At 44.2% G+C, this 115,343-nt stretch carries 115 protein-coding genes, 1 riboswitch and 1 other annotated feature (1 of these 117 running past the window's edge); of the genes, 25 read left to right on the top strand and 90 right to left on the bottom strand.

Annotation, left to right across the window (positions count from 1 at the left end; all coding sequences use genetic code 11):
- The 3 genes in view from AC1U9Z_RS00575 to trmL are tightly spaced (each overlapping or abutting the next) and all read left to right on the top strand, a layout consistent with a single transcriptional unit that may run on beyond the window.
- Positions 1-15, top strand: the 3' end of a protein-coding gene (locus tag AC1U9Z_RS00575) for a CoA-binding protein (RefSeq protein ID WP_479955179.1). It extends 408 nt beyond the left edge of the window; only the last 15 of its 423 coding nucleotides appear in the window; the start codon falls outside the window, past its left edge; the stop codon is at positions 13-15.
- Positions 5-655 carry an endonuclease III gene (gene nth / locus AC1U9Z_RS00570; RefSeq protein WP_479955177.1) on the top strand — a complete coding sequence of 217 codons (651 nt, stop codon included), beginning with the start codon at positions 5-7 and terminating at the stop codon, positions 653-655. Before AC1U9Z_RS00575 ends, nth begins: the two co-directional genes overlap by 11 nt.
- On the top strand, positions 640-1,098 hold the full coding sequence (gene trmL / locus AC1U9Z_RS00565) for a tRNA (uridine(34)/cytosine(34)/5-carboxymethylaminomethyluridine(34)-2'-O)-methyltransferase TrmL (protein WP_479955175.1): 459 nt from the start codon (positions 640-642) through the stop codon (positions 1,096-1,098). The genes nth and trmL overlap by 16 nt, the downstream gene beginning before the upstream one ends.
- A gap of 54 nt (positions 1,099-1,152) precedes the next feature.
- Here trmL and AC1U9Z_RS00560 read toward each other — a convergent pair whose 3' ends face one another.
- The 10 genes from AC1U9Z_RS00560 to gatC form a co-directional block, all read right to left on the bottom strand.
- A complete protein-coding gene (locus AC1U9Z_RS00560; RefSeq protein WP_479955173.1) occupies positions 1,153-2,349 on the bottom strand; it encodes an alanyl-tRNA editing protein in 1,197 nt (398 codons plus the stop codon).
- Between the two features lie 146 nt (positions 2,350-2,495).
- Positions 2,496-4,964, bottom strand: coding sequence for a sugar phosphate nucleotidyltransferase (locus tag AC1U9Z_RS00555; protein WP_479955171.1), 2,469 nt, complete (start codon positions 4,962-4,964; stop codon positions 2,496-2,498).
- A gap of 26 nt (positions 4,965-4,990) precedes the next feature.
- The gene (locus tag AC1U9Z_RS00550) at positions 4,991-6,211 is read right to left on the bottom strand and encodes a glycosyltransferase family 4 protein (protein WP_479955169.1); all 1,221 of its coding nucleotides are present in this window, start codon (positions 6,209-6,211) and stop codon (positions 4,991-4,993) included.
- Between the two features lie 179 nt (positions 6,212-6,390).
- The gene (locus tag AC1U9Z_RS00545) at positions 6,391-6,780 is read right to left on the bottom strand and encodes a carbohydrate-binding protein (protein ID WP_479955167.1); all 390 of its coding nucleotides are present in this window, start codon (positions 6,778-6,780) and stop codon (positions 6,391-6,393) included.
- Between the two features lie 250 nt (positions 6,781-7,030).
- On the bottom strand, positions 7,031-7,531 hold the full coding sequence (locus tag AC1U9Z_RS00540) for a 3-isopropylmalate dehydratase small subunit (RefSeq protein WP_479955165.1): 501 nt from the start codon (positions 7,529-7,531) through the stop codon (positions 7,031-7,033).
- Positions 7,532-7,540: 9 nt separating this feature from the next.
- The gene (locus AC1U9Z_RS00535) at positions 7,541-8,797 is read right to left on the bottom strand and encodes a 3-isopropylmalate dehydratase large subunit (protein WP_479955163.1); all 1,257 of its coding nucleotides are present in this window, start codon (positions 8,795-8,797) and stop codon (positions 7,541-7,543) included.
- Between the two features lies 1 nt (position 8,798).
- Positions 8,799-9,932: a homocitrate synthase gene (nifV, locus tag AC1U9Z_RS00530; RefSeq protein ID WP_479955162.1), complete on the bottom strand. Its 1,134-nt coding sequence runs from the start codon at positions 9,930-9,932 to the stop codon at positions 8,799-8,801.
- A gap of 266 nt (positions 9,933-10,198) precedes the next feature.
- Positions 10,199-11,641: an Asp-tRNA(Asn)/Glu-tRNA(Gln) amidotransferase subunit GatB gene (gene gatB / locus AC1U9Z_RS00525; protein ID WP_479955160.1), complete on the bottom strand. Its 1,443-nt coding sequence runs from the start codon at positions 11,639-11,641 to the stop codon at positions 10,199-10,201.
- 4 nt (positions 11,642-11,645) lie between these two features.
- Positions 11,646-13,109 (bottom strand): Asp-tRNA(Asn)/Glu-tRNA(Gln) amidotransferase subunit GatA, encoded by a 1,464-nt coding sequence (gene gatA / locus AC1U9Z_RS00520; RefSeq protein WP_479955158.1) that lies wholly within the window; start codon positions 13,107-13,109, stop codon positions 11,646-11,648.
- 18 nt (positions 13,110-13,127) lie between these two features.
- Entirely contained in the window at positions 13,128-13,409 is a 282-nt protein-coding gene (gatC, locus tag AC1U9Z_RS00515; protein ID WP_333530140.1) for an Asp-tRNA(Asn)/Glu-tRNA(Gln) amidotransferase subunit GatC, read from the bottom strand.
- 170 nt (positions 13,410-13,579) lie between these two features.
- On the opposite strand from gatC, the gene AC1U9Z_RS00510 reads away from it, so the two are divergent.
- Positions 13,580-14,026: a RidA family protein gene (locus AC1U9Z_RS00510; RefSeq protein ID WP_479955155.1), complete on the top strand. Its 447-nt coding sequence runs from the start codon at positions 13,580-13,582 to the stop codon at positions 14,024-14,026.
- 181 nt (positions 14,027-14,207) lie between these two features.
- Here the strand turns inward: AC1U9Z_RS00510 and AC1U9Z_RS00505 are convergent, their stop codons facing one another.
- Together AC1U9Z_RS00505 and AC1U9Z_RS00500 are read right to left on the bottom strand one after the other, a co-directional pair.
- Positions 14,208-15,587, bottom strand: coding sequence for an S-layer homology domain-containing protein (locus AC1U9Z_RS00505; protein WP_479955153.1), 1,380 nt, complete (start codon positions 15,585-15,587; stop codon positions 14,208-14,210).
- Positions 15,484-16,752, bottom strand: coding sequence for an outer membrane protein assembly factor BamB family protein (locus AC1U9Z_RS00500; RefSeq protein ID WP_479955338.1), 1,269 nt, complete (start codon positions 16,750-16,752; stop codon positions 15,484-15,486). The genes AC1U9Z_RS00505 and AC1U9Z_RS00500 overlap by 104 nt, the downstream gene beginning before the upstream one ends.
- Positions 16,753-16,973: 221 nt before the next feature.
- Positions 16,974-17,223: a binding site (T-box leader), on the top strand.
- A 279-nt stretch (positions 17,224-17,502) separates the two neighbouring features.
- Between AC1U9Z_RS00500 and AC1U9Z_RS00495 the strand changes: the two genes are divergently transcribed.
- Positions 17,503-18,486, top strand: a complete 984-nt coding sequence (locus AC1U9Z_RS00495; protein ID WP_479955151.1) for an ABC transporter substrate-binding protein — start codon at positions 17,503-17,505, stop codon at positions 18,484-18,486.
- A gap of 381 nt (positions 18,487-18,867) precedes the next feature.
- A complete protein-coding gene (locus AC1U9Z_RS00490; RefSeq protein WP_479955149.1) occupies positions 18,868-19,530 on the top strand; it encodes an MCP four helix bundle domain-containing protein in 663 nt (220 codons plus the stop codon).
- A gap of 307 nt (positions 19,531-19,837) precedes the next feature.
- Here AC1U9Z_RS00490 and ligA read toward each other — a convergent pair whose 3' ends face one another.
- The 5 genes from ligA to AC1U9Z_RS00465 form a co-directional block, all read right to left on the bottom strand.
- Positions 19,838-22,036, bottom strand: a complete 2,199-nt coding sequence (gene ligA, locus AC1U9Z_RS00485) for an NAD-dependent DNA ligase LigA (protein WP_479955147.1) — start codon at positions 22,034-22,036, stop codon at positions 19,838-19,840.
- A gap of 128 nt (positions 22,037-22,164) precedes the next feature.
- Positions 22,165-23,043 (bottom strand): lipid II flippase Amj family protein, encoded by an 879-nt coding sequence (locus tag AC1U9Z_RS00480; RefSeq protein WP_479955145.1) that lies wholly within the window; start codon positions 23,041-23,043, stop codon positions 22,165-22,167.
- Between the two features lie 29 nt (positions 23,044-23,072).
- Entirely contained in the window at positions 23,073-25,259 is a 2,187-nt protein-coding gene (gene pcrA / locus AC1U9Z_RS00475; RefSeq protein WP_479955143.1) for a DNA helicase PcrA, read from the bottom strand.
- A 264-nt stretch (positions 25,260-25,523) separates the two neighbouring features.
- Entirely contained in the window at positions 25,524-26,132 is a 609-nt protein-coding gene (locus AC1U9Z_RS00470; RefSeq protein ID WP_479955141.1) for a UbiD family decarboxylase, read from the bottom strand.
- Positions 26,098-26,334, bottom strand: coding sequence for a hypothetical protein (locus tag AC1U9Z_RS00465; protein WP_479955139.1), 237 nt, complete (start codon positions 26,332-26,334; stop codon positions 26,098-26,100). Before AC1U9Z_RS00465 ends, AC1U9Z_RS00470 begins: the two co-directional genes overlap by 35 nt.
- A gap of 933 nt (positions 26,335-27,267) precedes the next feature.
- On the opposite strand from AC1U9Z_RS00465, the gene AC1U9Z_RS00460 reads away from it, so the two are divergent.
- From AC1U9Z_RS00460 to AC1U9Z_RS00440, 5 genes are all read left to right on the top strand, one after another.
- Entirely contained in the window at positions 27,268-28,572 is a 1,305-nt protein-coding gene (locus tag AC1U9Z_RS00460; RefSeq protein ID WP_479955137.1) for a DUF512 domain-containing protein, read from the top strand.
- An 85-nt stretch (positions 28,573-28,657) separates the two neighbouring features.
- Complete coding sequence (locus AC1U9Z_RS00455; protein WP_479955135.1) at positions 28,658-29,581, top strand: LysR family transcriptional regulator; 924 nt, start codon at positions 28,658-28,660, stop codon at positions 29,579-29,581.
- A gap of 336 nt (positions 29,582-29,917) precedes the next feature.
- Positions 29,918-32,194: a 5-methyltetrahydropteroyltriglutamate--homocysteine S-methyltransferase gene (gene metE, locus AC1U9Z_RS00450; RefSeq protein ID WP_479955133.1), complete on the top strand. Its 2,277-nt coding sequence runs from the start codon at positions 29,918-29,920 to the stop codon at positions 32,192-32,194.
- Positions 32,195-32,279: 85 nt separating this feature from the next.
- Entirely contained in the window at positions 32,280-34,070 is a 1,791-nt protein-coding gene (locus AC1U9Z_RS00445; protein WP_479955131.1) for a bifunctional homocysteine S-methyltransferase/methylenetetrahydrofolate reductase, read from the top strand.
- A gap of 209 nt (positions 34,071-34,279) precedes the next feature.
- Positions 34,280-34,714, top strand: a complete 435-nt coding sequence (locus AC1U9Z_RS00440; RefSeq protein ID WP_333531717.1) for a DUF6147 family protein — start codon at positions 34,280-34,282, stop codon at positions 34,712-34,714.
- Here the strand turns inward: AC1U9Z_RS00440 and AC1U9Z_RS00435 are convergent.
- Both AC1U9Z_RS00435 and AC1U9Z_RS00430 read right to left on the bottom strand, forming a co-directional pair.
- A complete protein-coding gene (locus tag AC1U9Z_RS00435) occupies positions 34,701-35,432 on the bottom strand; it encodes a DUF4367 domain-containing protein (protein WP_479955129.1) in 732 nt (243 codons plus the stop codon). The genes AC1U9Z_RS00440 and AC1U9Z_RS00435 overlap by 14 nt on opposite strands.
- On the bottom strand, positions 35,422-36,000 hold the full coding sequence (locus AC1U9Z_RS00430) for an RNA polymerase sigma factor (protein WP_479955127.1): 579 nt from the start codon (positions 35,998-36,000) through the stop codon (positions 35,422-35,424). Before AC1U9Z_RS00430 ends, AC1U9Z_RS00435 begins: the two co-directional genes overlap by 11 nt.
- 307 nt (positions 36,001-36,307) lie before the next feature.
- Between AC1U9Z_RS00430 and AC1U9Z_RS00425 the strand changes: the two genes are divergently transcribed.
- Positions 36,308-36,820, top strand: coding sequence for a hypothetical protein (locus AC1U9Z_RS00425; RefSeq protein WP_479955125.1), 513 nt, complete (start codon positions 36,308-36,310; stop codon positions 36,818-36,820).
- Between the two features lie 135 nt (positions 36,821-36,955).
- On the opposite strand, the gene AC1U9Z_RS00420 is transcribed toward AC1U9Z_RS00425, so the two are convergent.
- The 3 genes from AC1U9Z_RS00420 to AC1U9Z_RS00410 all read right to left on the bottom strand — a co-directional run bounded on the left by AC1U9Z_RS00420 (position 36,956) and on the right by AC1U9Z_RS00410 (position 39,492).
- Positions 36,956-37,726 (bottom strand): transposase, encoded by a 771-nt coding sequence (locus tag AC1U9Z_RS00420; protein ID WP_479955123.1) that lies wholly within the window; start codon positions 37,724-37,726, stop codon positions 36,956-36,958.
- Between the two features lie 322 nt (positions 37,727-38,048).
- The gene (locus tag AC1U9Z_RS00415) at positions 38,049-38,840 is read right to left on the bottom strand and encodes a lipid II flippase Amj family protein (RefSeq protein WP_479955121.1); all 792 of its coding nucleotides are present in this window, start codon (positions 38,838-38,840) and stop codon (positions 38,049-38,051) included.
- Between the two features lie 280 nt (positions 38,841-39,120).
- Entirely contained in the window at positions 39,121-39,492 is a 372-nt protein-coding gene (locus AC1U9Z_RS00410; protein WP_479955119.1) for a hypothetical protein, read from the bottom strand.
- Positions 39,493-40,215: 723 nt separating this feature from the next.
- On the opposite strand from AC1U9Z_RS00410, the gene AC1U9Z_RS00405 reads away from it, so the two are divergent.
- Positions 40,216-41,181, top strand: a complete 966-nt coding sequence (locus AC1U9Z_RS00405) for an MBL fold metallo-hydrolase (RefSeq protein WP_479955117.1) — start codon at positions 40,216-40,218, stop codon at positions 41,179-41,181.
- 451 nt (positions 41,182-41,632) lie between these two features.
- The gene (locus AC1U9Z_RS00400) at positions 41,633-42,070 is read left to right on the top strand and encodes a hypothetical protein (protein WP_479955115.1); all 438 of its coding nucleotides are present in this window, start codon (positions 41,633-41,635) and stop codon (positions 42,068-42,070) included.
- 107 nt (positions 42,071-42,177) lie between these two features.
- Here the strand turns inward: AC1U9Z_RS00400 and hisIE are convergent, their stop codons facing one another.
- The 9 genes from hisIE to AC1U9Z_RS00355 all read right to left on the bottom strand — a co-directional run bounded on the left by hisIE (position 42,178) and on the right by AC1U9Z_RS00355 (position 52,210).
- Positions 42,178-42,858 carry a bifunctional phosphoribosyl-AMP cyclohydrolase/phosphoribosyl-ATP diphosphatase HisIE gene (hisIE, locus tag AC1U9Z_RS00395; protein WP_479955113.1) on the bottom strand — a complete coding sequence of 227 codons (681 nt, stop codon included), beginning with the start codon at positions 42,856-42,858 and terminating at the stop codon, positions 42,178-42,180.
- A gap of 86 nt (positions 42,859-42,944) precedes the next feature.
- Positions 42,945-43,703: an imidazole glycerol phosphate synthase subunit HisF gene (gene hisF / locus AC1U9Z_RS00390; RefSeq protein ID WP_333529642.1), complete on the bottom strand. Its 759-nt coding sequence runs from the start codon at positions 43,701-43,703 to the stop codon at positions 42,945-42,947.
- 3 nt (positions 43,704-43,706) lie between these two features.
- On the bottom strand, positions 43,707-44,438 hold the full coding sequence (hisA, locus tag AC1U9Z_RS00385; protein WP_479955111.1) for a 1-(5-phosphoribosyl)-5-[(5-phosphoribosylamino)methylideneamino]imidazole-4-carboxamide isomerase: 732 nt from the start codon (positions 44,436-44,438) through the stop codon (positions 43,707-43,709).
- Complete coding sequence (gene hisH, locus AC1U9Z_RS00380) at positions 44,435-45,046, bottom strand: imidazole glycerol phosphate synthase subunit HisH (protein ID WP_333529640.1); 612 nt, start codon at positions 45,044-45,046, stop codon at positions 44,435-44,437. Before hisH ends, hisA begins: the two co-directional genes overlap by 4 nt.
- A 1-nt stretch (position 45,047) precedes the next feature.
- Positions 45,048-45,638 carry an imidazoleglycerol-phosphate dehydratase HisB gene (gene hisB, locus AC1U9Z_RS00375; RefSeq protein WP_479955109.1) on the bottom strand — a complete coding sequence of 197 codons (591 nt, stop codon included), beginning with the start codon at positions 45,636-45,638 and terminating at the stop codon, positions 45,048-45,050.
- The gene (gene hisC / locus AC1U9Z_RS00370; protein ID WP_333529638.1) at positions 45,628-46,728 is read right to left on the bottom strand and encodes a histidinol-phosphate transaminase; all 1,101 of its coding nucleotides are present in this window, start codon (positions 46,726-46,728) and stop codon (positions 45,628-45,630) included. Before hisC ends, hisB begins: the two co-directional genes overlap by 11 nt.
- Positions 46,729-46,742: 14 nt before the next feature.
- Positions 46,743-48,032, bottom strand: a complete 1,290-nt coding sequence (gene hisD / locus AC1U9Z_RS00365; RefSeq protein WP_479955106.1) for a histidinol dehydrogenase — start codon at positions 48,030-48,032, stop codon at positions 46,743-46,745.
- Positions 48,019-48,690, bottom strand: coding sequence for an ATP phosphoribosyltransferase (gene hisG / locus AC1U9Z_RS00360; protein WP_333529636.1), 672 nt, complete (start codon positions 48,688-48,690; stop codon positions 48,019-48,021). The genes hisD and hisG overlap by 14 nt, the downstream gene beginning before the upstream one ends.
- A 232-nt stretch (positions 48,691-48,922) precedes the next feature.
- A complete protein-coding gene (locus AC1U9Z_RS00355) occupies positions 48,923-52,210 on the bottom strand; it encodes an S-layer homology domain-containing protein (protein ID WP_479955104.1) in 3,288 nt (1,095 codons plus the stop codon).
- Positions 52,211-52,813: 603 nt separating this feature from the next.
- Here AC1U9Z_RS00355 and AC1U9Z_RS00350 point away from each other — a divergent pair.
- Positions 52,814-54,046: a helix-turn-helix transcriptional regulator gene (locus AC1U9Z_RS00350; protein WP_479955102.1), complete on the top strand. Its 1,233-nt coding sequence runs from the start codon at positions 52,814-52,816 to the stop codon at positions 54,044-54,046.
- A 120-nt stretch (positions 54,047-54,166) separates the two neighbouring features.
- Here AC1U9Z_RS00350 and hisZ read toward each other — a convergent pair whose 3' ends face one another.
- Both hisZ and AC1U9Z_RS00340 read right to left on the bottom strand, forming a co-directional pair.
- Complete coding sequence (gene hisZ / locus AC1U9Z_RS00345) at positions 54,167-55,372, bottom strand: ATP phosphoribosyltransferase regulatory subunit (protein WP_479955100.1); 1,206 nt, start codon at positions 55,370-55,372, stop codon at positions 54,167-54,169.
- Positions 55,373-55,385: 13 nt separating this feature from the next.
- Positions 55,386-55,712, bottom strand: a complete 327-nt coding sequence (locus AC1U9Z_RS00340; RefSeq protein ID WP_333529634.1) for a YerC/YecD family TrpR-related protein — start codon at positions 55,710-55,712, stop codon at positions 55,386-55,388.
- 372 nt (positions 55,713-56,084) lie between these two features.
- On the opposite strand from AC1U9Z_RS00340, the gene AC1U9Z_RS00335 reads away from it, so the two are divergent.
- Positions 56,085-57,173, top strand: coding sequence for a mechanosensitive ion channel family protein (locus AC1U9Z_RS00335; protein ID WP_333529633.1), 1,089 nt, complete (start codon positions 56,085-56,087; stop codon positions 57,171-57,173).
- Between the two features lie 146 nt (positions 57,174-57,319).
- Here the strand turns inward: AC1U9Z_RS00335 and purD are convergent, their stop codons facing one another.
- The 17 genes from purD to AC1U9Z_RS00250 all read right to left on the bottom strand — a co-directional run bounded on the left by purD (position 57,320) and on the right by AC1U9Z_RS00250 (position 75,966).
- Positions 57,320-58,588 (bottom strand): phosphoribosylamine--glycine ligase, encoded by a 1,269-nt coding sequence (gene purD / locus AC1U9Z_RS00330; protein ID WP_479955098.1) that lies wholly within the window; start codon positions 58,586-58,588, stop codon positions 57,320-57,322.
- Positions 58,589-58,637: 49 nt separating this feature from the next.
- Positions 58,638-60,179 (bottom strand): bifunctional phosphoribosylaminoimidazolecarboxamide formyltransferase/IMP cyclohydrolase, encoded by a 1,542-nt coding sequence (gene purH / locus AC1U9Z_RS00325; protein WP_479955096.1) that lies wholly within the window; start codon positions 60,177-60,179, stop codon positions 58,638-58,640.
- A 162-nt stretch (positions 60,180-60,341) separates the two neighbouring features.
- A complete protein-coding gene (purN, locus tag AC1U9Z_RS00320; RefSeq protein ID WP_479955094.1) occupies positions 60,342-60,950 on the bottom strand; it encodes a phosphoribosylglycinamide formyltransferase in 609 nt (202 codons plus the stop codon).
- 14 nt (positions 60,951-60,964) lie between these two features.
- Positions 60,965-62,023 (bottom strand): phosphoribosylformylglycinamidine cyclo-ligase, encoded by a 1,059-nt coding sequence (gene purM, locus AC1U9Z_RS00315; RefSeq protein ID WP_479955092.1) that lies wholly within the window; start codon positions 62,021-62,023, stop codon positions 60,965-60,967.
- A gap of 12 nt (positions 62,024-62,035) precedes the next feature.
- Positions 62,036-63,460, bottom strand: a complete 1,425-nt coding sequence (gene purF / locus AC1U9Z_RS00310; RefSeq protein ID WP_479955090.1) for an amidophosphoribosyltransferase — start codon at positions 63,458-63,460, stop codon at positions 62,036-62,038.
- Positions 63,445-65,670 carry a phosphoribosylformylglycinamidine synthase subunit PurL gene (gene purL / locus AC1U9Z_RS00305; protein WP_479955088.1) on the bottom strand — a complete coding sequence of 742 codons (2,226 nt, stop codon included), beginning with the start codon at positions 65,668-65,670 and terminating at the stop codon, positions 63,445-63,447. The genes purF and purL overlap by 16 nt, the downstream gene beginning before the upstream one ends.
- A complete protein-coding gene (gene purQ / locus AC1U9Z_RS00300) occupies positions 65,670-66,371 on the bottom strand; it encodes a phosphoribosylformylglycinamidine synthase subunit PurQ (RefSeq protein ID WP_479955086.1) in 702 nt (233 codons plus the stop codon). The genes purL and purQ overlap by 1 nt, the downstream gene beginning before the upstream one ends.
- Positions 66,372-66,374: 3 nt before the next feature.
- Positions 66,375-66,623: a phosphoribosylformylglycinamidine synthase subunit PurS gene (gene purS, locus AC1U9Z_RS00295; protein ID WP_333529625.1), complete on the bottom strand. Its 249-nt coding sequence runs from the start codon at positions 66,621-66,623 to the stop codon at positions 66,375-66,377.
- Between the two features lie 182 nt (positions 66,624-66,805).
- Positions 66,806-67,516, bottom strand: a complete 711-nt coding sequence (gene purC, locus AC1U9Z_RS00290; RefSeq protein WP_479955084.1) for a phosphoribosylaminoimidazolesuccinocarboxamide synthase — start codon at positions 67,514-67,516, stop codon at positions 66,806-66,808.
- A 92-nt stretch (positions 67,517-67,608) separates the two neighbouring features.
- Positions 67,609-68,901: an adenylosuccinate lyase gene (gene purB / locus AC1U9Z_RS00285; RefSeq protein WP_479955082.1), complete on the bottom strand. Its 1,293-nt coding sequence runs from the start codon at positions 68,899-68,901 to the stop codon at positions 67,609-67,611.
- A 27-nt stretch (positions 68,902-68,928) separates the two neighbouring features.
- On the bottom strand, positions 68,929-69,444 hold the full coding sequence (gene purE / locus AC1U9Z_RS00280) for a 5-(carboxyamino)imidazole ribonucleotide mutase (RefSeq protein ID WP_333529622.1): 516 nt from the start codon (positions 69,442-69,444) through the stop codon (positions 68,929-68,931).
- A 19-nt stretch (positions 69,445-69,463) separates the two neighbouring features.
- A complete protein-coding gene (locus AC1U9Z_RS00275) occupies positions 69,464-70,837 on the bottom strand; it encodes an NCS2 family permease (RefSeq protein ID WP_479955080.1) in 1,374 nt (457 codons plus the stop codon).
- Positions 70,838-71,073: 236 nt separating this feature from the next.
- A riboswitch (purine riboswitch) is annotated at positions 71,074-71,173 on the bottom strand.
- A gap of 91 nt (positions 71,174-71,264) precedes the next feature.
- A complete protein-coding gene (locus AC1U9Z_RS00270; RefSeq protein WP_479955078.1) occupies positions 71,265-71,861 on the bottom strand; it encodes a PilZ domain-containing protein in 597 nt (198 codons plus the stop codon).
- A gap of 255 nt (positions 71,862-72,116) precedes the next feature.
- Entirely contained in the window at positions 72,117-72,458 is a 342-nt protein-coding gene (locus AC1U9Z_RS00265; protein ID WP_479955076.1) for a zinc ribbon domain-containing protein YjdM, read from the bottom strand.
- 476 nt (positions 72,459-72,934) lie between these two features.
- Positions 72,935-74,476, bottom strand: coding sequence for a glutamine-hydrolyzing GMP synthase (gene guaA / locus AC1U9Z_RS00260; RefSeq protein ID WP_479955074.1), 1,542 nt, complete (start codon positions 74,474-74,476; stop codon positions 72,935-72,937).
- A 67-nt stretch (positions 74,477-74,543) separates the two neighbouring features.
- Entirely contained in the window at positions 74,544-75,083 is a 540-nt protein-coding gene (hpt, locus tag AC1U9Z_RS00255) for a hypoxanthine phosphoribosyltransferase (RefSeq protein ID WP_479955072.1), read from the bottom strand.
- 178 nt (positions 75,084-75,261) lie between these two features.
- Positions 75,262-75,966, bottom strand: a complete 705-nt coding sequence (locus AC1U9Z_RS00250; protein WP_333529615.1) for a hypothetical protein — start codon at positions 75,964-75,966, stop codon at positions 75,262-75,264.
- Positions 75,967-76,120: 154 nt separating this feature from the next.
- Between AC1U9Z_RS00250 and AC1U9Z_RS00245 the strand changes: the two genes are divergently transcribed.
- Positions 76,121-76,444 (top strand): nucleotide pyrophosphohydrolase, encoded by a 324-nt coding sequence (locus tag AC1U9Z_RS00245; protein ID WP_479955071.1) that lies wholly within the window; start codon positions 76,121-76,123, stop codon positions 76,442-76,444.
- A 63-nt stretch (positions 76,445-76,507) separates the two neighbouring features.
- Positions 76,508-76,927, top strand: coding sequence for a hypothetical protein (locus AC1U9Z_RS00240; protein WP_479955069.1), 420 nt, complete (start codon positions 76,508-76,510; stop codon positions 76,925-76,927).
- A gap of 132 nt (positions 76,928-77,059) precedes the next feature.
- Here AC1U9Z_RS00240 and fliY read toward each other — a convergent pair whose 3' ends face one another.
- The 36 genes from fliY to fliS all read right to left on the bottom strand — a co-directional run bounded on the left by fliY (position 77,060) and on the right by fliS (position 106,784).
- Positions 77,060-78,358, bottom strand: a complete 1,299-nt coding sequence (gene fliY / locus AC1U9Z_RS00235) for a flagellar motor switch phosphatase FliY (protein ID WP_479955068.1) — start codon at positions 78,356-78,358, stop codon at positions 77,060-77,062.
- The gene (gene fliM, locus AC1U9Z_RS00230; RefSeq protein WP_479955066.1) at positions 78,351-79,343 is read right to left on the bottom strand and encodes a flagellar motor switch protein FliM; all 993 of its coding nucleotides are present in this window, start codon (positions 79,341-79,343) and stop codon (positions 78,351-78,353) included. Before fliM ends, fliY begins: the two co-directional genes overlap by 8 nt.
- Positions 79,344-79,383: 40 nt before the next feature.
- Positions 79,384-79,752, bottom strand: coding sequence for a response regulator (locus tag AC1U9Z_RS00225; RefSeq protein WP_479955064.1), 369 nt, complete (start codon positions 79,750-79,752; stop codon positions 79,384-79,386).
- Positions 79,753-79,771: 19 nt separating this feature from the next.
- Positions 79,772-80,389: a chemotaxis protein CheC gene (locus AC1U9Z_RS00220; protein WP_333529609.1), complete on the bottom strand. Its 618-nt coding sequence runs from the start codon at positions 80,387-80,389 to the stop codon at positions 79,772-79,774.
- A 33-nt stretch (positions 80,390-80,422) separates the two neighbouring features.
- Entirely contained in the window at positions 80,423-81,196 is a 774-nt protein-coding gene (locus AC1U9Z_RS00215; protein ID WP_333529608.1) for a CheR family methyltransferase, read from the bottom strand.
- Position 81,197: 1 nt separating this feature from the next.
- Entirely contained in the window at positions 81,198-81,698 is a 501-nt protein-coding gene (locus AC1U9Z_RS00210) for a chemotaxis protein CheD (protein ID WP_479955062.1), read from the bottom strand.
- Between the two features lie 24 nt (positions 81,699-81,722).
- Positions 81,723-82,523, bottom strand: coding sequence for a flagellar hook-basal body protein (locus AC1U9Z_RS00205; RefSeq protein ID WP_479955060.1), 801 nt, complete (start codon positions 82,521-82,523; stop codon positions 81,723-81,725).
- Between the two features lie 45 nt (positions 82,524-82,568).
- Positions 82,569-83,342, bottom strand: a complete 774-nt coding sequence (gene flgF, locus AC1U9Z_RS00200; RefSeq protein WP_479955058.1) for a flagellar basal-body rod protein FlgF — start codon at positions 83,340-83,342, stop codon at positions 82,569-82,571.
- Positions 83,343-83,360: 18 nt separating this feature from the next.
- Positions 83,361-84,113: a sigma-70 family RNA polymerase sigma factor gene (locus AC1U9Z_RS00195; protein ID WP_333529604.1), complete on the bottom strand. Its 753-nt coding sequence runs from the start codon at positions 84,111-84,113 to the stop codon at positions 83,361-83,363.
- A 15-nt stretch (positions 84,114-84,128) separates the two neighbouring features.
- Complete coding sequence (locus tag AC1U9Z_RS00190; protein WP_479955056.1) at positions 84,129-84,794, bottom strand: flagellar brake protein; 666 nt, start codon at positions 84,792-84,794, stop codon at positions 84,129-84,131.
- A gap of 12 nt (positions 84,795-84,806) precedes the next feature.
- A complete protein-coding gene (locus tag AC1U9Z_RS00185) occupies positions 84,807-85,628 on the bottom strand; it encodes a MinD/ParA family protein (protein ID WP_479955054.1) in 822 nt (273 codons plus the stop codon).
- Positions 85,615-86,832, bottom strand: coding sequence for a flagellar biosynthesis GTPase FlhF (flhF, locus tag AC1U9Z_RS00180; RefSeq protein ID WP_479955052.1), 1,218 nt, complete (start codon positions 86,830-86,832; stop codon positions 85,615-85,617). The genes AC1U9Z_RS00185 and flhF overlap by 14 nt, the downstream gene beginning before the upstream one ends.
- Complete coding sequence (gene flhA / locus AC1U9Z_RS00175; protein ID WP_479955050.1) at positions 86,829-88,901, bottom strand: flagellar biosynthesis protein FlhA; 2,073 nt, start codon at positions 88,899-88,901, stop codon at positions 86,829-86,831. Before flhA ends, flhF begins: the two co-directional genes overlap by 4 nt.
- 32 nt (positions 88,902-88,933) lie before the next feature.
- Positions 88,934-89,995, bottom strand: a complete 1,062-nt coding sequence (gene flhB, locus AC1U9Z_RS00170) for a flagellar biosynthesis protein FlhB (protein ID WP_479955048.1) — start codon at positions 89,993-89,995, stop codon at positions 88,934-88,936.
- Entirely contained in the window at positions 89,995-90,762 is a 768-nt protein-coding gene (fliR, locus tag AC1U9Z_RS00165) for a flagellar biosynthetic protein FliR (protein WP_479955046.1), read from the bottom strand. Before fliR ends, flhB begins: the two co-directional genes overlap by 1 nt.
- 11 nt (positions 90,763-90,773) lie before the next feature.
- Positions 90,774-91,043: a flagellar biosynthesis protein FliQ gene (fliQ, locus tag AC1U9Z_RS00160; protein ID WP_333529597.1), complete on the bottom strand. Its 270-nt coding sequence runs from the start codon at positions 91,041-91,043 to the stop codon at positions 90,774-90,776.
- A 12-nt stretch (positions 91,044-91,055) separates the two neighbouring features.
- A complete protein-coding gene (fliP, locus tag AC1U9Z_RS00155; protein ID WP_479955336.1) occupies positions 91,056-91,787 on the bottom strand; it encodes a flagellar type III secretion system pore protein FliP in 732 nt (243 codons plus the stop codon).
- Between the two features lie 19 nt (positions 91,788-91,806).
- Positions 91,807-92,226, bottom strand: a complete 420-nt coding sequence (gene fliO / locus AC1U9Z_RS00150) for a flagellar biosynthetic protein FliO (protein WP_479955044.1) — start codon at positions 92,224-92,226, stop codon at positions 91,807-91,809.
- Positions 92,226-92,609 (bottom strand): FliM/FliN family flagellar motor switch protein, encoded by a 384-nt coding sequence (locus AC1U9Z_RS00145; RefSeq protein WP_479955042.1) that lies wholly within the window; start codon positions 92,607-92,609, stop codon positions 92,226-92,228. The genes fliO and AC1U9Z_RS00145 overlap by 1 nt, the downstream gene beginning before the upstream one ends.
- A gap of 15 nt (positions 92,610-92,624) precedes the next feature.
- Positions 92,625-93,104, bottom strand: coding sequence for a flagellar basal body-associated FliL family protein (locus AC1U9Z_RS00140; protein ID WP_479955040.1), 480 nt, complete (start codon positions 93,102-93,104; stop codon positions 92,625-92,627).
- Between the two features lie 46 nt (positions 93,105-93,150).
- Positions 93,151-95,160, bottom strand: a complete 2,010-nt coding sequence (locus tag AC1U9Z_RS00135) for a flagellar hook-basal body complex protein (protein ID WP_479955037.1) — start codon at positions 95,158-95,160, stop codon at positions 93,151-93,153.
- A 73-nt stretch (positions 95,161-95,233) separates the two neighbouring features.
- Positions 95,234-95,605, bottom strand: a complete 372-nt coding sequence (locus AC1U9Z_RS00130) for a TIGR02530 family flagellar biosynthesis protein (RefSeq protein WP_479955035.1) — start codon at positions 95,603-95,605, stop codon at positions 95,234-95,236.
- Positions 95,535-96,071 (bottom strand): flagellar hook capping FlgD N-terminal domain-containing protein, encoded by a 537-nt coding sequence (locus tag AC1U9Z_RS00125; protein WP_479955033.1) that lies wholly within the window; start codon positions 96,069-96,071, stop codon positions 95,535-95,537. Before AC1U9Z_RS00125 ends, AC1U9Z_RS00130 begins: the two co-directional genes overlap by 71 nt.
- 12 nt (positions 96,072-96,083) lie before the next feature.
- Positions 96,084-97,556, bottom strand: a complete 1,473-nt coding sequence (locus tag AC1U9Z_RS00120; protein WP_479955031.1) for a flagellar hook-length control protein FliK — start codon at positions 97,554-97,556, stop codon at positions 96,084-96,086.
- A gap of 121 nt (positions 97,557-97,677) precedes the next feature.
- Positions 97,678-98,112 carry a flagellar export protein FliJ gene (gene fliJ, locus AC1U9Z_RS00115; RefSeq protein WP_479955029.1) on the bottom strand — a complete coding sequence of 145 codons (435 nt, stop codon included), beginning with the start codon at positions 98,110-98,112 and terminating at the stop codon, positions 97,678-97,680.
- Entirely contained in the window at positions 98,113-99,453 is a 1,341-nt protein-coding gene (fliI, locus tag AC1U9Z_RS00110; RefSeq protein ID WP_479955027.1) for a flagellar protein export ATPase FliI, read from the bottom strand.
- A gap of 4 nt (positions 99,454-99,457) precedes the next feature.
- The gene (locus AC1U9Z_RS00105) at positions 99,458-100,171 is read right to left on the bottom strand and encodes a FliH/SctL family protein (RefSeq protein WP_479955025.1); all 714 of its coding nucleotides are present in this window, start codon (positions 100,169-100,171) and stop codon (positions 99,458-99,460) included.
- The gene (gene fliG / locus AC1U9Z_RS00100) at positions 100,155-101,168 is read right to left on the bottom strand and encodes a flagellar motor switch protein FliG (protein WP_479955023.1); all 1,014 of its coding nucleotides are present in this window, start codon (positions 101,166-101,168) and stop codon (positions 100,155-100,157) included. Before fliG ends, AC1U9Z_RS00105 begins: the two co-directional genes overlap by 17 nt.
- 13 nt (positions 101,169-101,181) lie before the next feature.
- Complete coding sequence (gene fliF / locus AC1U9Z_RS00095; RefSeq protein ID WP_479955021.1) at positions 101,182-102,741, bottom strand: flagellar basal-body MS-ring/collar protein FliF; 1,560 nt, start codon at positions 102,739-102,741, stop codon at positions 101,182-101,184.
- A 19-nt stretch (positions 102,742-102,760) separates the two neighbouring features.
- Positions 102,761-103,051 carry a flagellar hook-basal body complex protein FliE gene (gene fliE, locus AC1U9Z_RS00090; RefSeq protein ID WP_479955019.1) on the bottom strand — a complete coding sequence of 97 codons (291 nt, stop codon included), beginning with the start codon at positions 103,049-103,051 and terminating at the stop codon, positions 102,761-102,763.
- Positions 103,052-103,063: 12 nt separating this feature from the next.
- On the bottom strand, positions 103,064-103,501 hold the full coding sequence (gene flgC, locus AC1U9Z_RS00085) for a flagellar basal body rod protein FlgC (protein WP_479955017.1): 438 nt from the start codon (positions 103,499-103,501) through the stop codon (positions 103,064-103,066).
- A 5-nt stretch (positions 103,502-103,506) separates the two neighbouring features.
- Complete coding sequence (gene flgB / locus AC1U9Z_RS00080; protein ID WP_479955015.1) at positions 103,507-103,905, bottom strand: flagellar basal body rod protein FlgB; 399 nt, start codon at positions 103,903-103,905, stop codon at positions 103,507-103,509.
- A 383-nt stretch (positions 103,906-104,288) separates the two neighbouring features.
- Entirely contained in the window at positions 104,289-105,362 is a 1,074-nt protein-coding gene (locus tag AC1U9Z_RS00075; RefSeq protein WP_479955014.1) for a DegT/DnrJ/EryC1/StrS family aminotransferase, read from the bottom strand.
- A 227-nt stretch (positions 105,363-105,589) separates the two neighbouring features.
- A complete protein-coding gene (locus AC1U9Z_RS00070) occupies positions 105,590-105,973 on the bottom strand; it encodes a flagellar protein FlaG (RefSeq protein WP_479955013.1) in 384 nt (127 codons plus the stop codon).
- An 18-nt stretch (positions 105,974-105,991) separates the two neighbouring features.
- Complete coding sequence (fliT, locus tag AC1U9Z_RS00065; protein ID WP_479955011.1) at positions 105,992-106,411, bottom strand: flagellar protein FliT; 420 nt, start codon at positions 106,409-106,411, stop codon at positions 105,992-105,994.
- Positions 106,395-106,784 carry a flagellar export chaperone FliS gene (fliS, locus tag AC1U9Z_RS00060; RefSeq protein ID WP_479955009.1) on the bottom strand — a complete coding sequence of 130 codons (390 nt, stop codon included), beginning with the start codon at positions 106,782-106,784 and terminating at the stop codon, positions 106,395-106,397. Before fliS ends, fliT begins: the two co-directional genes overlap by 17 nt.
- 153 nt (positions 106,785-106,937) lie before the next feature.
- On the opposite strand from fliS, the gene AC1U9Z_RS00055 reads away from it, so the two are divergent.
- Positions 106,938-107,348: a flagellar assembly protein FliW gene (locus tag AC1U9Z_RS00055; RefSeq protein ID WP_479955007.1), complete on the top strand. Its 411-nt coding sequence runs from the start codon at positions 106,938-106,940 to the stop codon at positions 107,346-107,348.
- Positions 107,348-107,581 carry a carbon storage regulator CsrA gene (gene csrA / locus AC1U9Z_RS00050; protein WP_333529576.1) on the top strand — a complete coding sequence of 78 codons (234 nt, stop codon included), beginning with the start codon at positions 107,348-107,350 and terminating at the stop codon, positions 107,579-107,581. The genes AC1U9Z_RS00055 and csrA overlap by 1 nt, the downstream gene beginning before the upstream one ends.
- Before the next feature lie 98 nt (positions 107,582-107,679).
- Here csrA and fliD read toward each other — a convergent pair whose 3' ends face one another.
- Positions 107,680-109,494, bottom strand: coding sequence for a flagellar filament capping protein FliD (gene fliD, locus AC1U9Z_RS00045; protein WP_479955003.1), 1,815 nt, complete (start codon positions 109,492-109,494; stop codon positions 107,680-107,682).
- A gap of 359 nt (positions 109,495-109,853) precedes the next feature.
- Between fliD and AC1U9Z_RS00040 the strand changes: the two genes are divergently transcribed.
- The 5 genes from AC1U9Z_RS00040 (at position 109,854) to AC1U9Z_RS00020 (ending at position 113,298) form a co-directional block, all read left to right on the top strand.
- The gene (locus tag AC1U9Z_RS00040; RefSeq protein WP_479955001.1) at positions 109,854-111,464 is read left to right on the top strand and encodes a methyl-accepting chemotaxis protein; all 1,611 of its coding nucleotides are present in this window, start codon (positions 109,854-109,856) and stop codon (positions 111,462-111,464) included.
- A gap of 255 nt (positions 111,465-111,719) precedes the next feature.
- Positions 111,720-112,127, top strand: a complete 408-nt coding sequence (gene mntA / locus AC1U9Z_RS00035; protein WP_479954999.1) for a type VII toxin-antitoxin system MntA family adenylyltransferase antitoxin — start codon at positions 111,720-111,722, stop codon at positions 112,125-112,127.
- A complete protein-coding gene (gene hepT / locus AC1U9Z_RS00030; RefSeq protein ID WP_479954997.1) occupies positions 112,120-112,551 on the top strand; it encodes a type VII toxin-antitoxin system HepT family RNase toxin in 432 nt (143 codons plus the stop codon). The genes mntA and hepT overlap by 8 nt, the downstream gene beginning before the upstream one ends.
- Before the next feature lie 6 nt (positions 112,552-112,557).
- Positions 112,558-112,689: a Uma2 family endonuclease gene (locus tag AC1U9Z_RS00025; protein WP_479955334.1), complete on the top strand. Its 132-nt coding sequence runs from the start codon at positions 112,558-112,560 to the stop codon at positions 112,687-112,689.
- 36 nt (positions 112,690-112,725) lie between these two features.
- Positions 112,726-113,298, top strand: coding sequence for a class I SAM-dependent methyltransferase (locus tag AC1U9Z_RS00020; RefSeq protein WP_479954995.1), 573 nt, complete (start codon positions 112,726-112,728; stop codon positions 113,296-113,298).
- A gap of 313 nt (positions 113,299-113,611) precedes the next feature.
- Here AC1U9Z_RS00020 and AC1U9Z_RS00015 read toward each other — a convergent pair whose 3' ends face one another.
- From AC1U9Z_RS00015 to AC1U9Z_RS00005, 3 genes are all read right to left on the bottom strand, one after another.
- On the bottom strand, positions 113,612-113,809 hold the full coding sequence (locus AC1U9Z_RS00015; protein ID WP_333529571.1) for a YjfB family protein: 198 nt from the start codon (positions 113,807-113,809) through the stop codon (positions 113,612-113,614).
- A 275-nt stretch (positions 113,810-114,084) separates the two neighbouring features.
- On the bottom strand, positions 114,085-114,444 hold the full coding sequence (locus AC1U9Z_RS00010) for a PD-(D/E)XK nuclease family transposase (protein WP_479955332.1): 360 nt from the start codon (positions 114,442-114,444) through the stop codon (positions 114,085-114,087).
- A 175-nt stretch (positions 114,445-114,619) separates the two neighbouring features.
- Positions 114,620-115,343 (bottom strand): Rpn family recombination-promoting nuclease/putative transposase (locus tag AC1U9Z_RS00005; protein ID WP_479954991.1); only part of this gene is annotated, 724 nt, incomplete at its 5' end.

Genomic DNA, 115,343 nt, shown 5'->3' with positions numbered 1-115,343 from the left:
CCCGATGACAAATAGGGTAGAACAAATCCTTGGCCGTTTGGCCAATACCTATCCCAATGCCGGCACAGACTTAACATATAACACACCCTTTGAATTGCTGGTTGCGGTAATCCTATCCGCCCAAAGCACAGATGCCCAGGTAAATAAAATCACTGCAAAACTTTTTGAAAGGTACAATACGCCGGAAGCCATCGCTGCCTTAACACCGGATGAACTGGCAGAACATATTAAGGGTTGTGGACTCTTTCGAAACAAAAGTAAATTTCTTGTGGCAACCAGCCGCCTACTGGTGGAACATTACCACGGAGAAATTCCTCAAAGTCGTGATGAATTAGAAAAACTGCCCGGTGTGGGCAGAAAAACAGCAAATGTCGTTTTAGGAGTCGCCTTTGGACATCATACCTTTCCGGTGGATACCCATGTTCAACGCTTGGCCCATCGCCTGGGTCTTGCCTCTGGTAAAACACCGGAACAAGTTGAAAAAGAATTATGCGGGAAAATACCGCCCGAATTGTGGCAACCCTGCCACCACTGGCTAATTCAACACGGCAGAAAGGTTTGTGATGCCCGCAAACCCCGCTGCTGCCAATGCTCTTTAGTTGATCTTTGCCCAACGGCTCCTAAGAAAGAGGAGATTTCATGCACATCGTTTTAGTAGAGCCGGAAATTCCAGCTAATACCGGCAACATTGCCCGTACCTGCTCGGTCACTGGTGCCAGCCTGCACCTAGTGGAACCCCTGGGTTTTTCCACCGATGATCGTTATTTAAAAAGAGCAGGTTTAGACTACTGGCATCTACTGGACCTACATTATCACAAAAGCTTTGCCGCCCTACAGCAGCAATATCCTGAGGGACGCTTCTGGTATTTTACCACCAAAGGCGGCAGACCTTATCACCAGGCATCCTTTGGAGAAAATGATTTTCTTGTCTTTGGCAAAGAAACTGCCGGGCTGCCCAAGGAGCTTTTAGCCGCTAACCCGGACCATTGCTTAAGAATCCCCATGTTAGGGGAGGTACGGTCTTTAAATTTATCGAACTCCGTAGCCATCGCCATCTTCGAAGCCCTCAGACAGCATAACTTTCCGAACATGACATAATGCCACCCTGTTGGGTGGCATTTTAGCTTTTGGTTGTTGGCTTTAAACGAAGGACTAACGGTTAAGGGCTAACTTCACCTTTTCCAGTGGCAATTCCTGGGCCTTTCCTTGAACCAGCTCAGCATTGCCGCCGCCTTTACCTTTGAGAATCGGCCATAGTTCCGTTGCTAAGGTATCCATGGCAGTTGTTACCTCCTGGCCCCTGGCAAGTACAACATCAAAGGGTCCGGTTCCACCCAAAAGTACAGCTACTTGTTTAGGCTGATTGCACCAGGCGGCAGCGATGCCACGCAGCAGCTCCATATCTCCTTCGGAAAAATACTTCAGCAAAATCCTTGTCTCACCTGTAAAAAATGCCTCCGATGCTAATTCCTCTGCCATATATCGATACTTTAGGCCTAGCAGTTCCTTGCGTTCCTTCTGGAGTTTCTTAAGTTCCGCCTCTCTCTTTGCCAATCTTCCAATGGCTTCACTGCCAGAAGCACCGATGACCTTCTCCAATTGTTGTAACTCTGCCAAAGTTTTGCCCATCCAGGTAATCGTTCTTGCGCCACAGATAAAGTATAACCTTACATTACCCCTAATTCGTTCGGTTTTTAAAATTTTGCATGGGCCAACTTCACCTGTACTCCTGGGATGAGTGCCACAACAGGCGTTTTCATCAATACCCGATATGATGACCAAGCGAACTTCGCTTTGACCCATCGGAAGTTTCTTTATTAAATCCTTACTAAGCTCCTCCCGCTGAAAACACTCTGTTTTTACCGGAATATTTTCCATAATAATTCGATTAACCTCAAGCTCTACCGCTTGGAGAACCTCCGGTGAAATATCTCCCACTGCCAAGTCGATGGTGGAAATCTCACTTCCTAAATGAAAGCCCACGGTTTCCCAATGGTAATCACGTTCAAAAACAGCGGATAGAATATGCTGGCCATGATGCTGCTGCATATGATCCCGACGCATTTCTGCATCTACGGTCATTAAAACCTCCGCCCCTACAACAGGTATGATATCCCCTGCAATCCAGTGAACAATCCCCTCCGGCCTTTGCTCCACATAGATTACCTCATGGGAAGTACGGCGGGCAACACAAACCAGGTTTCCCCGATCGGAGGGTTGGCCGCCGCCCTCCGGGTAAAAGATGGTTTCTTCAAATAAGATACCGGTCTTTCCTTCTTCTTCGATAAACCCCTTAACACAAGTTCTATATTGCAGCAGGTAGGGATCCTCCTGATATATTCCTGTCAAAGCTATCATCCCCTCTCCAGGATTGTGAACTATTGAACATACCTTTCGACAAAGTTTTGAAAATTCCTTGTTATCGCATTGTCAACTTTATTACATGTAATAAGAAATGCGGCAGTGAGAACACCTCACAGCCGCATTATTCCAGTCTAGTTTGCAACGATTTGCCTGATCTTATGGGTATAGAAATGAGTTAATTCTTCTGCAATTTCCATTGATTCCCCTTCGGTAAATATTCTACAGAGGGGTTCTTCTGGATCAGGCAAGACAAGAGCCCAACCATTCGTATGATATACTTTAACCCCATCCAATAGCTCCATTTCATTGGCTTGCTCTTCGATGATGCTCCGAATAACCCTTCCTTTGGCTTCCCAGGGAACCTCCACCTCTTTTTGATTTAAGAAAAAGCTTGGTATTTCTTTAATTAGTTCCTCCAAGGAAATACCTTCCTTGGCACAAAACTCAAGTATCTTGAGCAAGGCTAATAGGGCATCAAAATTCATTAAATAATGTTGCGCTGTCTCATTATTTAGCATTTGATGATTCATGATCTTATTCAGAAAGTCCTGCTGTGAGGTTTTTGTACGAACAACACTGCCCTGGTACCTATGAGCCAGTTCATCAATCGCTTTGGGTGCCGTTACGGGCACAATAACAGGCCCGGCATTTTCTTTTAAAATAATCAGCGAAATGAGGGCGGTTAGCATCTCATCACTGATCACATTACCCAAGCCATCCAGCAGAATTAGCCTATCGCCATTGGGATCAATAACAGCCCCGGCAACGCCACCTTTATTCTGCACGGCTGTGGCCAAGTCTTGCAAATAATTCTCATACCAGTACCAATTCCTCGGTTCCTGCGGGGTCTGATCTACCTCCAGATTATCTAAGGTTATGCCTAAAGAAGCAAGTGTGCCAGCCACAAAGGGATCTAAACTATGCCGATCGTATAATAAAACCACAGGTTGGCCAATCTTCTTAAAGGCCTCGGTATGAATACCCCCAAGCAAATGCTCCATGTAGGAGTCTGACACTTGAGGTATGGTGATAGGAGGTAAAATCCTTTGTACCTCTACTCTACGTACATCTTCCCTAGCCAAGGTGTTTTCGATCTTCCGTTCCTGGCCCCTGGATATGTTGCCGCCCCTTTCATTGGTAAAAAGCAGATTGATCTTATCCACCCACTTTGAACTAACCCTTACGTGAATACCTGCTTGACACTGGTTGCTCTGTACCGCATACCGATGCATGGGGGTCGTTCCTGTGTTAAAATCCACCACTTCAATACCAGTGGACTGTAGGCCACAGGCCAGTGCCTCTTTGATCATCTGGGAGACAGCATAACGATCACAGGATAACCCAATCCTGGTGCCAATTGGCATATTCGTACCAAAGGCCGCACCAACCCTGGTGGCAAATTCGGGAGTAATATCAATATTGGTTAGACCTGTGATTCCCTCCAGGCCAAAGAGACTTTTCGGCTTGGCGGTGCCCCAAACCAGGCTGCTTGCTACAGTTGCCCCTGCCTCCACCACCTTATCCGGCCAAAGCTTTACATCCGGCTTCAACAAGGCCCGTTCTTTAATAATGGAGCCACTGCCAATGACAGCACCTTCGTATACCGAAGCATTGGCATTTATTTTAACGCTGCTCCCCAGTACAGCACCTCTCAGGGCTGATCCATGGCCCAGGTAAACATTGTCCCAAAGGACACTTCTCTTTACCGTAGCCTGTTCACCCATGAGGCAATTGTTACCAATGACCGAATAGGTATCGATCAAAGCACCTGAATCAATTTTACAATTATCCCCGATTAGTATTGGCCCTTTAATTTTAGCACCGGGCTGGATTTGTGTGTTTTCTCCCACCCAAACCCCTGGTGCCAATTGTTGGCCCGGTATATTTATGGAAACCTTTCCGGTTAAACAATCTTGATGTGCCTGGACATATTGTTGCAGATTGCCAATATCACACCAATAGCCAGCTAAGGAAACGCCAAACAAGGGCTGTTTTTCTTTTAATAAAATAGGAAATAAATCTTTACTAAAGTCAAATTTTTGTCCCGGTTTGAAATAGTCAAGAACTTCCGGTTCTAAAATATAAATACCGGTATTAACCGTATCACTAAAAACCTCACCCCAACCGGGTTTTTCTAAAAATTGTGTAATCCTGGCTTCTTTGTCTGTGATGACTACACCATATTCCAGTGGGATAGCCACTGGTGTTAAGACCAATGTGGCAATGGCACCTTTTTTTCGGTGAAACGCGATGGCTTTACTTAGGTCCAAATCCGTTAAGGCATCCCCACTGATCACCACAAAGGTTTCATCGAGAAATTCCTGGGCATTTTTAACACTGCCAGCCGTTCCCAGTGGCACTTCCTCCACGTAATAACGCATAAACACATCAAACTCTGAGCCCTTACCAAAATAACCTTTGATGGCCTCGGGCAGATATTGTAAGGTTACTCCGATTTCGGATATGCCATGCTTTTTTAATAACTCAATGATATGTTCCATCATCGGGCGATTACATACCGGCATCATGGGTTTGGGCAGACCACATGTCAAAGGCCTTAGCCTTGTACCTTCGCCACCCGCCATAATAATAGCCTTCAAAGAAATCACTCCATTGTCTCGTGTATTTATTGCCTTACAACCTGGCCATATATTTTAGTACGGTTAAATATTTTCCAAGGAGCCCCTTGGTCAGCATCTTTAACCTTCCGGTATTCCTCTAAGGTTTGCCGGGCAATGGTCTGCCAGTTGTATTTCTCAAGAACATCACGGTAAGCTATTTTTTTCATTTGCTGGGCCGAGTTGTTATCCAATAAACAATGCAAAATACTGTCCGCCAATGAATTGGCATTGCCAGTATAGGACTTCATGCCATTAATCCCGTGTTGGATAATTTCCCCCAGACCACCATTGTCCGATACCACCACCGTTGTTTGGGCTGCCATTGCTTCCAGGGCCACAATGCCAAAGGGTTCATAAAGGCTGGGAAAAACCGCCACGTCTGCAAAATGATATAAACTATTACGGGTCATATCATCCACATAACCTGTGAAATATACCTTATTGAAAACACCCATTTCCGCAGCTTTATTTCTTAAGTTCCCTTCAAAGGGCCCTTTACCGGCTATCACAAATTTTGTATCGGGGTGGTAATGTAATATTTTAGGAATCGCTTCGATTAATATTTGGACTCCCTTTTCAGGCACCAACCGTCCCACATAATAAACAATTTTCTCTTGGGGATTTGCATAGGAACTTCGTTTTATGGAGCTTTGAGGGTTGTATTGAAACCCCTTTGGCTCAACCCCATTGGGTATAACATTTAATTTGTCCTCTGGAAGCTGAAAAATATGATAAAGCTGTCCCCGCATGTATTGACTGCAGCATATTACTCGCCAGGATTCATAGGTTAACCACCATTCAATATCACTAATGTGTCTTTGCAGATCATTGTGTAGTCCGTTATTTCGACCCCACTCCGTGGCATGGATGGTAGCAATCAAGGGGATTTTATAGGAATGTTTACATACCTTTGCAGCATAGGCCACTAACCAATCATGGGCATGGATAATATCAATCTGATCCAATTCCTGAAACAATGAAGTGGCTTTTTCAATCATGGCCATATTCAATTGCATGACCCAGGTAATGAAGTCAGTAGAAGATACCTTAAAGGGGTTTACCCGGTAAACATGCACGCCGTTCACTTCTTCATAGGCTGGTGTATCAGGGTTGCCACGGGTTATTAAATGAATCTCCTGCTGCTGTTTTGCCATGGCACTCGTTAGATCATAGACATGCTGAGCCAACCCACCAACACTTAAGGGCGGGTACTCCCAAGAAAACATAACTACCCTCAATCTTTCACACACCCTTCGACAAATTAATAGTAGCTAGTATTTACCATTCGGACAGTTTTTATGACCTGACGGTAAAAGATTTGCGATCATCGATCCGTTTTTCAACAACCGACGGCTCACTATACATTCTTAAAAACCCCTACCGATTTTTCGGTAGGGGTTTTTTATTAATGGCAGTTCATGGTACCATTGTGAACCTGGAAAGCCCAGTTCTTACCAAAGTTATTATCCCAGTTCATAGCATTGTCGTGGAAACAAAAACTAAACTGGGTATGCGTATCTGGCATGGTCAAGGTTTTGACAAAACCATAACCGGTTTTCGCCATTCTGTGATCATGAACGGCATTCCATTGATTGCTGTTGCCAAAACCACAGTGCAGGTATACCTCCTGGGCACCTTCCTTGGCTAACAACCCATCGTAAAATACCAATATATCTTGTCCAGCAGTAATGGGTGTGGGATCCACCACCACACCTTGGGGGAATTGGGCTTCATGCATTTCCTTTAACCGATAGGCACCCATGGATGGTTCTCCAAAATTAGTTCTATTTGACATTAAAACACCTCCTCATTTACATTGGAAATCATCATTATTATCTGAAAACCCATCCATCTTTATTGGAGGTAATTATTATGACTTTGGGCAAAACCATCCATTTTTTTAAAGACACAAGGGGACGGTTCTGTTGTGCACCGTTTAGTATGGTGCACAACAGAACCGTCCCCTTGTGTCTTTTTGAAAAAAACAAAACCACCCAAGGGTGGTTTTGTTCTACTTTCAAACTTTCCAGCTTTCCAATTCTCTACTAATCAAAATTAAACCCGCCATATTTACGAAAATGAGGTGCCAATCCACCATCGTTAAGAATTTTGATCATAACATTTGGTAATGGCTTTACGGCAATTTCAATATCCTTGGTCCGGTTAGTGATGGTGCCCTGGGTCAGGTCGACATCCAATACGTCACCTGGGTCAATTAGATCTGTGTCGCATTCCAGTACGGGTAAACCGGTGTTAATGGCATTGCGGTAAAAAATTCGAGCAAAGGATTTAGCTAAAACTGCACTGATATTGGCATGTTTAATGGCCAAGGGTGCTTGTTCCCTGGAGGAACCGCAACCAAAGTTGCTGCCGGCAACGATAAAATCACCGGCAGTAACTTTATTGTAAAAATCGGGATCTAAATCCTCCATGACATGCTTTGCCAATTCATTCATATCGAGGGTCTTAAATTTATATTTACCGGAGATGATATAGTCGGTATTGACATCGTTGCCAAACTTATGGCTTTTTCCTTGAAATTTCATCGGCTTCACCTACTTTACAAAGTCTCTGGGATCACTAATAACACCGGTCAATGCCGATGCTGCCACCGCAGCCGGGGAAGCAAGATAAATTTCGGCATTACTGTTACCCATACGTCCCTTGAAATTGCGGTTAGCCGTAGATATGACAGTTTCACCGTCCGAAGGAACACCATTATGGGTGCCTACACAGGGACCACAACCAGGTGTCACTACCGCTGCACCGGCTTCTACCAGTCGCTGAATGACGCCTTCTTCCATAGCTTCCAGGTAAATCTTACGGGAAGCGGGTGCCACAATAAATCGAACATCCGGATGAATCCTTTTGCCAGCTAAAATTGAGGCAGCAATCCGCAAATCTTCCAAGCGTCCGTTGGTACAGGTTCCTAAGACCGCCTGTTGAATCGGTTTTCCCTTTACTTCAGACAAGGGTGCTACATGATCTACCCGATGGGGTTTAGCCACCTGAGGCTCCAGGTTGGAAACATCAAACTCCAGTACTTTATAGTAGTTGGCATCTTCATCTGCGGAAACCGCTGTAAACTCTTGATCACTATGAAGTTTAAGCCAATTATAGGTTTTTTCATCGGCTTCCATCAAACCCGCTTTGGCTCCCATTTCAATGGCCATATTGGCCACTGTAAAACGTCCTTCCATGGATAGGGCAGCAATGGCCTCGCCAGTGTATTCCGCCGCCATGTAGGTGCAGCCATCGGCAGTGACTTGACCGATTAAGTAAAGAATCAAATCCTTGGCATAGACTCCCTTGGGCAGTACACCATGGCAGACAAATTTGATTGTTTCAGGAACCTTAAACCACATTTTACCAGAAACCAACCCACCAGACAGATCGGTGGAGCCAACTCCGGTGGAAAAGGCATTTAAAGCCCCATAAGTGCAGGTATGACTATCTGCGCCGATAACCAGACTGCCCGGACCAACCTTACCGCTTTCAGGAATTAGCTGGTGGCAAACACCTTCACCGATATCATAAAGGCGGCAGCCCTTTTGCTTGGCAAATTTCCGCATAATCGTATGCAGGGCAGAAACCCCTTCTAAGGGGCTGGGTGAACTATGATCTATGACCAAAGCAACCTTTTCCGGATCGAACAGTTCCTTCCCATCCATATTTTCATAGGCCCGGATAGCCAGTGGGGAAGTACCATCCTGCCCCATGACGAAGTCAACCTGGGCTACTACGATGTCATTGGCCTGGCAATCTTGGCCACTGTGGGAAGATAGTATCTTCTCAATGATTGTTTTGCCCAAATTAATCCCTCTTTCCAAAATGATCTTCGTATATATAAACCAGTTCCTTATCAAACAAGGTACGTTTTAACGATACAGCAGCAGAACGTATCTTGGGTAATAATTCCTCGGCCTGTTCCTTGGAAAGGTCAATGCCGTACTCAGCAAATTTCATTCTTAAAGAAGCACTGCCAGAGTGCTTGCCAATGACGATTTGACGTTCCAGACCCACTTCTTCAGGTTGGAAAGCCTCGTAGGTTTTGGGGTTTTTGATCGCACCGTCGGCATGAATACCAGACTCGTGGGCAAACATATTCGAACCTACAATGGCCTTGCTGCAGTGCAGCTCACGACCAGAAGCCATGGCAACATATTCGGCTACTTCACGTAACATCTCGGTCTTAAAATTTAAGTCGATGTCATAGAGGTGCTTAAGGGCCATAACTACTTCTTCCAAAGGCGAGTTGCCAGCCCTTTCGCCCAAACCGGTAATCGTTACACCCACCCAATTGGCACCGGCCTTGACACCTGCAAAGGCATTGGCTGTGGCCATACCAAAATCATTGTGGGTATGCATCTCAACTTCAATATCCACTGCTTCTTTTAATTTTCTGATATTATCATAGGTAGTAAAGGGCTCTAAAATACCCACTGTGTCACAATAGCGAAGTCTATCTGCACCAGCCTGTTTGGCAGCCTTAGCAAATTCAATTAAAAAGTTCATATCACTACGGGAGGCATCCTCTGCGTTAACAGATATATATACCCCTTCTTTTTTGGCAAACTCTGTGGCCCGAACCATGTGCTCAAGCACCCATTCACGGCTGGTTTTTAGTTTATGTTTAATGTGAATATCCGAGGTAGAAATCGAGATAGCCAAAGCATCCACACCACAGGCCAAGGAATCTTCGATATCCTTGATCACTGGTCGGTTCCACCCCATAATGCTGGCCTTTAGACCCAGCTTGCAAATTTGTTTAATGGCCTCTTGTTCATCCCCACCCATGGTTGGAATGCCCGCTTCAATCTGGTCAACACCCAGCTCATCAAGAAATTTCGCTATGCGTATTTTTTCCTTGTTTGCAAACACCACGCCAGCGGTTTGTTCGCCATCACGCAGTGTAGTATCGACTATCCATATTTTTCTTTTATCCATTTAAGAAACACCTCCAGCTCCAAGTCAAACTATGTTGTTAATCTTATCATAAATGACACGATTATGGGTATTCAGAAGTGGCATTTATACTGTATACATTCAAATTTTCTGTTTATAGGTATATTCTGCTTTTTTTTAAATTTTCCTCTTCATTTCTTCTATTTTTGCCTCGTGATTATGTTTTGTTTTTTAATCACTTTATTTGTACAGTTTCTTTATGTTGTTCCGTTTTTTAGACAGTGGATTTAATTTGGTTTGTAATTCTTCTACGATAGTTTTTCAAGAAGAATTCGATTAACCAGTTCGGGATTCGCTTTACCCCTGGTGGCCTTCATGACTTGCCCCACCAGGAAACCAATGGCTTGGGTCTTACCCGCTTGATAATCCTGTACAGATTTAGGGTTGGCAGCGATAACTTCTGCCACCACAGAGGCAATGGCACCTGCATCGGAAATTTGCACCAGACCCTTTTCTTTGACAATAACTGCCGGGTCCTTGCCGGAGTTGAACATTTCTTCAAAAACAGTTTTAGCGATTTTGCCGCTAATGGTTCCTTGGTCCATAAGTTTTAACATTTCAGCCAACCTGGCTGGTTTTATTTTGCATTGGGTGATATCGATGCCGCTGGCATTCAAAAGACGGCTTAGATCCCCCATCAGCCAGTTGCTAATAACCTTTGGCTGATCATCGTATTTGATTACCTCTTCAAAGTAGTCAGACATTTCTTTGGTTAAGGTGAGGACAGAGGCATCATATTCCGGCAGCCCATATTCCTGCATATAGCGTGTGCGACGCTGGTCAGGAAGTTCCGGCAAGGATTCACGAATAAAGTCAATCCACTGATGATCCAGCACCAAGGGTACCAGATCGGGGTCAGGAAAATAACGGTAGTCATGGGCCTGCTCCTTACTGCGCATGGAAATGGTAATACCCTTGGCCTCATCCCAGGTACGGGTTTCCTGAATAACCTTGCCCCCGGAATTTAATGCTTTAATTTGCCTTTCTACTTCAAATTCCAGGGCCCTTTGCAAGGCCCGAAAAGAATTGAGGTTTTTTATTTCTGCCTTTGTGCCAAATTCCCTTTGGCCCACTGGACGAACCGAGACGTTGACGTCACAGCGCAGGCTGCCCTCTTCCATACGGCAATCGGACACCCCGGTGTATTGAATAATGGCCTTCAGTTTTTCCACATAGGCCCGGGCTTCCTCCGAAGATCTCAGGTCCGGTTCAGAAACGATTTCAATGAGGGGCACACCGGTACGGTTGTAATCCACCAGGGAGTAGGGTGTGGTTACAATATTACCCTGGTGCACCAGTTTGCCGGCATCCTCTTCCAGATGCAAGCGGGTAATGCCAATACGTTTTTCCCGGTCGCCCACCTTGATATCCAAGTAGCCATGCTCGGCAATGGGCAGATCATACTGGGAGATCTGATAGTTTTTTGGCAGGTCCGGGTAATAGTAATTCTTGCGGTCAAATTTAGAAAAGCTGGCCACTTGGCAATTTAAAGCCAAAGCTGCCCTAACCGCATATTCCACAACCTTTTTATTGAGGACCGGCAGCGTTCCAGGCAGGCCTAAACACACCGGGCAAGCATGATGGTTGGGCTCACCGCCAAATTCGGTGGTGGAGTTGCAAAAAATCTTAGTGTTCGTTTTTAGTTCAACATGTACTTCAATGCCAATAACGGTTTCATAGGTCTTAGTCAATGGCTTATCCCCCTATAACTGGCCGGAGCCTAGTATAATCAGAGTTTTGCTCCAAGGTGTAGGCAATCCTTAACAGGGTTCCTTCAGCAAAGGCTTTCCCCATCAGTTGCAGGCCCACAGGTAAATCATTGGCTAAACCACAGGGAAGGGAAAGGGCTGGAATACCTGCCAAGTTCACGGGTATGGTGCAAACATCCTGTAAATACATTTGAATCGGGTCATTAACCATAGCTCCTATTTTAAAAGCCGTGCTGGGAGATGTGGGTGATAGCAAGGCATCGTATTTGGTAAAGGCCTGATCAAAGTCTTGTTTGATCAAGGTTCGTACCTTTAAAGCCTTGAGGTAGTAGGCATCGTAATAACCAGCGGAAAGGGAATAGGTACCCAACATAATCCGACGTTTTACCTCATCACCAAAACCCTGGCTGCGGCTGCGCATAAACATGTCCACCAGGTCGTGGGCATCTTTCACCCGATAGCCGTAACGCACCCCATCGTAGCGGGCTAGATTTGAGCTGGCCTCAGCGGTGGCAATTAGGTAATAGGCTGGCATGGCGTAATCTGTATGGGGCAGACTGGTTTCCTCCACAAAGGCACCCAATTCGGTTAGCTTTTCAATGGCTGCATTAATCCTTTCCTTCACCGGATGGTCAATGCCATCCGCCATGTATTCCCGGGGTACACCAATTTTCATCCCTTTAATATCATTTATTAGATACTGCGTATAATCCGGTTGCTTGATATTGGCAGAGGTACTGTCCATGGGGTCATGGCCACAGATCACATTCAGCACCTGGGCCATATCGGTGACATCCCGGGTAAAGGGTCCGATTTGATCCAGTGAAGAGGCATAGGCTACCAATCCATAGCGAGATACACCGCCGTAGGTGGGTTTCATGCCTACCACACCACAAAAGGCCGCCGGCTGCCGGATGGAACCACCGGTATCAGACCCCAAGGAAACAATGGCCTCCCCCGCAGCCACAGCGGCGGCCGAACCACCGCTGGAACCACCGGGAACCCTGTCAATATCCCAGGGGTTGTGCGTTAAATGAAAGCCGGAGTTTTCGGTGGAGGAACCCATGGCAAATTCGTCCAGGTTGGTTTTCCCCACCAGCACCATATCTGCTGCCTGGACCCTTTGCACCGAGGTGGCTGAGTAGGGGGGGATGAAATCTTGCAGTATTTTGGAAGCACAGGTGGTACGAACACCCTCGGTACACAGGTTGTCTTTGATGGCAATGGGGATTCCTGCCAGGGGGCCAATTGGTTCCCCGGCGGCAATTTTCTTGTCCACCTGCCGGGCCTTTGCTTCGGCCTGATCCCTGGTCAGGGTAAGATAGGATTTTACTTTATCTTCAACCTGTTCAATACGATTAAAAACAACCTCGGTTATATCCAAGGCGGAAATGTCTTTTTTTAATAACATTTGTTGAAGTTGGTGAGCGGTGAGTTGAAAGAGCTCCAAATATCTCCCTCCTATTTCTTAAACAATTTTGGGTACCTTAAAGAAGTTTTCTTCCTTGTCCGGGGCATTGGCCAGGGCTTCTTTGGGGTCAATATGTTGGCCAATTTTGTCTTCCCTAAAGACATTTTGCAGGGGGAGAACGTGGGCGGTAGGAGGCACATGATCGGTATTCAGTTCCTGTAATGCCTTGGCAGCATCTAGGATTTTATTTAATTGCCGGGTGTACAGCTCTTTTTCTTCTTCCTCTAATGCCAGCCGGGCCAGCAAAGCCACATGCTCAACATCTTTTTTACTAATCAATCAAGAACACTTCCTTTGCTCAAAACTGTTAAGTATTATACCAAGTTTTTCAAATAAAACGCAATATAACCATAAATTTGAAATCTTTTAAATTTAAAATTAGCTGTTATAATATTGGAATTGGGGTAATCTATTTTTAGGTTTTATATTTTTTTAAAGGAGGCATGCTTATGCACGAGAAAAAGGTTATTCGTACTGACAAAGCCCCGGCTGCCATTGGCCCTTACTCCCAGGCCATTTCTTTTGGCCCTTTTATCTTTACATCCGGCCAAATCCCCTTTGACCCTGCCACTGGTAATCTGGTTGCTGGTGACATTCAGGCTCAGACTCGTCGTAGCCTGGAAAACGTCAAGGCTATTTTGGAGGCCGCCGGTGCCCGTATGGATCAAGTGGTGAAAACCACTGTGTTTATCAAGGATATGAATGATTTTGAAAAAATCAATGAGATCTACGCTGAGTACTTCCCCAATCCCTCTCCTGCCCGCTCCCTGGTGCAAGTTGCCCGTCTACCCAGGGATGTTGGAGTAGAAATTGAAGTAATTGCTGCACCAGGCCATGGACATGGCCATGGCCACGCCTCAAGCGGCGACGGCGGTTGTGGCTGCGGTGGAAAATAGGCTGAACAAAGGACATGCCGTATGCATGTCCTTGTTTTTAGCTGTTAGCGATTAGCCAACGAGTCGTTTTTCACTTAGGAAGGATACCACTTTAGAATTGCCAGGTGCTATCGTTATCCCCGTTGGTGCAATATTCGCCACCTTTACCCACCATGCTTCCGCCGTTCTTTGTATCTTTTAGTTAATCCACCCGCTCCAGTACCTGAATCTCCAGCACCCTTTCATAGAAAGGTTCGCCGATATAAAGGATTTTCACCTTGTCCTTCTCATCGGGATCTCCGGCATCCTCTCCCTCTTTGTTAACGATGCGCCCGGCATCCCAACTGTAAAAGTGATCCGGTACATATTTTTTGCTGCTGCCACTTTTCTTTTTCACCAGATACAGTGCCCGGTTGATACGGTCAATTTCACCGCTAATATTCTTTACCTCCAAGATGGTTAAGGACTTTACCGTACCGCCGGAAGTAAGACCCAGCTTTAAGAATTGACCGGGCTTAAGTTTTGTCAGCAGGTCTTTGCTGGTTTTGCTTTTAGATTTTTCATCACTGATTTCTGCATCCCAGGCCACAGGAAAATCTACTTCCTCATTCAATAAATCCTTCACCGTGAGAAGCAGCGGTTCCCCTGCCGCCTGCCGCAGATAACTGCCATATACTTCCCTTTGTACCGGGGAGAAATTCCTTCGGTCAATCAGTTCCACATAGGCCAGCTTTCTTTTGTTATCCAAAATACCCTCCAGCCGATAATTGATACAATCCTTTAATTGTATCGGGTGTCCCTGCCAGTAGACTTTGCAGTTGGCATTAACAGAGATTTTTTGCGTACCTTTAAGGGAGTTAAGCTGGACAACTAACCCATTCTTATCCTCCGTAACATCAGCAATCCAACCGCTGGCCTTTCTTTTGGCATCCAGGTAAAGCCAGCCCTGTTCATAAAACTTACTGAGAATGGCTGCCAACTCACCCCGGGTCACCTGATCTTTAATGCGAAAGGTTCCGTCCGGGTAACCGGACATAATTTTTAGCTGACTCAGGGCCTGCACCGCAGGCATATATTCCTTTGGTATATTGGCATGATCTGTAAAGGCAATCGTTTTTTCGGGTACCTCAAGGTACAACACCTTGGCCAGCAAAAAAGCCAATTCTCCCCGGCTGATGGGTTCATCGTACCGTAAATTATTTAACATGGCAGCAGGGAGAAAATTTTGCTGCAGGGCAAAATCAACATAATTTTGCTGGGCTGGCACCAGATAGGCACTGTCCGGATTATTTTTAGGCCGTTTCATTTTTTTAACCTGGGCTGCATAGCCGGCACCGTCCAAGCTGCTGGTGATGGCCTCAAGATAACTGATCGGTTGATTAGGACGAAAGGTGTTATCCTCGAAGCCGGACATCAGCCCTATGGCTGTTATTTTTTCAATGGTCGGCTTGGCCCAGTGCTGTTGGATATCTTTTAAATCAACAGCAGCAGCCTGACCCCCCTGTGCCCAAACCGCCGTGGGCTGAAGAAGACACCATGTCAATAGCAATAGGGCAGCTATATTCTTGAAAAAATCTTTCATCGTCCTTACCCCCAAAGGTATCAACAAATCGATACATCTTTCCTTTATCTGTGTAAACAAAGATACTGCCATCAGGCAACAGGCTGGGTGCTTTGGTAATGGTATCCTTTTCATCCTTGCCAGTATCAATCATGGCACCGCCACCCTTGGCCAGGGTTTGGCCAGTGGTTTTGTCGATCTCTTTTTCCCATAGCACACGACCGGCAAAGCCAACACAAAAAATTCTTCCATCGGTACTGCCTACATAAATACGTTTCTTCGCTGCATCCACAGCCGCACCCGAGGAAACATTAAGCAGCGGGAGGTCCCATTGCAATTCTCCCTTGTTGTTCAGACAATAAAGTTTGCCATTACCACAAAAGAACAGTAAATCATCCCCGGCCAAGCTAATATCTGTAAGGCTTTCTGTCCTAACGGCGTAAGACCAAAGCTCCTCACCATTCACCTTGTCATAACATCTTACTTTGGCCACTGAATTTCGCTCTAACTTCTCCGGATTCGTTACGGCATAAAGGGTGTCATCGGCCCCCAACTGCATTTTAATATCCTTGATACCACCCAGACTCCTTTGCCAACGTTTTTCACCCCGCTGATCAATGGCCTGTAGGGTAAAACTTCCTTGTTGATCCCCCAGACAAAGATAAACCGCCCGATCATCACCCAGTGCTGCCACCATATTTTTATCATCGGAATAACGCCACTGATAATTTTTCAGCGGTTCCAGGGCATAGAGACCATCGGCCAGCCCCAGAAATATTAGATCATTGGGCCCTTTGGCCACCACCCCACTGCTTTTTGTTCCCTTCGCTTTGGGCAGCAGACGGTAAAGCCAGGTAACATTACCATTGGGCCTCATTTGCTGAATACCATCCGTTCCAGTAACATAAATCGTTTGGTTTTGTATCAAAAGTGGTTCTGTAATTTTTCCTCCCACATCCATCTTTCTTTCCCAAAGCTTGGTGCCACGGTTCCAGTCATAGCATATGATTTTATTGCCCACCGGAGTATAAAGGAGACCATTATCCGTAATGGTAACATCCGCCGATAACTTCCCGGCCTTCTCCACCGTCCATTTCACTTCCCCATAGGGATAAAATCTACCCGCAGCCTCGGCATGATTAACAAATAAAAAAAGCATCAAAGTTAGCAACAATGCCCGTTTCATTAGTGTCACAGCATCAACCCCCATTCCTTTCATTTCTTGAACAAGCTAGCTATCTCCTTCCTCCATAGCAATTATTTTCCGCCTGGGCCAATAACCCCCTAAAGCAAAACAACGGAAAAAAGTCCTGCCATGGCCAAATAACTAACCGCTATCACTTGGTGGATAAAAATGCTATTGACGAACAAAATAAGTTATGTTAGTTTATTGATTAACAAGATACATCATCGACAATGATGGAGAAAAGTAGATCAGAGTCCAGCCTTCCAGGGAGAAGAAGTCGAGACTGGAAGCTTCTTCAAGGTATGGTTGATTGAAGTTCCCTCCGGAGTTGCCGCACTGAACGGATGAATTAGGTGTGGCCGGGGATTCCTGCCGTTAAAAGGGAAAAGGTATTGGACTGTAAGTCCCGTACCGGTAAAGCGGCTTTTGCAATTAGGGTGGTACCGCGAAATCAAGCATTTCGTCCCTTGGGGATGAAGTGCTTTTTTTATTACCGGGGTGGGTTTATTTTCCTGTACCTATGAGCTGGGCTATTAGCCAATTTGGGTGGTACCGCGGAGTAACTCTTCGTCCCTTTAGGGGACGGGGAGTTTTTTATTTGTCTGAAAGGGGGCGTTGTTTTCGAAACTTTCCTGCTTCCTGATTTTAAAGAAAACGACACTGGCACCAAGCTCTTAAAGCACAAAATAATAACAACCTTAGTTGTTTTTGTGCATCGAAATTCTAACAAAATTCTTGGAGGTAAAAAAAATGAAAAAGCTATTATTATTATCCGTCATGTTATTGATTGCTTTAGGCTTGACCGGCTGTGGCAATGAAACTAATAAAGCCCAAGAAACCGACAAGGTAAAACTCGGGATTATCCAAATCGTCGAACATCCTTCCTTAGATGCAACCAGACAAGGATTTTTAGACCTGCTTAAGGAGCAGGGTTACGCAGAGGGTGAAAAACTTACGGTTGATTATCAAAATGCCCAGGGTGATCAAGGAAACCTACAGACCATTGCCCGCAAGTTTGTCCAGGAGCGCAGCGATCTTGTGCTGGCCATTGCTACCCCCTCTGCCATGATGATGGCTAATGAAAGCAGTGACATTCCCATTTTAATCACAGCGGTTACCGATCCGGTAAGTGCTAAACTGGTTAAAAGCACAGAGAAACCTGACACAAATGTAACCGGCACCACAGACATGAACCCAGTAAAAGATCAGTTAAAGCTGATTCAAGAAATTGTACCCAATGCAAAAAAAGTAGGAATTATCTATAACGCCAGTGAAATTAATTCCCAGATCCAAGTTGATGTGGCCGACCAGGCTGCCCCTGAATTGGGTTTGCAATTAAAAAAAGTTACAGTAAATGCCAGCAGTGAAGTAATGCAAGCCGCCCAGTCCTTAACGAATCAGGTGGATGCCATCTATCTTCCCACCGACAACATGGTTATTTCCTCCATCGCCGCTGTACTAAAGGTAGCGGAAGATAACAAAATACCTGTTATCACGGGTGAAGTAAGTTCCGTTGAAAACGGTGCCCTGGCTACCATTGGCATCGACTACTACCAGCTAGGCCGCACCACCGGTGAAATGGCTCTAAGGATATTAAGTGGTGAAAAACCCCAGGATATGGCGATCCAAAGCCAGAGCGGCACCGATCTGGTGCTGAACCTAGAGGCAGCGGCAAGAATGGGCGTCACCATACCAGAATCAGTGAAGGCAAAGGCAAAGAAGGTGATTGAGTAAATTTATCTTTGCACATACCTTCATTGGGTAGCATATACTCGGATTTTTTGCGAACACTCAGGATGACATAGCTGCGGGCTGATGGCTAAGGGCTTAACCCATGCCCCAAGGCCATCAGCCCGCAGCTATTCGCCCAGCAATTCAACAAACACCTGCTCGTTCAAAACAGGCACTCCCAACGGCACAGCCTTATCATACATAGAACCGGGGTTTTCTCTCACTGCCACCTAGTCGGTTTTCTTGCTGACACTGCCAGAGCCTTTCCCCCACCCACACAGGACATAGCCTCACAGCAAATGTTTTTTGTTTAAGTAAATTTCCGAACATGTTATATTATTTAATAGCATAGCCAAATAACAAACAAGGGAAATGGGGTCCGGCATGAGTAAGAAGTATTTCATGGCTTTTTTATTAATTATTTTAATTATCGTAGCTTCTACTACCTTTACAATTAAAAATTTATTAAATATGCATTCAAATGCTAAAGAGATCGCACAAACTTGGGTCCCCAATCTGCAGCTTATGGGGTGGATTAATGGTGCAGTTTCAGATATTCCCAGTATCGTATTAAGACTAACCCTAGAAAACAACCCACAGGAAATGTCTAGGATTGAAAATGAAGAACTAAAACCCTTATTAAAGGAAATAGAAGAAAAACTTGAAATTTATGAAGAACACTATATTTCTACTTCGGAAGAGGCTGATTTATATGCATACTTTGAAAAAAACTGGCATGAATACCTTGATAAATTACCTACAACCCTTGAGGCTGGCAAAGAGAAAAAGTATGATATTACCAATCGACAAATAAAAGTGGCTTACCCTATTTGGTATGAAGCAAATGATACCATTAATAAGATTATTATATATAATAACAAGAAATCGCAAAGAGCTTCTCAGAGTTCTTTTAATCTATTTGAATATACAATTATATTAATACTTTTTTCAAACCTATTTACCATCCTTCTTATCGTAATCATTGTACTATGGACATCGTCAAATGAATTTCGAGAATTGATTAACTTAATGCGTAAAAAGGAATGAAAAATTCATAAGCCTTTGACCTCAACTGATCATAATTTGGATTTATGCCAAGACTTGGGTGGCTGATTTTTATTGTTTCTATGTACAATCTGTTTTTTATGCTTTTAATTTAGTTAGTCAGTAGGTTTACAATTTCTTTCATTTCTTTGGACGAAATCCGGCAAGCCAAAAGGAGTGATTACAGTAAAAAAAGAAGCTAGTCAAGAACGGCTAGCTTTTTTCTAACATGGACGCTTGTATTCGTTTTTATTCATCAAGGGGAACAGCTAATTATGAAGAATGCTTGATTCCTTCATTATAAATCATTTCAAACTAACATTGCCATTAATTTATCTTCCGTAATGACCTCTACGTTTAGACTTTGCGCCTTTGCTAATTTCCCACCCGGATTTTCACCTGCAAGAAGATAGGTTGTCTTACCGGATAAACTTGCAACAACACGTCCTCCATGTTCTTCAATTAACCTTGTCGCTTCTTCCCTACTCATTGTCGGCAAAGTTCCTGTAAGAACAAAGGTTGCACCCTCAAGCCGATTATCCATTACGTTACTTGAAGATCTTGATTTCAAATTAACGCCGGCTTGTTCAAGACGTTCAAGTATCGCTTTGGTTTGAGGCTCAGAAAAAAAGTCAGAAATCGCTTTTATACCTACTTCTCCAATACCTTTGATATCTCCGTTTGCCTTTCGTTCTTTCTCAACCTCACGTAGTTGCTTATTCACTTCATTAAGCAGTTCTAAATCCTCTGGGCTGGTAGAAGTCTTCAGCGTCTTTTCAATTTTATTGCGTTCTTTCCTTAATTGCTTCTCTTTGTCCTTCAACTGTTTATACTTATCATAACGAATCTTTGCAATAGCATCTAGGTCCGGAAAGTTTTCCTCTAAAATACGCCCTGTGTGCTTACCAATATTGGGTATGCCAAAACCGTTTATAAGACGTTCCAGGTTTTGATCCTTTGAAAGCTCGATCGCCGTAAGCAGATTATCGGTGCTCGATTGATACGGATTCTCCTTTTGCTTTTGGGGCCGCGCATCCGAAGCTACCTTTTTACGGGGTCGCGGAGTAATCCCATTCGCAACAAATTCTTCCCGATGGTTTTTGAGATAATATATATCCGCAATATCCTTTAAATATCCCTTCTCCATGAGTGAATGAACCGCTGCCGGACCTAGGCCCTCTATATCCATTGCTCCCCTGGATGCAAAGTGTATAATGAGTCGTGCCAGTTGCGCCGGGCAGTTAATTCCGCTGCAACGGATATCCGCTACGTTGTCACCCCGAAAAGCAGGAGCGCCGCAGACAGGACATCGATCGGGAATTTGAAAAGGAACCGTACCTTCGGGCCGTTGCTCTTTAATTACCCGAACAATCTCCGGAATGATTTCCGCAGCTTTACGTACGATTACCGTGTCACCAATACGTATATCCAGTCGATCAATTTGATCCTGATTATGCAGTGACGCACGAGAGACGGTGGTACCCGCTAATCGAACAGGTTCCAATATAGCTAAGGGTGTTAATCTGCCGGTCCGGCCAACGTTTACCTCAATATGCAACACCTTCGTCGCTTTTTCTTCCGGAGGGTACTTGTATGCAATGGCCCATCTCGGCACCTTTGAACTAGCTCCCAGTTTTTCACGATCGGCTAGATTATCCAATTTTACTACCGCACCATCAATTCCGAATGGCAGATCACCACGGGTTTCTCCAATTAAGGTAATAGCATCCCAAACTTCTTCTTCCTTCGTACACTTAAAATATTTGGGTACTGGGAAACCTTGGGCGGTCAACCAGTCAAGGGTCTCTGCATGAGAAGTAAATTCTTTCCCCTGAACCGCCTGAAGATTAAAGACGAGAATCGATAAATCTCTTTCTGCCACTACATTCGGGTCTAATTGCCTCATCGTGCCTGCCGCACAATTTCTAGGATTGGCAAAGATTTTAGCCCCTATCTCTTCCTGTCTCTCATTGACTGCCTGAAAAACTTCGTTATTCATGTAAACTTCCCCACGCACCTCGAGATATGGAAGTTTTTCATGCATTCTGAGCGGCACACGATCGATCATCTTAAGGTTTTCGGTAATATCTTCCCCATAGCTTACGCCATCGCCACGCGTCATACCTTCCAAAAATTTTCCGTCCCGATATCGTAACGCCACGGCGAGCCCGTCGATTTTGTATTCTACAATAAATACGGGGTCTTTGACCTCATTTTGTATCTTTGCAATAAAGTCCGCTACTTCTTCCCTGGAAAACCGATCATCCAATGAAAGCATCGGAACGTCGTGGGCAATTTTTTTGGCTCCCCTTTTCGCTCTTCCTCCTACTTTCTTTGTAGGTGATTCCGGAGTTGCTAATTCTGGGTATTGTTGTTCAAGATTCTTTAATTCCCGAAGCATCAAATCATATTCATAATCGCCTATTTCCGGTGTATCTTCTTCGTAATATTTTTTATTATGGTACTCAATCTTCTCCCGCAGCTCTTTAATGCGATCAACGATATCCATAAAAATAGCTCCTCCTGCTTCTTTACTTAAAACCAACGGCTTCTGCATAAATAAGCGTACTTAAGTCATGATTAAAGAGCTCGTTTCCCCCTAATTTGATGGGTTCGCTCTGCCACACGCTTTCACTCCTATCTAAAATTAAAAGCGATAATCTCTGCCACGTATTTAATCACATAGGCAGCCGGAACAAAAAACAACTGTGCTAAGAGGGTTCCCAACAAACGTGTTACCGCCAGATAAAAGGACATTTGCTGCACATCTTGCCCTGGCCGCTCTTCCCGCAAAGCCTGGTCGGTAATGCCTGCTGCCGTGGGGTCCACCACGGTGGCAAATAAAATGGTAGCGATACCATTGACAATGCCTGAAAGAAGTGTTGCCGTGGCACGGAATTCCGGAAATAAGGCCCCGGCATAGAGTGAAGAAAGTACGGACGTTGTATAGACACCCGTTACGATGATGTTCAAGACCAAAAACTTTCTGGGGATGGTCAATTTTTCCCGTATGGCCTGACGAAAATACTGTCTGCCGGGTATCTTGATGGTTGCCCGGATCATTTTGGCTGCTTTTCTTGGTGAAAATAACACCAAACCAATCATTTTAGGCACCGATTTTACCTGATCAAAGAGATCAATGCCGCGGGTAAAGACGGTCACAAAGGCGGGGATAAAGACGGCACCAAGCAATGTCCCCAGGGTTGCCCCCAAAATCACCGTACGAATTTGTATATTCAAAATCCCTAATTCCTGTTGATAGATCGCGTTTTCCAGCAAATTAGCCCCGGCACCGGCAGCCTCGTTCCCACGGACGATGGCATGCTCAATAATCGATGAAAGCAACGGTGCCTGCAGCATGTTGGCGGTCTGTGCAATTAAAAAGATGACATTAAACAGGGAATAAGCAGTGGCCAGCCGTTTGGTAATAACCCCTGCTGGTCGCACTGCATAAATCAAGGTATTAATTAAATGGATGATGGCGGTTAAAACCACCACGGCAATTAAGCGGTCCATATTCTTCCTCCGCCATTATTGTTTCCAGATTAGATCTTTTCTAGTGGTGCAAACTGGGCAATCAGGGTTTTCAGACCCAGTTCCGGAAAGGCTACCGTCAGTTCGGCGTTGCCGCCGTCTCCCTTTACCTTGACGATAACCCCGTCGCCCCACTTGGCATGACGTACCTTGTCCCCCAACTTAAAGTTCCCAGGGGTTGCTGGGGTAGAAGGGATTGCCGCTGTACCGGTTTTATTGGCTAGTCCTGGCTTGATTGGCTGACCGGAAATTCCTAGGGATTTTTTCACCGGCGTTTGGCCAACGGTCAGTTCCGCTGGGATTTCTTCTAAAAATCGGGATTTGGCATTCATGTTGGTTCTGCCAAACAGGGTTCTTTCCCAGCAGTGGGTAATATAAAGCTCCTCTTCAGCCCGGGTAATACCCACATAGGCTAAGCGGCGTTCTTCTTCCAATTCCCCTTCGTCGTAAAGGGTTCGGCTGTGGGGGAACACCCCTTCCTCCATGCCAGTCAAAAAGACCACCGGATACTCCAAGCCCTTGGCACTGTGCAGGGTCATGAGGGTGATCTGGTCACTTGCCGGGTCATGCCGGTCTAAATCAGTGACCAAAGAAATGGTGGCTAGGAAATCTGCCAGGCCCCCGGCTTCTTCTCCCTGTTGTTTGTCGAATTCCTTGGTTACCGTAAGGAATTCCTGCAAGTTCTCCAGCCTGGTTCTGGCTTCCACGGTATTTTCCAGTTCCAGTTCAGCCTTGTAACCAGTTCGGTTGAGAACCTCTTCGGTAATTTCTGTTACCGAAAGGAATTCCGCCTGTTTTCTAAGACTGGCGATGGTGTCAGCCAGTTCCCGGCATTGCTTGCGGGCCTTAGCTGGTACCCCGGCAATATCATCCACCAGGGCCAAAGACATGAGAACCGTGAGATCCCGTGAAGCAGCAAAATTGTTTATTTTCTCCAGAGAAGCAGCTCCCACCCCCCGCTTTGGTACATTGATAATGCGTAGCAGGCTTTGGCTGTCCACTGGGTTGACAATTACCCTGAGATAGGACAGTAGGTCCTTAATTTCCTTACGGTCATAGAACTTTAGGCCGCCAAAGATGCTATAGGGAATTCCCTGGCGTAGGAAAACTTCTTCAAAAACCCGGGATTGGGCATGGGTTCGGTAAAGAATGACCATGTCCCGGTATTTGCGGTTGTGGGAAAAATGCAGGTCTTTGACCCGGTCGGCAATATACATGGCTTCAAATCGTTCGTTCTCGGCCCGAAAAATATGCAGCAGAGTTCCCGCCTCCTGGGCGGTCCAGAGTTTCATTTCCTTCGCTTCCAGGTTGTTTTTAATCAGGGCATTGGCCGCCTGCAAAATGTTGCCGGTGGAGCGGTAATTCTGCTCCAGCTTGACCACCTTGGCCTCTGGGTAACCATGCTCAAAGTCAAGGATATTGTTAATATCCGCCCCCCGCCATTTATAAATGGACTGGTTGGGGTCCCCCACCACACAAATATTGCGGTGGCTTTCTGCCAGTAAGTTGACCAATACATACTGGGTATGGTTGGTATCCTGGTACTCATCCACCAGAATATATTTAAATCTATTTTGGTAATAAGCCAAAACATCCGGGTGTTCTTTGAACAAGCGCACCGTAAGCGTGATTAAATCGTCAAAATCCAGTGCATTGTTTTTAAATAACCGTTCCTGATACAGGCGATAAACCCTGGCCGCCACCTGTTCAAAGTATTCAAAGGCCTGGCGATCAAACTGTTCCGGGGTTTGCAGTTTATTTTTGGCGCCGGAGATGGCCGCCAGCATGGCCCTGGGTTGAAAGCGTTTTTCATCAATATCTAATTCCCTCAGGCATTCTTTGACCACGGTTTGTTGGTCCGCATCATCATAAATAGAAAAGTTCGAACCATAGCCCAGTACATCAATCTCCCTGCGCAGAATACGCAGACAGGCACTATGGAAAGTGGTAACCCAAAGATCTTTGGCCGCCTGGGGCACCAAATTTTCCACTCTATTTCTCATTTCATTGGCCGCCTTATTGGTAAAGGTAATGGCCAGGATATTGTAGGGACGTACCCCCTGGCTCAAAATCTGAGCAATCCTGTTTGTCAGCACCCTGGTTTTTCCCGAGCCGGCACCGGCCAACACCAAAAGTGGCCCTTCCGTATGTTGAACCGCCTCTGCCTGGGCGGCATTAAGATTTGCCAAAATATCCATCTTATCCTCCAAATGGTAATATTAAAAGAAAACACTGTACATTATATCAACATTGTTATTCGAAAGAAAGTATCGATTACCTGCTGTTACCGTCACACTATTTTTTCGATTAAACAAAAAGATAGCACCACCTGTGCCGTGGTGCTGCTTTAGCCATTCGCCTTCCGCTTTTTAAAATGCGCCCAACTGTTTGACCAGGACCATGCCTTCGGCATTGGTCTTAGCTTAAAATATTTTTTCCTCACATAGGCGTGTCCCAAACATTTAAACTTCTTTCTTTAATTTCTTGACTAATTTAATGATATTAATATCTGGCTCCTTGCCAGCCTCGCTCTCAAGGTAGTCGAAATCTATTTCTTCAAACTGGGATTTCATTAATAGTAAGGCCCACTCCTGATCTGCAGAGGATTTCCAATATACTGCAGCCCTAAGTCGATCAAGAATAAGATCCTCTATGCCGATAACATAAACATGAAAACCATCCTCCACCGTAACCTGAAGAATCCGATCCATGTTTCCGGCTAAAACATCATCCGGTATCTCCAAAGGGAGTCCTAATTCTTCGTGATACCAATGTCGGTAGTCCGGTGCCTTTTTAAAACCTACCATTTCAAAAACCTTTGCCGCCAATTCTCGTCCATTTAGAACCAAGTCTACATAAACAGTCGTATAGTGACCCATTGTATATATTTCTACCGCATGCCCGCCAACGATAATAGGACGAATATTTAACTTCTCAAGCAAGAAAGTTAGGTAACTGATAACTTTTATATTCTTTTGAAAGGATTCCATGGGTTGGTCTTGAATAAAAGTGATTTTTTCTTGGATTTCTTTTATATTATTTTCGGAAATTGAATATCCAATTTCTACCATCCTTGATCAATATCCCTTCTTTCAAGTATTTTTCGTATTTTTTTGTGATGGCCATAGCCAACAAATCAAGTTCTTCGGGCTGCCTTTCTTTTCGGTCGATCCGTTTATCCTTTGACAAACTGGCTAAAGAAGCAAGTTGCAACTGTAATGTTTTGGCTTTTTTATCCTTGTTCATTAACCTATCCATGGTAATTTTTCTCATGACCCACCACCACCTAAGTTTTCAACTGCGAAAACATCTAAATAATTAAACTTTACCATTATCTTTCAAACCCATTATATTTCAGACCCCCTCAGCAGAGAGAATCTTTTCTGGTAAAAAACAATTTTTTTGAAACCAAAATGCTACCTCCCGTATCTAGGTATTAAAAAATAATTTAAAGGGTAGCACTAATGTTCAAAAGAATCAAATCGCTTGCAATTCTACGGGTCGGGTTGATATTCCTAACGATTGGTCAACCCGTTATGGCACAAGAGCAGATAACGGTACTTTAACCGAAACGAATACTTCTTACACTCGTTCTCTTACTGTAATTAACCCATCTTAATGAGTTAGCCAGAACAAATTTAATATTTCTATACATCGCGATTAGATTCCTCTTATTCATACAAGTGCAGATCATGTCGCAATAAGGCGATAGATTTTCAAAGCCAAAACCACCTTCTTTTTGTCTAGTAATTAAGTGTCGGGAAATAACCCTTGACCCTGCTCCCTTGGACTTTTTGCACGGGTTTATTATGGGTCAACCGTTGAAACGGTATTTTGAGAGATATTTAACAGAGAATTAATAGGATTTCTTGACAAGAAAATCGGTGGCAGGTATTGTAATAATAAGTGCGAATGTTTAGGATAGCTACTTTGTGTGATCCAAAAGTAACTCTAAGTTTATGCTAGTGGAGAGAAAGCTTTGGAAGGTTTGGCATCGATGCTTTATATCGCTAGGAAAACTGGCTAGTTGTCATCGCCTATTGATCGCGATGACAGGAATGGGATTTGCGTAATTAATCTGTCCTTCCCGGCTAATTGGCCGTTTTTTTATGTCCAAATATATACATGTATACTAAGCGTCACACCGTGGCGATCATATGAGGTGGCCGCTGTGGGTTTAAGTATATATTCAAAAGGAATGGAAAAATGAACACTAAAATATCAAAGATAATAAAATGCAGTATTGCCGAAGAATTAGAGGTCGAAGTCGGAGATAGCCTGATCAGTATAAATGGCACGGAGATTAAAGATATCATAGACTATAAGTTTTTAATGGCAGATGATTACATAGAGGTTGAAATAGAAAAGAAAAATGGAGAGATTTGGACTCTTGAAGTTGAAAAGGATTATCAAGAGGATTTAGGCCTTGAGTTTGAAAATGGCATCATCGATCAAGCTCGACGCTGTCATAATAATTGCCTTTTTTGTTTTATTGACCAGTTGCCGCCAGGAATGCGAAAAACGCTGTATTTTAAAGATGATGATTCAAGATTGTCTTTTCTTCAAGGCAATTTTGTGACCTTAACAAATATGACCGATGATGATTTCGAAAGAATTATTCGATACAGAATCAGTCCTATCAATGTTTCGGTACACACAACCAATGCTGAGCTTAGAAAAAAGATGCTTAATAACAGATTTGCCGGAAATATTTATGAAAGACTGGAGAAATTAGCCGCTGCCGGTATCCGCATGAATTGTCAAATCGTATTGTGTCCTGGCTATAATAATGGGGAAGAATTAATAAAAACAGTAAATGACCTATATAAACTATATCCGTCGATTGAAAATGTTGCGGCAGTACCGGTTGGGGTTACTAAGTTTAGGAAAAATCTAAAAGATATAACCTTATATGATGCTCATCGTGCTAAAGCAGAACTTGACAGGATAAGTCCGTTTCAGAAAAAGGCATTGAGGCAAATTGGAACACCCTTTATCAGATTGGCTGATGAATTCTATGTGCTTTCTGGGACTGAAATTCCGGATACCGAATTTTACGGAGATTTTGAGCAAATTGAAGATGGTATCGGAATGATCCGATTTTTTAGAGATAGCATTACAAAAAATCTCAAAAAGCTTAACAGAAAAGGAAAAGGATCATTCAGTTTGATTACAGGTGTTTCCGCCTACAAAGAAATAGTATGGGCTGCGCAGGCTATTGAGAAAAAAAATAACAGCATCAAAATAAATGTTCATAAAGTTATAAATGATTTTTTTGGTCCGACAATTACGGTGGCCGGCCTGCTGACCGGACAGGATATTATGAAACAGATCCAGCCGCAGCGTGTTTTCGATTATATAATAATGCCTAAGAATATGTTTAAGAGTGACGAAAATATCATGCTGGATGATGTTACTGCTGTTGACTTGGAAAAATATTTTAACAAGCAGATTTTACTCTGTGATTTTACGGGGGAAGACTTGATTCAGGTCATTAACGAACATATTTAAGTGGGTTTTTTCGCAGTCAGAACCGGACTGATTTATGCAAAGGTAACATCGTTGAAATGGATTTCATTGGAAGTTGGAGAAGCTTATGAAATTGAAACAATTAAAATATATCATCGAGATAACCAATTGCGGGTCTATCAATGAGGCTGCAAAAAGGCTGTATGTTACGCAACCCACTCTTTCAAACGCTGTTAAGGAGCTTGAAACCGAAATCGGCATAGAACTATTTATCCGAACCCCGAAAGGAATCACGCTTTCCCGGGACGGCGCCGAATTCCTCGGTTATGCCCGGCAGGTTGTCGAGCAGGTAGGACTTTTGGAACAGCGGTACTTGAACAAAAAACCTTCAAGGCAACTTTGCTCTATTTCTACTCAGCATTATGCTTTTGCAGTTAATGCCTTTGTAAACCTTATCAAGCAAAGCGGTGCGGATGAGTATGAATTTACTCTTCGGGAAACACGGACGTATGAAATTATTGAAGATGTCAAGAATCTGCGCAGTGAAATTGGCATCATGTATATAAACCCCTTTAACCAAAGGGTTATAGAAAAGCTGCTGCGTGAAAATCGTCTTGATTTTCACCCGTTGTTTACTGCGAAGCCGCATATTTTTATAAGCACGCAAAACCCACTTGCCGGGCGGGAATTTGTCACCTTGGAGGATCTCGAGGAGTATCCTTACTTGTCCTTTGAACAGGGCGAATTCAACTCTTTCTATTTTTCAGAAGAAATTTTAAGCACGGTATTTCATAAGAAGAACATCTATGTCAGCGATCGGGCAACCCTGTTCAATCTTTTAATTGGCTTGAATGGTTATACCATATCCACTGGAATTGTCAGCGCAGATTTAAACGGCGACAATATTATATCTGTACCACTAAAAGTCGATGATCGTATTCAGGTTGGCTGGATTTCCAACCATCAGATACAACTAAGTAAGCTGGCGAATGCTTATTTAAATGAATTGAAGGCGGTAATACAAGAATATGGTCTTCCATTGCAAGAATAGGTTATAGTTAAAAACTATATATTAATATAAAATTTATGTATTACCCTATATGGTCTTTCCTATGCTATACTGACAAAAAATTGTACAGCAAGGAGCATCCTATATGGGTAATTTTTTTACAAACGCTGCTAAGCGAACAGCGACTCTTTTTCAAAATGGATCATATTGTATAACGTGCTGAATAATCGAATGAGCAATTGCCGCAAGATGGGGAAGGCCGTGAGAACCGGACACAGTCGCGCTACGGTATCGGAAGGTCGTAATGGCCATTCCGGAGTCCGATTACCATGGTAATTGCCAGTTTTTTGTCGCGTCAACAAAAAAGGAGGAATAATTTTGAACACAGGAGCAAGCACTTATGTGGTGGGTTTTCCGAGAATTGGGGAACAAAGGGAACTCAAAAAAATTCTTGAAGGGTATTGGGAGCAAAAAAACAGCTTAGAGGAGGTTGTCGGTGTCGCGCGGGATTTGCGCCAAAAACACTGGCTACTGCAAAAAGAGGCAGGCATTTCTTTTATCAGCAGCAACGATTTTAGTTTATACGATGGCATGCTGGATACGGCAGTCATGTTAAACGCAATTCCGGAAAGATTTAAAGATATTAAAGACGAATACGAACGTTATTTTTCTATGGCACGCGGCAATAAAAATGCTGTCGCGATGGAGATGACCAAATGGTTTAACACGAATTATCACTATATTGTGCCGGAACTTTCCGGTGACATGAAGTTTGCATTAAACGAGGATAAAATAATTAATGAATATTTAGAAGCCAAGGGCTGTGGGATTAAAACAAAGATTAATATTATTGGTCCTATAACATTTTTAACGCTGTCAAAACGGGTGGACGGTAGTCCGAATACTTTGGAGTTATTGCCCAAGATTTTGCCTTGCTACGTTTCGCTGCTGGAAAAGCTGGCAGAGCTTGACGATGATCTTTATATCCAGTTCGATGAACCGGTCACCGTAAAGGATGTTGACCAGCGGGCGATCGAATTACTGTGCTCAAGCTATAAAGAACTGGCGGTTGTAAACGATAAGCTTAAGCTAATCGTAATGACCTATTTTGACCATGCTACAGAAGCGGTATCGGCATTGGCTGATGTGCCAATATACGGTATTGGCCTTGATTTTATTTATGGCAAGGAAAACTTGACTGCATTGGATTCTTTAAAGGACAAAAAACTGTTTGCGGGCGTCGTCGACGGACGAAACGTTTGGAAAAACGACTATCGCGAGACATTGGAATTGCTCAAAGCCATCGAGATGAAAGTCAGGAAAGAAGACATTGTCATTTCTACCAGTTGTTCACTTCTGCATGTTCCCTATTCTTTGGAACAGGAAGAGCAACTTGCTCAAGATATAAAATCGTGGTTGAGCTTTTCGGTGGAAAAACTGCAGGAGTTGTCGGAGTTGGCCGCACTGTTTTCAGGTGATAACTCTAAAAATATAGCAGCGATTTTGGAAGGCAATCAAAGGATTTTCGCTGAAAAACAACATTCGCCGAAAATAGTGGACACCAAAGTCCGTGAACGTATCGGCAATGTGGCGCCCATCGAGAGAAACGAGGTTTTTGCTGACCGGATCGCGGCACAAAGTAAAGTGTTAGGTTTAGGTGCTTTTCCGACTACGACGATCGGCAGCTTTCCCCAAACAGCCGAGATCCGAAAGCTAAGACGGGATTTTAAAAATAAGGTTATTTCTTCTTCACAGTATGAGGAAGGTATTCATCGCTATATTGATTCATGCATCCAGTTTCAGGAAGATATCGGGCTGGATGTACTGGTGCATGGTGAGCCGGAAAGAAACGACATGGTTGAATATTTTGGTGAGCAGCTTGCCGGCTTTGCATTTACAAAAAACGGCTGGGTACAAAGCTACGGCAGCAGATGTGTCAAGCCTCCGGTTATATACGGCGATGTCAGCAGGCCGAACCCGATGACTGTTGCTACGATAGCCTATGCCCAAAGCAGGACAAACAAAGTGGTCAAGGGGATGCTGACCGGACCGGTCACCATTCTTAACTGGTCCTTTGTCCGCAATGATCTAAGCCGCGCCGATGTGTGTGAACAAATAGCGCTGGCCATCAGGGACGAGATTGCCGACCTGCAAGATGCCGGCATCAAGATTATCCAGGTGGATGAGGCCGCCTTTAAGGAAGGCTATCCGTTACGCAAACAAAAGATTGCTGCTTACGAGGAGTGGGCTGTTAGAAGCTTTAAGTTAGCAGTCAGTTCCGCGTCAATAAAAACACAAATCCATACGCATATGTGCTACAGCGATTTCAATGATATTATTCATACCATTGAAAAAATGGATGCCGATGTTATCACGATCGAAACTTCCAGAAGCGGCAATAAGCTACTGCAGGTTTTCGCCGGCAACGGCTATGCAAATGAAATAGGTCCCGGAGTGTATGATATTCACTCGCCAAGAGTTCCGTCTGTCGAGGAATTGGAGGAAAAGCTCCATCAATTAATGATGGTTTTGCCGCCGGAGAAATTATGGGTTAATCCCGACTGCGGTTTAAAAACCCGTAAATGGGATGAGGTAAAACCAAGTTTAACCAACATGGTTAAAGCTACACAGAATATACGACGAGAAATACAGTAAAAATGATTGTTTCAGAGGCAGGGCTTTATTGCCTTGCCTCTGCGGCTTAATTTCGTTTGCTGCTAGATATTTTGAGGGTGAAGATATGATAAGAGCGTATTTGAAGGACAATATTCTAATAACAGATGGCGCCATGGGTACTTATTATGCTGAAATTACAGGCAAGCACGATGTTCCTCCCGAAACAGCCAATCTGGACGATGCCAAGACCATTGAAAGAATTCATCATGAGTATATTGAAGCCGGAGCAAAACTGATAAAAACAAATACTTTTTCAGCAAATAGCATTGGAATGGATGCCTCAAGAGCAGACATTGAAAAGATTATTAGCGCCGGCATCGCTATCGCCAATCGGGTGGTCTTGAAGAAAAACGTCTTTGTAGCGGCAAGCATTGGCCCTATACCGGATATGGTCGGTAAAACTGACATGGACCCGGCTGTTATTATAGATGAATATAGGTTTGTAGTGGATGTATTTTTGAAGAAAAACGTCAAAATATTCATTTTTGAAACGTTTAGCGACATCCGATACCTTAAGGAAATAACCCAATACATCAAGGAAAAAGACAATTCCATATTTATTTTGACTCAATTTGCGACAACCCCTGAAGGATTTACCAGAAAAGCTTTAAGTATTGATCGCATCATAACCATGGCAAGAAGCTGTGATCATATTGATGCTTATGGTTTTAATTGCGGCGTGGGGCCAACCCATATCTTCAATAACTTGAAGGGCAAGATATTGGCAGAGGATCTTGTAGCGGTGGCTCCTAATGCAGGATATCCTGAAATCGTCCGTGGTAGAACGGTATATATTAATAATCAGGATTATTTTGCCGAGAGAATGAGAGAAATTCGTGGACTGGGGGCAAAAATTTTAGGGGGATGTTGCGGAACAACCCCTGCCCATATTAAAAAAATGGCGGAACGGACTCATTCAGGGAAGGCAGATTCTTTTTCCTGGCCATCCGTTTTACCTAAGCCAAGTGTGCTTGCCGACAGAAAAAACCGAAATGCTTTTTCCGAGAAATTAAAAAGAGACCAGTTTGTCCTCGCGGTGGAGCTTGATCCGCCGTTTAACGCTGATCCGCATACTATTATGAATAATGCCCGGATTTGCAAAGAAAGTGGCGTTGATATCGTTACCATAGCGGATTCTCCCATGGGGCGGGCAAGGGTTGACTCCATGATGCTTGCCGCAAAAATCAAAAGAGAAACTGGCATTGATGTGATACCACATATTTGCTGTCGTGACAAAAATATTAATGCACTGAAATCCGCGTTGCTGGCCGGGTATATTGAGGATATCCGAAATGTGTTAGCCGTTACCGGCGACCCCATTGCCGAATCGGACAAAAGCGAAATTAAAAGCGTGTTTAACCTTAATTCACTTAAATTAATTGAACTGGTATCCTCTATGAACAAAGATGTTTTTTCTGAAGAGCCGATTCATATAGGCGGGGCATTGAACCTAAATGGTATGAAGCCTGAAGGCGAAATACAAAGAATGTTAAAAAAGGCTGATCGGGGCGCTACTTTTTTTCTTACACAACCTATATTCGATGATCAGGTCATCGATTTTTTAGCACAGATAAATTCAAATGATCATGTTAAAATACTAGGCGGCATTATGCCGTTGGTAAGCTATCGAAATGCTCAGTTTTTAAATAACGAGGTAGCGGGAATCAGAATACCAGAAAACATTATAAACAAGTTCGATCCTGCTATGGAAAAAGAAGAAGCAGAAAAATTAGGAATAGAAATAGCTTTGGAAATTGCTGAAAAGATGAAAAATGCTGTCCATGGATTTTATTTTATTACGCCGTTTAACCGTGTTAGCATGATTACAAAAATAATCAATCGACTCGGTATGTAAGTTCAATCGCTTGTCGAGAAGGGGAAAAGCATGCACTATCGTTTCTCGAACAAAGTAGTGAATTCCGCCGTGTAATTCCAGGAAAAGGATAGGCTCCCCTTATGGTCTCCTCAAGAAGGAGATTCTTTTCTGGTAAAAAATAAATTTTTGAAACCAAAAGGCTACCTTCCGTATCTAGGTATGAAAAATAATTTAAGGGGGTAGCTTTAATGTTCAAAAGAATCAAATCGCTTGCAATTCTACTGGTAGGGCTGATGTTCCTAATTATTGGGCAACCCGTTATGGCACAAGAGGAAAAGAGCAATATAGGTGAAGTAACGCCGATGGCTTACCAATACCTATTTGACTGTTCCAGCCTGTACACACTGAATGGAACTAGTATCGGTGCCTCTGGTACAACCCAAACTTACACCAATGTTAGTAAAATCACCACCACAGTATATCTGGATAAGAAAACTTCCAGTGGCTGGACCGCAGTTACGAGTTGGACAAGCAGCGTAACTAATAACGCTTACTCCACTACAAGTGGCAGTTACAAAGGCACTCCGGGGACAACTTATAGGGTAAGATGCTTACACCGGGCAGATAACGGTACTTTATCCGAAATGAATACTTCTTACACTAGTTCTTTTACTGTAAATTAACCCGTCTTAATGAGCTAGCCAGAACAAATAAATCTTCCTCGTCCAACGGCCCAGTTATTGTAACAAAGATATCTCTATCAACCCAGCACAACTGTTTTTTACCATCTTTAAAAACCAATAGATTCGCGTCCTGTCCCTTAATATTAACCTTTTTTAAAACCGCATCCTCGGTATCGTATGAAGTGGCTTGATTAAAGTCACCAATAATATTAATCTGAGCGATATTTACTGGTTGGGATTTGGCAGTATTAAGGAATAACACAAGCTTTGTAGAATCCCCTACCTTTTGCGTTACAGCTCTTTCAATAGTATACTGACCGGCTAAATCAATAGGTAATAGAGCTTGATAAGGTATATCATTTAAGACCTGTGCAACTTCTGGTTTAAAGGAGTACACCGGGTCTTTTTCTTTTTTCTGAGTTCCAAATGAAATATGGACAGTTTCAACCTTGCCGGCAATAAAGGAGCGGATCGTCTCAAAAATCTTTAAATTTAAGGCAGTTCCTTCCTTGGGCATAAACCAAAGTCCCACTACCAAAAAAATAATTAATGAACAGGCCACAACAGACCACTTAGATGGTGACTTTGGCTTAGGGTTATATTTGTTATTATATCTCTCCCAGGCTAAGTCCATATCCACATCCGTGTCTTTTCGCGCCCGATCCTTAAGGGATTCTTTAATCAGTTTATCAATGGTTGTGTATTTATCATCCCTCAACTTTCAACCCGCCCTTCTGTTTACTAATAACATAACCTTCTTTGATTAAACGGTTTTTGATATGGGCTCTCGCCCTATGTAAAAGCGTTTTAACAGTACCTTCGGGTTTTTGGATCAATGTTGAGATATCCTTTACCTTCATTTCCTCATAGTAATACAGGTGAATGACTTGCTTCATAGCAGGGTCTAGGGAATCGATTGCTTGATTTAACTTAGATAAGGTGTCTTGTGAACTGACCACATGCTCCGGTGAGTTTTCGATAGAGTCAAGAATAGGACCTACGAGATCAATACTAACTATATTCTTGTACTTATTAAGAATTCTGTTAACGTTATTTATCGTAATTTTCTTTATCCACGCTTCAATCTTATCCGGATCTCTTAGTTGGTCTATATTTTGCGTTGCTATAAATATCGCTTCTTGTGCAGCTTCTTCAGCTATGTCAGCATCCCCACAATAAAAATAGGCAGATTTTAAGGCCGACTTATAATGAAGTTCGAAAATAAGTTTACTAAAATCCTGATTAACCTGTTTCTTTTTAGAAAAGAGCTTTTTAAAAATAGACATAGTAGCCCCCTAAGAGGTTTGATGAATTTTATATAATATTTCTATACATTGCGATTAGATTCCTTTTATCCATACAAGCACAGATAATGTCGTAATAAGGCGATAGATTTTTAAAACCAAAACCACCTTCTTTTTATCTAATAATTAAAGGAGGTGGTTTTGTGTTTTAACTAGCTTGAATTTAATATATAAAAATATTTAATAATTAGGGAGGACTATACCTTCTATTACACAGAGGAATTATTTAATAAAATATACAGGAGTGATCTAATATCTGAAATATAAAAAAATATGTATAGCAACAAGCATGGCTGCAGTGGTTTTAGTAATATTTCTACACAATTCTTTTTTCCAGATTGAAGATGAAGATAAGATTAAAGAGACAATTACTCAAGAATTATTAAAAACAGAGGGTAAAAACTACACAATACAAGATATACAAATGAGAAAACAATTGGATTTGAAATTTAGAAAAATTGTAGTATACTCATTTCCTTCAGCAGATGAAAGAGAAATTATTGGCACTGCAAACTTTTATAAAGGTCTAAATAACAAATATGCAGTTGGTGAAATATACTGTCAAAAAAAATTTGTATATCTCTTTGTTGTTAAGGATTTTGCCACTAAATATTTGATTATCGCAGGTAAAAACAATCAGAGTAACATTGATTACATTGAACTAACCAATAAAGAAGGCAATAGCTATAAAGAGGATATTTCAAAAGAAGAATATTTTATTTATAAAAAAAATGTAAATCTATTAAGATGCTATCGTATGCTAGATAAGGAAGGTAAGGAAATACCTTTAGCTCCTTTTTGATAGCATTATTAAAGAATATTTTAGGCCCTGTTTGAACGATTGCAAGCAGGGTTCTTTTATTTTAGTTATATCAAATTTGAATATTATGATGAATTTGAGCCACCAGGGACACAAGGGGACGTTTTCACTGTGTCGCTAAGCCCTTTTAACAATATTAAAACTTACACCAGTCAGGCGGGATATTTGCCGGATGCTTAATCCTTCAATCTCTTTTAGTTTATGCAGCACCATATCCCGCTCTGCCCTACTCATTTCTTGCAATATTTTAGCCGGTTTATTTTGTAACATTTTTTCTATCACTTCACGAGCCTGGGAATCACTCAACGCAGTTCGTTTCATGTCCTCTAAACATTTATCCTCGTTTTCAACTTCAGTAAATTGCTGTAATGCTTTGATGGCTTGTTCCTCTTTTTCGGAAAATATACCCAGTATCAAACCCGTATTGGTTATTCCCAATAACCCCTTACCATCATAATAATCCTTACAACTGCTCCAACAATATTCTTGGGCTCTTTTTACCATTCCTGCCTTAACAGGATTTTGATGTATATATCTAATGACTACTTTTAAGTAAATATCATCTTCAACATTTTCACTTTTGAAGCGGTTTTGGAAAACATGCCCAACCCGGTTATATTTCCAGTTATAATAATAGGCATAACTTGCACCCAGGCGATGCATCAGATTAGATATTTTCTTTAATCCTTCTTTTAAGAGAATATGGGCATGGTTATCCATCAGACAATAGCCAAGAATCAACGCATTGCTATCCTGGGCTATTCTTGCCAGGGTATCCAAGTATCTTTGACGATCTTGATCATCATGGTATATGGTTTCCTTGTTTATTCCCCGAACAAGTAAATGATATATTCCAGTTGTGCTGGTTTCTCTAGCTTGCCGTGGCATTATTTTAACCCCTTTTTTGTTCATCTTACCACGAGAAACTAAATGACACAACAAAAACGTCCCCTTGTGTCTACACTCTTTTCTAATGCATCTTTATAATTTATTAGACCATAACCATAAGTATTATCTTTCCCAGCATCGCCCAGATCAATTGCTGTATCTTCAATTAAATCTTTTAACTGTTTATTAGTTATGTTTTTATTATGATATTTTATAATGCTCACTAATGCGGTATTAAATCATGTCCTCAATCCCTTTAAATGTATATGCCCGGATAATAGAATATTCGAATATTTACTATCATGTTGTTAATACGCACTGATCACCTATAAATTTTAGCAATAAGCTCTGCAGAAGGTATAAGCAGAAATTGTCCTAAAATAGTACCTAATAATTTTGTGACAATCAGTAGTAAAACCAATGTTTTAACATCCTCATAGGGTCTTTCACCCTTTAATGCCTGGTCTGTAATGATAGCGGCCTTTGGATCAATAAATAGCGTTAATAAAATGGTTGCAATCCCATTTATCATACCAGCAGAAGCTGCTGCTGCCAATCGTTGTTCTTCTGCCACGAATGTAGCAGAGTAATTTGCAGATAAAACTCCGATCGTGTAAATACCTGTTATCACTACATTCAGAAATAATAATGTCTTAGGAATATGAGCGAACTTTAAGTTATGTAACATTCTTTTTGATGGTCTTACAGTAGTTTTAACTAGTCGTTTTATATTAGATATTTGAAAGGCACCAATAATAATAGCTGGAATCGAACCAGATGAACCTAATCTTTTAATAACTTTATTAAAAATCTTTAGGAATGTAGGGATAAATATTATCCCTATTAGGGTGCCTAATGTAGCTGAGAAGATAACTAGTCTTAACTGTAGGGTAGGATCAATATTACTTGTAATACTTTTGCCGATTAAACTACCTATCAATGGTGCTTGAAATGTATTAGCCGTTCTAGAAATCAGAACAAAGATATTAAAGAGGGAAATAGATAAAGCAAATTGCCCGGTTTTAACAGCATTAAGTCTAACCGAGTAAGCTAGGGTATCAACTAAATGAATTATCGATGTTAGAACTATCAATTGATATACGGTTTTTTCCATAATTTTTCCCTCCATAAAAGGTACAATTAGTAAATAAAATATAACCCCTTATTTTTAAGGAGTTATATTTTATTTGCATTTGATATGTGTTCCAAGTGCTTCCATTTTGTACGTTTAGCTATAATTATTGATTGTACCAGGTGCGATTGGCAGTATCTGCCGGTTAAATCTCGCAGTAGCAGGTACTGATGAACTAGCAACTTTATTAGTTATGCTGAAAGTACCATAGGTAATTGGGCTAATTATAACCAGGGGTAAACCAGAGGAACCATCTCCTGGTTTAACATTTCTTATCCACCAACTTTAACTGGCGTTTCTTATAAAATAGAAAAATAAATATAAGAGTATTTACTAAAAAATTTAAGAAAATAATAGTGATAGAATCTTTTGTGTCTAAACTATTATAGTTAAATATAAAGGATAATAATTGTATGGGGAAAATGAAAAATAAAACAAATCTAAATAAATATTTTATATATTGTAATTTATCTATCGTCCATTTATTAATATAAAAAAAACCGCAAAAAATAAGTACCAATCCAATAAGAGTATTTTCAATAAGATTTTCTGGTGTAAAGAAATTTTGAATAATCATGGTTATACCAAGAGCTAATGGTGCCCCACTAAAACTTACCTCATGCTTTTCAGACAATTTGGTACCCCCTTTATGGTAGATGTGCTTAACCACATTTACCATAAACATTTAAACTATAGCTCAGAACATACTCCATTTTGCCAAGCCATATTACAAGCTGTTTCACAAGCCCAGAACGTATTTGGTTGTTCAATAAATACCAAACATCCTTTAGTACAAGCAACGAGACTGGAAAATGTATAAACCCACTTGTCAAATATTCCAGCCCCTTTTAATTCTGAGAGGCTATTTAGTGAAACTTATATTGGAATAAGGTAAACTAAAACCACCTCCTTTATTTATAGACAGAAAAAGGTGGTTTTTGGTTTTAAAAAATTATCTTTTTATTTCGACATTATTTTATTTATAGGGATTAATTAGGAATACATAGAAATGTTATAAAATTTTTTGGGCACTTAGGGGAACATCTATATTAAAACGATTTTTATCAGTGAGCATTTTGCATAATCAAAAATGCTTGGTTTTAAATCATCCGTTGACTCGCAGTGTAACTACGAAGTAGCAGCGGTTACTGCACCTACCAGGGCTGGTGCTTTTGTAGTAGCCATAACTGCTCTAGGTGGAACTGGAGCGGCTGGATATAGTTTATATTCCCCCTGTCACCTGCGGCCTTTGGATCACTTATATTATGAATAAAGGAATTATTATTGTCTAAAAAGAAATTAGAATAGTAATATATATAATATTGAAATTATTGTCCAATACAAAGGGGTGAAAATAATGATGTCTGAAGTATTCCCCAATATTTATCTCAATGAAATTCCCCTACCTAAAAATCCTCTTAAAGCACTCAATAGTTACATATTTGTATCTGACAAAAGAAATCTAATTATTGATACCGGCTTTAACCTTGATGCATGCAAGGATGCTTTTATGAGGGGTGTTGAGGCACTAAATATTGATCTAGCCAAGACGGATTTAGTCCTAACCCATATGCATGTTGATCATTCAGGACTAGCTGATGATTTAAGAAAATCAGGCTGCCAGGTTTTTATTAGCAAATTGGATGGGGATATACTCAATTCTTTTCGGACTTCAACACATACTGTAATTGAAAAAATGAACAATCTGCTTGATCTAGACCAGAAAGGCCTGACAGCTAATAACAAGGATTTTGGCAAGGGCAGTACCCAACTACTTGATTATTGTCCAATCGATGAAGGAGATATATTTGAAGTCGGTGCTTATATACTGGAAGTGATCAATATTCCAGGACATACACCTGGCCACATTGCTTTATATGAACGGAAACATAAGTTGCTGTTTTCCGGTGATCATATTCTTAATGAGGTTACGCCAAATATTACCTTTTGGGGTCATGAGTTGGATAGTTTAGGAAAATATATCGATAGTCTCAAGAGGGTAGCTGAGTTAGATATTGATTTGGTCTTCCCTGCACATCGCAGCATGGTCAAAGATTATCATAAACGGATAAAAGAACTCATTATCCATCATGAGTATCGATTAGAGGAAATATTAGAAATACTCCGAGAAGGGAAAAAAACAGCCAGTCAGACAGCAGCAAAAATGCATTGGGATCTGATTTATAATAGCTGGGAAGATTTTCCGGGAACACAAAAATGGTTTGCCTCCGGTGAGGCTATGTCACATCTCGAGCATTTAGTCTTTAAGGGCATAGCCCAAAGAATAAAGGATAATGAGACTGTTTATTACCAATTGCTATAGGGTGTCAAGGGCGGGGTGACAGCGTGACAAGGGAACGGGGTTGTTGACATATTTTTTCAGTACATGTCAACAACCCCGTTCCCCGTCACCCTCAATATATAGCGATACATGAAACCGTTTACTATCTTTTTGTGTCTAATATATAGCATAAGAGAGGGAGATATTCTTGAAGCAAGTTATTTACTTATTCATAAAAAACTTTTTAAAAATTACTGCTATTTTTTTAATATTTAATTTTTTCTTTGTTAAGATTCCTATCTATCAAGCTGTTTTAATTTGTTTCGTTACTTCAATTCTTAATTCATATTTTATTTATGTGACACGGGGACGGGGTTGTTGACACATTTTGAAAAAAGTGTCAACAACCTCGTCCCCGTGTCACCAAGACCCTAGTAGTGCCGAGAGGCACAACCTAAATTTTGTTAAAATAATGTGTAATAGGGGGTATTTCATGGCTATTATAGGAAATAGATTAGTCTCAATACTATTTTTCACCGCTTCTTTCGAGGTTTATTTAATACTGCAGAAAATGATAATGACAAAGGTTTCGAATATGATTTTTACTCCCATTGAAGGGCAAATAATTCTGATATTATGCTCACTCGTTGTCATGCTTGGATACATATCACTTCATATTCCCAGCTTGTTAGAAGATAAAAAGCACTACACGATCGGTATAGATATTAAAAAACTAACAACGTACACTCTATTTGGCATACTGCTTCATTTTCAATATATTATTTATTTTAATTCTAAGCTCAGTTTTTTACTTGGTAATAAATACTATAACATTTTGGTTAACAGTGATTCCCATGTTATCGCCTCCATACTTTTAGGGTATGGCATTGTTAATTCACTAACAAAAAACCAAGCTTCGGCACCATTATAGCATGAAAATTGTGACTCAACGAAGAAAGGGCGACTAGGGGTCGCCCGTACAATCCAAGCCCAGGCCATTATTACGAATAGCCAATCGCTAACTGCTAACAGCTAAAATCACTTTCTCCTTTTCGCCAACTCCCTGTATATTTCCTCGGTACGGACCCCTTGATTGGCCAGCAGCACCAACAGGTGGTAGATCAGGTCGGCGGCTTCGTAGGTAAGTTCTTCTTGACTGTTTTTGGCTCCGATGATTACCTCGGCGGACTCTTCACCGATCTTTTTGCAGATTTTATCCACACCTTTATCAAAAAGGTAAGTGGTATAGGACCCCTCCGGACGTTCTTCCTTACGGCTGAGGATCACCTGAAACAACTGCTCAATGATTTGCGGCCCCATTTGATCCTCTGGATTGCCGTAAACCATAGAAGGGTCGAATTTCTTTTCTCCCTGCACCGTTACAGTACCATCCTGGTTGACCTGGTTATGAAAACAGGAGCGATAGCCTTCGTGGCAGGCAGCTTCCCCCACTTGCTCAGCCAATACCAGCAGGCTATCAGCATCACAGTCATAATATAGGCCCTTCACCCGTTGAACATGGCCAGAGGTTTCACCCTTTTGCCACATCTTCTGGCGGCTGCGGCTGTAAAACCAAGTCACTCCGCTGGCCAGAGTTCTTTGCACCGCCTCCCGATTCATCCAGGCCAGCATGAGGACTTCCTTCGTAGCAACGTCCTGCACAATGGCAGGGATTAGTCCAGCTTCGTTATATTTGAGATTTTCTAGGTTGAACTGCATGTTATCACCTACTTTGTAATATAGCTTCAGCTTTTAGCTGTTAGACTATTTGAAAATGGCCACGGCCATGGCTAAAAAGCTGACGGCTAAATTCTCACCGGAATGCCTCGCTCTTGCAAATACCTTTTAGCCTGCTCGATAGTATACTCGCCAAAATGGAAAATCGAGGCTGCCAGGGCTGCATCGGCCAGGCCCTCGGTGAGGCCCTGGGCTATGTGTTCCAGATTGCCTACTCCGCCGGAGGCAATGACAGGAATTTTCACATGTTGGGCGATGGTGCGGGTGAGGGCCAAATCAAAGCCCTCCTTGGTGCCGTCTCGGTCCATACTGGTGAGCAGAATTTCCCCGGCACCCAATTCCTCCGCCCGAACTGCCCATTCCACTGCATCCAAACCCGTGGAGGTACGACCGCCGTGAGTAAACACTTGCCATTTTTCCGGTGCCACCTGGCGGGCATCGATGGCCACAACGATGCATTGGCTGCCGAATTTATTGGCCCCCTCAGCAATCAATTGAGGGTTTTTTATGGCTGCGGTATTAATACCAATCTTATCTGCACCGGCCTTTAGCATCAGCCTCATATCCTCCACGGTCCGAATACCGCCACCCACGGTAAAGGGGATAAAAACTTCCTCGGCGGTACGGCGAACCATCTCCACCATGGTGGCGCGACCCTCGGAGGAAGCGGTTATATCCAGGAATACCAGTTCATCGGCTCCTGCCCGATCATATAGGGCCGCCAGTTCCACTGGGTCGCCGGCATCCCTCAGGTTAACAAAATTGGTACCCTTCACGACCCTGCCATTGTCAACATCCAGACAGGGAATAATTCTTTTCATAAGCATACTTTATTCCTCCCCCATGGCTATGGCCAAGGCCTCTGGCAGTTTTACTGCACTGGTATAAAGTGCCTTTCCTAGAATGGCCCCCTCCACACCCTGTGGCTCCAGCTTTTTAAGCTGTCGAATATCTTCTAGGGAAGCAACACCCCCGGAGGCGATTACTTTAAGGCCGCTGTCCCTGGCCAGTTCCCCGGTGGCTGCCAGATTGGGGCCGGCAAGTTTACCGTCACGCCGAATATCGGTAAAGACAATTCTCTGGATACCCATCCCTTTCATTTCCAGTGCCAGTTCCAGAGCCGTTTTCTCTACTGTTTCCCCCCAGCCCTGGATGGCTACCCGACCATCCTTTGCGTCGATACCCACCACGATCTTCTCACCATATTTCTGTCCGGCCTCTGCCACCAGACCCGGATTGATAATGGCTGCACTGCCCAGGATTACCCGGTTAACGCCCAGGGACAATAAATCTTCAATGGTAGCCAGATCCCGGATACCGCCCCCCACTTGCACCGGCACCCGGACACACTTGACAATCTGAGCAATGGCTTGTCTATTGCGGGGTTGTCCGGCAAAGGCCCCGTCTAGGTCCACAACATGGATAAATTGGGCCCCTTGCTCCTGCCACAACCTGGCCATACTGCCGGGGTCGTCGGAATATACCGTTGCACTGTCCATGCGTCCCTCTACCAGACGCACACACTGTCCTTCCTTCAAATCAATGGCCGGAAATAGGATCATACACCCACCAGCTTTCCAAAGTTCTCTAAAATACGCATCCCCAGAGTACTGCTCTTTTCCGGGTGAAACTGAATACCAAAAACATTATCCCGTCCAACAATGGCTGGAAATTTTACCCCGTATTCTGTTAGTCCCAGGGTAAGTTGCTCCTCTGTGGGCTGCACATAATAGGAATGCACAAAATAAAAGGCTGTCCCATCGGGTATTCCTGCCAGTAGGGGGCTTTCTCCTTTTATCTCCACTTGATTCCAACCCATATGAGGCACCTTCAAGGAACCGGCGGGAAAACGTTTTACCCGACCAGGGAAAATACCCAGTCCCTGGGTGCTGCCAAATTCTTCGCTGGATTCAAAAAGTAGTTGCTGACCTAAACAAATGCCTAAAAAGGGCTTACCCGCTTCTATCGCACCGTGAATGGCCTCCACCAGCCCGCTGTTCTTTAAATTATCCATGGCATCGGCAAAAGCGCCCACACCCGGTAAAACCACCGCCGCTGCAGCGGCCAATTGTTCGGGTCTTTGTATAATTTCCGCCTGGTAACCAGCCTGGCCGAAGCCCCTTTGTACACTGCGCAAATTTCCCATGCCGTAATCAATAATGGCAATCATGTTACAACACTCCCTTGGTGGAGGGAATCCCGGTCAATCTCTGGTCCCTGGCTACAGCCTGGCGCAAAGCCCGGCCCAGGGCCTTAAAGGCCCCTTCGATAATATGATGTGTATTACGGCCATTGAACATCCGAACATGTAGGGTCAGGCCGCCATTAAGGGCCAATGCCCGAAAAAATTCCTCCACCAGTTCCGTGTCAAAATTCCCCACTTTCGCTGTGGGTAAGGGTAAATCAAATTCCAAGTGTCCCCTGCCGCTAAGATCCAAAGCCACCAACACCAACGCTTCATCCATTGGCACCAGGGCATGGCCATAACGGACAATACCACTTTTATCTCCCAAGGACTGCCGTATGGTCTGACCCAAAGCAATCCCTACATCTTCTACGGTATGGTGATCATCAATATAAGTATCCCCCTGGGCTTTAATCACCAAATCCAAGGCCCCATGTTTAACAAATAAACAAAGCATGTGATCAAAAAAACCAACACCCGTGGCAATCTGAAACTGACCGTTGCCATCAAGATTCACTTCCACTGCAATGTTCGTTTCGGAGGTTAACCGTTCAATTTTTGCCTGTCTATTTTGCATCCTGACAGGCCTCCCTTAGCTGATCGAGAACCTCGGCCAGTGCTTCGATAAAGATTTTATTTTGCTCCAGGGTGCCCACAGAAACGCGCAGGAAACCGGGCAATTCTGGCCCGCCCAGCTTACGAATTAGAACACCTTTTTCTAAAAGCCCCTGATAGATAACTTTACTGCTGTAATTGGTTCGGAAAAGAATATAGTTGGCCAGTGAGGGGAAAGGAGTTACTCCTTCCAGCCCCTGAAGTTGTCGATAAACCTGCTCTCTTTGTTCTTTGATGGCCTTAATTTGTTCCTGAAACAAAGCCGTATGTTCTAAAATCACCTTAACGGCTGCCTGGGAAAAGGAATTTAAATTAAAGGGTTGTTTCACCTTTTTAATTTGACGCAGCACATCTGGGTGGGCCAGCATGTAACCCACCCGCAGACCAGCCAGGGCAAAGGCCTTGGAGAAGGTACGCAGGATAACTAAATTTGGGTACTTATTTAATAGTGGCGTAAAGTCCTCTCCGCCAAATTCCAGGTAGGCCTGATCCACCACCACCAGGGAACTGACCTGCTGCAAAATACCCTCTATTTCCTCCAGGGTGGAACTGTTACCGGTAGGGTTATTGGGAGAACAAATAAACACAACCCTGGTCTCAGGTTTTCTGGCATAACTTATCAGTGCAGGTACATCAACGGAAAAATCACCGCGTCGGGGTGACGGAATGACTCTGGCACCGGCAATCATGGCGTGTATTTTATACATGGAAAAGGTTGGATTGGTAATAATCACCCGCCCATCGGTACCAAAGGTTAATAATATATTAAGTATCAGTTCATCGGAGCCATTGCCTGCCATAACCTGCTCTGGAGACACCTGGCAATATTGGGCAATGGCTTTACGTAGTTCAGTGGCTTCACTGTCTGGATAACGTGTCACCAGTTCACCAGCCACCAGGCTTCCAAGCTGCCTTGCTATTTCTTCCGGGAAGGGGAAGGGGTTTTCATTGGCATCCAATTTGATGACATCGGGATACAGGTGAGCATCGTAGGGTATCAGCTTCTCTAAATCAGGGCGAATCAGGTTGGCAACATTAAAAGTCTCACGCATCTTTTTCACATCCTTTAACGTAAACGCACTTTAACAGCATTGGCATGGGCCTGTAAACCCTCCACCTCAGCCAGACGTATAATATCCGGTCCCAGCCTTTGCAAACTTTCCTCCGAAAAGGCAATGACACTGGATTTTTTCATAAAGGTATCCACGTTTAGCGGGGAATAAAAGCGAGCAGTACCACCGGTGGGCAGCACATGGTTTGGCCCGGCCAGATAGTCACCCACTGGCTCAGGGGAATAATGACCCAGGAAAATTGCGCCAGCGTGTTTTATTTTGCCTAAATACTTCATGGGGTCATCCACCAGGATCTCCAAATGTTCTGGCGCGAAACGATTGGCCCACTGCAGGGATTCGTCAATGCTTTCTGTTAGAATAATGGCACCATGCCTGGCCAGCGACTGGCGGGCAATTTCCTGTCGCGGCAGTTCCGCAAGCTGTCGCTTAAGTTCTAGGCTTACTGCCTCGGCCAGGGCAGTATCGTGGGTCAATAAAATGGACGAGGCTAGGGCATCATGTTCAGCCTGTGAAAGCATATCCGCCGCCGCACAATCTGGTTTGGCAGTATGATCAGCCACCAGTAAAATTTCACTGGGGCCAGCCAGCATATCAATGCCCACGACTCCATAAACCTGTCTCTTAGCCAGGGTTACGTAAATATTACCAGGCCCAGTAATTTTGTCTACCGGGGCAATGGTTTCTGTGCCGTAGGCCAGAGCCGCCACTGCCTGGGCCCCGCCCACTTTATAAATTTCAACCACTCCGGCTTCCGCCGCAGCCACCAGGGTGTAGGGGTTGACCTTCCCGTTACTCATGGGCGGTGTAACCATAACAATTTGTGCAACCCCGGCTACCTTGGCAGGAACTGCATTCATTAACACAGAGGAGGGATAAGAAGCGGTACCGCCCGGCACGTAGATCCCTACCCGCTCCAAGGGTATGATTAACTGACCCAGCACCGTACCCTCAGAATCTGGTTGAAACCAGGAGCGCGAGAGCTGTTTTTGGTGAAAGTTTTCAATCCTTTCCCTGGCCAGTCGAAGGGAAGCTAAAACCTCCTGATCCACTTGTTGGTAGGCTTCTTCAATTTCCTTTGGACTAACCCTTAGGTCTGCTGGTGCCAGGTTAGCCTGATCAAAACGTCGGGCAAAAAAACATAGGGCTTGATCACCCTGTTCCCTTACTTCCTGTATAATGGAAGCAACTCGTTGGGCAATTTCCCCCTGTTGTTCTGTCCGATTCAGCAATAAGCTATTAATCTCTGTCAAATCGGTTGATTTGATAACCCTAACCAGCCCCATTTAGCGTCCCCTCCTCCACCACTTGCCTCATTCTTTCTACCAGGGGATTGATTCTATCACTCTTTAACCGATGGCTAACTCTGTTAGCAATTAACCGGGTGGTTGAACTCAAAACATCTGCCACAGGTATTAGATTGTTCTCACGCAGGGTGCGTCCGGTGGATACTAAATCCACAATCATTTCTGCCAAACCCACAATGGGTGCCAATTCAATGTTGCCATGCAGTTTAACAATTTCCATTTGCATACCCTGGTGGCGAAAAAATTCCTCTGCGATGCGGGGAAATTTAGTGGCTACCCTGGTTTGATTCCAAAACTGAAGTTCTTGCTCCTCTTTTCCCTTAGGAACAGCCACCACAAAGCGACAACCGCCATATTTTAGATCTAAAAGCTCATATACATCCTTATGTTGTTCCATGATGGTATCCTTCCCCGCCAAACCCAGATCTGCTGCCCCATATTCAACGTAGGTGGGAATATCTGTGGGCCGACAGATAATAAAGCGTACTGCTTCCTTTTCCGATTGCAGCAGTAGTTGACGCCCGGGATCCTTCATAAACTCTATATCCAAACCAGCCAAACCCATGAGTTTTACGGTTTCCTTATACAAGGTCCCCTTGGGTATGGCAATGGTCAATAAATCTTTGGCTGCTACCACGTTATCACCTCTTTAACTTATTAAATTATTAATATAATAGTATGGTAAATGTATAATTAGTCGGTGTCAAGAGAAAGTTTTCCATGTAGAATAATTAATTGCAATTTATACTATTTCTTTTAATTTATAAATTAATCCTCTTAATAAATAAAGAGGAGACCCCTTTGCAGTTCTGCCTAAGGGCCTCCTCCTTTGAGGTATTCGTTTTATAAAGGGTTCAGCGGTAACAAGATTAATCATTACCCTCTGTGGTTGTGTCAATTACCTCTAGGTTATCTTGAATCGTTTCATCATTCGTATTTGCTAGAGGTTCTAATATATCTTCATCTATATCTTCATCGGCATCTTTTAGTGTTAAAGAATTTGTAAGATCATCAGAAACGGGATCAGTTATAGACGGATCTGTTATTGTATTGATTTCCTCTACCCCTAGATCATTGGACATCGTTTCATCATTGGTATTTTCTATGGTCATTAGTAAATCTGCATTGTTTTCTTCCAAGGGAAAAGAACAATCAAGACTTGTGGTAACATACCCTGTTTTGTTAAGAATTAATTTATATTCCCCTGACATGGGTCTATAGTCATCCCATGGGTAAATAACATAGTGTCCTTCATATTCTTCCATCTCCGCTTCGTTATGCCAGACCATTCTTATGGGGATATTTACATCATCTTTTTCCAAGGAGAAATTAAACACCCGCTCTGGATTTTCATCTTGGTCACCAACAACAAGATCCGTTATTGGGGTATCTGTTGCTAAATTGGTTACCTTCACACCAATATGATAGGGATTAGACATCTCGGTACTCTCTAAGGCAACTGCTATAGGACCCGTTGGTGCGTCAAGAGCAATCCTCACACCTTCCATCATATGACCCTGGTGTCCACCTTGTGCCGACACAAGTCTCCAAAAATCTGAAGTGTTATGAAGATACAGTTCAGACACACCCCTAGGAATAGCTGCAGCAATATCAAATACTGCATTATTATCCCGTGGAGTAATGGAATTGATGGGGACAATTATTTCATTATTACCAGCATAATAGGATAGCTTTAATGCTTCGGGTGTAAGTCCTCCTGCGCTTTTGTGCAGATTGAGTGTAAATCCATCGTTAGTAACATTATTTACATGGGCTTTATTGGCAATGACCGGCGACCAATGGGACAATATCTGGATAAACCCACCCACATTGCTATCATCGCCAGTGGCACGGCAAAGCAGCGGGTAGCCTGCATCGGCTTCGATGGTTGTATAGGTTAGCTCGGTTGCTCCTTCTATGGCTGTCATGGCAAAGGTAGCTGGATTTACCCTATACCACTGGTAAGTTAGATATTGGCTAAGATCCGTGTCATCATGCTCTGGGAGTTTTTTTACATCAAATGATGCTTGCTTGCCACTGCCAATAAAGGGACTCATGACACCAGTAATCCACATGCTTTCATCCAGGCCCCAGCCTGAAAAGGTTGTAGGAACAGCAACAAGAGGAGCTTCCACCTCGTTAGAGGTATAGCCATCCTTGTCACCACCATTAACCAACAGGCGGTACTTATAACTTCCGTCAGGACTGTATAGGCAGAAATTATCCTGAGTATCATTTGAGGTCGTAAGATCCGCATAGTCATGAATAACCCCATTGTAAGACTGATAATTACTCCAGGTGGAGCCATCATCAGAAGAATACTGCAAGTTATAGCCGGCGGCACCATATTTAGAAGGAGGGTCAAATTTAAGGTCTACCTCAGCACGATTACCCAATTCTCCCCCTCCCCAGATAAAGCCCTGATTTACCCTATGGTTTTTTTCAACATACAGTCCACCAATTTTTCCTGGTTCGCTGCTAAAGAGTGTAAAATCAGGTAGTGTTCCTCCCTCTCCTGGTGTAAAGGGAGTCGGTTCAACGGGAGCTTCTGTTATAAAATTAGCCACCAGTGTTTTGGCTGCTGAACCCATGGTGAATGAGTAAGAAGCATTCGTACTAACCTGTCTACCATTCTCTTGCCAGTCAATAAATTTGTAGCCTGGCTTTGCACTGGCAGTTACTGTTACTGCCGCTCCTTGAGCATAGCTACCACCACCACTTACTGTGCCTCCTACTTCGGGATTCGCCAATATTGCTACTTCATATTTTGTGGTCGTACTGCTGCTGCCACCCCCACCGCCGCCACCGCCGGCAGATGACGCTCCTCCAGAAACAGTCTGACCTCCAATACTGGAAGTTACACCTCTGGCGACCTCTCGCTTAGTGGGTACCTGGGCAATACTCACATTCGCTGCGTTTACTTTGGCCGTTTCAATTTTACCCTCTCCAGTAACCTTGGCCGCTGCATTCGCGGTTAAAGTGTTTACCGTTACATCCTTCGTAATATTAACTGTAGCACCAACGGCCTCCTTGGCCACTTCTAAGGTTTCGATTTGACCAGACACAACTTCCAGCTTGACTTCTTTGGCTGCCACTATAACAGCAGCAAAATTACCTGTTAAGTTTACTTCAGCAGTTGCTGGGATAATTTCAGATAGTGTTACGTCTTCAAAGCCTGTACCTGTTGTGGTAATCTCAACCAGGGTAGCACCTGACTCTAGGCGAACAACGTTAACGGTTGTATTACCCGAGGCAACTACCCTTACACCTTCTTTGGATACGGTTATATTCGGTAATGAGCAATCTTCCAAAGTAACACTGTTTGGCCCACCGCCCTTGATTATCGTTTTGCCACTTACCTTTACGTTCTTAAGCTTGACATCACCGTTTCCTATTCCCTCAGCTAATAACAAATCTCCGCTAATGGTAGTGTTTTGCAAAGTAACATCCGCCACACTAATTGTAACACTCCCATTAATGGTTTCTTTACCTGTGGCAGGTCCATAGATACCTGGTTTAGCATAGGATACGGTTTTCTCTGCAGCGGTTGCTTGCTGTCCTTTGATCCGATCCAATGAAACGATGGCTTCAGCCCGTGTAATAGGTTTTGTTGGTTTAAAGGTTTGGTCTGAGTAGCCACCCATGTAACCCTTTAAGGCCACTGCACCGATGGCAGCCTGACTCCATTGGGCCATCTCCTTGGCATCCATAAAGTCATTAAAGCTTAAACTAGCATCTAGTTTTAAGAGCCTAGCTATTATTGAGGCAACTTCTTGTCTCGTTATCTGATTATTAGGCTTCATTGTTCCATCCTGGTAGCCGCTGATATATCCAGCGGCAATGGCTTTACCTATTTCACCAGCAAACCAATCATTTGCTTTAACATCTGTAAAGTTATACTCAACTATTTCTGTAAACCCAAAGGATCTGTTTACAAGTGCTGCAAATTCCGCCCTTGTAATATTATTGTCCGGCTTAAATTGGCCGTCGTCATATCCTTTGGCCAAGCCACTCTGTACCCACCCACTCAACTGATTTTCAGCCCAGTGTCCTTTAATATCAGAATTTTGGGCCAACACAGTCACTGGCATTAAAGTTAGCATCAAAAAAATAATTAGTAACTGGATGAATAATCCATTTTTTATTTTCTCAACCATCACATATTTCCTCCCCTTTAAAATTCAACTATTTTGATACCTTGTTTGATCTACCCACCTTTCTTAAATAGTTAAAAAAACATATTTCCATAAACCTATTAGAATATAAAAAGTTGCCACTACTGACAAAACCACGGTCAGGAAAATAATAGGTACATTCGAACCACTATAAGCAAATTTTTTGTACAATAATTATTACTGAGAAAACGAATATTAATCTACTACCCTTAAAGGCTGTTTATTGATATAACTACCCAAAAAAGATATCCTACCCCTAAACCTACCCCTAGCTTTTATTATAGTAAACAAACAAAAACCACCCTTCGGGGTGGTTCCAAATTTTCAAAAACTTTAGGTTTTAAGGGGAGGGGAAAAAACAAAAAAAGAGAATGTATTTTTATTATGATAATAAATAAATTAAAACCAATTTTATATATACCAGAATGGGCGGGTCACTCAGCCGCTCTAATATTGATATTTGGCTGGATCTTAATTTACCCAATGCACGGATTTTTATTGCATTATCTGTTTGGATCCGATGCTTACCTTTTAGGTCATGTTTTTGCTGCAAGTCACGGTCTTGGATTGGTGATATTAGGACTGTTGCCCATTTATGTACTCCGAAGCACCTTATTGGTAAAACTGTCTGGCTTTGCCATTCTCATTTTTACATTTATTTTGACCATATTGCCAGTTAATGTCTTCATCCAGTATGTCATCTGTATTTTACTGGGTTTTTTCTCTGCCTACCTTGTCCTGATCTGGGCCTCTGGCTTCAGGTTTAATAAACACCCGGAAATTACTGTAGGTTTTGCCATGGCATTTACAAATATCATACTTGGCCTTGTGGCATTCGGTTATACTAAGCCCGAAACATTGCCTAAGGTTATCGCCTCTTTAACTGGACTGGGACCCCTGTTTGGGGCTTTTTACTTGGCCCGCCCAAAACCAATGGCAGAACCTCAGCTAAGCACCACAGACCCAGAAAAAAACAAAACCATCCTGTACACATTTCTGGGCATCGCGATATTATCTTCCTTCGCATACTTTTCTGGTGGATTGTGGTATAGAGCGGTGCTGCCCCTGTTTTATTTAAAAACACCTCAACTAATTGGTATAGAATCCTTCATATACGCATTCGCCGTTCTTTCCCTGGCATTCTTCTCCACCAGGTACTCTTTCTACTGGGTCGGAACCATTGGCCTAAGTATGCTAGGGGTTGGCCTAGCTACTTCAATATCGGGATTAGATCGTTCCCTCGAGGTTACAATGGCTTTTTCCTTTTTGGCCATTGGCCTGGGAGCCATCGACTTGTTTTACTGGCTTATATTAAGTAAACTGTCTGCTTTTTTAGGCTATCAAAAGGCCTTTGGCTTGGGCCTGGGCGTATCCCTATTTTTTATAACGGCTCCTGGCATAGCCATCGATACGGGTATTCTTGAAAACCCGCTCTTAAACCCATCTCTGTCTGTAATAGGAGCCTGTCTTTTATTTTTAATCAACCCCCTGCTGGTATTTTTGCTTCGCTCCTTGTCATTATTTTCAGCCATTGAAAAAATAACCAACATTCCTATCCTCACAACTGAGCTGGCCGTTACCAAAGATGATCCGCTACCAGTCACAAAATTACCGGAATATGTTCACAGCTTAACCAAGGCTGAAAAAAAGGTGTACGACCTTATTTGCAAAGGTCATACCGACGTGGAAATTGCAAATTGTCTTTTTATATCACGTCACACCGTAAAGTTTCATGTAAGGAACATTTTAAAAAAGGCTGGTTTCTCTAACCGCAAGGAACTACTGGCTAACCTGTCTGGCAATCGAGATGAAGCTTAGTTTACCCTAATATAATAGAAAAACGCCGATTTACCGGCGTTTTTCTATTTGCTATGAGTCCATTGAAAGGTTGGCATTAAGATCCTTCACTCTCGCTCGGATGACAAAAGGGTTTTTATCCTAAAAAACCAACTCCCTACTATTGCCATCCTTATCAACATAAATCCCCCTGGCAGCCCCCAAGCTTCTGGCTTCCGCCTTGGCTTTGGTTGGTGGATATTCGAATAGGGCAATAACCACCTTCTGGCCTTGCTCCCGGAGTTCCCTGGCCACTTGCAGAGCCTTAGCCAGACTCCCATCCTCCCAAGCCACCAGTACATCTGGTGCTGGTTCCTTCGGGGGACCCTGTAGACGCTCCAAGGCCACCAATACACGCTCCAGGTTCACGGCAAAGCCAGTGGCAGGCATGGGGTAACCAAAATTGGCCAGCAACTTATTATAGCGGCCACCACCACAAATGGGAAAACCCATGGCAACGGTATAGCCTTCAAAGACCAGTCCTGTATAATAATCCAGACCCCGCAAAAGGCCGAGATCCAGTGTAATATTTTTTTCCACACCATAACAAGTAAGACCCTGATAAAGCTGGTGCAGATTCTCAATGGCATCTGCGGCCGGTCCCGGTTGAGCCAGTTCACTGGCCCGGTCTAAAATTTCCGGCCCACCCCTCAGTTCAATTAAATCTAAAGCCCGACGGGCTTCCTCCGGGGTAGCCGCATGGGAAGCCAAGATTTCTTCCACTTTCACAAAATCCTTATTGCCCAGTGCTTCCTTAAGGTCCTGGGCCACTTCCCTGGGCAGCCCCAGTTGCTCCACTAAACCATGAAATATCCCTACATTGCCAATGCTAATTTGGAAATCCGCCAGCCCGGTTTGCTTAAGATATTCTGCCACCAGGGCTACCACTTCGGCATCTGCGCCTGGGGAAGAGGGGCCCATCAGTTCTACCCCAGCTTGATAAAATTCCCTCTGACGCCCCACCTGGGGTAATTCATAGTTAAATACATTGGCCAAATAAAACAAACGCAAGGGCGGTGTTATACCCTTCATGCGGGTGGCCACAAGGCGGGCCATCGGCCTGGTCATATCCGGGCGCAGGGCCATCAGATGACCCTGGCGATCTAAAAATTTAAAAAACTTCTCTTCCTGCAGTTCCTCAGAGGACAGGTTTTCCATATACTCAAAGGTAGGGGTAACAACTTCTTTATACCCCCAGGTCTCCACTAGTTTTGTGAACTTTTCCTTAAGCCCGCGCATTAAGTGAGCTTCCGCAGGCAGCACATCCCGCACACCAGGTGCCAGGCGGCCAAATCTGCTTGATGTCATAGAGTCACCTCTTTTATTCTTTTGATTTGTCATTTTGTACTGGGCTGGGATCAGCCAGCCTCCTTAATACCAGCTTGTAACCGTCAGCCCCATAATTTAAGCAGCGCTTAACCCGACTGATGGTCGCTGTGCTTGCCCCGGTATTCGTGGCAATTTCACCATAAGTTCGATTGGCTTCCAACATTTTTGCCACTTCCAGTCGTTGAGCCAGGGAGCGGAGTTCGGATACGGTACATATATCTTCAAAGAACTGATAGCATTCATCAATATTCTCCAGGGACAAAACCGCTTCGAAAAGGCGGTCATTGAGTTTATCTTTTAATTTACCCTGATATTTCAAGGAAATCCCCCCCGTGCTATCTATTATTATGACCAAAATAAGCTTTTTATCATATGTTTCCTCTACCCCTTTTCGACGTTAAAGCATTAAATCCTTTATGATATTATTATTTTAAAGTAACAAATTATTTTTGAAGCCAAGCAGTCGGCCCCTATAAACACTATAAACAAAAATCAAAAACTTTTCTTCTTGTTGTTCCCCTGAGGAGCGGTTTTAGATATACTCATAGGTGGTTAACATTTTATACCCTCACGTCTCCACTCGTTTTATAAATTTCACTTTAGGCTCGCGCACTAAGTGAGCGTCCGCAGGCAGCATCCAGGTGAATCATGCAAAAATACAAGCCCACCCCCTTGAAAGGAAGGATTTAGCATGCCCCATGAGAACCTTGAAAGCCTTGGCATTTCCATTGGTATTCTGTTACTCTTTTTGTTATTTAGAAAGCTTTTTACCAAATACGTTTTCCGACTAATTTTATTTATAAGTAAAAAAACACCTACTGATTTTTTCTCTCACCTATGTCTTTCCTTTGAACACCCTTTTCGCTGGCTCTTTATCATCATTGGTATTTATGTTTCAGCCGGTTATTTTCCTTATATTGAGCAAACAAACCCTATATTCTTAAAAATAATCCGGTCTTCTGTAATCGTTATTGTTGCTTGGGGATTATACAATCTCTCTTCTCGTTCATCCATTCTATTTAATAAAATAAATGAACGAATGAACATCGAAATCGACCAAATACTAATCCCCTTTATTTCAAAAGCTATCCGCTTTATTATAATTGCCATCAGTTTTAGCATTATCGCTCAAGAATTTGATTATGATGTAAACGGTTTTGTAGCCGGACTTGGCTTAGGAGGCCTGGCCTTTGCATTGGCAGCAAAGGATGCTATTGGCAACTTGTTTGGCGGTGTAGTTATTATTACTGAAAAACCTTTTTCCATCGGTGATTGGATAATGACCCCTAGCGTTGAAGGTACTGTGGAGGATATTACTTTTCGCAGTACAAAGGTACGGACTTTTGCCCAAGCAGTTGTAACAGTACCCAATGCAACCCTCGCTAACGAAAACATTACCAACTGGAGTAAAATGGGAAAACGACGTATTACGTTCAATTTAAGAGTTACCTATGATACACCCAAGGCTAAATTAGAAAAAACGGTAAGCCAAATAAAGAATGTGTTAAAAAACCATCCGGCTATTCACCCGGATACAATTTTTGTAACCTTTGATAGCTTTAACGAGAACAGCCTCGATATTTTCCTCTATTTCTTTACCAAGACAACTGTTTGGGAAGAATTTTTGAAAGTAAAAGAAGAAATTAATTTTATTATTATGCAGGTATTCGAAGAAGCAGGCGTATCCATGGCCTATCCAAGTAGAACGATTTACTTTCGTTCCCAACCGGAAGCTCTCTCAAAGGTTGAAGTGGTATTTGAACGTGAGAACCAAGAATAGCCTGCCGCTTTATTTGAATGTTTTCTTTTGGGTCTTTTTCTTCGGCTAAGACAACGAAAGGCCAAACCGTCAGATGATGTTTGACAGTTTGGCCTTTTCAATAATTCAATAACATCGTTGTTCATAGACCGCTATTTAGCGGATGGCTATTCTCTGTTTAATGCCCGGTGGGCGATGTCTGATCGATAGTGTGCTCCCTCAAAATGGATAGCCTTTACTCCCTGATAAGCCTGCTCAATGGCTGTGGAGATATCTGGGCCGACGGCGGTTACGCCTAAGACTCGGCCGCCAGATACAACGGCTTGGCCATCCTTTAGGGTTGTCCCAGCATGAAATACCTCGACTCCGGCAGGAACCTGATCACAACCGGAAATAGGCATACCCTTTTCATATTCCCCGGGGTAGCCCTTGGCAGCCATTACCACGCAGACGGCGGCCTGATCCTTCCACTGCACCGATTGCTGGGCTAAGTTCCCTTCTAAGATGGCTTCCATAATATCCACCAAATCGGTCTCCAGCAGGCCAAGTACCGGCTGAGTCTCCGGATCACCAAAACGGGCGTTAAATTCCAATACCTTGGGTCCCTGGGGAGTTACCATTAAACCGGCATAGAGCACACCCCGATAGGGCCGGCCTTCGGCGGCCAAAGCTTTTACGGTGGGGTAGAGAATATCTTTTTCCACAATTTTGGCCAGTTCCGGTGTATAGACCGGTGCCGGGGCATAGGCCCCCATGCCACCGGTGTTGGGGCCGCTATCTTGATCACCCACCCGTTTGTGATCCTGGGAGGCCACCATGGGGACAATGGTTTCCCCCTCCACAAAGGCAAGGATACTTACTTCTTCCCCCTGTAAAAATTCTTCAATGACCACCCGATCCCCGGCTTTGCCAAAGGCCCGTTCGGCCATAATGATATCCACTGCAGCCAAAGCGGTTTCATCATCCATGGCTACAATGACTCCCTTGCCTGCGGCTAAGCCATCGGCCTTGATGACACAGGGGGCCCCGTATTGCCGCACATAGGCCCTGGCTTCCTCTGCTTCTTCAAAGGTGGCATAACGGGCTGTGGGGATATTGTATTTGGCCATAATATCCTTGGCCAAGGCTTTGCTGCCCTCAATTTCCGCAGCAGCCTTGGAGGGACCAAAGATCTTCAGCCCTTCCTTTTGGAACAAATCCACGATGCCGTTGGTAAGGGGTATTTCCGGTCCCACCACGGTGAGATCGATTTGTTCCTTTTGGGCAAAATTTAACAGACCTTGATTGTCCTCTGCGGCAACGTGAATGCAGGTAGCAATTTCGCTAATGCCAGCATTACCCGGGGCACAATATATTTCCTTGACCCGAGGGCTTTGTTTAAGCTTCCAGACCAGGGCATGTTCTCGCCCGCCGCCGCCAACCACTAAAATTTTCATTACCAGACCACTCCTGCTAAGCTATTTAACCCCTGCCAATCTTAAATTCCTAATGCTTAAAATGCCTCATACCAGTGAAGACCATGGCAAGGCCATGTTCATTGCAAGCCTGAATAGACTCTTCATCCCGGATGGAACCACCGGGCTGAATGATAGCCTTAATCCCAGCCTTGGCCGCTTCGTCCACCGTATCCCGGAAGGGGAAGAAGGCATCACTGGCCAAAACAGCCCCCTGGGCTTTGTCACCGGCCTGTTCAAAGGCAATCCGGGCCGAACCAACGCGATTCATCTGTCCTGCACCAACACCAATGATTTGGCCGGCCTTGCCCAGCACAATGGCATTGGACTTCACATGCTTGACCACAGTCATGGCAAAAAGCAGATCTTTTAATTCTTCTGCGGAGGGTTGCCTTTCGGTAACAACCTTCAACTCATCCATGTTTAATACCAGCCGATCGGCCTCCTGCACCAAAAGACCACCATTAACCTTACGAACTTCCAATACATCCTTGGTTTGCTCTATCAGTTCCCCGGTGGTCAGCAGCCGAAGATTGGCTTTCTTCGTCAATATCTCTAAAGCCTCGCCGGTAAAGTCCGGCGCAATAATGGCCTCTAGGAAAATCCTAGACATTTCAGCAGCGGTTGCTCCATCAAGTATGCCGTTAACTGCCACAATGCCACCAAAGGCAGAGACAGGATCTGCTTCAAGAGCCCTTTGATAAGCTGCCACTAAACTCTCGGCTGTGGCAGTACCACAGGGGTTATTGTGTTTAATAATAACCGCACTGGGCTCGGAGAATTCCCTTACCAGTTCCAAGGCACTGTTGGCATCCAAAATATTATTATAGGAAAGTTCCTTGCCGTGCAGTTGGCGGGCATTGGCAATGCAAGGCCCGCTGATGGCAGGATCTCTATAAAAGGCAGCTCTTTGGTGGGGGTTTTCTCCGTAACGCAGCTCTTGAGCCTTTACGAAGGAAAGGTTAAATTCCGGGCGGAATATTTCATCATCTGTCACCTGCCCTAAGTAATTGGCGATGGCTGTATCGTAACTGGCAGTGTGGGCAAAGGCTTCTCTGGCTAGGGCCAAGCGCAGTTTAGCAGATAATTCTCCCCGCTCCTGCAGGGCCGCCAGCACCTCACCATATCTTTGGGGATTGACCACAATGCCCACATAGGCATGGTTCTTGGCCGCCGCCCGAACCATGGTGGGTCCACCAATATCAATATTCTCGATGGCATCTTCCAGGCTAACATGGGGTTTAGCAATGGTCTCCCGGAAAGGGTAAAGATTCACCACCACCAGATCAATGGGGGTAATCTTGTATTGCGTTAATTGCCGGAGATGTTCCTCGGTACGCATGGCCAGAATGCCACCGTGCACATTGGGGTGTAAGGTCTTTACCCGACCGTCCAGAATTTCTGGAAAACCTGTCACCTCTGAGATATAAACCACGGGTACCCCAGCCTCCCGCAAGGTTTTGGCTGTTCCCCCGGTGGAGATAATCTCCACACCCAGTTCTGCCAGACCCTGGGCAAAGTCAACAAGACCCGTTTTATTGGATACACTGATTAAAGCGCGTTTTACTTGCACAAACCTTCACGCCTTTCTTTCGAAATTTAGCCATTTGCTTTAAAACCCTTGGCAGAAGGCCCTGGGCCTTTTGTGCAGGTTTTGGCTTTTGGGTCTTTCGCTCATGGCTCACGGCACACGGCCAGCGTATTATTCCGCAGACAGCAGAACCATCCCTTGTCTTTACTTGATATATACCCGCCGGCCTTCGACCTCTAAGCGTCCCTCAGCATAGAGTTGAATGGCTTCCGGGTAAAGTCGGTGTTCCTGCTCTAAAATACGGGCGGCCAGGGTCTCTTCGGTGTCATCACCTAAAACCGGCACTGCTGCCTGCAAAATGATCGGTCCTGTGTCCATACCTTCGTCGATGAAATGTACGGTACAGCCAGCTATTTTAACCCCATACTGCAGGGCGTCCCTTTGACCGTGCAGGCCGGGAAAGGACGGCAGCAGCGCTGGGTGTATATTCATTATTTTATTGGGAAAGGCCTGCAATAAAGGTTCCCCCACCAGTCTCATATAGCCAGCCAGACAAAGAAGTTGTATGTCGGCCTCCCGAAGTAGTTCAACCACAGCCTGTTCATACTCCCTTTTACTGGGGAAGGCTGCCATCTCCAGGCCATAGGCGGCAATCCCCGCCCGGCGGGCCCGCTCCAAGGCATAGGCCGCTGGTTTATCACTGATCACCACCACCACTTCGGCGGCCAGGGAACCGGTTTGGCAGCGATCCATAATGGCTTGCAAATTGGAACCCCGGCCCGAGGCCAGGACACCTAAGCGTAATTTTTTCATCAGAATTATCTCCCTCAGACCTTCACGGACTCATACCGAACCTGTGGCACACCGCTCTCCACCCGTCCAATCCGATAGGCTTGCTCCTGGCAGCTTGCTAAATCCTGCATGATCGCCGCTGCCTCTGCTGCCGGAACGATCAATACCATACCAATGCCCATATTAAAGGTGCGCAGCATTTCTTCCGGAGCCACTCGGCCTATTTTTTGAATCAGCTTAAACACCGGCAATACAGGCCAAGTCGAGGGATCCAATACCACCTGAACCTCAGGGGGCAGAATCCGGGGAAGATTTTCTGTTAAGCCGCCGCCGGTGATGTGGGCCATCCCCTTAATGGAATACTTCTCTAGCAGACTTTGCACGGATTTAACATAGATACGGGTGGGCATCAGCAGTTCGTCCCCCACTGTCCGGCCAAGTTCTGGCAGGAAATCAGTGACACTGTAGCCAGCCACCTCTAATAGGGCCTTACGGGCCAGGGAATAACCGTTACTGTGCAAGCCGGAGGACCCGAGACCTATGACCACATCCCCGGGTGCAATATCTTTGCCGTTTATTAGGCGGCTGCGATCCACCACACCCACAGCAAAACCAGCAATATCATATTCCTCTTCGCCATAGAAACCCGGCATCTCAGCCGTTTCTCCACCAATCAAGGCGCAGCCAGCCTGACGGCAGCCTTCGGCAACACCCTCCACGATCTCGGCTACCCTTTCTGGTTGGAGCTTACCCACAGCCAGGTAATCCAGGAAAAATAGTGGTTCTGCGCCCTGGACTAAAATATCATTGACACACATGGCCACGGCATCAATACCGATGGTATGGTGAACACCCGTCAGTTGAGCCACCCGCAGTTTGGTGCCCACCCCATCGGTGCCGGAAACCAACACGGGTTCCTTATATTTATCTGTATTTAAGGCAAAAAGTCCGCCAAAGCCGCCAATCTCGGTAAGAACTTCCGGTCGCAGGGTGCTGCGTACTGCTTGTTTCATCAGCCCCACGGCACGGTTCCCTGCTTCAATATTAACCCCGGCAGCAGCATAGGTAAGGGACTTTGCTTTTTGTTCCGTCATCGCTACACTCCCCTATTCCAGACTGTTCTTAGCCTTTTTATTCGTCTTGGGCACTTCTACCGGGTAGTTTCCATCAAAACATGCGGTACAAAAGTACTCTTCTTTTGGTGCAAAAATCTGTAATAAACCTTCCAGACTTAGATAATGCAAGCCGTCTGCCTCAATGGACTGACAGATCTCATCCTGAGACATCTTGGCGGCAATTAACTCCTTTTCATCCGAGGTATCAATGCCGTAATAGCAAGACCGTAGAACCGGCGGTGAACTGATCACCATATGAACTTCTTTGGCCCCGGCCTCCCTGAGCATCGTCACGAGCTTTTGACTGGTGGTGCCCCGTACGATGGAATCATCCACCATCACCACCCTTTTGCCCTCCAGCACCTCCCGGATGGGATTTAATTTAATTTGTACCCCTAATTCCCTCATTTGCTGGGTGGGCTGGATAAAGGTCCGGCCAATGTAACGGTTTTTCATCAGCCCCTCTTCAAAGGCAATACCTGCCTCTTCGGCATAACCTCTGGCTGCCGCGGTACCGGAATCCGGCACCGGTATCACGATATCAGCATCTACCAGATATTCCTGGGCCAATTGACGCCCCATCTCCCGGCGTACCTTGTTGACATTATAGCCATCCATGGTGCTATCGGGGCGGGCAAAGTAAATATACTCAAAAATACAATGGGCTGGCCGGGGGGCTTTCAAACCTTGGGTGGAATTGACCCCGCTGCGGTCAATGCGCAGTATTTCACCTGGTTCCAGGTCACGGATAAAGGTGGCACCTACCGTGGTTAGGGCGCAGGATTCCGAAGCCACCACATACCCTTCTCCCAGGCGTCCCAGACAAAGGGGACGAAAACCATGGGGATCCCGGGCCGCATAAAGGGTATCCTCGGTCATGATGAGCAAGGAATAGGCACCTTTAACGTCGATCATGCACTTCATGAGGGCCTCTTCGATGCTGTTGGCATTGTAACGGGCTATTAAGTTAACCAGGACTTCACTGTCCGTGGTGGATTGAAAGACTGATCCGGTGGAGGCCAACTGAATACTTAGATCCGCAACATTGGTAAGATTGCCATTGTGAGATAAACCCAGCATGCCTTTGGCGTAACGGAAAACCAGCGGTTGGGCATTAAGGGGTTGGCTGGAGCCAGTGGTGGCATAGCGCACATGACCAATGGCAGCAAAGCCGGAAAAACTATCCAAACTGTGACAGGCAAAAACCTCCGGTACCAAACCCATGCCCTTACGCAATTCTATGCCGCCGCCATCCGCCACGGCAATACCAGCGCTTTCCTGGCCCCTATGCTGCAAGGCAAAAAGGCCGTAATAGGTAAGCCGGGCCACGTCCAGGCCCGGTGCATAAATGCCAAAAATGCCACACTCCTCCGCCGGCTTATCCGGGTAAAGTATGGGGTCTATTTCATTAAACATTCAATCGCCCCCCGCCAGGTTTCTTCTAACTTTGCTACGGGTAGGTTGACTAGATTGCCGCCGCAGCCGCTGCAACCAGGATTAACAACATTAATATTTAGGTCTGACCCGGCCACCTGGCCTAACTGAGTATAGGGTACACCGACATCTACCAATTTTTTCACCAATTCTACCCCTTTGTCAGGCGGGATAGAGATTACGATGCGGGATTGACTTTCACCAAAGAGCAGCGCATCCCCCCGGAACCGACGCACCATGGTGATATCCGCTCCCAGACCGCCAGTGATGCAACACTCGGCCAAGGCTACTGCTAAACCACCCTCGGAACAATCATGGGCGGATTTAATCAGGCCGCTTTTTATTTCAGACAGCACAAATTGCTGTACTCTTTTCTCTAAGTCCAAATCCAATTTAGGTGCTTGGCCTTTTTCCAGGCCAAAATGCATCTTTAGATATTCGCTGCCACCCAACTCCGGCAGAGTTTCACCGATGAGGAAGATGATATCTCCCTCCTCCTTAAAGCCCTGGGTGCAGACTTTATCAAGATCTTCCACCAGGCCTACCATACCAATGGTCGGTGTGGGAAAAACGGCATTGCCCTTGGTTTCGTTATATAAGCTGACATTACCGCCGGTCACTGGCGTTTCCAAGACCCGGCAAGCTTCTCCCATGCCCTCGATACAACGCCAGAAGGTCCACATGACTTCGGGTTTTTCAGGATTACCAAAGTTCAGGCAGTTGGTGACAGCCAGAGGCTTGGCCCCTGAGCACACCAGATTGCGGGCGGCCTCGGCCACAGCAATGGCTGCCCCGGTCTTTGGGTCCAAATAACAAAAACGTCCATTACAGTCGGTGGTCATGGCAATTCCCTTTTTGGTACCCTTGACCCGGAGCACAGCCGCATCGGAACCAGGCAGTACCACGGTATTGAGACCCACCATGTGGTCATACTGCCGATAGACATATTCCTTGCTGGCAATGTTAGGGGAAGCCAATAATTTTAACAATATCTCGTTATAATCTTCCGGCAGATTAAGCTGTTCCAGCGGGTAATTCTGTACCTCTGCCAAATAAGCGGGAACCTCCGTGGGCCGCTGATATAAGGGTGCTTCGTCGGTCAGGGCCTTGGCTGGTATTTCCGCCACCACCGCTTCCCCTTCCTTCAGGCGCAGGATGCCGTCTTCGGTCACCTGTCCCACCACCACACAGTCCAGATCCCACTTGGCAAATATTTCCTTAACCTTGTCCTCGCTGCCTTTTTTCACCACCAGCAGCATGCGTTCCTGGGATTCTGAAAGCATTAATTCATAAGGGGTCATGCCCTCTTCCCGGCGGGGCACCAAAGCTAAATCCATTTCTAAGCCGGTACCGGCACGACTGGCCATTTCACAAGAGGAACTGGTCAATCCAGCCGCCCCCATGTCCTGAATACCCACTACATAATCGGTTTTGATGACCTCCAGGCAGGCCTCCAACAGCAGTTTTTCCATAAAGGGGTCCCCCACCTGTACGGCTGGGCGCCTCTCTGCCGCTGCTTCGCTAAGTTCCTCCGAGGCAAAGGTCGCTCCGTGGATACCATCCCGACCGGTTTTAGCACCCACCACCATCACGGGGTTGCCGACACCGGAGGCCACACCCTTTTTAATATCCTTTTGCTCGATTAAACCAACACACATAACATTAACCAGGCAGTTGTCTTCATAACTGTCTGAGAAATAAACTTCGCCACCCACCGTAGGTACACCGATGCAGTTACCATAACCGCTGATACCGGCCACCACGCCATCAAAGAGATAACGTACCCGGGGATCGTTAAGCTCCCCAAAACGCAGACTATCTAAAACAGCAATGGGTCTTGCTCCCATGGTGAAGATATCTCGTAAAATACCACCCACACCAGTAGCGGCACCCTGATAAGGCTCAATGGCCGAAGGGTGGTTATGGCTTTCGATCTTAAACACCACGGCCTGTCCATCACCGATGTCGACAATGCCGGCATTTTCGCCTGGTCCCTGGAGAATGGCCGGTCCCTCGGTGGGTAAGGTTTTTAAAGCTGGCTTGGATGTTTTATAGCTGCAGTGCTCTGACCACATCACAGCAAAGATACCAATTTCCACATAATTGGGCTGACGGCCCAGTATTTCTACAATGCGCTGGTACTCAGAGTCGGTCAAACCCATCTCACGCCAAACCTTTGCTTCTATTGTCATTAGCCACACCTCCTCTGCCAGGCTGTCAATAGGGATTTAAAAATAACTTGTCCATCGGTATTGCCCAGTATTTCCTCGGCACAGCGTTCTGGATGAGGCATCATCCCAAGCACATTGCCCTGCTCATTGCAAATACCAGCGATGTTGTTAAGGGAACCATTGGGATTGGCCTCTGGGGTAATTTCACCCTCTTTAGTACAATAGCGGAAAACCACTTGGTTATTTTCTTCTAATTGTTTAAGCGTTTCCGAATCGACATAATAGTTTCCCTCTCCATGGGCAATGGGAACCTTCATAACACTGCCCAAATTCCCCAGGGTTGTAAAGGGGATACTATTGTTCTCCAGCCTTAAATAGGTATCGTGACATAAAAAAGATAAATTTTTATTGCGATGCAGTGCACCGGGCAGCAGACCTGCCTCGGTCAAAACTTGAAATCCATTGCAAATTCCCAGCACCAGGCCGCCTTTGCGGGCAAATTCAATAACCGGTGCCATTACCGGAGAAAACCTGGCAATGGCACCACAGCGTAAGTAATCCCCATAGGAAAAACCCCCGGGCAGCACAATGCAATCATAACCCTCCACGCTGCCGGCTTTATGCCAAATGTATTCCGCCGGCTGTCCGGTGACAACTTTGATGGCATGCAGGCAGTCGGCGTCACAATTGGAGCCAGGAAAAACCACCACTCCAAATTTCACGCTTTACACCTCCACCAATTCAAATGTATAATCTTCAATCACCGGGTTTACCAACAATTTATCACACATATCACGCACTTGTTTTTCTGCTGCATCCCTATCGGCGGCTTCAATATCCACCACCATATACCGTCCAATACGGACTTCAGGAACATTGTCATAGCCCAGAGCAAAAAGGGATTTACGAACCACATTGCCCTGAGGATCTAGTACACTCTTCCTAAGGGTAACGTAAATCTTTGCTTGAAACACGCTAAACCCTCCTTGTATCTTATTGTTAAGCAAAAATGTGTTGACCTTTTCAGGTAGAATTTATTAATATATGATAGGCGTAATGTCGAATCTTGGCTATCGTCTTAACAGCCATGTGCCATGAGACTTGGGCTTTTTTTGCCTGTTTATGATTTGGGGTATGAAGGCTCATGGCCCAATGTTTATTCTTCCCCAGTCAACCTTCTTAGTACCTCCTGATAAGCTCCTTCCACATTGCCAAGGTCTCTGCGGAAGCGATCCTTATCTAGTTTCTCGCCGGTGGCTTTATCCCAGAAACGACAGGTGTCTGGGGAAATTTCATCACCCAGGATGACTTGACCTTGGTGAACCCCAAATTCTAATTTGAAATCGATCAGGTCAATGTTAACTGGGGCCAGGAATTCTCGCATAATGGTATTTACTTTAAGGGCTGTTTCTTTGATGAAGGCCATTTGCTCAGAGGTGGCTAGATCTAGTGCAGCAATGTGTGAAGCGTTGATTAAGGGGTCACCCAATTCGTCATCTTTATAATAATATTCAAGAACGGTTTTCGGCAGAATCGTTCCCTCGGGCAATCCGACTCTTTTTGCCAGGGTGCCTGCTACGATATTGCGTACCACAACCTCTACTTTGATGATTTCCAAGGCCTTAACAATCATTTCCCGATCATTGACCAACTCAACAAAGTGAGTGGGAATCCCATTGCTTTCCATAAGCTTAAAGAACACGGCAGATACCTTATTGTTGACGATGCCTTTATTATCAATGGTACCTTTTTTCTGTCCATTAAAGGCAGTGGCATCATCTTTGTACTCTACCCAATAATGGTCAGGGCTATCGGTGCGGTAAACCTTCTTGGCCTTACCTTCATACAACATTTCCAGCTTTTTCAATTAGGTCCTTCCCCCCTTTCCTTTTAACTAGCCGAATATTGGCTTAACAGGGTGCTTATTATCCCCTATTTAGGGGATAATAAACTTTATTTTTATAAACCAAACCGAGCGTAAATATCGTCGATATGGGATAAATGATAGCTGTAATCAAATAGACCGGTTAGTTCCTGGGAAGTTAAATACCCTTTGATATCTGCATCTGCTTCCAATCGCTCGATAAACTTAGTACCCGTGCGCCAGGCTTCCATGGCATTTCTTTGTACCAGTTCGTAGGCTGTTTCCCTGGTTAAACCTTTATCCACTAGGGCCAGTAATACCCGTTGGGAAAATACTAAGCCAAGGGTTTTTTCTAGGTTATGTTTCATGTTTTCCGGGTACACCAGCAGTTTTTCCATAATGCCGGTGAAGCGGTATAGCATAAAGTCCAAAGCAGTGGTACTGTCGGGAATGATCACACGTTCTGCAGAGGAGTGGGAAATATCCCTTTCATGCCACAGGGTCACATTGTCCAGGGCTGCCATGGCATTGGCCTTAACCACCCGGGACAAACCGGAAACATTTTCGGCTGTGATGGGATTCCTTTTGTGAGGCATGGCTGAGGAACCCTTTTGACCCTTGTTAAAGTACTCTTCCACTTCCAAAATATCTGTCCGCTGCAGATTGCGGATTTCCGTAGCAAACTTATCCAAGGAAGCAGCAATGACTGCCATGGTGCAAAGATATTCAGCGTGACGATCCCGTTGTAAAATCTGGGTAGATACCCGGGCTGGTTCGAGACCAAGGCTTTTGCAGACATAGGCTTCAATTTTGGGGTCAATATTGGCATAGGTTCCTACGGCACCGGAAATGGCCCCCACACTTACGGTCTTAATAGCCTGCTGTAAGCGCTCCATGTTGCGCTCGGTTTCTGCCACCCACAGCAGCATCTTCAAACCAAAGGTCATGGGCTCCGCATGAATTCCATGGGTTCTCCCAATCATGAGGGTTTGACGGTGTTCCTTGGCCCTTTCCAGCAGTACCAAACGCAGTCGTTCTAATTTTTTGAGGATGATTGCACCGGCTTCTTTCATACGTACACACTGGGCAGTGTCTACCACGTCCGAAGAAGTCAGCCCCATATGAATATACTTAGAATCCTCGCCCACGTTTTCTGCCACACAGGTCAAGAAGGCAATCACATCGTGACGGGTAACCTCTTCAATCTCCAGCACCCGCTCAACATGAAAGGACGCCTTGGCCTTGATATTTTCCAATGCCTCCCGGGGAATTTGTCCTAGTTCCGCCATAGCCTCGCAGGCAGCAATTTCTACATCCAGCCACTTTTGAAATTTGTTTTCATCAGACCAGATCTGCTTCATTTCGGGCAAGGTATAACGTTCTATCATTGGTTCGGTTCCTCCGTTTCAATTCGGTTACTTATTATTAAGGTAACCCTCTACACCCAGCTCTTTCAGTTTGCTGTCCTTGGCCTCCACTTCCCTGGCCAACTCTTCCTTCATCCGGTATAACTTTTTTTCCAGTGTATCATCGGCCAAGGCAAGGATTTGAGCTGCCAATATGGCAGCATTCTTGGCGCCATTGATGGCCACTGAGGCCACCGGAATTCCCGGTGGCATTTGGGCGATGGAATAAAGGGCATCTACCCCATCTAAAGCGCCGGATTTTACTGGCACGCCAATAACGGGTAAAACAGTATGAGCCGCGATGACGCCTGGCAGGTGGGCTGCCAACCCGGCTGCGGCAATAATGACCTTTAATCCCCTGACCTTGGCAGTACGGGCATACTCAGCGGTTTTATCCGGGGCCCGATGGGCTGAGGATATGGTTACCTCATAGGGGATTTCCAATTGATCCAACATTTTAACTGTATCTTTCATCAGCGGCAGATCCGAATCGCTGCCTAAAACAATTCCAACCAAAGCCTTCATCACAGTACCTCCTTTAGTTTTACTCGCCGCCCAGGAATAGGTAGCGGGCCACAATAATTACGAACAGCAGATACATCATCCAATGTACTTCTTTAGCATGACCGGTGACCACCTTTAAGACGGTGTAGAAAATGATACCGGCGGCGATACCATTGGCGATGTTGTAGGTAAAGGGCATGATAATAAATGTTAGGAAGGCTGAAAAGCCTTCGGTAAAATCATTAAAGTCAATGTCGCCAATGGCAGATGCCATCAGCAGACCTACGATAATTAAGGCAGGTGCGGTGGCTGCATTGGGAATCAGACCAGCCAATGGCGCAATGACCAAGGCCAACAGGAACAAAACACCGACGGTCACCGCAGTTAAACCCGTTCGTCCACCTTCGCCAACACCAGCAGCACTTTCAACATAGGAAGTGATGGTACTGGTACCCATAAAGGAACCAAAGGAAACACCCACGGCATCTACCAGCATGGCTTTACCAATTTTAGGAGACTGACCATTTTCGTCCAATAACCCGGCCTTACCGGCAGTTCCTACCAGGGTACCAAAGGTATCAAAAAGTTCCACAAAGGTGAAGGTAAAGACCACGGTCCAGATACCTATTTCAAGAGCACCCATAATATCTAATTTACCAACATATACATTGCTCAGATCGGGTAAAGCAAAGGGGCTGAAGTTCTCAGGAATTACGGTAACACCAAAGGGTATACCGATAATGGTGGATAAAAGAATACCAATTAACAGGGATCCTTTAACTCGTCTGGCCATTAATATACTCGTAATCACAAGGCCAATAACCGTAACGATTACGGATGGATTATGGAAAGAGCCCATGGATAAATTCCACTCAAAAAACTTTAGGGTAGCTACGCCGCCCGTTTGCAGTCCCTCCAAGGTAGGCGGTATCACCGGACCTGCTACAACAATGGCTAATTCGGAAAGTTTAAAACCAACGATGGTAATGAATAAACCAATACCAACGGTAATAGCCCGCTTCATGGAGTTAGGAATAGCAACCATTAGGATTTGACGAATCTGTGTTACGGTTAGAATAATAAAAATAATACCCGAAATAAATACAGCACCCAATGCTGTTTCCCAGGCCATTCCTTGTCCCTGGGCAGCAATGGAAGCAAAGTAAGCATTCAGACCCATACCAGGGGCCAGTGCGACGGGAAAGTTTACATAGAGACCCATGGCAATTGTAACAATACCGGCAGCCACGGCAGTACCAAAAAATACAGCGTTCTTATCCATGCCAGTCCCGGCTAGGATATTGGGATTCAGGAACAGGATATAAGCCATTGTCATAAACGTTGTCAGACCGGCTACCACCTCTGTTCTAACGGTGGTGTTGTTCTCCTTGAGCTTGAATAACTGTTCCAGCACGTTGAATTTCCTCCCTTAGTTGTCAGTTCCAGCTGTATTGGCATAAGTGTTTCATAGGTATTATTTACTACGGAAAAAGTTTCATGCAGTTAGGCTCCAACCAAAACAAAAAAAGCCCAGCACGATAGGTCTCCTCACATAGAGTGAAACCTACCGCCTGGGCTTTTATCCCTATCGGTGTAGCGCGCTAACGCCTGTACCGCTCGGTCCGAACCAACCAAAAGGTCGTGGAACCCTAGGTACACTTTCCCTCCCGTAGTCGGGCAATTACGGTCGCCCGGTAGAAACACCTGGGCCAATTCCCAAGCATATACGGAACAATTCATTTTGTACAACCTCATAGTAACAAGAGCTTACTCCTTTGTCAACGAGGAAAGGACAATTTTTTACAAAAAATTCTACTAACCGTTGGCCTGTCCCCTTGCCCCTAAGGAGTTTCCTCTTGAATGTTTTTTAGCAATGAACAACGATATAAGTACGCCGCCAATAAATGAATCTTTTCCATATCCTCATAAAACTCCACGCTTGCTGCATTCAGCATGGTGCGGAGAACCTTGGCCCCGATGGTGATCGTATTTTGCGGTAAGTGTAACTCAATCTCAATATCCTGCCCGGATACCAGACGCTTCGGAGTGAAAAAGTAAACCCCACCGGCAGAAATATTAATCGTTTTGGTGTGAACCTCTCGTTCATCAACCCGATATAACATGGTTAACTCTACACCCAAGCGTAAGTATTTCCGTTTCTTTTTTTTATCCAGATTTGGTGGTACATAAACACAAAACTGATTTTTCAAATCTTGACCCAGGAAGCATATGTAACTATCAAAAACCAGAGGCTTGTCCGGCTCGGTAAGAGCTACCGTTATTTGTTGGCCGGGGTTCATGATGGCCTCTTGCTCTGGATTAATGACTAAATAGGTGCCATAATCAGCTATTATATGTCCTTTATACTCCCGCCCCGAAGCAACATCCCGCATCGTGATCAGGCTATTCTTTGTAAATGGCCCTTGGTTGCTACTCATTTGTCTCTCCCCTTAGGTTTAAAACATTGCTATTATTCCTTTCGGCTTTTCTCATTCGTTCTTAAATAACCTTGTCATTTTCGTTCCTAAATGAAGAGAACAATATGAATAGACAACCGCTGCAACTGGGATAATACAGAGGCTTAAACCGAAATATCCATTATCCGTAAATGTTTTAAAGACCACCTTGCTCAGGCGGTCTTTATTAACTTCAGGGACAAGGGGACAGGTTATTTGTCCCACTAAAAATTGTATTTAGACCTTTCTAACCAGTTCAGATTTTAATTTCATAGCTCCAAAACCATCAATTTTACAATCAATATTATGATCCCCATCAACCAAACGTATATTTTTTACTCTTGTACCCATTTTTAAGACGGATGAACTTCCTTTTACTTTAAGGTCTTTGATTACCGTTACAGAATCACCATCGTTTAAGACATTTCCATTTGCATCTTTGATAATCTTTTTATCTTCACGATTGTCAGTCTCTAATTCTAACGTCCACTCATGACCACATTCTGGACAAATCAAAAGACTTCCATCATCGTACGTGAATTTTGAATTGCATTTTGGGCAATTGGGTAAACTACTCATAATTTTCACTTCTCCATTCATTATGTTAATTCGATATGCTTATATTCTGCCATATTCTGTATTGATTTGCTACCTTTGATACAATCCAGTACCATTCATTGATAATCAATCTTAATTTGAACCATTACACGCCTTGATCTGTTTACCAAATAACGTCCAACAGAGGAAAGCAAAGGAACCATTCTTTGGCTTCCTTTTTATATTTTCGGCTTTCATCATGCCACTTTTCCTTTAATACTAATTTTATTCTTCTATCCTCAGTTGATCTTATATCTTTCCTCAAGTATCCCAAATGCTGTTTTCACTTAGTCATTTTTTGATTTCATCGTGCCAGCTTCTTTGAGTATTTTCTTTTGCTGGCAAAACAAAACTGGTGGTTTAGATGACCTAAAAAACAGTCAAAATTCTAAACCACCAGCCCTAAGAAATCAAACCTATCTAACCTTTATAAACCCAGGCATTACGCCACTTTTACCCTACTCCCACTCAATGGTGCCGGGAGGCTTGGAGGTGATGTCGTAAACCACACGGTTTACTTCGGCCACTTCATTGACCAGGCGGGTGGAGATATTGCCCAGTACATCATGGGGGATCTTGGCCCAGTCGGCGGTCATGCCGTCATGGCTGTAGACAGCTCGTATCACTATGGCATGGGCATAGGTACGCCCATCACCCATAACACCAACGCTGCGCATATTGGGTAATACGGCAAAGTATTGCCAAATTTCTTTGTTCAGGCCAGCGTTTTTAATTTCATCCCTTACGACAAAATCAGCTTCCCGTAGGATGTCCAGCTTTTCTTTCGTGATTTCACCTAGGATACGAACGGCTAAACCGGGGCCTGGGAAAGGTTGGCGCCAGACAATTTCATCTGGAATACCCAATTCTCCTCCCAAGCGACGAACTTCATCTTTAAAGAGCCAGCGCAATGGTTCCACTAACTCAAATTTCATATCTTCTGGCAGGCCACCTACATTGTGGTGCGACTTAATTACCTGGGCAGTGGCTGTGCCGCTTTCCACAACATCTGGATACAGCGTTCCCTGCACCAGAAAATCAATTTCACCCAGTTTCCTGGATTCTTCTTCAAAGACCCGGATAAACTCAGTACCAATGATTTTACGCTTTTGTTCTGGGTCCGTCACGCCCTTTAGTTTGCCTAGAAAACGTTCTGAGGCATCCACATGGATTAGCTTAATATTAAACTGATCCCGGAAGGTTTTGACAACTTGCTGGGCTTCATTCTTCCGCAGCAGGCCATGATCAACAAATACACAGGTCAAATTATCCCCCACAGCACGGTGTACCAAAACCGCAGCCACTGAGGAATCAACGCCGCCGCTAAGGGCACAGAGCACCCGACGTTGACCAACCCTTTGCTTGATCTCCTGCACTGCCTCTTCTAGGAAAGAACCCATACTCCAGGAACCGCTGCAGCCGCAAATATCAAAAAGGAAACTCTTTAAAATTTCCATGCCCTTGGGGGTATGAATCACCTCTGGGTGGAATTGAACGGCATAAAGTTTTTTTGCCAGGTTGGCCATGGCAGCAACTGGTGCCTTTTCAGTTTGCGCAATAACCTGAAAACCAGGTGGTACTTGCTCCACCCTGTCACCGTGGCTCATCCAACATTCCTCATCGGCGGTGAGATTCTTCATGATATTGTCACATTGCATTACCTTTAAGGCTGTTCGACCATATTCGTGCATTTCTGCAGGAACCACCTTGCCCTGCAGTTGATGCGTCATAAGTTGCATGCCATAACAAATACCAAGTACCGGAATCCCAAGCTCATAAACCGCCGGGTCAATGGCAGGTGCCTTTTCACCGTAAACACTGGACGGCCCCCCGGAAAAAATAATGCCCTTGGGGTTTTTGGCCTTTACTTTTTCAATGTTTATACTGTAAGGTTCAATTTCACAATACACATTACAATCACGAATTCGGCGGGCAATCAGTTGGGTATATTGGCCACCAAAATCGAGAACCAAAATTAATTCCTGTTCAGCCAGGGACATGGACAAACCTCCGTTCGAATTAAACTAATTTAAGTTATTTTGCTAATCGCAAAATTAGATAAGCAACTTAGCCTTGGTAAATCTCCGGCTTTAATACGGCAATGTAGGGTAAGTTGCGGTAAAGCTCGTTATAATCCAAGCCACAGCCCACAACAAATTCATCGGGAATTTGGAAACCGTTATAGTCAATGGGAACCTCGGCTTTACGCCGGTCGGGTTTGTCCAACAAGGTGCAGATTTTCACACTGGCAGGTCCCCGTGATTTTAGATTTTCAAGCATGTACTGCAGGGTAAGCCCGGTATCGACAATGTCTTCCACAATAATTACATGTTTGCCTTCTATGCTTTTATCCAGATCCTTTAATATCCGCACTACCCCGGATGAGACGGTGCCTGCTCCGTAACTGGATACAGCCATAAAATCAATAAAGATCGGTACCTCAATATTTCGCACCAAATCAGCTAGAAAAATTGTGGCGCCCTTTAGAATCCCTACCATTAAAATACTTTTCCCCTGATAATCCTGGGAAATTTGTTGTCCTAACTGTTGAATCCGTTCTTTAATCTGCTTCTCATCTAATAATATTTTTTCCACGTGGGGATGCATTTTTTTCACTCCTTACCAGTCATTGCCTACCAAATGAGCATAACAAAAATAGTCATTTTTCGTCAATAGCCCATGTAGATTATACGTATAGATTTTCCGATTAACACATAAAAAATGCCGTCTCAAATGATACGACATTTTTTATCTTAGAATAGTTTGAACGGCTGATGGCTATTATCTAATTTGTCGGTGCAGCTATTTGTAGGTCTCTGTTATAGTCCCAAATCTTTATTTTAATATCCAAGCCGTTACCGTCATTTTCAGGTCGATTGGCGTTAATAAAGGCTTGACGAATGTTTACATTCTTTTTATCAACCCAAACTTTATAGTAAAAATCTGAAAACTGCTCTTCCAAATACACATTTTCAACATTGGGTTTTAATTCATAGACATAACACGCTTCTCCATTCAAGTCCTCTTCACCTAACAACTTGATTTCTGGAATATCTTTGAAATTAAAATTAGCCAATGGGTTCAGCTCCGTGATAAAAAGTTCGGATTGTGATAGTTTGATATCCTTTAAAGTAAGCCATTTGCCAGAAAAGGGATCCTTCATGTAGGTGTTATCACTGACTTGGGTAAACTCCACCGGGGTTTTTAGAACCGTTCCCTTGATATGTACTTTATCCGGCATCACTCTTTCACCTTCTACCTTACTGTAAAAACCATTGTCCCCCAACAGCTTGGATTCTACATCAAAGCGGAAGCTTTTACTGGCAAACGTATTGTATAGTGCAGTTTCAAAGGTTTTTTTGTTATCTAACTGGCTAGGGCCTGAAAAAATAGTACCAATCAAAAAAACTCCCAAAACAATGACAACAGCCACAGCTGCTATGGGAACCAGTTTACGCCTATTTAATAAAATCCACCTTGGTGTAAGCACAGACAATCCCCCCAGCTTTTATCTTCTATGTATTAATACGGTGAGACGTTCTACTTTATTCCACCAATACATGAAAAATACACCAGGGGTAACAATAAGAGGCAGTGGGTGGTATAATATACCTGTGAATTTTTTCTAATGCGGGAGTGATGATGTGAGTCTGAAAGACATGCAAAGGGATGTGGATGCTTGGATTGGTCAATTTGAAGAGGGCTACTGGCATCCCCTATCCATGCTGGCCCGTTTGACCGAAGAAGTAGGTGAACTGGCCCGGGAGGTTAACCATCTCTATGGTCAAAAACCAAAAAAAGAAGGGGAACCGGAAAACAACCTGGAACTTGAATTGGCCGATATCCTATTTATTATAGGGTGCTTTGCCAACTCTCTAAATATTGATTTGGACAAGGCCTTTGACAATATGATGGAAAAATACCGCCAGCGGGACAGTAACCGCTGGACACGTATTGATAGTAAATAATCGTAATGGCCATGAGACGTGGCCAAAAAGCTGAGGGCTATTATTTTAAGGGAGGTAATTTAGATGCCGAAGGTATTATTAGTAAAAAAAGCTGCTTTGCATCCCCTTTCCCTGTTGGATCGTCTAACGAAGGACTTCGTTCAGGAAGATTATATTCTATCGCACGGGTTTGCTAACCTTAATATTTTATTCAACCGGATGGCTGCCCTAAGCCAACAAGGCCGAGGCCAAAAAATCGTTTTTACCATTTACCCGGGTGGAGATTGTTCTTTTATTAATACCATGAAGGATAACAGTGCTTTTATTGACTCAAGCACAGCTGATTCCCCTGACCAAGCCATAATCTTTATCCAGGAGAATATATTGGGGCCCCTGCTAGGCTTAACTCAAGAGGAGCAAAAGGAAATTGTTAGTATGGAGGATATACCCACAGCCCTTAAGGCTCTGGATGATGGGGAATATGCATTGGGATTTATTTATTAGCTTTCAGGATGTTTTCATTCCTTGCTGATACCGTTATTCCATCGAAGTTCTATATCTTAAACAAGCACAAGGGGACGGTTCTTTTGTGTTGTTCTATGGAACAACACAAAAGAACCGTCCCCTTGTGCTCTGCTAATTATACCGCCCCAGGCGTTTAATCCTCTCCATTTGGCTGATGATGTTGGTGATGCGGACGCCGAAGTTTTCGTTGACCACCACTACTTCTCCGGTAGCCACTAGGGTGCCATTAACAAGGATATCTACCGGTTCATCGGCCAGGGAATCCAATTCTACCACTGAGCCAGGTGCTATTTTTAAGACATCCTTAATGGGCCTTTTGGTTCTGCCCAGGATAACACTGACCTTGAGCGGAATGTCCAGGATTAAATCCAGATTCCTTTGCTCTAGGGAGCCTAAGGAAAGGCTGGGTTGTGTCTGGGTTGGAAAAGTTGGGACAATTGGTTCGGGAGCCGGAGAGGATAACGGTTCCTCCTTAAACATATCTGCCAATGGATCTAACTCTGAGGGTATGTTATCACCCGTCCGATCTGCTGCAGGTCGGGTCTGGGTTGGGCGCTGAGGTTCTTCCATGGCCATGCCCATGATATCCCTTAATAGCAACTCTGCTTCCTCTTTGGCAGTCTCCACTGACATGATCTGCATAATTTCTGTGTCCACCAGGTCGCCAATTTTCATATCAAAGGAGACCACCACAATAACATTCTCGATATCCTCTGGCGGTTGGGCCAGAGGATCACCCTTTGTCATAAGTAAATTGGTTTGCGGTGGGGATATATTAATGGTCCGCTGAAACATTTGGGACAGGGATGTTGCGGCGGTGCCAATCATCATATTCATAGCCTCAGATGCTGCACTAATTTCCATTTCTGAGATTTCTTCAGACACGGGGGTACCGTCCCCCCCCATCATCAGACTGGCCATGGTAGCGGCATCGTTCATCTTTATCACCAGTACGTTATAACCATTCAACCCTTCGTTAAAGTCAACCTTAATGACTAAATAAGGGACTTCAAAGGAACCAAATAATTCCTCCTTGGATAAAATCTTAACCCTTGGACTGGTGATATTTACCTTTTGACTGAGTATCTCAGACAGGGTTGTGGAGGCCGAACCCATGGAGATGTTGCCGATCTCTCCCAAGGCATCCATTTCTTGCTCTGTCATTAATTTACCGTAATCCAGTTTCTCTTCCGTTAAAGCCGGACCTTGATTATCCGGCATTTGTCCTTGCAGCATAGCATCAATGGCTGCTTGATCCAATAGGCCGGAACCCTCTGTTACCCCTTGTTGTGTTGCCGTACCCATAACAGCATTTTCAGTATCTGCCGCCAAGGAATCCTGTTCATCATTACCAGACACTTGCCCATTCATTAAGGCATCAATTTCCTCTTGGGTCAATAGCTTAGACATTTTCCCACGCCTCCTCGGCCAGTGAAGTCACCTGAACCGCCAGACTCTGGCCGACCGTACCCACTTGCACCTTATACTTTAATTCGTCATCAATTAGCATATCCAAGTCCTGGGTAAAGCCCCTGTCAAGGGGCAACACATCACCCATTTGCAACTGCAAAAAATCATTAACCGAAATATCTGCACTTCCTATAATAATACTAATAGCCACATCGGATTCACCCAACCAATATTCCAAGGCCTGTAATTCCGATTGCTCCTGTTCCGTTGGCCTGGTAAACTGGCTGGCCATGGAAAACTTAGACAATATGGGATCCAACAAACTATAGGGCAGGCATACATTGATTAAGCCCCTTACTTCACTCCCAACTCCGGTGGAAAAGGTAATCACCACAACAATGTCATTGGGGGACATAAGCTGATGGAGATGAGGGTTGGCATCAATGGACTCTATTCTTGGTGTCACTGACATGGTATCTTTCCAACTGATTGTAAGGTGATCCAACAGCTGTTTGATGATCTTATTGGAAACTGACAGCTCAATATCTGTTAATTCTCTAACTTTCCCGGGCATTTCCCCGGGACCACCAAATTGAAGGTCAATAATGGGGAATAAAAACTGTAGATTGGTCTCCAACAAGGCAGACCCTTTTAGGGGTGCCAAGCTAAAAATCGTCATCACCGTAGGACTAGGCACAGAATTAATAAATTCTTCATAGGTAAATTGACCAATGGAAGCAATTTCTATGGTAATGGGTGTCCTTAAATAGCCAGATAAAAAGTTAGAAAGCAACCGGGCATAACCCTCATGTAAAACCTGAAGGGTGCGCAGCTGTTCCTTGGTAAATTTATTGGGCCGTCGGAAATCGTAAGACTTATATTTCTTTTCTTCTTTACTTTCAATGACCTCCTGGGGTACTTCACCAGACAACATGGCCGCCAGCAGCGAATCAATTTCCCCTTGGCTTAAAACTTCCTTGGACAAACTTTACACCCCCTTGCTGAAAATTTAAGTAAAGAATCCATTAGACCCGGGAAAGGACACGCTCAATGGCTTGCAAAATACGGTCTTGCTGAAAGGGTTTGACAATAAAATCCTTGGCCCCTGCTTGAATTGCTTCCATAACCATGGCCTGTTGACCCATGGCACTGCACATAATGATATTAGCAGCGGCATCAAGGGCACGGATGGACTTAACACCCTGGATACCATCCATCTCTGGCATGGTGATATCCATGGTCACTAAATCCGGCTTCAGTTCTTTATACATTTGCAGGGCTATGGCCCCATTCTCAGCCTCTCCTACCACCTCATAACCATTCTTGATCAAAATATTTTTAATCATCATACGCATAAATGCCGCATCATCAACAATAAGAATACGTTTACTCATGTTCCTTACTCCTCCTAAATTAAATTGATAACCCCAATGAGTTAAATAATGTATGCAAGGAACCTTGCTCGGTTATCAGGAAAAAATGTCCTTTGATTTGTTCATGATCTTCAAAGAGCCGTGTTTCGATCATTAAAACTTGTTCCTCAACGTATCCGCCAGCAATCATTGATGTACTTATCACGGCACCTAGCATATCCGTCGCAAACATGGGAACAGTGGGAATCATGCTTAAACCAGTCAAGGTAGAAATGGCACTGAGAAAGGAACCAGATAAAACGTTACCAATCTCTTTAACCACAGACTCTCCCATCTCATCCAGTTCCTGAGTGGTGCCCTGTTCCATGCCCATCAACATGTCAACGAGTTTAAAGGTACTATCCAGGTTAAAAAGAAAAAGAATCTGTCCAGGAACATCTCCGGTTAATCTTAGACTAACACAGCAGACCACTTCCTCCAGGCCGCCCACCAATTCCATGATCTCGTCCAGCATGAGAAATTTACTCTGGGGAACAGCCATATCAATTCGTTTATTGACCATGGTGGCCAGAGCGGTAGCTGCATTACCCAGACCTATATTGCCTATTTCTTTTAATACATCCAGATGACTCTCTGACAGTACCCGGTTTTCGCTCATTTCATCCCATCCCTTCAGCCATCCGTTGGTTAGTTACTTTTTTCGATAAAAACAAGGGGAAACCTTCTCAAAACCCAATTCCGCATAATTAAAAATAGTTTCACTACCCCCAATAAACAAATAGCCACCGGAATTTAGGGATTGGGCAAAACTCTTATTAACTTTATCCTGGGCCTCCCTGGTAAAATAAATGGTGACATTGCGACAGGCGATTAAATCGTAGCCCCTGGGGTATTGATCAGCCAACAAATTATGCTGCTTAAAGGTCACCCTGGCTTTAATTCCATTGGTGACTAAATATTTCCCTTGCTCTATGGTAAAATACTTGGCTAACCGATTTGGTGAGACATTTCTAACCGAGTCCGCCCCATAACTTCCATTTGCTGCTGCCTGTAAAATGGTATTATCAATATCCGTGGCATCAATCTGATAGCGATTACCGCCTTTCGCTATCTCCTCCATTATTATAGCAATGGTATAGGGTTCACAGCCATTGGAGCAAGCGGCACTCCATATTTTCAGATTACCTTTCTTTTGCAGCAGGTCCGGCAGTATCTTGGTCTCCAAGGTTTGAAACATTTTAACGTCCCTAAAGAATTCTGAAACATTGATGGTCAGGTAATCTAAAAACTCATGCCAGGCATTTTTATTCCCGGTTAAATGCTGTAAAAAGGCCTGGTAATCGGAATATTGTTTACGACTAAGTAAATTATCCAAGCGTCTTTTTAATTGATTTTCCTTATAACTGTTCAAATCAAGACCAAAGGTCTGAAAAATTCGCTCCTTAAAGCGATCAAAATCTGTCATTTTATATCACCCTTAATGGCGTACCAATGGTTCTTATCGTTACCTGGCCGGTGGTTGTATCAAAGATCATGGTTCTACCACGATTGCCGCCTAATTCTTCCGCCAGAACCCTGATACCCAACTGGGACAGGATATTTTTCGTCATCACCGCGTTGCGCTGGCCGATATTTAGGACAAATTTTTCATCCAGACCAGAAAACATTTGGGCCCCACCGACCAATTTGGCGGTTAAGCGACTGGCATTGCCACCCTTTCTCTTGATCTCACTAATCATTAAGGGAATCCCCGTATCCGCAAACTTAGCCGGTTTTGATACATTATTAAATTGTTTACTGTCAGGCAACATAATGTGCAAGAGCCCCCCGACTTTGGCAATGGAATCATAAAGTGCTACCCCAACACAGGAACCCAACCCCAGGGTTATTAGGCGATAGGGTGAAGCTGTGACCTTATAATCGGCTATACCCACTTGTATTTCAGCGTTTCCCTTTGACAGCTCCATGTATACCCCCCTTAGGTTTATGCGTTATTTTCTAAGGTTATTTGCCCTATCCCACATCTCATCCGCAGTTTGAACGGTCCGTGAGTTAGCGGCGTAAGCCCTTTGGGCTTCAATCATACCAATCATTTCCGAGGCTAAATCCACGTTTGACCGCTCCAAATAACCAGAACGAATGGCACCAAAGCTGTCTTCACCTGGCACCCCAGAGGTTTCTTCTCCACTGGCCTCGGTTGCCAGGTAGAGGTTGCCGCCCTTACTGGCTAAATTTGAGGGTGCCGGAAAGGTAAACAACTCAATATTCCCTACATCTTCCCGTTGGCCATCCGAAAATCTCTTGCCCCAAACCGTTCCCTTTTCATCAACTGTATAGGATTGATACGTTTCGGGGTCCAGTTCACCGTCCCAAACCAATTTGTAACCACTGGGGTTGACCAGCACGGTTTCACCATCTATATTCACAATAGACAGGGACCCATCCCTGGTATAGTACTCTTGCTCATCATCTTCAAAGGGAGAGGTCACTTTAAAGAAACCTTGGCCTGCTATGGCCAAATCCAAATCCAGGCCGGTATTTATCAGATCCCCTTGATCGATCACCCTGGCCATAGAAATGAGCCTAACCCCGGCACCACTCTCTGGTCTAGGCTCTGTGACCACAGCAACGCCCTCTTCGCCCAGGGCTTGGCGAACGATCTCGCCAAAATTAGGCGTGCTTTTTTTATAGGAAGTGGTGTTGATGTTGGCAATATTATTACCAATGGTATCTAATCTCAGTTGGTGGGCCCTCATTCCCGATGCCCCGCTGGCCAATGTTTTTATTATCAATTAAACCACCTACTTATTAAAAGTACCTATCAAAATTCTTACATTTTATTTAACACGACCCACTTGGTTAATGGCTTTATCCAGCAATTCATCACTAATTTGCACGAGCTTTTGACTGGATTCATAAATCCGAGATACCGGAATGATGTTGATCATTTCTTGGATTGGGTCTACATTGGATTTTTCCAACCAACCCTGGTTAACCTTGGTGGCCATAGCCGATTCGGCGGTTCCTTCTGGGTCCTCAAAGTAATTACCATCGGCTTTCCTTAATAAACCGGGGTCGGCAAACTCCACGATTTGCAGCCGATCAATTTCTTCCGTTTCTTCACCCCACCCCACTAGGATGGTGCCGTCCCCTTTTATCGTCAAATTCTCTGTATCTTCCAAGGTAATGGGGCCGCCTTCACCTAATACCGGGTAGCCTTCATTGTTGACGAGGGTCCCTTCGGCATTTATTTCAAAGGAACCATCCCTGGTATATAATTGTTCCCCTGCTTCATTTTCCACCACGAAAAAGCCCTTTCCTTCTAAGGCCAAATCTGTGGCATTACCGGTTTCGGTCAAGGGACCGGGTCTATAGTCAATATGAACCTGAGCAATCAGGTTACCCAGGCTACCTTCCCCAATGGCCTGGCGCCTGGCCCCTGGGCCCTTATTCTCCAAGGCCAATTGCAGGGCTTCAGAAAATTGGCTATCCACCATGGCGTTTCTTTTGTAGCCGGTTGTGGATTGGTTGGCCAGGTTGTTGGAAACGTTATTTAACTTAGCCTGTTGTACATTCAGGCTGTTCATGGTTATATATAATCCGCGCAGCATTTGTTAACCTCCAACGAACTATTTAAGGGAGTTCTCTAGGTTTTTTCGTAATTTTTTTATCACCTGTGCATGAAGCTGGCAAACTCTGGATTCAGAAACTTCTAATACCTGTCCTATTTCCTTAAGGGTTAATCCTTCACTGTAGTAAAGAGAAAGAATTAATTTTTCCCTTTCGGCCAAAGTCGCCACCGCTTCTGCCAACAATCTTTTCATGTCTTGTTCTTCGATTATACTTAAGGGGTCCAGGCTGTTGCTATCCTCCAGAAGTTCAATTCGATTGATTAGGCTGCCATCATAACCGTAGACCTCTTCATCCAAGGACTGCAAATACATTTTACTGGCATTTACCATTAGTTGATGGACTTCTTCTATGGACAGACCCATTTCCTTGGCCAATTGCTCATGGCTAATGGCTTCGCCCTTCTCCCTTTCCCAACGCTCACTGGTGCTTTTTAATAACTGCAGCTTTTGCCAGGCTGTTCTGGGCAGCCAATTTTGCCGCCTCACCTCATCCAGCATGGCTCCCCGGATACGATGATAAGCATAGGAATCAAAGCTATGTCCCATGGCTGGGTCATATTTATCCAGGGCCTCCATTAGACCGATGACACCGTAGCTCTCCAAATCCTCCTTCGAGATAAAGGACGGCAGTTTTACGGCTATTCTCCCTGCCAGATGTTTAACCAGTGGTAAATGATGCAGGATTAATTTCTGCCTGTCTTCCAAGTCACGAAAGGTTATGTATTTATCCCATAAAAAATCAATCGACATGCTTTCCACATCCAATTACTGCCTGTGTTTTATTTGAATCATTCGTTCAAAGACAAAGGCCATAATCATATCCTGCTGCTGGGGTCTAATATCTGTATACTTAACACCGATGTGATATACTTTAGCTCCCGCATCAATTAGTTGACAACGCATGACCCTGGCTGACAGTATAAATTCTTCGGATTTCTTCTTTGCCTTTAGAAATAAGGGAACCCTTAAGTGTAACTTCGTGCCTTGATCAATCGGTTCTTTTGATGCAAACTTTAAACCTCCACCACTGATGTCCACGGTACTAACCCTTTTATATTTTGGCTGTTTGTCATCCGCCACCTGCTCAGCATATTCAATATTCAACATAACAGGTACCCGGGCAAACTCCCGTAGCTGCACTCTGGTAATTTCCGAGTCTTTTGGATGCCTTAAAATATACATGGGCAGTTTATCCTGTTCTACCCTTCTGCCTAAGGTCTCGGTAACAAATAGGTAGGCACTGCCTTCCCCCATGTATTTTACTCGTACCTGCTGTCTGTGGGCTAAAACAAGAGGGTGCTTATTAGCAAAGGGGATCGGTACATAGATACCCTTTTTATCCATGTCATACACTGAGCTAATATATTGCTCATCTGATTCCATCGTAAAAATGAAAATCCTTTGACCAATCTTTAGTTTTTCTTCCGCCACTCCATCAGCTCCCTAACGAAACAAACGCATTAATTTTCCAAAGAAACTCTGTACTCCCTTGGATTGCTCCTCTCTGTCGGAAAGCAACTGACTGGCTATCTGCGATAAATTTTTCGACGCTGGAGCAGAGGGGGAAAGGGTAACATAGGGTTTCTGAGTTTTTACTCCCTTTACGACTGCTTTATCTTCCATGATAAAACCCAAATTTATTAAACTCACCTGTAAAAATTGATTGGTGGTGGATTCCATTGAACGAAAGGTTTGCTGGGCCTCCCTTTCATTAGTTGCCTTATTAACAACCAGCATAATGTCCTGATGAACATTGTATTTGCTTAAAACCTTTATCAGACCATAACCATCGGTCAGAGATGTGGGTTCCGGTGTCAGCACTACAATAACCTCATTGGCTGCCGCCACAAAACCCAACACCGTTTTAGAAATACCTGCTCCTGTATCAACCAGTACAAAGTCGGATAAGCGGTCCAATTCCTCCAAGCCCTGTCCCAGGCGTTTTCTGGCCTCTGTATCCAAATTGGCCAATTCCACAAAACCAGAACCCCCGGAAATCACCTTGATTCCCTGGGGGGAAGCAGTAAGGATTTCCTCTATGGTCTTGCCATTAAATAAATAATCATAAAGAGTATATTCCGGCGCGATACCGAGTAAAACCTCCGCGTTGGCCATACCCAGGTCTGCATCAAAAATAACCACACGGTAGCCCCTGCGTGTAAGTTCTACGGCCAGGTTAACCACCAGATTTGATTTGCCAACGCCGCCTTTACCGCTGGTAACAGCGATTACTCTTGCCCTCGAGTGACCGTTAACAATCCTCATAGCTTTCGGCACTCCTAAACAACAGATTGGCTAATAATTTCGGGTAAGCCCTTTTAATATCATCCGGTATGCTCTGACCATCTGTATAGTAGGCAATGGGTAGTCCGGTACGGCTTACCACATTAAGCAGAGAGCCTAGGGTAGCGGTTTCATCCGTCTTGGTAAAAATATATTTATTGAAATTTGCCATGCGGAAATCTTGAATGGTCTTAAATAAATCACGATCTTTGGTACTGGCATTCAAGACCAGGAAAATATCATGCTCTGGCGGCAGAACCTCCAAAAAACCCTTCAGTTCTAAGACTTGCCCTGTGTTATAGGAGGAGCGGCCCACCGTATCAATAAAAATATGTTCCTTGTCCTGGTGTTTTTCGATGGCCCGACTTAACTCAGCCGGAGTCATAACCACTTCTACGGGCAAATCCATTGACTGGCCATAAATATTAAGTTGGTCTGTACTACCAAAACGGTAAGTGTAAATCGTAATCAGGGCAATGTCTTTCTTCTCTAAAACCCTAAACTTAGTTGCCATTTTCATGATTGTTGTTGTTTTGCCCACCCCTGGTTGACCAATAAAAGTCAGACAGTGAGCATCCGTTTCACCCTTATAAGCCGATTTTAAAATCTCTGCTGTCTGGCTCATTAATATTAATTCAACCATATCGTCTGCTTCGTTAGCCTTTAGCTTAGGGGATGCAGCATCTAATAACGTTTTAGCCACCGCTGGTTGAATATCCATCTTTAGTAATTGTTCCAACCAACTTTGATCGGTTTGGCCATTGTTATCCACTGGTTTTATGGCCTTAAGCCGCCCATTGGCAGCTCCTTCAGCCATTTGCAAGAGGGCTTCATCTAACAGGGGCTGAAAACTGGTTTCTGCCATTTTTATTTTAGCTATCTGTTTAGAAAGCGGATCATTGCAGCTTTGACTCCTGGTCAGAGGAAATTCCATGTACTTTCGTTCCTCCGATTTCTTAGCTGGCTGGCTTTCTGCTGCTATCGCTGCCGTTTTAAGCGTTATGGCTGGCAGTACCGGGGCATCATCCAGCACTGCCGTTACCTCCAGGGATTTTTTAAACCAACCTAACCAGCCCTTACCATTAACCCTTTGGCTGCTCACAATAACTGCCTCGGAACCCAGGTCTTGTTTTATTAATTGGATGGCCTCTTGCATTTCATTGACGGTATACTTTTTTATTTTCAATCAATGCTCACCGTCCCAATGGCTTCTACCTCTATGTTTGCCGGTATTTCATTTAATGAAAGCACTGCCAAATTTGGCAAATACCTTTCAATTAACCGTCTAAATGGTAATCTTACCCTTGGCGAACAAAGCAGTACTGGATTGGCTCCCCGCATGGTTACATCTTCCACTACGGTATTTAATCGATCCAACAGCGTTCTTACCAATTGCGGTTCAAGTACGGGATAGGCCCCGAACTGGGTCTGTTGAATAGCTTCCTGAATATTTTGCTCCAATCTCGGATGAAGGGTCACCACCGATAGTTTACCCTGCTCTCCGGCATACCTTTGACAAATCGTACGGGATAAACTTTGTCTTACTGCATCGGTTAAATAATCCAGATCTTTATTTATTCTCACCCCATCCGCCAAAGCCTCTAGGATGGTTACTAAATCTCGGATGGGCACCCTTTCTTTTAAAAGATTCTGCAATACCTTTTGAACTTCACCCAGGGAAAGCATATCCGGTAATAGTTCCTCTACCACCGCTGGCTGCTTGTCCTTCACCACATCGACCAGTTCCTTTACTTCCTGCCGACCCATCAGTTCATGGGCATGCTGCCGAATAATCTCGGTTAGGTGAGTTACCAGCACGGTAGAACAATCCACCACAGTAAAGCCATTGAGTTCTACAAACTCCCGGTCCTGACCGGTAACCCACCAGGCTGGTAGGTTAAAGGTAGGTTCCGTGGTGGGAGTGCCGTTAAATTGTAAATCCTGACCCAGAGGGTCCATGGCCAGATGATGACCTGGCATCAGATCGCCACTGGCCACCTCCACGCCCCTGATTTTTATGACATAAGCATTGTAAGAAAGTTGCATATTATCCCGGATACGGATAGGACGAACTAAAATACCCATCTCCGAGGCACACTGGCGGCGCACCGCTGCTAATCTTTGCAGCAAATCGCCCCCTTGGGCTTCATCAGTTAGTGATATCAAATTGTAGCCAATTTCTATTTCTAAAGGGTCTACCTGAAAATAACTAAAGACATTTTCCGGCTCCCTTTTTTGCTGTCTTTGGGTTTGGGCCACTTCGGCCTGCTGTTCTGCCAGTTCCTTTTGTTTGCGCTCCTGCATGAGGGTTTTGGCAGATAATAGCAGGAAACCGGCCATGGATAAGATTAAGAGGTTGGGCATGGCTGGGATTAAGCCAATAACCCCTAATATAGCACCGGCCAGCAGCAACACCTTGGGAAAATTTAAAAACTGTTTGGAAACATCACTGCCAAAGGAGCCGTCGGAGGAAGCCCTGGTCACCAGAATGCCAGCCGCCGTGGAAATTAAGAGGGCGGGTATTTGGGCCACTAAACCATCACCGATGGTAAGAATGGTAAATTTCTTGAGGGCCTCGGTCATGGGCATGCCCATTTGCACCACTCCAATGACAAAACCACCTAAAATGTTGATTAAAAGTATGACAATGCCCGCGATGGCATCACCACGGACGAATTTACTGGCACCATCCATGGCACCAAAAAAATCTGCTTCCTTCTGCAGCCTGATCCTTTTAGCCCTGGCCTCATCTTCGGTAATGAGACCTGAGTTTAGATCAGCATCAATACTCATTTGTTTACCTGGCATGGCATCCAGCGTAAACCTGGCACCAACCTCAGCCACCCGGCCGGAACCGTTGGTAATCACCACAAACTGAATAATGGTAATAATGATAAAAACCACTGCACCAACGACATAGTTGCCGCCCACCACAAATTGGCCAAAGGCATCAATGACCTTCCCAGCAGCCCCATCCCCCAAAATCAAGCGGGTTGAAGAGATATTTAGAGAAAGTCTAAATAATGTGGTTACCAGTAACAGCGAAGGAAAAATGGAAAACTGCAATGGTTCGGTGGTAAACATGGTAATCAACATGATCACCAAACCAAGGGACATGCTCAGAATCAGAAAAAAATCCAACATGCCCGGCGGCAAGGGAATAATAATCAGCAGCACAATGCCGATAACTAAAGCGGCAATGATGATGTCACTATACTCTTTAATTCTTCCAACCCTCAATGTCTGTGCTGCCACTGCTAACTTTACCTCCAAAAATACTAAGAGTTTTATAACCCTTTATTTTTCATACGGTAAACCATGGCCAAAATTTCCGCCACTGCTTGGAACATTTCGGTCGGTATGGCCTGGCCCACCTCCACATGTGCATAGAGAAAGCGCGCCACTTCGACATCTTCGATAATCGGTACCTGATGCTCCTGGGCAAGTTCACGAATTTGCCGGGCCAGATGATCCATGCCCTTGGCCACCACCATGGGTGCTTCCATGGGTTGTTCATACTTTAAGGCCACCGCATAGTGGGTGGGGTTGGTTACCACCACCGTAGCCTGGGGCACTTCCTTGCGGGCCAGATTCGCCAATAGCTGACGCTGCATGCGGCGCAGCCAGCCCTTAATCTGGGGGTCCCCTTCGGTCTGTTTATATTCCTCTTTGACCTCTTGCTTAGACATACGCATCTGCTTTTTAAAGGCATAGCGCTGGTAGATTAAGTCCAACAGAGCAATCCCCAGATAGACCACTGCCCCCCAAAGGAGTACCTTTAGGGCTATGGTCAACACCTGATTCAAGATGGTCCGTGGTGGTGAATGGTAGATGGCCAGCAGGTTGGCCATCTCACCCCTGACAGAGGCGTAAACAACCCAACCCACAATAATAATCTTTAATAGTGATTTAACCAGTTCAAACATGGCCCGGCCACTGAACATATTTTTTAAGCCCTTGAGGGGGTTAAGTTTTTCAAATTTAGGCTTGATCGCCTCGGGGGCCAGCATAAAACCAACCTGAGCGATATTTATACCCAATGCCACCACTAACATAAGAATAAAAAAAGGGGCAAAAACAGCAAAAACATTTAACATGAAATCCATTAATAGTTTCGGCAGGTGGCTATCTTGCCCAGGATTTTTTACAAAGTTATTAAAATAACTATAAAAATAGGCCTGCATATGGGTAATGATATTATCCTTATACATGAGAGCAAAGAGACCGGTTATTAACAGCAGCAATGACCCATTGAGGTCCGCACTTTTAGCAACCTGACCCTTACGCCTGGCTTCCTGCAGCCTGCGGGGCGTCGCCTGCTCAGTTTTTTCCTGGGAACCTTCTGGCATCAGGCCAACCCCTTCAACAAGAGTAATAAATCCCTATGCAGGGTATCAAACAAGTATTTAAAGACGGAGGTTAAGGCCGGCAAAAGCATGGCCAAGGTGGAAACCCCCACCACAATTTTCAAAGGAAAGCCCAGCTGAAAAATATTCAACTGAGGTGCCGTTTTGCCGATTAGTCCCATGGACAGATCGGTAATAACCAACACAGCCACAACCGGGGCACAAATTTGTACCGCCAAAGCAAAAGTATCGGTAAAAACACGTATAATTAGCAATGTTATTTCACCATTCATCCCGGCCACCGCAAGGGGCACCAATTCATAACTTTTCGCCAAAGCGCGGATTAGGGTATGGTGACCATCGACATTCAGATATAATAACAGGGTCATATAGAAAAGAAACCGTGAAATCAAGGTATTCATGCTGCCGCTCAAAGGGTCCATCACAGCAGACATCGCAAAACCGATTTGAAAATCCAGTAATTGTCCCGCTATGCGAATCACGTTGAAAAAGAAGGTGCAGACCAACCCCAGGGCCAGACCCACTCCCACCTCACTGAACACAGCCAAGCCAAAGCCCCACAGTCCGCCGGGAAAACTCGTGGCTGCCGGTTCCACCAGAGGCGTTACCAAGATGGCCAGTACAAAGCCTAAGCCCGCCTTGACTAAGGGTGGCATACCTGGTAAGGCATACAGGGGGCAAGCAAAGATAAAGGAAACCATGCGGACAAAAACCAAAAAAAAGGTTGTTATTAAAACCAGATTAAGCACGTCCTGCACCCCTAGCGGATTAGGTTTGGTATTTGTTCATATAAGCGGGTGGTAAAGCGGATGGCGATATTTAATAACCAGCCGGAGGCCACGATTAGGGTCACAAAAACAGCCACCATTTTCGGCACAAAGGAGAGGGTTTGCTCCTGGATTTGGGTGGTGGCCTGAAAAATGCCGATGATTAAACCAACCAGCATCGCTACCCCCAGGGTTGGGATAGACAGAATCACCACCATCATCAAAGCTTCCCGGGCTAAGTGTAATACATAGGTTTGTGTCATGACTCAGCCCTCCTAGCGAAAAGTCTCTACCAAAGATTTTATCACCAAATACCAGCCATCCACCATTACAAAGAGCAATAATTTAAAGGGCAGCGCAACCATCACCGGCGGCAGCATAAACATACCCATGGACATCAGGGTACTGGCCACCACCATGTCAATGACCAGAAAGGGCACAAACAAAACAAAGCCAATTTGAAAGGCCGTTTTTAACTCACTGATAACAAAGGAAGGTACCAGCACAGACATGGGTACCTGATCTGCGTTTTGGGGTTTGTCCATTTTAGCAATGTTTAAAAATAACCCCAAATCCTTTTCTCTGGTTTGCCGTATCATGAAATCCCTCAGTGGTTTAGCCGCCTGATCCGTGGCTTGTTCGTAGGTCAACTGGTTGGCTAAATAGGGTTGAATGGCATCTTTATTGATATCTTGATATACCGGTTGCATAATAAAAATGGTTAAAAACAGAGCCAAACCAATTAACACCTGATTGGGCGGTGTTTGCTGGGTACCCAGGGCAGTACGCAAAAAAGAAAGCACCACAATTATCCGTGTAAAGGAGGTTAACATCATCAAAAAAGCCGGTACCATGGACAGCAGGGTTAAAAAGATGAGTAGTTTGACACTGTCCACCACCTGTTGGGGTTCCGTGGCCGTTTCTACATTTAAATTGATGTTGGGTATCGGGATCAGGGGCTCAGCGGCTGCACCCTGGGGCTGCAGGAACAAGAACAAAACGGTCATTATAACGAAGATATATGTACTATTTTTTATCCTGTTGATCACTTCCCTGACACCCACTCCCGCCTTTTCCTTGCCGCCTACCCGCTAGGTATTGTTGTGTTTGTTTAAACTGCTGAGACAAAACCTCTTTAAAATGAATCGCTGAATCAGTCCCTATACCCGAGGTGTTAATTTGCTCCGGCAAAGTGTCAAATTCCTTTAATAAGGTAACATGGTTTTCCTGGTAGGCCACCAGATAATACCTGCCCCCTACCTCCACCAGAGTTAGACCGGCCTTAGGTCCCAGGGGTAAATGATCCACCCGGCGCATATATTTGCTGCCCATCGCTGCCCCTCCGGCACGGACCAAGCCGTACTTGATGGTTAGGTAGGCCATGACCAGGATTAAAGGCAGCAGGGTTATTACTTTGATAAATAGCCAAAGGGTTTCGTTGTCCATTATTCACTCTCTCGTCTGGGTTTTTTAGGGGGGATGATGGAGTTAATTCTCACAACAAACTTATCGTTGACAATGATGATTTCCCCCTGGGCTGTTTTCTTATCATTGACATAAACACTGATGGCATCCCCGGCAGATTTCTCCAAGTCCAGTACAGACCCCACATCCAGACTTAAAACTTCACGGAACTTGAGCAGCCTTTCTCCCAATTCCGCGCTGATGGTTACCTTAACATCATCGATGTGACTTAGACTGGTTTTTATGATTCTTTCCTGCCGCAAAGAATCCAAGGGAGGAAAGCGAACCTTTTTTATAGCCGCTTCCTCCTTGGCTTGTGCACTGTCCAACTCACCCAGAAACAGTTCTATTTCTTTTTCTGTCATCATTTTACATCACCCTTACTGAGTGAGATATTCAGCGAAGTATACCCGCAGAATTTTTCCCTCTTGGAGATTTTTGTTTATCTCCGTCTGTAATTCTGCCGCCATCTTGTCAATACTCTCCGGCGGCTGTACATCGGCCATTTTCTTTTTGCGAATGACTCGAATGATACAGTCTTGTAGCAGCACTTTGCTCTTGCTTAGTTCCTCGGCCAATTTCTTATTTTCTTTGTTTGCTTCATATTGCAGAACTGGGGTGAGTCTCATAAAATTGTTACCACCTGGGTCAGCAAGGTTAACCAGCAAACTGCCCATGCTAAAGGTAACCAATTTCTCTGGGTCCGGGCCAGTTTCTTTGGGGCTGTCGGTGCTTTTCAGGTAAAAATATCCACCCAAACCCATGCCTGTGATGATGATGAGTATAAGTATAATCAGCAAGGTTTTTATGGAAAAGAAACTCTTTTTTGGCACCTGCGGCACTGCTTCATTTGGTGGCACTCTTTTATTCACCCTTTACAATAATAATTCTTTTCTAACTAATAGACTATCGTTTCAGTTGAATTAGTTCCTCCAGCAGGCTGTCAGATACTGTAATAACCCTGGCATTGGCCTGGTAGCCCCGCTGGGTGGTGATCATGTTGGTAAATTCCTCCGTCAAATCAACGTTGGACATTTCAAGATAATTTGAGTTAATGGTTCCAAAGCCAGATTGATTCGCTTGCCCTGCCCTTGGCTCGCCTGACGAAGTTGAAGTATTAAAGAGATTTCTGCCAGCCTTCTCCAGACCTTCAGGGTTTTGGAAGGTCACTAGCTTGATGATACCCTCTTTTTCCTGTTCCGGAGGTATCACAGAAGCAGCCGTACCTGCTACTTTATCAGGCTTATCACCTATCAAATCCCCGGCATCCGCTCCACCAATATTGATTTCCGGGGTTTCACCAATTTCACCGTTATCCAGGGTTTGCAGCAGCAATTTACCCTCGTTTGTGTATTCAACCTTGATCATGTTCTCGCCAATCTTTTTGTCAATTAATTTTGCTAAGGCAGCCCTTAAAGATTCTGCATTGATAATGTTCGCAAACCCTGCTTCCTTTTTCTCTCCGGCGGTAAAGGTATATTTCGTACCATTATATTCAATGAAAAAGTCTTTATTAGACCAGTCGGCGGAATTTGACCCTTTTTCAGTTTTATCGGTATAACCAACTAGGTCAACGGCACCATCACCCCTAATCCTAATTTGCGGTATAGTTGCTCCATCATTTGGGGTTCCCACGGTCGAAAACTCCAGGTGGTCGATATTCCATTCTACTTTTACATTGGCTGTTGCAGCACGAGTCTCCAGTAATTTTTGTATTTTATCGGCTAAATCTTTCCCGCTGGTAACCTGATCCAACCCGGTGGGTCCGGCCGCTCCACCAATCTTCGAGAAATCATCGACAGTGGTTACTTCTTCCCAGCCATGGCCGGTATCAATATAAAAGGTTTTTCCTGTCCAATCCTTAGGTACCACTTCTGTACCGGTAACAGTTATAGGTGGAGTAACACCCGCTTCCAGGGATCCCATATATTTCTCAAAACCAGCTCCACCTAGTGTAATACTTGGTTCTACACCCGGGGTAACGTTGCCGGTTTTTGTTTGGAATACCAGCCCGCCGTTGGGGCTGCTGTCATAGGAAACCACCACTTTATCCTTTAAATTTGGGTCATCATCAATTGCCTTTTGTAATTGCGCAGCTAAGTCATACCAACTCTTAACACTCTCTAGATTGGCATTTAATGGAATTGCCCCAGTAGACGTGGTTCCATCGGAATATGCCAATGTAAACTCATAAGTAGCACCTCTCATATCGACAGCTCGGCCATCAATACCAAGGGGGGCTACCTCCGGGCTGCTGCTATTCCCTCGGATCATTGCTTCCTTCAAAGGTTGTGCCACTGGATTAATGGCCACCCCTTTGATGACAGCCTCATCCACCTTAGGCGAGGTGTACTTGGGGGCACCCTTTATGCTTGCCTGAGTAGCCGGAGTAACAATCGCTTGATTGTCGTTATTGGAAAATTTCAGTGGTTGACCAGCCGTGTTCGTACCTGAAATGGCCCCGTCAGGGCCAATGTTAATCGTTGAAACAGGTCCGTTCAGGACTTGTATATCTTGATGAGACACGGATTGTACCCTTAATCCATCACTATTTACCATGTATCCTTGCTTGTCAACAAAGAAAATACCTTCTCTTGTATAAAAATCGTTAGTGCCATCATTAACCACAAAAAAACCGTTTCCCTGAATCCCCAGGTCCAGGGTTCTACCTGTACCCTGCATGGGACCCTGGGTGAAGTTGTTGGATACGGAACCCACCGCCATGCCTAAGCCTACTTGAGCAGGATTTGTACTATTCCCACCCGAACGAACGGTTTGACTTAAGGTATCCTGAAAATTCACCCTGCCTGATTTATAGCCAGTAGTATTTACGTTGGCAATATTATTACCGGTAACATCCATTCTTGTTTGGTGGTTTCTCATACCGGAAATTCCAGAATAAAGTGAACGAAGCATTCTTTTTCCCCCTTACTAATCCGCCTCAGTCGGTCGGCGGATTAAGGCAGCTTCCTTGCGGGCCGGCTGCAAATTATTTTAAAATAACCGCACTATCTATATTGGTGAAGACATGTTCCCCCATGCTCTTGCCATCCATTGCAGTGACTACGGTGCGGTTTGTTATACTGGTAACCAAAGCTAAATCTTTATAAAGAATTAAAGAATCCTTAGATCCTTTAGCAGCAGCCTGTTGAACTGCCCTATTGATCTTGGTAAAATCTTCCTGCGAAAAGGATATATTTCTCTCTTTCAATCTTTTCTCGGCATGGGCAGATAATTTTACTTCCTGCTGCTTGACTAACTCCTGATGAAGCAGCTCATCAAAGGAAACATTACTCCCCTGGTTCCTCTGGCTGAGCTGACCCGCCTTCCTCGTCTGGGCCGGGTTCAGTTTCGGTGACATCGTCGGGAGGCCGCTGGGAGGGATCATCTGGTTCTTCAGGTTCATCTGGTTCATCGGTTACTCCCCTTTCCAACGCAATGATCTGGTCTAAGCTAAAAGGTTTGCCAGACACCCAGATATTTACACTGTTCTTCCCCATTGACACCCTTTCAACTTCACCAATAAGCTGATCTTCTCCATTAACTAAATGCACCCGCTTGCCAATTAACGATGAAGCATGGCTTAACTCCTGGAGATGATATAGCCTTTCCATATTCGTGTTTAGATTTGTCATTTGCTCCAAGGAAGTAAACATTGCCATTTGTTCAATAAACTTGCTGCTATCCATTGGATTAGAGGGATCCTGATATCGAAGCTGGGCAATCATAATTTGCAGGAAAGCGTCTTTATCCAAGGTTTTCATCGGTTCTTGGGTTTTTCTATTCTCATAATAAAGATCTTCATTGGCCGCTTGATTAACTTGCAAGAAAACACCTCCTTACACAACGAGATTTAAGCCTGAATTAGGTGAGATTACGCCACCGACAGGTAACGGTTCCTCTACCGAATTAGTTTCTGTTGGATACCCTTTTGCCTTTTTCGGACCGTTCTCTTGCCATCGCTGCCTTTCAGCAAAGGAATTTTGATCCCCCTGATCGTTCGTTTGTTGCCCCATAAATACCGCTGCTTCACTTAACCGAATGTTTTGTTGGGCCAGAAGTTCCCTAAGCTGGGGAAAGGCCGTTTCCAAGGCTTCCTTGGCTAAGCCAGAGGATGTCAGAAACTGCGCAGAAAGTTCGCCCTTGGACCAGATTAGTTTTACGGTTACTTCGCCCAGGTGTTCCGGTTGCAGCCTCATCTTTAATGCGGTATGACCCGCATGCTGTTGTACAAGCAAGCCCTTTATCATCTCATGCAATTTGGCTGGCAGTTGTGTCAGTGGAACATCCTTGGTGAGGCTGCTGCTGGCCTCCATACCCTTACCATTCGCATTTTGCACCCAATCACGGCCTGCCCCCAGGCCATCTCTACTGAGATTATCCTGTAAAGGCGTTGGCTCTTCCTTCATTCCGGGTATTACTCTGTCCGTGGAGCCTTGGTTAACCTGGTTGCCATTTCCTTTATCCGGAGCACTTTTTTCAAAAACTAAAGGAATGGTTGCCCTTTCTTTTACTAATTGTTTAGCCGGCTGTCCTTCCGTACCAAAACGCGGCTCTAGCGTTGATTGGATTTCTGAAACCTCTTCATTGGGCTGGTCAGAGGGAACTTTACCGGTTTCATCTCCCTTTTTAACAAGCTTGGGCATCAAACCTATAATTTGTATATTGCCCGGGCTTTTCGTGTTATCAAGGGGCTGGAACTCACCCTCTTTAGCCATTGTATTTAGACCATTGTCAAAATCAGACATGTCCTGCATCTGCATCGCTGGGATATTTCCAGATTGCATCTTTAGCGGATTATTCGTTTGGACAACTCTTTCATTCGGTAGTTGACCGTTCTGCAAGTGCCGTTGCCCTTGGCCGGAAAAAGAACTATCTTCCGCCTCCGACCCATTGTCTGCCGGGATTAACTCCGATAAACCAGCATCTTTCGTAACCAGGCCTGCCTCTGCGGGTACATTTAAGGTGGTATCCTTCACCTTCCCCGATGGATTGGCAATACCCTCTGCATCATTCGTAACATATGGGGCATCATTCGCAACATGTAGCGCATTATTCGCAACATATAATGGTAAAATTAGCCCAGTGCCATCTTCTAATGGCAATATTGGTCTCACTGCATCAACATCTTCTTTGTTCAGATTCATGTCGGTTTCTGCTTGGGCTTGTTCCTGATCCCCCCCGAAATTGGTTAACATCCCAGGATTCAAGAATCCTTCAACAAAACCAGGATCCTGTGAAAAATCCTTAACCAATCCATCAGAAGCTGTAACCTGATTACCATTAGAACCTAATAGGCAGTCTAATAACAATGCAAACCCATCACCTTTTGAGCCCTTGGCCGGTACTCCCTGAACAAGAACCTCTTTCTCATAAAGAACCTTATTTACTTGAATGCTTCATCACCTCCTTTTACAGATTCGTTCTGTAAGGTTAAAAAGCCTTTCTACCAAATCCCAAGGTAGCCATTTCGTCGATTTCCTTCTGTTCCAGAACTGCTAAGAATTCTTTGAACTCGACCAGTTTTTTCTCCTTCAGCCTTTCCAAAACCATCCGTTCCTGACAGGCCTTCAGGGTTTCCCTTTGTTTCACCTGAAAAATTTCCTGGACCTTCTGAAGTTGTTTTTTCTGGCGGTTTATCACTATCTGTAACTGATCCCGATATAGAAGAGTTCTCAGGGTTTCATCGGAACCCGAGACAGTCTCGGAAAAACACATATTATCATCATATCTCTTTTGGGTACCTTCCAACTGTCTTTGGCAAATGTCACATTCCTGTCGGGCCTTAGACTGTTCTAGCAGGGCTTGTTCCTCTTTCTTCTTCCTATGCTGTAATAACTGTTCCAACTTAAATTGAAATCCTCTCATCTACCTACCCCCGATCAAAGAGGCTAACGCATTTAGGGTTTCTTCATAGCCGCTGTAATCAGAGGGCGGCTGTTTTAAAAAGTTTATGATGCCATCATATTTAGCTAACGAAAGATCAATCTTAGGATTTGAACCCTTGACATAGGCCCCGATGTTAATCAAATCCTCTGCCTCCCGGTAAGTGGCCAGCAGATCCTTAACTACACCGGCCTGGGCTTTATGTTCCTCCGAGGCAATATCTGGCATTAAGCGGCTGACACTTTGTAATACATCAATGGCTGGGTAATGGTTGGCTGAGGCCAGTTTTCTGGTTAAAACAATGTGGCCATCCAGAATACCTCTGACAGCATCTGCTATTGGTTCGTTGAGGTCATCGCCATCCACCAGCACCGTGTAAAAGGCGGTGATGGAGCCATTCTGGCCCATGCCGGAACGCTCCAGCAGCTTGGGCAGCAGGGCAAAAACCGATGGGGTGTAACCCTTGGTGGCTGGTGGTTCGCCCACTGCCAAGCCAACTTCCCGCTGGGCCATGGCAAAACGGGTTACTGAGTCCATCATTAACATGACATCTAAACCTTGCTCCCGAAAATACTCGGCAATGGCGGTGGCCACAAAGGCCCCCTTCAACCTGACTAAGGCTGGCTGGTCGGAGGTGGCAGCGACAATGATCGATCTGGCCATGCCCTCCGGCCCCAGATCCTCTTCCAGGAACTCCAACACTTCCCGGCCCCGCTCACCGATTAGGGCAATGACATTGACGTCGGCACTGCCATGCCTGGCAATCATGCCCAACAAAGTACTTTTACCCACACCACTGCCGGCAAAGATACCAATACGCTGGCCCTTGCCACAGGTGAGCAGGCCATCCACCGCCCGAACACCGGTGGGCAGCACCGTGTCGATTCTTTTTCTTTTCAGTGGGTGGGGTGGTTTATTGTCCACCGCAAACTCTTCTCCCTGGGCATAGTCTGCTACTCCTTCTTGTGCCTTTAAGGGTGCGATGGGTCGGCCCAGACCATCAAGGACCTTACCTTGTAGGTGTTGCCCCACCCTAATGGTTAGATTGTGCCCACTGGGTACCACGGCACAACCGGGGTAGATACCCCGTAATTCGCCAAGGGGCATGAGCAGGGAGAATTGATCCCGGAAGCCCACCACTTCGGCCCGTACTGGTTCGGCCTCGCCCTGGACAATGATGTCACAGACCTCACCTATGCGGGCAGAAATTCCCTGCACTTCAATCATCAATCCAACGACCCTGGTTACTTTGCCGATGGGTTTAATAACCCTGGCTCGGTTTATTCTTTCTTTATAGGGACTAAGGTTAACCTTATAGGTCATCCCCTCACTCCTCTTTCCCGTAAAGGGCCTTTAACACTTCCTGCCAGCGAGTTTCCAGGGTGGCATCCACCGTACCCTGGTCGGTCTCGATTCTACAACCGCCGGGTGTTACTTCGTTATCCACCAAAATGTTCATTTCTACTTTGCCAGGCAACCCTTGCAGCAGTTCATTTTTTCCCTCTTGTACCATATGATAATCTGCATTGTTTACGTAAAGATTAACAAGTGGTTTATTTTTTATGAAATTAATACATTCCCGGGCAATTTCCATGATGGTATGAGGTTCCACGGCTAATTGAGTCAGCACCACCCGTTCCGCCATATCCACTGCCAGGTCAACGATCTCAGCTTCCATTTTTTCTAGGGTTTGTTCATAAATCTCCTTGGCTTGACGCAGAACATCGCTGGCCTGTTGACGGATCCTGGCAGCCTCTGCCTGGGAATCTGTGATTCCTTCTTGCCAGCCGATTTGCTTGGCCTGCTCCTTCAGTTGTTGAGCCTCTTTCTCTGCCTCTACCAAGGTCTGTCTTTGCAGTCGCTCAGCCTCTTGCCTTGCCCTGTCCAGAATTTCCTCTGCTTGCTTCCTGGCAGTGGAAAGAAGTTCTTCCGGGGACAGAACTGCTTCCTTCACAGGGGGTGGTGCCAGTATTTTTAGGGGTATCAACTGACCTTGTTCTTCCACCGCTGCACTTTTAATAACCTTAAACAAGGATAGCATCCTCCCCACCCCGGGAAATTACAATCTCACCCGCTTCTTCCAGACGTCTAATTACATTGACGATCCGCTGTTGAGCCTCTTCAACCTCTTTCAAACGCACTGGCCCCATATAGCTAATCTCATCCTTGAGCATATCTGCGGCACGTTTGGACATGTTTTTGTAAATGCGGTTGTTTACCTCCTGGTTGGAACCCTTCATAGCCAGTGCCAGATCTTTGTTGTCTACTTCACGCAATACCTTTTGAATTGAAACATCGTGTAGTTTAACAACATCTTCAAAGATAAACATTAAACGGCGCACCTCTTCACCAAGAATCGGGTCAGCCTGTTCTAAATCCTCGAAGATCGTTTTCTCCGTGGCCCGGTCCACTCGGTTCAAGATATTGACCAGACACTGCACACCGCCCACCACCGTCTCTTCATGCTGGGCCACTGAGGCAAGTTTCTTTTCCAGAACCTTCTCCACCTCTTTGGCCACATCCGGAGATATTCTATCTAAGATGGCCACTCTGCGGGCAACTTCGCTCTGCAACTCAGAACCCAACTCAGCCAAGATAACCGCCGCCTGGTCTGGCTTCAGATAGGAAAGCACAAAGGCAATGGTCTGCGGATGCTCTTCCCGTAAAAAACTCAAAATATGTCTGGGGTCTGTTTTGCGCAAGGAACCAAAGGGAACAGACTGCATGGTGGAGCTGATTCTTTCCAGGATTTCTGTACCCTTTTCATGGCCATAGGTCTTTTCCAGCAGTTCCTTGGCATAATTCACACCACCGTTAAGCAAATAATCACGGGCTTGAATTAACTGAACAAACTCTTCTACCACTTGTTTTTGAATTTCATTCGGCACTTTATCCATTTCTGCAATAGCACCGGTAATTTTCTCAACCTCGTCTTCGGAAAACTCATGTCTTAGCAATCTAGATGAAACGTCTGCCCCAAGGGAGATAAGTAATATAGCCGCCTTTTGTTCCCCAGTAAGTTTTTCATATTGACTCATGACTTCTCTTCACCTATTCCCTAAGCCATACTTTTAATACAGCAGCAATATCCTTGGGCCGATCCTCGGCCAATTCTTTTAGTTGTTTTTGTTTGTCCTTCGGCAAGGGAATTTCCCACTTCGGTTCTTCCTCTTCCTCCGGTTGTATCGTCCCAACAGGTATCACTGGCGGCGTTTCTACAACGATTGACTCAGCTTGAGCCTTCTTTTTACGGCGACGGCGCAACCAATAAGCAATGAGCAACAGGAGGATTAGCAGTCCTCCCACAGCCGCTGCTATGGTCATATATAAAAGTTCTTTTTCCTTTTGGGTATTATCCGGTTGTTGTTCTTCAGGAAAATCATACTGGCTGTGGTCAAAGGGCATGGCGGAAACCATAATTTGATCGCCCCTCTGTTCGTCAAAGCCAATGGCCGCAGTGACTAGTTGTTGGATCTTTTCCTGATCCAAATTTGTTACCGATTCATCTAAAACCACGGCAGTGGAAAGCCTGATTACCCCGCCGGGAGTCTGCACCACAGACTGGGTCATGGAGCCATGCTGGTAATTTCTTATATCGTCTGTCTTGGTATAGCTGTCTTGACCAGTGGCATATTCCCCAGGAATACTTTGACCGGGCATTTGTGTCGTGGAACCTGGAACACCACCGCCACTGCTGCCGGTACCTTCTTCGCTGATGCTTCGCTCACTAACAATAGGTCCTGGCAAAACCTCGGTGGTATTGGTTTGTTGCTGGTTAAAGTCCATTTCAGCAGTAACCATGGCCACTGCTTTGTTTGGCCCAAAAACCTTGGCCAGCATATTTTGTACCCGGTTTTCCAGTTCCTTTTCGTAGGCTCGGCGAATCTGCTGCTGCTTTTCCAGAACGGTACCTGAATAACCAGCACCCGCTATACCGACAGAATCCTTGAGAAAATCATTTAAGACATGACCCTCGGTATCAATAATATGTACATGGTCGGTTTGTAAGCCTTCGACACTGCCGATAATCAAATCATTGAGACCCTTCACCTGTTCCGGTTTTAATTTGGCACCGGGCTTTAATTTAATTACCACAGAGGCTGAGGCCGTGCCCTCATCATCAATAAAAACACTTTTTTTAGGCAGTACCAAATGAACCCTGGCTTGATCGACTCCCTCTACCTTCGTAATGGTGCGCTTTAATTCTTCCTGCAGGGCCCTTTGGAAAGATATCTGCTGTTCAAAGTCCGTTTCACCAAATTTACTTTTGTCAAAAAGCTCAAAGCCACTTCCCACACCTGTTAACACACCATCACTGGCCAACTTCACCCTTATTTCATCCACTTGGCCCTGGGGCACCAGGATGGTTGTACCTTGATTGGTCAACTGGTAGGGAATCTTCTCGCTTTCCAGTTGGGCAACAATGTTTCCGGCATCCTTGGGTTCCAGATCCCCTAGCAGAAGCGCATAATCAGGCTTTGCCAAGCTTGTTGTTAAGTAGACCAGACCCGCCAGAATTACCGCACTGACCAGGATGACTAATACTTTTCTGTTTTGACTTGTTTCCTGCCAACGCTGTTTAAGTTTATCCAGCAGGTCCTTAACATTCACAAAACCACCTCAAAGCAGATTACAATTGCATTCTAGATATTTCTTGATAAGCTTCTACGATCTTATTTCTTACTTCCACGGCCAACTGCATGGTCAATTTTGCTTCCTGCATGGCCCCTGTTACCTGATGGATATCCTGAATTTCCCCCACCAGAAACCTTTGGGTCACTTCATCGGCCTTGATTTGAACATCATTTAATTTTTCTATGGCCTTATCTAATACCTCCCCAAAACCAACTTCCCCTGCGTACTTGTTATTAGTACTTGTCTCAGACACCGGCAAAGTCATGGGTACAGGCAAAATATTCATCGGTTACGCCTCCTAACCCCGGGAGATTTCTAAAGCTTTGAGGGCCATGCTTTTGGCCGCATTTAAAGCGGTAACGTTTGCTTCGTAAGTTCGACTGGCCGTAATCATATCAATCATTTCATTTACAATGTTGATATTGGGATAGGCTACATTCCCCTGCTCATCAGCCAGTGGGTGACTGGGGTCATTGACAATACGCGGCGGAGCAGAGTCCGCTACAATGGCCTTTACCCTGACACCGACCCCCTTCGGTTCCAGCCCGTTGGCCTGGAAGGTCTGCCGGAGTTGTTCGGCAAAAAGCGGTACCTTCCGGCGGTAAACCTGACTGTTTGGGTCATTGGGCCGACTGGCCATATTCATATTGGCAATATTATTGGAAATCAAATCCAATCTCAGCCGTTCAGAAGTCATACCCGAAGCACTGATACCAAAGGTATCAAATAATCCCATCGTCCCTACCTCCTACCTCCAATAACAGTCCCTAATAGACTGAAGCGATCAATAAGCCCCTGCGCAATGACATCATGTTGAATGGTAGTGGCGGCTAGATTGACCATTTCTTCATCAATGTCCACATTATTGCCATCAAAACGCATGGTTGTTTCTTTTACCTGCTTTACCTCGGGCTTTATTTCAGGGCCTACTACTCCGATATGCAAAGGATGTGTTCCCTTTAGTGGCGCACCGGTTTTTCCTATGGCCATCTGCAACTGATCCTCAAAGCTGACATAGGATTTTTTAAAACCCGGCGTGTTAATATTCGCAACATTATTGGCAATCACCCTCTGGCGCAAAGCAGTTGCATCCAAACCCTTCTGCAGCACAGTAAACATCGTGGTATCGAATATATTCATCAAAATCACCCTTATTTTTATTAAAACTTTCCTAAAGATTGATTGCGATATCATAGGTAAATAGACCTATATTGATGTTTAAAATAGCATAAATTATCTAACCTTGTAAAAATTCGACAATTTTACCACAAACCCCTTTACCCAATGATAATTTGTAATGTTTTTTTAATGTATTTTTGTGGGGAAATCATAAAACGTCTGTATAAAAGCACAGACGTAATAGTTGTTTCCTTTTTGTACTTTTCTAGATTAATGTTATTTATCGTCGAAATGTACTTACACATTATTTTATTTGAAAACAAGCTAACTTGTCTATGCTTATTTATACGACTTTGGTCCAGTATTAACTAGGACTAGCGTCTAATTATTTTGGTAATATTTTCCTACGTTCCGTTAACTATTTCAACAATTTTTTTAATGCTTTCTTCGTCAATTTTCGATCGTACCGGTAAATTAATCACCCGCCGGTAAAAATCTTCGGCCCTTGGACAAAGAGGGCCTTCGATGGTGCAGACATCCGGGTGCCCCTGCCACAGATAAATAGGGTGCAAATAAATAGGGTAGAATTGAACACTGGCAGGAACACCCTGCTGAATTAACCGCTCAACAATCTCCCGTCGCCTGTTGATAAGCTGCTCTCCCTTTAAAAGCACGGGGAAAGAATACCAGGCAGCATCCCCTGCCGCTTCCTTCTTGGGCAACTCCAGCCCTGAAAGTTCTGCCAGCCCGGCAAAGTATTTCTTTGCAATTTCCCTTCGCTGGGCCTGCATCTGATCAATTTTTGCAAGTTTCGGGAGACCCATGGCCGCTTGCAGGCTGGTCATTTGGTAATTAAAGCCTATTTCCTGGGCTTCGTAATGCCAGGGGCCTTCATTTTTTATCCATTCAGCTTGGTCAAGCATTAGGCCGGTATCACGAAATAAGGTCAGCCAGCGGTAATACTCTTGGGAATGGGTCGTTACCATACCGCCCAGTTCGGTGTAAACCCCCTGAGCATAGGAAAAATCAAATACTGTTAGTGGGCTAACTGTTCCTACTTTCCTGCCGCCATAGGTTGCACCCAGGGCTTGGGATGCATCTTCGATGATGACAATTTCCTTCTCTTGAATAATTTTTTCCAATTCAACCATGGCACAGGGTTGTCCCGCGTAATGGGTAGCAATAATCGCCTTGGTTTTATCCGAAATACGCCAACGAACTGCTTCGGGATCCAGCAGCCCGGTTTGTTGGTCGATATCGGTGTAGGTAGGCACAGCGTCTAAATAGCGAATGGCGTGAGCCACTTCTGGATGAGCATTGGGGGATAAGATAACCTCATCTTTATGACTTACCCCAGCAGCATAAAGGGCCGCATGTAGAGCAGCAGTGCCATTGGCTACCGCCACAGCATACTTAGCACCTATGACATGGGCAAAGGCCTCTTCAAACTCTTTGACGATTTTCATTCTTTTTTCCATCAACTAAACCCCTTTGCAGATTTTAGCAACTATTATTATAAGATGGATTGTTTCATTTAAACAACTGAAAATTAAAGGGAGTATCAAAGCTACTTGGAACAGTAGGCGATACTCCCTTTGAGTCATTTCGTGCCTTTATCATCCCGAGCGACAGCGAAGGATTTTAAGGCTTGATTCTACTTAATAAGATCCTTCGCTATCGCTCAGGATGGACTGGACAACACTCCCTAGGCAAACTTATCCACTACTAAACCAAGCACTTTTTTAAAATAGGCTACCATGTTTAATACTCTTTCCGGGGGTATTTCACGAATTACAGATTGATCCTTAGGGTTAATAATTTTGACAATATATTCCCCGCTTTTTTCATGCAGTTTAAAACGCAATTCCGTATTGTAAGTCTCCATGGTTTGGTTTAGCTTATCTATGGCCTGTTCTGCCTGGCCCTTATTAAATTCCCCTGACTTTTCTCCTGTTTCTGAAGGGTCTTGGAAATCCCTTCCTGGCTCCCCTTCCACTTTATCTATTTTTTGGGGGGCATCTTCCCTTAAAGCAGACTGCTGAGGATAGCCAATTGGTAAACCTGTAACCCCACCCAAACCCTCTATCATTTTTCTCCCCCTTATATTCTATTTTTTATTATCTATAAAGTAGCCATTGCTTTGCCTTTGGTGTGGATAATAAGCTTGTTGGATAACCTTACGATTCATTACATCTTTTATTTTCCCTTTGATAAGGGCCTGTGCTTTTGTTATGTTCTCTTTGTGTTGTGCATCAAGCGCGATGATCTCTTGGAGGATCCCTTGGATCTGAAGCTTTAGGTCTTGAATCTGCTTACTCTCTGGTGTTGCAAACAAGCTAATCTGCTGGTCAAGTTCATCAACCTGACCCATCAGTTCCTGACGCCTCGTTAGTAACGCATCTAAATCATTTACTTCGTCATCACCAATCGCACCGGACATCTCGTCGGTGACCCTCCATATACTTTGGACTAAACTTTTTTTATTTTGGTAAAAGGCTTCAAGTGTTTTGCTAGCCAAGGGAAACACCTGATTTTACTTGTTTCACGGCCTGTATCCAGGTGTCTCGGAGCTCCTCAGCAAATCCGGTAACTTCCTGAAGAATCTCATGATCCTTTTTTAGGTTCCCTTCCACCAGCCTGCGACTCATATAGTCATACATTAGCTCTAGGTTTTTTCCCACTTCCATACTGGTGTCCAGGGTATTCATGAGGTGGTTTACTATTTCCTGGGCATGGGTAATGGAATTATGGGCTAACTGGATATCCTTTTTGGTTATGTATCCCTGAGCCAGCTTTAGATCCTTCACCAGCCTATTATAAAGCATTGTGGTTAACTCCTCGGGACCAGCACTCATAATGGCATTTTGCTGGTAATTTTTATAGGGATCTTTGGCAATCATTGCTTTACCTCCATCCTCTTTCAATCAGCTATCAGAATGTTCCTTACAACACTGGTTTTCTATAGCTTTTTTCGGTTGTTTCTCAAGTTTCTTGAGTGTATTTATGGTACATTAGAAAGAAAACCTTTCAGTTTTTGCAAGGAGGCTTTTATTTTGGAGCAATCGACAAGGATCACCTTTGCCCAGGGTCTGCCGGGTTTTGAAAACCTGCGCCAATTTAGCTTGAGTCATGCCTTTGAAGGAACAGAACTATACTACTTGCAATCCCATGAAGAACCGGACATCTGTTTTCTCTGCATCAACCCTTTTCATTACACAAAGGGTTATGAATTTGTTTTACCGGCAACCATCCAAGAGGAACTGACAATAAAGCACTTGTCAGAGGTTGCTGTTTTCAACATCGTTACCATTAACGGTGGCCTGGAACAGTCCACTGTCAACCTACAAGCACCGATTATTATTAATACTGCCCTGGGAAAAGGTGCACAGGTGGTTTTAAATGATACTGTCCATAATATTCGAGCGTCCCTGAAAAATTTATTGCAAGGGACGGTGGCAAAATAATGTTAATTCTATCCAGAAAAAAGAACGATTCCATCCGTATTGGTGACAACATCACCATTACGGTAGTGGAAATTAGTGGGGATACCATTAAAATCGGTATCGATGCACCCAAAAATATCCAAATTATTCGCAGCGAATTATTAAAGGCAGTTGAACAGGAAAATAAAAGTGCTGCTTCTCCTCGGTCTGCGATTTTTGATCTGGCTCAATTAATTAAAGGTGACCAAAAATAAACCGGAGTGTCGCCACAGAAAACAAAAACACAGGGGGACGGTTCTTTTGTGTCGTTGAAAACGACACAAAAGAACCGTCCCCCTGTGTTTTCCTCGGCTTATTGGCCGCCCCCGAATTGCTGCATCAGCCAGGCATTTTGTTGGTTTAACTGATTGATTGCCTTTTCCATGGCAGAAAACTGCCGCCAATAACGGTCCTCTATTTGCTTGAGACGGGTTTCCCAAGTTTTGATATCATCATTGACATGGTCAATGCGTTTGCCTATATAACTCTCATCTATTTTACTACCGTGGGCCCCGGCTTTATCAATAATGGTATCTATACCAGCAGTGACATGATCTGAAAGTCTCTGGGCCACACCATTAGAACCAGTAAATACATTCATAACTCCCTGCAGGTCATTTTGGATCGCCTTTTTTAAGGTATCTTCCCTTATTTCCACCTTACTGGACATATAGTCCGCCGTAGTGACAATACCTAGCTTTGATAAGCCAACCATGGTAGCCCTTAGTTTATCCCGAACATCCTGTAGAGTCGTATCGTTGCGCAGCATACCACTGCGGGCATTTTCCTTCCATTGGTCAATCTGGCTATCTGTTAACTTTTCCCGTTGAACATCTGTGAGGGGCCAGGTATATGCTTTATAACGTTTTTCGGATAGTTTGTTATCAATGGTTTCGATAAGTTTATTGTATTCATCGACAAATCCCTTGATGCTATTGTATACCGCATCATTGTCGGTTTGCACCTTGATCATAGTGGTAGCACTGGGGTCTGCATTTTGCAGTGTATAGGTAACACCATTTAGGGTAAACTCGTTGGTTTTGTATTCGGTAATTTGTACGTTATCAATTACCACATCGGCGTTTCTGCCATTGGATATGGCATTGATTGCCGGGGTATCTTCATCCGTCAGCTTTAACTTCTGAGCTAGAGTGTTATTTACCACTTCCAACCCTTGATCTTCACCGGTTTTATTGGTAAACAGGAAAAAGCGATCAATGGTGTTATCATAGGAGGCCCGAACATCCCAGCTTTTCCCCCCTGAAACCTTAGCTGTCACTGCCTTTGTCTCATCCGGTTCATTGGATGTAATAACTAACTCTCCGGCACCACTTTTGGTCAGGGTTGCTCCTTCCGGTTTAATCTTATCAATAATATCTGAAATAATCGCATCCCCAGTTTTAAAGGCAGGGTCGGAAATATCATACAAGATATCTGCCTCAAGGTATGACTTTGCCAGGCTTTCCGATTCATAGCTAGAATTTGCCTTATTCCAAAGGGCCACTGTTTTATCACCAATGGTAATGGTTAACCCCTCTGCCAGGGCACTGTCAGCAAGCTTTAGGGTTTGCACTTGCTTTTCCGTGGCAGAGGCCCGCTGGGTGGTATTTAGAGACACCCCTGCAGAAGTATGGTTATTAATTCGCCCTACCAGATCATACATGCTTTCCGTTTTTGGGTCCAGCTTAAAGACCACATCGTTAACCACAAATTCCAAACCTTCTGTATAATTCGTGTCAAATTGGCCATTTAAGGTGGCAAGGTTTTCCTTCGAGCCTATTTTGGAACTGCTGGTTAAAGAGGCACTTTCCGCCAGATGATTGACCGTAATGCGATGGGTTCCCTCATGGGCCAAGGAACTGGCCGTCGCTTTGACGGAATTTTCATTCGATGAGCTAGCGGTTCTGGCCAGGAAAGTTGATTGTAGCTTCATGTTGAAAAGATTATTATCACGAAAGCTGCGAAAGGTTGAATTAATGGTTCTATAGTCCTCTTGCTGCCACTCCAAGACCTGCTTCTCTTGCAGCAATTTATCCATTTTCATGTTCTGGACTTTCATCAAGTCCCTTACAATTTGATCAACATCCATGCCGGAGGCTAAGCCGCCGATTCTCATAGAAGAAGACATCTCATCTACCACCTTCCCGTGAAACTCTACTTTATTTATCGGCAACTAAGTAATTTTCTTTAATAATTTATAGCAGGCAACCGATTTGAAATTAAAAAGCAACATGGTCGGCTTGCCTGTTTTAAGCATTGTGGAGGTAGCTTCTCTGGGAAAGGCAGAAGAATTGCTAATTAATCCCTTCTCATCTTCTTAATCAAAAAGTCATACAAAAGTAATTCATATTCGACAAATAACGTGATATAAAAAATAAAGAATAAAAATATAATATATACGCATCCATACTAAGGGTCATAAAATCCAAAAGTAAGTAATTTCCATAAAGTACATCTTAAATATTTTAAAATTATGGGGGTAAGTTTATGGGCATTTTTAAGAATTTAAAGCTAGGTACAAAAATAACGTTATGTTTTGGGGTAATTCTATGTATTCTTGTTAGTATTGGAGCCAATTCAATTTATACATTGAATACGATTTCTAAAAACTCAGACAAAATAGAACTGTATAATCAGAGAATTGATTTGCTTCGAGAAGCCAAAGGTGATTTTGGTATGGCGATCGCTTCATTCAGAGGGTATTATGCTTATGGTGAGGATAAATATATCGATTTATACCAAACGGAAATTCAGAAAACAAAGGGGCATTTGGAAGAACTTCTCATCATTGCTGAACAAGCAAACGCAAACAAGATTACCCAAATAATTAAAGATCTTAATGCTTATGATAAAAGGATTACCGAAGAGTACATCTTATTGGTGGAGAAATGGTATGAAACTTTTGAAACAAAAGATGACATTGCCAATGAGCTTTACGATGCTAAAATTACTAGTCTAGCTGGGGAATTAGTACCAGTTACTACACGGTTAACCGAATCACTAAATACCCTCATTGAAGGCAATGATCGTTTAATTAAACAAGAGACTAGCCAAATTGATACCTCTATGAAAAATGCTAGCGTTATGGCTATCAGCGCCATGATATTGTCTGTAATTATAGCAATATTCCTAGGCTTGTTAATAATCAGGAGCATTAAAGTCCCAGTTGTTCAATTATCACAAATTGCGGATAACATGGCCAACGGAGATTTTACTAAATCGGTTGTTATTAATTCTGGTGATGAACTTGGTGATCTTGGTAATTCCTTTAACAAGATGTCTGAAAACCTAAGGTTTTTAATTGGCGAAATAGTTGGTTACGGAACTAGTATAGCGGCCCACAGTCAGGAACTTGCGGCCAGTAGTCAGGAGATAAGTGCTTCTACCCAAGAAGCAGCCAGTACAACAAATGAGGTTGCAGCTATGTCTGAACAGGCCATGGATTTGTCTAACCAAACCCTGAATGAATCTAAAAAAATGTATGAACTGGCTCAAGAGGGAAATGTCTCTGTCAATGACACGATTCATATGATTAATGGGATTGCTCAGGTTGCTAGCGAAACAAGCAAGAGTATGGATTTCTTGGGGGAGATCTCAATTAAAATAGGAAGTATCACGGATACCATCACTCGGATTGCAGATCAAACTAATTTACTGGCCTTAAATGCCGCTATTGAAGCTGCACGCGCAGGAGAACACGGGCGGGGCTTTGCTGTTGTAGCAGAAGAGGTTAGAAAACTTGCAGAGCAATCGAGTACAGCTGCCAAAGAAATAGGGAATCTAATCAAAGATTCAACAAATACAGTAGATGAATCTGTTAACAATACCAGCAGAACCATGAAAGCCATCTCCGACGGTGTAAACCTAGCTGAACAGGCCGGGGTATCAATCACTAATATTATTACTGTCATGAATACAAATGTTTCTATGATAGAAAAGATTAGTACGGATATAAAACATGCTTCAATGGGAACTTCCCAGCTATCTGCTACTTCGGAACAAATAGCCTCTACCACCGAACAGATGGTAAGTGCCGTCCAGGAATTAGCAAGTATCGCCCAAAACCTCCAAGTCTCAGTTGAAAAATTTAGAGTTTAACCAATTTCTATGACCCTGCCATCTTTTAGCAGGGTCAAATTTATTCTGATACTAAAGCGGCAACGTAAGCAGGGGCCATCCCCTTCTGGGGGAACTAGAAGTCCCAAAGGGCTTGCGATTCCTCCCCTGAGCAAAAAGTTAGTAGGAAATTTTATCTTTTTAGAGAAGTATACAATTTAATACTAAGTCGGTTTTAGCGATAACAATCTATCAACGGCGCACGTAACAAGGCGGGTGGTTATTATAAGCAACCTTATGTTAATTGACGATAAAATTTTATCCGTTATCATACAATACTTGCAGGAAAAAATTTCACCCTATTTAATTGTCCTTTTTGGCTCAGTGGTAAAAGGAAATCTGAGGGAGAACAGTGATATCGATATTGCTTTTTTAAGTGACCAACACTTTAGTGACTATGAAATATTTATGTATGGCCAGAACCTTGCTGATAGGATAGGAAGAGACGTAGACTTGGTGGATTTAAATAAGGCATCAACCGTGTTTCAAACCCAGGTAATCAGTTCAGGAAGAGTTATTTACTGTGAAGACGAAAGGAAAAGAATGCAATTTTACATGCTTGCTTTAAAAAAATATGCCCGTCTAAATGAGAAACGTCAATGCATTTTTGATAAGTTAATGGAAAGAGGCACCATCTATGATTAATGATGTGATAATAAATAAGTCACAGGTTATGAAGCGTTGCCTGGATCGAATTAATGAAGAATATCAGGGGGATGTGCAAAATCTGTACAACTATACCAAGCAAGATTCCATTATCTTGAACCTGCAACGTGCCTGTGAAGCAGCTATTGATCTGGCCATGCATATAGTTGCGGAAAAAAACTTAGGCATTCCCCAGAGTAGTCGCCAGGCCTTTGATCTACTGTGCCAGTATAATATTATAGAAAAGGAACTAGCTGAAAGATTAAAAGCAATGGTTGGTTTTCGCAATATCGCAGTATATGATTACCAGACTATTAATCGAAACATAATACAAAAAATTATTGAATATCATTTGGGAGATTTTAAAATATTTACGAACAAACTATTGCAGATGTCACAAAACAGCAACAACAACTTCCTGTAGTAGCTAATCCCCCCTTCTAGGGATTATGTAAAAAAGCTGCATCTCTACGAAAAATACGGAGTCCGGGAGTATTGGATGACTAATCCACAAATGAAACCAATCATGATCTTTCGTTTAAAGGATATGAGCAAATTATAATAAAACACCACATTGATATTAAGGCGGTGAAATGAATTGTCCCACATATTTGATGCCAAGAAAAAGGCTAAATTAGATGACCCTCGAAGAAAGGAACTGATACCACAGAACAAGGTATTCTCCTATTTAGGGGTCAAAGCAGGGGAAGTAGTTCTGGATATGGGCTGTGGTATTGGTTTCCTGACACTGCCGGCGGCCCATACGGTGGGTGCTGGGGGATTTGTCTATGGCCTGGACATCCAGGCGGACATGTTGGTGGAAGCCTTAACCCGGGCTAAGCAAGAAAATCTTTATAATATCGCTTGGGTTTTAACCTACCCTGACAAAATTGCACTTCCCTCTGCCAGTGTAGATTGTGTTATATTAGGTATGGTTGCCCATGAAGTGCCTGATCTAGCACAATTGCTAGCTGAGTGCAGCCGAGTGCTTCGCCATGGTGGCAGGATTGGTATTGTGGAGTGGAACCAAACCTTCATCGAAATGGGTCCCCCCCTAGATCATCGTCTAAAACCAGAAACCTTACAGGATAACCTAATACAACAGGGATTTACTGACATAGCTGTTCACGATATCAGCCAAGGAGTTTATCTATTAGTAGGTATTCAATAAAAGAGACAAAAAAGCGGGGTCAGGCTTGCGTTATTGTGTTTTAATTTTGCAATAACGCAAACCTGACCCCGCTTTTTCTCAATTTCTCCTGGGGCCGTGGGGGCAAATCTCGAATTTTAGGAAATTTTTTTGGGGGGTACCCGGGGGTACCGCTTTTCTCTAGGATCAAAGTTCTTCATTAAAGAAAGCGCCTTCAGAAAGTAACACCACTTGCTATACTAAGTACTTATAAGGGGTATCATTTTGATAAAGTAAAACTGAGAGGTGAAAAAACTTGAGTTTCTTTACCGCCATTCTACTCGGGTGGCAACAATTATGCATAGTCATCTATATTATTCCCCAGGTAACCAAATGCTTCCTGGGGAATTGTATTCTCACTATTATCCATCATCTTGGTTAACAGGTTGCTGTTTTGTTCAGCTGTGTTTAGCGCCTTCTTCAAAACTGAAACACCAACATCCTGCTGTAGCTGAGCTTGATTCTTAATTATGGATAATGCTGCAATATCCATGAACAGCGCCTCCTATCGTTTCAATTAACACTCTTTGTTATTGTTAAAGTCCCAGTTGTCTAACAAACCTAGAAAAGACTCCATCTTTGTCGAATTTTGGGGGTACCGAAACTCTTCTTTATTAGTGAAGGAACTGGCAAAAGGCTGCTGTTCAGTTGAGGACATTCAACGAAAACTAAAACTTTTTTAATTTTTCATTGCCTCCTTTACTATACTTAATGCCTCATCAAAACTATTAGCAATATAGATTTTATTAATGATTTTATCCAAAATATTCAAGTCATTAATTTTTTTACTTCCGATTGTAGACTTAGAGACTGATCCTTAAATCTAGCATCAAGGTATTTACAAATGGAATCCACCATACCCTCGGTTCTTCCTTCCATTTTACCTTCAGCTTTACCTTCAGCCTTGGCACCAACTATCATGGATAGTTCATCCCTAGCGGCTTTTTCTCTAAGCTCATACAGCCTGCGTTCTTTTTGGTTCTTGAAGAAAATCTGTTCAATCGTCATAGCTTTGCGAATTCCGGGGTTTCCCATGGCAATTTCCTCCATTTCTTCTCCCTGAATATTATTTAAATAGAGTAGCCATTCCTCTAAGCTATTTTGCGGCTTCCTTTTTAGCTTCTTTATCTTCTTCCGATCCGAGTATCCTCCTAAAAGCGTAGTCGTTTGTACGGTTGATAGCTTTTATTTCCGCCAAAGAACTCACTTCTTTCCATACTACTTTTCTACAAATTATATCAGATAATTAGGTACTACTTAAGAGGATTGGTAAAAACACATTGCTTTAAACAGAAGTAGAGGTTTATTGGGTATCTTTTATTGCATCCTGAATTATATCTGCAGCTTCTTCCATGCGGTCGGTTTTGTAGATTTTCTTTATTATTTTATCCAATACAGCCAAATTATTGATGCCCTTTATTTTTTCCTGGAGACTAGTAGACGCATCAACAAATTTAGCATCGAGGTACATACAAATGGCATCCTGCGCCATTGCCTTCCCCTCTGCCAATCCTTCTGCTTTACCTTCTTCCTTAGCACCAACTACCATAGAGATTTCATCTCTGGCTGCTTTCTCCCTTAGTTCGTATAACCTACGCTCTTTCTTATTCTTAAAGAAGATTTCTTCAATCGTCATCGCTTTGCGGATGCCAGGGTTAGCCATAGCAATCTCCTCCATTTCTTCTCCCTCAAGATTGTTAAAATACATCAGCCATTCTTCTAATGAATCTTTGGGCTTCTGTCTTAGGTTGGTTATCTTTGGAAGTTCCAGCAGGTGGATTTCTATATCTTCGATAAGCAATTCTCCGGTCTGGTCTTCCCGGAGTCGGAAGGTGTGTTGGTATTTGTCCTTTCTCTTATTCTTATCCCAATAAAAGCCTAAAATATTAATTGTGATGGTTTTTCTAAGACCAGTAAAATTCTGTCCGCTGGTCAGTTGCCCATGGTATAACCCTGCCCAATAGAAAAGAGTTCGTTTCTCTATATGGTATGGGTTATTGACCTGAACTTCTATATTTATCAATGTA

This window comes from Desulfotomaculum sp. (assembly GCF_982386235.1).
This window is presented reverse-complemented; position numbering and strand designations above follow the sequence as displayed.

Coding starts and splice junctions, on each gene's coding strand:
- nth (WP_479955177.1), top strand. CDS start 5: ATGACAAATAGGGTAGAACAAATCCTTGGCCGTTTGGCCAATACCTAT.
- trmL (WP_479955175.1), top strand. CDS start 640: ATGCACATCGTTTTAGTAGAGCCGGAAATTCCAGCTAATACCGGCAAC.
- AC1U9Z_RS00550 (WP_479955169.1), bottom strand. CDS start 6,211: ATGTTTTCTTGGGAGTACCCGCCCTTAAGTGTTGGTGGGTTGGCTCAG.
- AC1U9Z_RS00545 (WP_479955167.1), bottom strand. CDS start 6,780: ATGTCAAATAGAACTAATTTTGGAGAACCATCCATGGGTGCCTATCGG.
- AC1U9Z_RS00540 (WP_479955165.1), bottom strand. CDS start 7,531: ATGAAATTTCAAGGAAAAAGCCATAAGTTTGGCAACGATGTCAATACC.
- nifV (WP_479955162.1), bottom strand. CDS start 9,932: ATGGATAAAAGAAAAATATGGATAGTCGATACTACACTGCGTGATGGC.
- AC1U9Z_RS00510 (WP_479955155.1), top strand. CDS start 13,580: ATGCACGAGAAAAAGGTTATTCGTACTGACAAAGCCCCGGCTGCCATT.
- AC1U9Z_RS00505 (WP_479955153.1), bottom strand. CDS start 15,587: ATGAAAGATTTTTTCAAGAATATAGCTGCCCTATTGCTATTGACATGG.
- AC1U9Z_RS00500 (WP_479955338.1), bottom strand. CDS start 16,752: ATGAAACGGGCATTGTTGCTAACTTTGATGCTTTTTTTATTTGTTAAT.
- AC1U9Z_RS00495 (WP_479955151.1), top strand. CDS start 17,503: ATGAAAAAGCTATTATTATTATCCGTCATGTTATTGATTGCTTTAGGC.
- AC1U9Z_RS00490 (WP_479955149.1), top strand. CDS start 18,868: ATGAGTAAGAAGTATTTCATGGCTTTTTTATTAATTATTTTAATTATC.
- ligA (WP_479955147.1), bottom strand. CDS start 22,036: ATGGATATCGTTGATCGCATTAAAGAGCTGCGGGAGAAGATTGAGTAC.
- AC1U9Z_RS00480 (WP_479955145.1), bottom strand. CDS start 23,043: ATGGACCGCTTAATTGCCGTGGTGGTTTTAACCGCCATCATCCATTTA.
- pcrA (WP_479955143.1), bottom strand. CDS start 25,259: ATGGATATTTTGGCAAATCTTAATGCCGCCCAGGCAGAGGCGGTTCAA.
- AC1U9Z_RS00470 (WP_479955141.1), bottom strand. CDS start 26,132: ATGGTAGAAATTGGATATTCAATTTCCGAAAATAATATAAAAGAAATC.
- AC1U9Z_RS00465 (WP_479955139.1), bottom strand. CDS start 26,334: ATGAGAAAAATTACCATGGATAGGTTAATGAACAAGGATAAAAAAGCC.
- AC1U9Z_RS00460 (WP_479955137.1), top strand. CDS start 27,268: ATGAACACTAAAATATCAAAGATAATAAAATGCAGTATTGCCGAAGAA.
- AC1U9Z_RS00455 (WP_479955135.1), top strand. CDS start 28,658: ATGAAATTGAAACAATTAAAATATATCATCGAGATAACCAATTGCGGG.
- AC1U9Z_RS00445 (WP_479955131.1), top strand. CDS start 32,280: ATGATAAGAGCGTATTTGAAGGACAATATTCTAATAACAGATGGCGCC.
- AC1U9Z_RS00440 (WP_333531717.1), top strand. CDS start 34,280: ATGTTCAAAAGAATCAAATCGCTTGCAATTCTACTGGTAGGGCTGATG.
- AC1U9Z_RS00430 (WP_479955127.1), bottom strand. CDS start 36,000: ATGTCTATTTTTAAAAAGCTCTTTTCTAAAAAGAAACAGGTTAATCAG.
- AC1U9Z_RS00425 (WP_479955125.1), top strand. CDS start 36,308: ATGGCTGCAGTGGTTTTAGTAATATTTCTACACAATTCTTTTTTCCAG.
- AC1U9Z_RS00420 (WP_479955123.1), bottom strand. CDS start 37,726: ATGCCACGGCAAGCTAGAGAAACCAGCACAACTGGAATATATCATTTA.
- AC1U9Z_RS00415 (WP_479955121.1), bottom strand. CDS start 38,840: ATGGAAAAAACCGTATATCAATTGATAGTTCTAACATCGATAATTCAT.
- AC1U9Z_RS00405 (WP_479955117.1), top strand. CDS start 40,216: ATGATGTCTGAAGTATTCCCCAATATTTATCTCAATGAAATTCCCCTA.
- AC1U9Z_RS00400 (WP_479955115.1), top strand. CDS start 41,633: ATGGCTATTATAGGAAATAGATTAGTCTCAATACTATTTTTCACCGCT.
- hisIE (WP_479955113.1), bottom strand. CDS start 42,858: ATGCAGTTCAACCTAGAAAATCTCAAATATAACGAAGCTGGACTAATC.
- hisF (WP_333529642.1), bottom strand. CDS start 43,703: ATGCTTATGAAAAGAATTATTCCCTGTCTGGATGTTGACAATGGCAGG.
- hisA (WP_479955111.1), bottom strand. CDS start 44,438: ATGATCCTATTTCCGGCCATTGATTTGAAGGAAGGACAGTGTGTGCGT.
- hisH (WP_333529640.1), bottom strand. CDS start 45,046: ATGATTGCCATTATTGATTACGGCATGGGAAATTTGCGCAGTGTACAA.
- hisB (WP_479955109.1), bottom strand. CDS start 45,638: ATGCAAAATAGACAGGCAAAAATTGAACGGTTAACCTCCGAAACGAAC.
- hisC (WP_333529638.1), bottom strand. CDS start 46,728: ATGCGTGAGACTTTTAATGTTGCCAACCTGATTCGCCCTGATTTAGAG.
- hisD (WP_479955106.1), bottom strand. CDS start 48,032: ATGGGGCTGGTTAGGGTTATCAAATCAACCGATTTGACAGAGATTAAT.
- AC1U9Z_RS00355 (WP_479955104.1), bottom strand. CDS start 52,210: ATGGTTGAGAAAATAAAAAATGGATTATTCATCCAGTTACTAATTATT.
- hisZ (WP_479955100.1), bottom strand. CDS start 55,372: ATGACATCAAGCAGATTTGGCCGCCTGGCACCTGGTGTGCGGGATGTG.
- AC1U9Z_RS00335 (WP_333529633.1), top strand. CDS start 56,085: ATGCCCCATGAGAACCTTGAAAGCCTTGGCATTTCCATTGGTATTCTG.
- purD (WP_479955098.1), bottom strand. CDS start 58,588: ATGAAAATTTTAGTGGTTGGCGGCGGCGGGCGAGAACATGCCCTGGTC.
- purN (WP_479955094.1), bottom strand. CDS start 60,950: ATGAAAAAATTACGCTTAGGTGTCCTGGCCTCGGGCCGGGGTTCCAAT.
- purM (WP_479955092.1), bottom strand. CDS start 62,023: ATGACGGAACAAAAAGCAAAGTCCCTTACCTATGCTGCTGCCGGGGTT.
- purF (WP_479955090.1), bottom strand. CDS start 63,460: ATGTTTAATGAAATAGACCCCATACTTTACCCGGATAAGCCGGCGGAG.
- purL (WP_479955088.1), bottom strand. CDS start 65,670: ATGACAATAGAAGCAAAGGTTTGGCGTGAGATGGGTTTGACCGACTCT.
- purB (WP_479955082.1), bottom strand. CDS start 68,901: ATGATAGAACGTTATACCTTGCCCGAAATGAAGCAGATCTGGTCTGAT.
- purE (WP_333529622.1), bottom strand. CDS start 69,444: ATGAAGGCTTTGGTTGGAATTGTTTTAGGCAGCGATTCGGATCTGCCG.
- AC1U9Z_RS00270 (WP_479955078.1), bottom strand. CDS start 71,861: ATGAGTAGCAACCAAGGGCCATTTACAAAGAATAGCCTGATCACGATG.
- AC1U9Z_RS00265 (WP_479955076.1), bottom strand. CDS start 72,458: ATGAGTAGTTTACCCAATTGCCCAAAATGCAATTCAAAATTCACGTAC.
- guaA (WP_479955074.1), bottom strand. CDS start 74,476: ATGTCCCTGGCTGAACAGGAATTAATTTTGGTTCTCGATTTTGGTGGC.
- hpt (WP_479955072.1), bottom strand. CDS start 75,083: ATGCATCCCCACGTGGAAAAAATATTATTAGATGAGAAGCAGATTAAA.
- AC1U9Z_RS00240 (WP_479955069.1), top strand. CDS start 76,508: ATGCCGAAGGTATTATTAGTAAAAAAAGCTGCTTTGCATCCCCTTTCC.
- fliY (WP_479955068.1), bottom strand. CDS start 78,358: ATGTCTAAGCTATTGACCCAAGAGGAAATTGATGCCTTAATGAATGGG.
- AC1U9Z_RS00225 (WP_479955064.1), bottom strand. CDS start 79,752: ATGAGTAAACGTATTCTTATTGTTGATGATGCGGCATTTATGCGTATG.
- AC1U9Z_RS00220 (WP_333529609.1), bottom strand. CDS start 80,389: ATGAGCGAAAACCGGGTACTGTCAGAGAGTCATCTGGATGTATTAAAA.
- AC1U9Z_RS00215 (WP_333529608.1), bottom strand. CDS start 81,196: ATGACAGATTTTGATCGCTTTAAGGAGCGAATTTTTCAGACCTTTGGT.
- AC1U9Z_RS00210 (WP_479955062.1), bottom strand. CDS start 81,698: ATGGAGCTGTCAAAGGGAAACGCTGAAATACAAGTGGGTATAGCCGAT.
- flgF (WP_479955058.1), bottom strand. CDS start 83,342: ATGCTGCGCGGATTATATATAACCATGAACAGCCTGAATGTACAACAG.
- AC1U9Z_RS00195 (WP_333529604.1), bottom strand. CDS start 84,113: ATGTCGATTGATTTTTTATGGGATAAATACATAACCTTTCGTGACTTG.
- AC1U9Z_RS00185 (WP_479955054.1), bottom strand. CDS start 85,628: ATGAGGATTGTTAACGGTCACTCGAGGGCAAGAGTAATCGCTGTTACC.
- flhB (WP_479955048.1), bottom strand. CDS start 89,995: ATGCCAGAAGGTTCCCAGGAAAAAACTGAGCAGGCGACGCCCCGCAGG.
- fliQ (WP_333529597.1), bottom strand. CDS start 91,043: ATGACACAAACCTATGTATTACACTTAGCCCGGGAAGCTTTGATGATG.
- fliP (WP_479955336.1), bottom strand. CDS start 91,787: ATGACCGTTTTGTTCTTGTTCCTGCAGCCCCAGGGTGCAGCCGCTGAG.
- fliO (WP_479955044.1), bottom strand. CDS start 92,226: ATGGACAACGAAACCCTTTGGCTATTTATCAAAGTAATAACCCTGCTG.
- AC1U9Z_RS00145 (WP_479955042.1), bottom strand. CDS start 92,609: ATGACAGAAAAAGAAATAGAACTGTTTCTGGGTGAGTTGGACAGTGCA.
- AC1U9Z_RS00135 (WP_479955037.1), bottom strand. CDS start 95,160: ATGCTTCGTTCACTTTATTCTGGAATTTCCGGTATGAGAAACCACCAA.
- AC1U9Z_RS00130 (WP_479955035.1), bottom strand. CDS start 95,605: ATGTCACCGAAACTGAACCCGGCCCAGACGAGGAAGGCGGGTCAGCTC.
- fliJ (WP_479955029.1), bottom strand. CDS start 98,112: ATGAGAGGATTTCAATTTAAGTTGGAACAGTTATTACAGCATAGGAAG.
- fliI (WP_479955027.1), bottom strand. CDS start 99,453: ATGACCTATAAGGTTAACCTTAGTCCCTATAAAGAAAGAATAAACCGA.
- AC1U9Z_RS00105 (WP_479955025.1), bottom strand. CDS start 100,171: ATGCTATCCTTGTTTAAGGTTATTAAAAGTGCAGCGGTGGAAGAACAA.
- fliG (WP_479955023.1), bottom strand. CDS start 101,168: ATGAGTCAATATGAAAAACTTACTGGGGAACAAAAGGCGGCTATATTA.
- fliE (WP_479955019.1), bottom strand. CDS start 103,051: ATGAATATTTTGCCTGTACCCATGACTTTGCCGGTGTCTGAGACAAGT.
- flgC (WP_479955017.1), bottom strand. CDS start 103,501: ATGGGATTATTTGATACCTTTGGTATCAGTGCTTCGGGTATGACTTCT.
- flgB (WP_479955015.1), bottom strand. CDS start 103,905: ATGAATATATTCGATACCACGATGTTTACTGTGCTGCAGAAGGGTTTG.
- AC1U9Z_RS00075 (WP_479955014.1), bottom strand. CDS start 105,362: ATGGAAAAAAGAATGAAAATCGTCAAAGAGTTTGAAGAGGCCTTTGCC.
- AC1U9Z_RS00070 (WP_479955013.1), bottom strand. CDS start 105,973: ATGATAGAGGGTTTGGGTGGGGTTACAGGTTTACCAATTGGCTATCCT.
- fliS (WP_479955009.1), bottom strand. CDS start 106,784: ATGATTGCCAAAGATCCCTATAAAAATTACCAGCAAAATGCCATTATG.
- csrA (WP_333529576.1), top strand. CDS start 107,348: ATGTTAATTCTATCCAGAAAAAAGAACGATTCCATCCGTATTGGTGAC.
- fliD (WP_479955003.1), bottom strand. CDS start 109,494: ATGTCTTCTTCTATGAGAATCGGCGGCTTAGCCTCCGGCATGGATGTT.
- AC1U9Z_RS00040 (WP_479955001.1), top strand. CDS start 109,854: ATGGGCATTTTTAAGAATTTAAAGCTAGGTACAAAAATAACGTTATGT.
- mntA (WP_479954999.1), top strand. CDS start 111,720: ATGTTAATTGACGATAAAATTTTATCCGTTATCATACAATACTTGCAG.
- hepT (WP_479954997.1), top strand. CDS start 112,120: ATGATTAATGATGTGATAATAAATAAGTCACAGGTTATGAAGCGTTGC.
- AC1U9Z_RS00015 (WP_333529571.1), bottom strand. CDS start 113,809: ATGGATATTGCAGCATTATCCATAATTAAGAATCAAGCTCAGCTACAG.